Consider the following 115,343-nt stretch of genomic DNA (forward strand, 5'->3'; position numbering starts at 1 on the left):
TTTGCTCACTACACTTTTACTGACGCTGATCACCGCGTGGTTTCTTGCAACGCCTGATTCATTAAAGGCCACATCAGAAGCAACAATTGCTGCTCTGTTTTCGGTAAGTAATTTTTACTTTTACGCCACTGCAGGATATTTTGACCTCTCGGCCTATCAAAAACCACTCTTGCATACGTGGTCACTTGCCGTCGAAGAACAGTTCTATCTAATTTGGCCGGCACTTTTGTTTTTGCTTTTTGGGCGCCTGTCCAAGCCCGCTTTATCAATATCCTTGTTGTTGGTCGGCACCGCGACACTGTTTGCCGCAGAAAAATACCTGGCCACTGCGCCAGACCGCGTGTTTTTTCTTGCACCGTTTCGGGTATATGAATTCGCACTTGGGGCACTTATCGCGATCACTGGCGCGCAAGCGCGTGGGCGTGTGATGACAAATGCAGTTGGCTTAATGGGTATCATTCTCGTTATCTACGCTGGCATCAACTATACGGATCGCACTCCGTTTCCAGGTGTCGCGGCGTTGATCCCCTGCGTCGGAACAATGATGGTTATTTATGCGGGGCCAAGTGCATTCGCCAACCGTGTCCTTGGCGCAGGCCCCTTTCGATACATCGGCCAAATTAGCTATTCTTTGTATTTGGTTCATTGGCCTGTACAAGTTTTTTATCGTTTTTTAAATGGCAGGCCTCACACACCCCAAGAAATCATCTATGTATTTGGCCTCACCTTTCTTCTCGCGGTCGCGAGCTATTATCTTATCGAGACACCTTTTCGCAAAAAAGATGGCGGGCGGCATAAAGTTTCAAACAACTACTTGAACTGGGTATGCATCCTAATTTTTTTACTGCTATGCACTGCCAGCGCGTTGATCATACGATCAAATGGCGCTCCGGGGCGCTACCCAGCCGAGATTACAGCGCTTTTATCTGACAGAGCACAAGCAATCGATGACCGCCCAAACCTGGTCCGTTCGGAGCTGTGCCAGATCCATGAGGGTGAATACACGGTCAATCCCCAAACTTGCGCACCACTCGACCGCAACGATTACATTGTGGTTGTAGGCGACAGTCATGCGCACGGATTCTACATTGGCCTACGTGCAAACTATCCAGACGCAGCCATCATTCACCTGTCAAGCCTTGGCTGTCTCATCGTATCGCGCGGACCACAGGACAGGTTATGTGCCCAGTATTTACAATATGCGCACAACTGGATCGATGAAAATGAAAACCTTATTTCTGCAATCATCGTCACCCAAAGTGCACGTGCGATGATCGACACTGGGTTTGGGGGAAAACGGGTGCCCAATTGGTCTGCATTGAGCACGTTTTCTGACAGAATTGACCATATGGTACCGGAAGCAATTCCTGTTTTCTTTATAGGGCCCCGCCACGAGTTTGATCCTGACATCGAACGTGCAATTATTCTGAGCAAGACACGCGACGATGTTCGCGCCTTTTATGACGACGCAACCTATCCCGTCGAAGAAGCCATCGACGATTGGCTCATGGCACATTTTGCGCAAACGCGGACGCAGTATATCTCAAGTGCACGGATTTTGTGCAACCCCAACTGCCCCGTTTTAACGGATGATGATCACGTATTTGTATTCGACTACGGCCATTGGTCATTAGCAGGCGCAACAATCGCAGTTTTCGAAATCGTGAATGCGCTTCCAAGATTAACCGCTATTCTTTCTGACATTTAGAAATCAAACACTGCGTATCGTTAAAGCATGGCTTATCAGTCTATTCAATTCAACAGCCTCACGATCTGCCCCCCGCTTCACTCTCACGGCAGGTTCGTCAAAAAATCATCGAACTGTTTTACATAATCGGGGTGGTGCAAAGTATTGTGATGGTTTGCGCCTGCAAGCGGAACAAACACCACCTCTTGGCCCGCCTCCAACAAGCCTGTGACCAATTTTTGACCGTACGTAATGGGGATCAGATCATCCTCTGTCCCATGTAACACAAGTACCGGTGCCTCAATTTGATCTACATATGAGGTTGAATTCCAACGTTGGATGCCGGGAATATAGCACGCAGGTAACCAAGACGCGCGCATCATGAGATCACACAGACGCGTATATGGAGCCTCTAGAACGATCCCGTTAACGTCACGATTAGCACCGACATGCAGCGCCAGACCGGTCCCCAAAGAATACCCGTGCACGGCAATCGGCCCCTCATGCCGCGCGACCAGCCAATCATAGCTGTCTAGCGCTTGCGCTTTCAACACTGTCTCGGACGGGTTGCCGGGAATTCCGCCACCGCCCGGATAGGCAAGCGCCGCCACACGGTGCCCTGCATCGCGGTGCACGGACAGATGTGCGCCAAAATAAGCAAGCGATCCGCCATTCCCCATGAAATAAAGTATGGCTAGACCGTCGGTATCGCCGTCAGACAGGTGCAAATGGGCTTGCGTGTCGTCCAGAACATGTGTTGCGAATGCGGGGTCCACAAAGGGATCAGAGCCAAAAGGGTAAATATACTTTGGATGTAAAAGCACCATCGCCACAGCATAGATTAAATACATTGCGACACCCCGAACAATCACGCGTTAATTCGATCCTTCAGCGCAGTATTCACAGCTGGCGTGACGAATTTTGACACATCCCCGCTAAGCCGCGCGATTTCTTTGACCAACTTCGAGGCGATCGCCTGATTTTTTGCATCGGCCATCAAAAACACGGTTTCAATGGAATCATCCATTGCGCGGTTCATGCCAACCATTTGAAATTCATATTCAAAATCAGCAACCGCACGCAATCCGCGAATAATCACACCAGCCCCCACATCACGGGCACAATCAATGAGCAGGTTTTCAAACGGGTGCACCACAATTTCGCAACTATGCGCTTCGCCAAGCGGCACACATTCCGTTTCCACCATAGCCACACGCTCTTCAAGCGAAAACAACGGCCCTTTGTCGCGGTTAATTGCGACCCCAATCACCAGACGATCAACGAGAGTGCTTGCACGCCGTATGATGTCGATATGCCCATGGGTGACAGGGTCAAAAGTTCCGGGATAAAGTCCAACACGCATGGCGTACCTCGATAAATACTGTTGCGCGCACGCAATATTATTACGGAGCGGATTGCAAGACCGCTAATGCCCCATAATCATCCCTTCGAGCGCATCTTTCTCCATCGCGAGTTCGGACAATCGGGCCTTGACCATATCACCGATTGAAATCAGGCCGATCATCTTACCGTCTTCAAGGACAGGCATATGGCGAAAGCGCCCGGCGGTCATTTTTTCCAACACCGCATCGGTCTGTTCCTCTGGGGTGCAGGTGATCAGCTTGGCAGTCATCAGATCAGATACTTTATCCGATAGACAAGACGCACCGCGCTTGCCTAATTCACGGACGACATCGCGCTCAGATAAAATCCCATCAAGCGCCGCCCCATCAGATGACACCACGACTGTCCCAATTCGTTTTTCCGACAGCAATGCCACGGCGGCAGACACAGGGTCGCCAGGCCTTACTGACACGACACCAGTGTTTTCTTTGGATTTCAGAATTTGGGATACAATCATCGCGGGCTCCTTCAGCGGCTTGCGTTTTACTAGGCTGTCAAATCACAGGGGCATCTGTCAAGCGGGCGATACCCTCAAGGCGTGCAACCTCAGACAAAACACCCCGCATAATTGCAGTCGCCGCAGTGTTCAGCCGCTCTGATTGCCGGTCAGACGTATGCCGCACCAAATAGAACGACCGGGTTAATGATATCTCGGCGACCAAAACACGGTGTAATTCGGGCGCGAATGGCAGGGCAAAGTCATGCACAATCCCGACCCCAGACTGGCGCAGCATCTGCAATTGCACCGCAACCGAATTTGACGCCATCTGCACCCCATCGGCCCCCAATTCACCAAGGTAGTCCAGCTCTTTGTCAAAGATCATATCAGGGATGTACCCCACGACAGGACATCCATTTAGATCCGCGCGCCGTGTGATCACAGGTCCATCGCGGCGTGTTGCCAAGTGTAATTTGTAGTCTGAAATACGTTGCACAGTTAGACGCCCCGTAGCGGGAGGGCTTACGGTGACGGCCATATCCGCCTCGCGGCGCGACAGGTTCACAACGCGCGGCAACGACAGGATTTGGATTTCAAGCGCAGGGTGTTCTGCCTGGACGGCGGCGCAGACCTGCGGCAGCAGAAAATTCGCGGCCCCATCGGGGGCACCGATCCTGATTTGCCCACTGAGCCCCGACGACGCCCCCTTCCCTGTTTCCCGAGCAAGGACCAGATGAGCCTCTGCCTCTGCCGCGCGGTCGCGCATGCGTTCGCCCAAATCCGTCAACGCATAGCCTTGCGGAGATTTGACGAACAACGTCGCACCCAACGACCGTTCCAGCCGCGCAATGCGCCGCCCGAGCGTCGCCGGATCCATCTTTAGAATCGGCGCAGCCCCCGTGAGGCTCTCAGCGCGAGCCACAGCCAAAAACACCCGCATGTCGTCCCAGTTTTCCAATGCGTACCTATATTTTTGCAAAATGGTTTTGACACATTCGTTCTTTTACGTTGAAAAATGCAAGGCTAAACTGACATCAACCAACGGAGGATTCCATGCAAGAACTGACCCATTACATCGGCGGCGCGCACGTCAAAGGCACATCTGGCCGTTTTGCGGATGTCTACAACCCGGCCACCGGCGAAGTGCAGGCCAAAGTGCCGCTCGCCAATGCAGATGAAATGGCGCAAGTCATTGAAATCGCATCAAAAGAACAGGTCTCTTGGGCCGCGGTCAACCCGCAGCGTCGCGCCCGTGTGATGATGAAATTCGTTGATCTTTTGAACCGTGACATGGACAAACTGGCCGAGGCCCTGTCCCGCGAGCACGGCAAAACACTGCCTGATGCTGCGGGCGACGTGCAGCGCGGCCTAGAGGTTGTGGAATATTGCATCGGTGCGCCGCAATTGCTGAAAGGTGAATTCACCGACGCGGCTGGCCCCGGCATCGACATGTATTCGATGAAGCAAGCGTTGGGCGTCTGTGCGGGCATCACCCCGTTCAACTTCCCGGCGATGATCCCGATGTGGATGTTCGCCCCGGCCATCGCCTGTGGCAACGCATTTATCCTTAAACCGTCCGAGCGTGACCCGTCCGTGCCACTGATGCTGGCCGAATTGCTTGAAGAAGCGGGCCTGCCAAAAGGCATCATCCAAGTCGTGAACGGTGACAAAGAAGCCGTTGACGCGATCCTTGATCACGATGTGATCCAATCGGTTGGCTTTGTCGGCTCGACCCCGATTGCCGAATATATCTATGGGCGTGGCTGTTCCAATGGTAAGCGCGTGCAATGTTTTGGTGGCGCGAAAAACCACATGATCATCATGCCTGACGCCGATATGGACCAAGCTGCGGATGCGCTGATTGGTGCAGGCTTTGGCGCGGCGGGCGAACGCTGCATGGCGATTTCGGTTGCTGTCCCCGTTGGCGAAGAAACTGCCGATCGTTTGGTCGAAAAGCTGGTCCCTCGGATTGAGGCACTTAAGGTTGGGCCCTACACGTCTGGCAAAGACGTTGATTACGGTCCTGTTGTGACCGCCGCCGCAAAAGAAAACATTCTGAACTTGGTCGAAACGGGCGTCGCACAAGGTGCCGAACTCGTGGTCGATGGCCGCAATTTCAACCTACAAGGCTATGAAGATGGATTCTTTGTTGGTCCGCATTTGTTCGACCGCGTCACCACCGACATGGACATTTATCAAAAAGAAATTTTTGGTCCGGTTCTGTCATGCGTTCGCGCAAAAACCTACGAAGAAGCAATCGGTTACGCGATGGACCATGAATATGGCAATGGCACCGCGATCTTTACCCGCGATGGTGATGCGGCGCGTGACTTTGCCAGCCGGATTAACGTGGGCATGGTTGGGATCAACGTGCCGATCCCTGTGCCTTTGGCTTATCACACCTTTGGTGGGTGGAAAAAATCCATGTTTGGCGACCTGAACCAGCACGGCCCCGATGCGTTTAAATTCTACACACGTACCAAAACTGTGACGTCACGCTGGCCGTCAGGCATCAAAGAAGGCGGCGAGTTCAACTTCAAAGCGATGGACTAAGCCGCGCATCGAAGAACTTGTTAATATAATGAACCACTGGGGCGATCATTTCAGGATCGTCCCAGTAGGCACCATGGCGCATAGGGTCCCATTGCGCGACCTCCGTTGTGCCCAAATGCATGGGAACATCGCGCAGATGCCGGTCTGCGACCATCTTTGAATAGCAAGGGGCCGACGGCCCCATCGGATAGGCAAGCACATCTTGCTTGTCATAGAAATTTTGCCACCAAGGCGCGATTTGCTGATGATCTGGAAGGCCTGCCCCCGGATAGTCAATCGGGACAATGCTGTCGCGCCTGTGCGCAAAAAGAAACACCGGTATATTGCATCCAAATGTCATGAACCCAGCGACGGTCTGCATGTTTTCGAGTCCGGTTTCAAAGCGCTGTTCGCCAGTAATTCGGGCAAAATGCTGCAAGTCATACATATAGTTCGACATAATATGTGACCCCAACGAATGCGCCAAGATCAGTATCGGACCGTCTGGACCAATTTCAGCGACGAGCGAGCGCATGGTCAGTTCAACCCGGTTATGAATCTGTTCATAAATTGCCGCGGATCCGTCGGTTACCTTGCGATATGATGCAGCGTCAGACAGTGCCGAAAGCATAAAGGCGCGCGCCGGGTCGTGACCGGTTTTGTCGCGGATCAAGTCAAGGTATTCGCGCTGGCGGCGCTGTAGGATATCGGCCCAAGATACCTCTCTCCAGACGATATCTTCCGCGCGCTTACCCAACTTACGGATCACGCGTTTGGCCATGCCTTTTGAAAAGCTAGGCACTTTGGAATCAATCGGCAAATCGCCAGCTTGGCTCCAGACGCCATGAATCACAACAACCCCAAGTTTTTGTCCTGGCACAGCATCATCCTTTTGTATCTGGAATTAGCTTATGCACCTAGGTTCATAATTTTTCGCTAACGTGCGAAAACGCGCCGCCTATTGGGCCGCGACGCGGTTGGGGTTGAGCATCTCTTTAAGATAGCGCCCGGTGTGACTGTCCGCATTTTCGGCAACTTTTTCGGGGGTACCGGTAGCGACCACCTGCCCGCCCCCATCGCCGCCTTCTGGGCCAATGTCGATGATATGATCGGCCGTTTTAACCACGTCTAAATTATGCTCGATCACAACGACAGAGTTGCCTTGATCGACCAATTCATGAAGCACTTCCAACAATTTACGTACATCCTCGAAATGCAAGCCCGTGGTCGGTTCATCCAAAATATAGAGCGTCCGGCCCGTCGATTGCCGCGCAAGTTCTTTGGACAGTTTTACGCGCTGCGCTTCACCACCAGACAGCGTCGTCGCCTGTTGGCCGACCTTGATATAGCCAAGCCCAACGCGCATCAGCGCATCCATTTTTGACCGGATCGACGGCACCGCCGTAAAGAACGTCTGCGCGTCTTCGACCGTCATATCAAGCACATCTGCGATGCTCTTACCCTTGAACTTGATCTCTAGCGTTTCGCGGTTATAGCGCGCCCCTTTGCAGGTTTCGCAGGTCACATAGACATCGGGCAGGAAGTGCATTTCGATCTTGATCACGCCGTCGCCTTGACAGGCCTCGCACCGCCCACCTTTCACATTGAATGAAAATCGGCCCGGCTTGTATCCACGCGCCTTGGATTCGGGCATGCCAGCAAACCAATCACGGATCGGGGTGAAGGCGCCTGTATAGGTCGCGGGGTTCGATCGCGGGGTGCGCCCGATGGGGCGTTGGTCAATGTCTATCACTTTATCTAGATGCTCAAAACCCTTGATGGTCTCGCACGGCGCAGGCGCTTGACGCGATCCGTTCAGCTTTTGCGAGGCGTTCTTGAACAGGGTTTCAATCGTCAGCGTGGATTTCCCGCCGCCCGAAACCCCGGTGACACAGACGAATTGCCCCAGCGGAAAATCAACCGTCACATTTTGTAGGTTGTTGCCCGTGGCTTTTACCACTGTCAGCTTTTTCTTGTTCCCTTTGCGCCGTTTCGCAGGCACCGCAATTTCACGGGTTCCGGTCAGATATTGCCCGGTGATTGAGCCATCATTCGCCATGATTTCTGCGGGGGTTCCTTTTGCAACCACCTGCCCGCCGTGTACGCCCGCCCCAGGTCCAATATCAAAGACATAATCGGCTTCGCGGATCGCTTCTTCGTCATGCTCGACCACAATCACCGTGTTCCCCTGATCGCGCAGGTTCTTAAGCGTCGTCAAAAGCCGGTCATTGTCGCGCTGATGCAACCCGATAGAGGGTTCATCAAGCACATAAAGCACCCCCTGCAGCCCAGACCCGATCTGGCTGGCGAGCCTGATCCGCTGGCTTTCCCCGCCCGATAGCGTGCCAGAGTTGCGCGCAAGCGTCAGATATTCCAGCCCGACGTTATTGAGAAACCCGAGCCGTTCGCGAATTTCCTTAAGGATCGCAGTGGCGATTTCGTTCTTTTGTTTGGTTAGTTGATCTGGGACCGATAGGCACCAATCATATGCGTCCTTGATTGACAATTGTACCACATGGCCGGCATGTAATCCACCGATTTTGACGGCCAAAGCCTCGGCACGCAAACGGTAACCTTCACAGGTACCACAAGGCCTATTGGTTTGATATTGTTCAAAATCTTCACGAATCCAGTTACTATCTGTCTCGCGATAGCGGCGCTCCATATTGGGGATTACGCCTTCAAACGCACGCTCGACCTGATAGACCCGCCCGCCTTCGTCATAACGGAATTTGATTTCTTCTTTGCCAGAGCCATACAGAAACACGTTTTGAACCTTAGGATCGAGGTCTTTCCAACGTGCGTTTTTGTTAAAGCCATAGTGTTTCGCGATCGCCTCAATCGTCTGCAAGAAATACGGCGACTTGCCTTTGCGCCAAGGCGCAATCGCCCCGTCCGCAATTTTTAGCGTGACATCTGGTACGCAGAGTTTCTCATCAAAATACAGTTCAACCCCTAAGCCGTCACAGCTTGGGCAGGCCCCAAAGGGCGCGTTGAACGAAAACAAGCGCGGCTCAATCGACGGAATGGTGAAACCAGACACCGGACAGGCAAAGTTTTCGGAAAATGTGATACGTTCCGGGTCGCCCTCAGCCGGGGCGGTTTCAAGCACGGTGATCCCATCCGCCAGATCAAGCGCAGTGCGAAAACTATCCGCCAAACGGGTTTCCAACCCTTCGCGCACAACAATCCGATCGACGACAACATCGATATTGTGGCGGAATTTTTTATCCAATGTCGGCGGTTCATCCAATTCATAGAATTCGCCATCCACTTTCACCCGCTGAAACCCTTGCTTGCGCAGCTCTAAGAATTCTTTGCGGTATTCGCCTTTGCGGTCACGGATGATCGGGGCGAGCAGATAACCACGCGTCCCTTCTGGCAGCGCCATCACCCGATCCACCATATCTTGTACCTGCTGCGCCTCAATCGGCAGACCAGTCGCTGGGCTAAATGGTGTACCCGCCCGCGCGAAAAGCAAACGCATATAATCGTAGATTTCCGTGATGGTCCCAACGGTCGAGCGTGGGTTCTTAGAGGTCGTTTTTTGCTCAATCGAAATCGCAGGGGACAGGCCACTGATGTGGTCCACATCAGGCTTTTCCATCATATCAAGGAATTGGCGCGCATAGGCCGACAGGCTTTCGACATAACGTCGCTGCCCTTCGGCATAGATCGTATCGAACGCAAGCGAAGACTTGCCAGAACCCGACAACCCCGTAATGACCACAAGTTGATCACGCGGGATATCGACGTCGATATTCTTGAGGTTATGTTCGCGCGCACCGCGGACTTCGATGTTCTTTAGCTCTGCCATGGGGACCCCTGAGAGATTGTTAACCAATAGATAGTCCAGCATGGTCCATGTTCCAACTAGAAAATGAGAACATTAAAAGAACACAAGCATAGATATGCCAACCTGTCTTTGCGCAATGAGGTGACACGAAAAAGGGCGACCGATGGAGCCGCCCTTTTCTCAAAATATACAGTAATGAAGTCTTACTGGTTATAGTAAGCAGCAAGACCTGCCCGTACAGTGCTAAACCAGGTGCCGTCTGCACGAATGTTTGCAATACCCGTGTTCAACGTTTCGACGATCAATTCAGCGTTCGGATTGCTTTTGTGAACGTAGACGGTGAGCGCAAAAACAGAGTTGATCTCAGGAACAACAGCAAATTCGCCCGTCACGCCGGCCTTTGTCATAAGGTCGTCAGCTTGCGTCATCTCCATTTCGAAAACGTCTGCGCCGCCAGTCATCACTTCTTCGAAGCAGGCTTCTGGTGTCGCAGTTGAAATGTAGACGAGTTGATCTTCATCCAAATCATTCGCAGGCCCGACAATTTTACCGTACCCGTCAGGCACGCAAATTGTTTTACCAATAAAGTCAGCTGCGTTCGATGTCGCTCCCAATGGGCTGCCATCAGCAACAAACCAACCGGCGACGATCTCATATACCGGGTCCGCGAAAATGAATTCTTCGCAGCGCGCCAACATGTCTTCACCGAGCGACGGATCTTCACAATCGATCTTCATCCATGGGAATGTGCCGTCAAATGCGCCGCTTGGCAGCAAAACGGGCAAATGCGCGCCCCAATCGTTCACAAATGTGATATTATACTCTGTGTCCACCGTTGCCATCGCCGCAGCGACCAGCTGGGTGAACATACCGCCACCTTCAAGACCTTCGTCCGTGTAAGGCGCATAATCGGTGCCTGTGATCAGGTGTAATTCTGTAAGCCCTGTTGAAACCGGCGCTGCTAGTGCAGTTGATGCCTGTGTCGCCGATGCCAAAGTTCCGTCTTCACACGGCAAGTTGAGCCGCATACCTACGGAAATATCGTTCGGGTTCGGCCCAATGGCGGTGCGGTTTGCATCCCAGATTGTCTGAAAGCTGATCGATCCATAGGCTTCACGCGCGATGCCGCTAAGCGAATCGCCGCGCTGCACGGTGTAAGAAGAGCAAGCCTCTTGCGCGGCTGCTGGCATCGCTGCGCCAAGCACCACCCCGGTACTCATCAAAAGGCCACGTAGATGGTTAACTGATTTCATGGGTCTTCGTCCTTGTAGGTCAAATAATAATAACTTCAAACGCACCACGAAATAAAAATAGCGTTACTGAGAATAGCGTCTGATGCATTTATCTTGCGCAGTGAATTCGTCAACAATATGTCAAATTAAAGCAAACTTAGAAACAACCGCCCCAAGATCAGCATGGGCGGTCAAATTGACGTTTTTTTTGGCAGTTACAGTTTCCTCCAATTTTTGCGTATTTTCCTTTGAACAGCTTACGAGTTATGATTGACTTGCCCCATCGTCATTTAAGGGAATATTATGCGTAGTTTTATTACATGCTTTATCACCGCAACGCTTGCGACAGCGTCGGTTGCACAAGATTCACCCAACACAATTTTGGTACTCGACGGGTCTGGGTCGATGTGGGGTCAAATTGATGGCGTTGCAAAAATTACAATCGCCCAAGACGTCGTTTCAGAATTGCTCTCCGACTTTCCTGCGGATGAAGGGCTTGGCCTGACAGTTTATGGCCACCGCGAACGTGGCAATTGCACAGATATCGAAACGATCGTGGCCCCTGCTCCCGGTACCGCCGATGAAATTGTTGCGGCGGTCAACGGCATTAAGCCATTGGGCAAAACTCCTATGACCGATGCGGTGATCGCCGCTGCCGAGGCGCTGCGCTATACTGAAGACAGTGCAACCGTGATTTTGGTGTCGGACGGTGTCGAGACCTGTAACCCGGACCCATGCGCCGCTGCCCGCCTACTCGAAGAAGCCGGCATTGATTTCACCGCGCATGTGGTGGGCTTTGATGTCTCAGACCCCGAAGCCCTTGCGCAAATGCAATGTATCGCCGAAGAGACCGGCGGGCAGTTTCTAACTGCTGACACCGCTGATGAGCTGGATCTGGCGATGGCATCTATGGTGATGGAGCCTGATCCGATAGCGATTACGGGCGTTTTTGAGGCCCGGATTGGCGATAATGCCGGGCTCTTGGTGCAAGATCCGATCATTTGGGACATCAGCAATGAAGACGGCGTGATTGTCGAAGGCGCGCAAGGCAATCCATTCACGGTTGATCTGTTCGCAGGGGCAACAACGGCCACAGCCTATCGGATCATTGACGAAGTCGAAGTTTCGACCGCGATCGATGTGACCGGTGCCAATGATGTGACTGTCACCGTTATTTTCCCAGAAGTCGTGCCAACCGCGACTGTCAACGCGCCAGAAACTGCCGTGGCGGGATCAACGATCCCGATTGATTGGACCGGACCAAACAACAACAATGATCAAATCATCACCACTGCGCCGGGCGAAACGCGGACATTGACCTTTGTGCAAACCGACGCTGGCACGCCCGCGAATTTGCGGATGCCCCCGGTCGAAGGCACGTATGACATTCACTATCTCCTGCGCGATGGTTCAAACGAATTCTTGGCAAGCACCACAATTCTTGTGACGCCTGCGATCGCGACACTGAATGCACCAGATACAGGTGCGATTGGCAGCGAAATCGCTGTGGAATGGGCTGGTCCCGATTACCAAGGCGACATGATTTTGATGGCGCAAGACGGCGGGTCGAGCACCATTAGCCCCGTGCCAACCAGCCGCGGCAATCCTACGACACTGACCCTGCCGATCACGCCGGGCATGTATGAAATCCGCTACCGGATGCAACAGGGCAACACGATCCTTGCCACCAAACAAATTGAGGTCACGCCAGTGCCCGTGACGATTCTCAGCCCAGAAGAGGCCCCGCTTGGCTCAACGATCCAAGTTGGTTGGGATGGCCCTGATAACGATGACGACTACATCGGCGTTGGAAAAGTCGGCGCCGAAGGTGGCAACGCTTGGGACAACTATGCGTACACACGCGACGGCAATCCTGTATCGCTGCTGATGCCGCCTGAATCAGGTGACTATCTGATCGGCTACTTTGATGGTGAAACCCGTGAGATGCTGGGGTCTTCTTCGATAACTTTGACCCCTGTCGATGTCACGATCACTGCCCCTACCGAAGCAATTGCAGGCGAAGAAATTTCTATCGCTTGGGTTGGACCGGACTATAATGACGACTACCTTGGCATTGGTATCGTTGGCGCGGACGGCGGCAACGCGTGGGAAAACTACAGCTATACCCGTGACGGTGACCCGTTGACGCTGCGTGTACCACCGCTACCCGGCGACTACGAAATCAGCTATTTCCTTAGCCAAGATCGCACAAAAATGGCGACGGTGCCGATCACGGTTACGGATGTAGTGGCGGAGGTCTCAGCCCCTGCAGAGGCGATTGTCGGTTCTGATATAGAAGTCACATGGTCAGGACCGGATTATGACGATGATTACATCGGCATTGGCAAAGTGGGCGCCACGGGCGGCAATGCTTGGGAAAACTACGCCTACACACGCGAAGGCAGCCCTGCGACGCTCACGATCCCCGCTGAACCGGGGGACTATGTCATCACTTATTTTGTCGCCCAAGACCGGGTGCCACTGGCAACAACAACGATCACAGTGACAGAAGCACAAGCATCAGTGACCGCCCCTGCAGAGGCGATTGCGGGCGCGGATATTCAAGTGTCGTGGAATGGCCCGGGCTATGACAACGACTATATCGGTATCGGCAAAGTGGGGGCGTCGGGCGGCGACGCATGGGAAAACTACATCTACGTCCAAACCGATAGCGAAGGCACGCTGCAAATGCCCATCGAGCCAGGCGAATATGTGATCAGCTATTTCTTGCAGCAAGACCGCGTAGTCCTTGCCAGCACAACGATCACCTTGACCAAGGTTGAGGCCGGTGTAGCCGCCCCTGAAACAGCCCCAATGGGGTCAACCATAGCCGTCGAGTGGACGGGCCCCGATTACGATGACGACTATATCGGTATTGGCAAGGTTGGTGAAACGGGCGGCAATCAATGGCAGAACTATGTATACACCCGTGATGGTAGCCCTGCATCTTTGCTTGTTCCGGCAGAACCCGGCGACTATGTGATCCGCTATTTTGCCCAGCAAGATCGGACCATGTTGGCATCCACAACAATCACTGTCACCGATGTGAAAGCCCAATTGGTGGCCGATGCCACCGCGACGGCGGGCACCGAGATCACCGTTGGCTGGGACGGACCTGATTATGAAAGTGACTACATCGCAATTGGGCGCGCAGGTGCCACAGGCGGTGATCAATGGGAAACATATGCATACACCCATGATGGCAACCCGGTCACTGTGCACGTGCCTGACGCATCAGGTGACTACCTGATCAAGTATTTCATCCAGCAAGGCCGCGTGCCAATTGCCGCAATCCCGCTGACTGTGGAATAATCCAAAACAAAAGCCCCCCGCAACCAACATTGCAGGGGGCTTTTTTACGACCAAATCAAATTGATCTGATCAAAAATTACATGTGAATGACACGGTCATAAGCATCCAGCACAGTTTCGTGCATCATTTCTGATAGGGTCGGATGCGGGAACACGGTGTTCATCAAATCTTCCTCGGTGGTTTCCAGCTGGCGGCCGATAACGTAACCTTGGATCAGCTCGGTCACTTCGGCACCCACCATATGTGCGCCCAGCAATTCGCCTGTTTTTGCATCAAACACGGTCTTGATCATGCCTTCAGGTTCACCAAGCGCAACGGCTTTACCATTGCCGATGAACGGAAATTTGCCGACCTTTACAGTATATCCTAATTCCTTTGCCTTCGCTTCGGTATATCCAACACTTGCGACCTGCGGGTGGCAATAGGTGCAGCCTGCGATGCTTTCGGGTTTGACCGGATGCGCATGTTTACCACCGATCAGATCAGCAACCATGACACCTTCATGGCTGGCTTTATGTGCAAGCCACGGCGCGCCCGCGATGTCACCAATCGCATATAGCCCCTCAACGCCGGTACGGCAGAATTCATCTGTAACAACATGGGTCCGATCAATTTTCACGCCCAATGCTTCTAGCCCCAGACCTTCAACGTTACCGACAATGCCAACGGCGCTGATCACCGTATCAAACTCTTGCTTTTCGACTTTACCACCGGTTTCGATATGGGCGACAACCTTGTCTTTGCTGCGGTCTAGCTGCTTGACCACGGATTTTTCAAGAATTTTCATGCCCTGCTTCACAAACTGCTTTTTCGCAAAGGCGCTGATATCAGCGTCTTCAACAGGCAGCACGCGATCCATGACTTCGACCACGGTCGTGTCGGCGCCTAGCGTATTATAGAAACTTGCGAATTCAATGCCGATGGCACCGGACCCGATGACCAGCAGCTTTTTCGGCTGATGCGGTGGGACAAGCGCGTGACGGTATGACCAGACGCGGTCGCCATCGGCCTCTAACCCCGGAAGGTTGCGTGCCCGCGCGCCGGTCGCGAGCACGATGTTTTTGCCGGTCAGTTCTTCGGTGCCCTTGTCGGTTTTTACCGTGACCTTACCTTTGCCCGGGATTGTTGCCTCTCCCATGAACACAGTGACTTTGTTCTTTTTCAGAAGGTGCTTAACGCCGCCTTCCATCTGCTTGGACACACCGCGCGATCGTTTCACAACCGCGTCGAGATCGTAACCGATACCTTCGGCGGACAGACCAAACTCTTTGGCGCGATGCATCAGGTGAAAGACTTCAGAAGACCGCAACAGCGCCTTGGTCGGGATACAGCCCCAGTTCAAACAAATCCCACCAAGATTTTCACGCTCGATCACAGCGACATTCAGCCCAAGCTGCGCACCGCGGATAGCGGCGACATAACCCCCGGGTCCCGCACCAATTACGATCATATCAAAGTTCTTCGCGGCCATGCCAGGTCCTCCAATTTCAATATTAGTTCAACACTAAACTATTATCCCAAGGACCTCTAGTGACCTTGGGGCATATCGGGCATTTGATGCATGCATAGAGAGTTAAGCGTTCGAGCTGATCTGCGACTGATAGGCCGCACCATATCCACCAGCATCTAGAAACCGCTGCTCTGACGGGGTCGTTTCGCGCCCTAATGCATTGTTTCTATAGGGAAACCGTCCAAAATCACGGATCACCGTACGGTGGGCGCAAGCGTGATCGATGTTATTGGCCCCATGCAGAGGCATCCGGTCGTGGATCAAGCGCACAGCGCGATCTTGATCCGTCAAACACTCTGAATGCATCAAAGGAAGATAGAAAAACTGCCGCGCGGGTTCATCAATTTTCAAATCCCAATTGCGATCAATCGCCATTTTTGCTGCCGCGCGGGCCAAAGTATCGGTTGAGAATGCATTGCCTTGATCCCGGAACATATTGCGCGGGAACTGATCGGTCAGGATAATATAAGCCAAGGTCCCCGTCGCATAAGTGAGCCATAGCCCAAGCGCGCCTTCGCTCGCTTCTTGCCATGTCTCTAGAAACTTATCGCGGATTTGCGCATCCAACGCTGGATCTGCCTTATACCAATCCGCGGGCGCACAATCATCCAACCAAAACGCCAGTACCTCTTGGGGGGTAACCATTGATCTACTCCTTAACCTGCCTGTCGTTAGGGCAAGCCAAGCAGACAAAACCTATCCTGACAAGGTGATTTTGCGGCGAAACCGATCAAGACATTCTACAGCGTGACATTATTCGGCATTCTCCTCCTCGTCGCCAGCCTCGATATAGACCTCCAGCGCGACCTCGGTTGCGACTGCGGTTGATGCGGCGGTGACTGGAACATATGGCACCGTTTCAGTATCCAGATCGCTGCGGCTCCGCTGGGTCATCCGGTACAGGCCATAGACGCCAATCGCTAGCATCAGTGCCGCCGTAAACAACCAATAACCACTTGTGCCGATGACATCCATCATCTGCCCTACGATGACCGGACCTGCGATCGCCCCCATGCCGTTCACGAACAAAAAGCCGCCCGATGCTGATGCCATGTCATCTTTTTCAAGATAATCATTCGCATAGGCCAAAAGCAAAGCGTAAAGCGGGTTCGACGTACCACCCACAATCGCCCCTGAAAAGACGATCACCGCAAAACTCTCCGGAATGAAAAATGCGGCCAGCGACCCAAGCCCACCAGCTGAGGCCACGCCAATAATCAAAAAACGGCGATCAATCCTGTCAGACAGCCACCCAATTGGGTATTGTAAAACAAGTGCGCCAATGTAGATCGCCGAGACAAAAAAGGAAATTTCACCGACTGTAAGCCCGATCCGGCTTCCATAAACCGCCGACATCCCAAATTGCGCTGCAAAGACGCCGCCCAACATAAACATACCAAAACACGCAAGTGGCGAAGCCTCAATCAAGTCTTTGATTTTCATACGTTTTGATGTTTCAAATGCGGGCATAGGCCGCGCAGACAGTAAGACCGGTGCAAATGCAAGCGACACCAAAACGGATGATATAATGAAGGGTGTGTACCCGGTGACATCACCCTGACTGACGATCCATTGCGCAAATACGATCCCAGCCATTTGCACGATCATATAGACCGACAGCGCCTTGCCGCGCGTTTCATTGGATGACGCATCGTTCAGCCAGCTTTCCGCCGTGATATACACGCCACAAAAGCAAAACCCGATCACCACCCGGCCGACCGTCCAGGCCCAAGGCTCAATCAAAACCGGATAGCAGATCAATACCGCAGAAATCAGTGACCCTAAGGCCGCAAAGACCCGCACATGGCCCACACGGCGGATCAACTCTGGCGTATAGCGAGAGGAAAACAAGAAGCCCAAGAAATATGCCGACATCACGATAGACAGGGCAAAGGTGCTAAACCCTTCTTGGTCACCGCGCAGCCCTAACAACGTCCCCTGAAGGCCGTTGCCAACCATCAGCATGAACATGCCGATGAACAAGGCCCATGAGCCCGTGAAAACCTGTAGCATAGTGTGTTCCTCCACTCCGACAGAGTTGCCCCTATGGATGATTCTTACCCGACTTCATTACATAAAAACGACGCTGTCTTGTCTGTTCACGGCGCCTTTGTGCTCGGCGGCAACAAGAGCGAGGAATCGCCGTAGCTAAAGAAACGGTAACCCGTTGTGATTGCGTGAGAATAGATATCTTTGACCCGTTCAACCCCCATTAAGGCCGACACCAACATCATCAGCGTGGACTTGGGCAGGTGGAAATTCGTCATCAACCCGTCGGTCACTTGGAACGTGAACCCCGGTGTGATGAAAATATCGGTGGGACCGACCCAAGGTTTTAGCGCGCCTTCTTTGGCTGCTGTTTCAATCAGACGTAGCGCCGTCGTGCCGACAGGGATCACGCGCCCGCCCGCTGCCTTGGTCGCCATGATTTCATCAACCGCATTTTGTGTGACCTCGCCCCATTCGGCATGCATTTTATGGTCGCGAACGTCATCAACTTTTACCGGCAAAAACGTGCCCGCCCCAACATGCAATGTCACATGGGTGAATGCCACACCCCGCGCGCGCAACGCGTCAAGCAGCTCCCCGTCAAAATGCAGCGATGCGGTCGGTGCAGCGACGGCCCCCGCGTGGCGTGCCCAGTAGGTTTGATAGTCATCTTTGTCGGCTTCATCCGCCGGACGTTTGGCCGCGATATATGGCGGCAAGGGCATCGCCCCAACAGCGGCCAAGGCCGCGTCAAAATCATCACCCGTCAGGTTAAATTGCAGATATGCCTGCCCATCCGCCCGCGCCGTCAATGTCGCAGACAGATCATCTGAAAATACGATCACCTCGCCGTCGCGAATTTTGCGCAATGGTTTCACCAAAGCCGCCCAGTCGCCTGTGGCACGCGGCTCTAGCAATGTGATCTCAATCTTGGCGCTGGTCGGCCCGGCTTCACCCTCGCGGTGACGCAACCCAGTCAGGCGCGCAGGGATCACTTTGGTATCGTTCAATATTAAACGATCGCCCGGTTGCAAAAGCGTGACCAAGTCCGACACATGGTGATCGGTAAGCCCTGCGTCATTTGCAAGCAAAAGCTTTGCCGATGTACGCGGACGCGCAGGGCGTGTCGCAATCAACTGCTCTGGCAGGTCAAAATCAAAATCGCTCAGTTTCATTGGGTTACTTCCGGTGGCGGACGGCGGAACAATTCCCGGAACATGCCGGGGGTAAGCGCCGATAGTGGGTTTACGCTGACCTGCGGTGCCGAAGTCGCGCCACGAATATTAAAGTTGAACCCAATCAGCCCCTCGCCCCGGCGGGTCAAGACAGAACCAATCCCGTTCAAAAAATACAGCGGTGAGACAACACCTTGCAGGTCAAGCTGCTTTGTCGCCAGCGTGTAAATGCCATCAATGGAAATGCCAAGCCCGGGCCCAACGGCGCTGGCCTGCGTGACAATCACTTGGTCCGGGGTCAATCGGAACCGCGCATCCACATCTTCAAAACTCAACCCTTGCCCATCCAGCTGCTGCAAAAGCCCAACCACGCTGATCGCATCCAAAAGTGCGGCAATCGCAGGTGCGTCGCGCACGCGGATGTCATTCACAATTAAAGCCCCGTCAAACGTGCCTTCGCCACCTGCAGGTAACAATGTCAGGTTCAGACTGCCCCCGACGGCGTTTTCAAGAAAACCGGACGCGCGCAACACCGCGCCCGCGTCATCGCTGGTGACACGCACAGCCGTGCGCCCATCACGCGGGGCGACGATACCTGCGACCGGGGCAGCCCCGTTCAACTGCCCACTGAACTGGCCTGAAAACCCGCCTGCCCCGTTAAAATCGCCCCGAAACCCTGTAAGGGCGATCCCTTCGGTGATCTGCAAACGGTCTAGTGCGATTTGCATTGGTCCCCCTTGACCGCGGCCACCGCCAAAGCGGGCGCGGCGCAAATCAAGACTGCCACCGTTGACCGTAACCCGCACCGGTTGCCCTGCCCCGCGTCCGCTTAGCGTCACTGGCGCGTTAAACCAATTCCCGATCGCAACTTGGCTAAATGTTGCGGCCTCAAATCTGCCGCTCTGGGAGAGGTCAATGCGCCCCTGCGCCTGCAACCCGCCGCCACTGATCTGCAATTGGTCTACCTGCGGGACCGGTCCCAAACTGCCGCTCACCAACAATGCGCCATCCTGAGAACCCGATTTTGACCACCCGATAGCGGGCAGTGCCAATTGTAACCCGCGCAGATCTGAGGTTAGCGCAAAGGCAGGGGCAGCCCCTGCGGCCAGATCAATTGTGATATCCGCGCGCCCACCGCCCGTCACCATACCTGCGGGTAAGGCAATATTGAATTCATCCAAGAAGCTTTGCGTCAGCGCGACATTGGCAGTGACCTGGCTTTGTCCCCGGTGCGCCGCACCAAACTGCTGCTGCCATTGCCCAATCGCGCGCGCGGCACCCAGCTGCACCGGTCCTTCAATCGTGAGCCCGGCGTTATTCGCCACAACATCAAGCCGACCAGCGCGCAGGCTGCGCCCCGGCACCAACTGATCCGACTGCACAGCACGCAATTCAGCCATAAGGTCCAAATCAATCGCGTCCAATTGCACACCGCGCACCAGTGGTAGCGCAATTTGCCCAGACACATGCGCTTGCCCATCCGCCAATGTCACGGGACGGTTGGCTTTGTCCAAGAACGACAGAGGCGGCTGGTTGAGCAGCGACAAAACCGACGTGATCGACCCATCCGCCATCAAATCCACCCGACCGTTGGAAGGCTTTTGGCGCGTATCAAGGACCGTAAAGCTCGTACCCGTCACATCAAGAACGCCACCTTCGGGCGGCACGATTTGCCCTTGGTCCAGCGTCACTACAAATTTGCGGTCAATGATAGACGCCACACCCGCCCCATCCGTGATCAGCGGCATTTGACGCAAGAAACGGATCTCTGCCTCTGCGAACTCAAACCCTAACGCAAAGTCACGTGGTTGATCAGGGGATACGCGCAGCCCGACATTTCCATTGATGAGCCGCCCTTGGGATATGTTTTCAGCGATCCAGTTGCGGGTCTTGGGCTTCACCTCAGGTGGCCAGAACGTCAGCAGTTGCGCCGGGTCAATTTCGTTTACATTTGCGTCGAAGGCCCCGTGCCAACCATCGGCCTGTGCGATCAGCGTTCCGTGCGACAAAACGCGCAAATCCCCGTCAGAGACGACCATTTGCCCCAATTCGACCTGAAACGGATCAAAACGCAGACGAAAATCAACCGCAGCATTTTCGATTGTCGGGGCGGTTTCGTAAAACCCCATCGGGTTGAGCGCCACATCCCGGAACTGAAACTGCCCCAGCAGAGCCCCCGGCAGCCCATCGCTGATTTCACGCAAATATGCGGTACCACCTGCGCGCAATCGGCCCCAATCGGTATCCAGTACGACCTCGGAAAATGCGATGCTGTCGCGCATGGGGTTATAAGTCAGATAGGCTTTGGCCGCGTTAAATTGCACCGGGGAAGTCGCTTCATTCGGTTGCAAAGCCCCTTGGCCAATTTCCAATGTCGCGCTCAGCGGGCCAAGCGCCCCATCTTCATCCAGTTGCGTGCGCAACGCTGCTGATATCGGGGCTTCGACGTCACGCAACCACGTCAGCGCAGGCGATTGTGCGGCGATGTCACTGGCGATGGCATCGTCGATGTTCACTGCGAGTTGCGCCGCCTTTGATCCGCGCGGGCTGCTATATGACAGGTTCACCGTTGTAACACCTGCTCGGCCGGACAATAGGCTTAGATTTCCGCGCAACGCCGTTTCTCCGCCCCGCAAATCAAGCGCAAATGCGCCCCCATCCACGACCCAACTGCGCTGCGCACGCGCATCGTCAAAGTTCACGATCACGCCTTCAGCGGTCACCGTTTCAAGCGCCGCAAGCTGCGGGTGTTCAAATACCTGATCCAATTGATCCAAGAGTTGCGGCACCGACCGGGCTTGCCCGACCTCGGCGGCGCCCGAAGCCAAAGCAACCGCAACGGTCCCGTCACGCGCGCGGCGCAGGTTCACTTGGGCGCCAACAAGCCGAACATTTTGCATCAGCACCGCGTGGTTAAACAGCAAACCGCGCGGTGACATCTGTCCTTCGGCAACGCGCACGCGGGTCAGCATAACGCCGTCACGGTCAAACAGCTTGGTATCAACCAACCGCACATGTGGGTGCAAATCTCGTCCTATGCGTGCGGTAATGGATCCAAATTCCAATTTTGCCCCGTCCAGCACCTGCGCGGCACGAGTCTCTATCTGTGTAACGACCCAAGTCGGCGCTGTAATTTCACGGTTGATCATCATCACGGCTGCCACCGCGGCAAAGATCACAGGCGTCAAACAAACCACAAAAACAGCGCGCAACCAAAACAACCAGCCGCACAGGCGTCTGCGCGGTTTTTTGACCGGTTCAGGGTCTTGCTGATTTTCCGTTTCGGTCAATTCGTCTCCGCCACTTTACGGTTTGGGCCTTTATCTTTGCTTGTGCCGGGTTAAAACAAAAGCGCAACGTACAAAAGGACGTATCATGACCCTTCTTGCTGTAGGCGACATTGCCCCAACTGTGACCCTGCCCCGCGACGGCGGCGAAATTGTGAACATGGCCGATTTTGCCGGAAAAAATATTGTTCTCTATTTCTACCCGCGCGATGACACGCCGGGTTGCACCAAAGAAGCCATTGGATTTACAGAAAGCGTCGCTGACTTTGACGCGCTGAACACCATTGTCTTGGGCGTGTCCAAGGACCCGATCAAAAAACACGACAAATTTGTCGCCAAGCACGATCTGAAAATCGCGCTACTATCGGATGAAGAAGGTGATGTCTGTGAACGCTATGGCGTTTGGGTCGAAAAGAACATGTACGGCAAAACCTATATGGGCATTGAACGCGCGACGTTTTTGATCGGCCCTGACGGCGTGATTAAACAAGCGTGGCGCAAGGTCCGCGTCCCCGGCCATGTTGAATCCGTGCTTGAGACGTTGCGCGGATGATGACCCTGTCAGAGATGGCGGTCGCTGTGCTGACTACGGCTGATGGACGAGAAAAAGCAGCGCTTTCGCGCAAATTCGCGGCCGATTGGCGTGCATCACGCGCAGATGGCCCTGCGATTAAGGTTGGTCAAGCAACACCACCATCATTTCCGGCGAGGCCCGAAAAACCCGCGCTTTTGAACCCGCGCGACGTACCCTTGCGCAAACCCGGCACCCCCGAAGGGCGGATCGCGCTGCTGCATGCGGTCGCCCATATTGAATTGAACGCGATTGATTTGCACTGGGACATCATCCCGCGTTTTGCCCATATCAAACTGCCGCTTGGGTATTACGATGATTGGGTGAAATCTGCGGATGAAGAATCTAAGCATTTCCAGCTGATGTGCGATTGCCTTGAGGAATTGGGCAGTTTCTATGGCGCTTTGCCCGCCCATGCTGGCATGTGGCGTGCTGCCGAAGATACGGTTGATGATCTTATGGGGCGGCTCGCCGTGGTCCCAATGGTGCTTGAGGCCCGCGGGCTAGATGTGACACCGGGGATGATCAACATCTTTAAGCAGGCCAAGAATAAGTCAGCCGTCGCGGCGCTTGAAACTATCTACGCCGAAGAGGTGCATCATGTGTCCTACGGGTCAAAATGGTTCAATTTTTTGTGCGGTCGCCATGATCTGGACCCTACGGGCGTCTTCCATGAACTCGTGCGCAAATATTTCCATTCTGATCTAAAGCCTCCGTTTAACGAAGAAAAACGTGCCGAGGCTGGCATCCCTCCGGATTTTTACTGGCCACTTGCAGCACAGCAAAAAACTTAATCCAAGTGAAGGCGCAAATCCGCGCCCATGGCGTAATATTCTTGCAGCAGGCCCCAGGGCTGCTTACACAGTCAGGCAACGCTGGTGCGGGACCAGTGACTGACCGGGACGACACAGGGAATTATCGTGCGATCGCGACTGACAAAGACCATTCACAATGTGTTGGAACGCTGGTTCCCTGAACGCAGACTGTTTTTAAGATCCGACACAGAGACCCGGTTTATCCGGCTCAGCTCTGAAACGCAGCTTGTGGCTTGGGTTGGGTGCACGGTTGTTGTCGCTTGGACAATTGTTGCCACCGCGATTTTGCTGATGGATAGCATTGGCGCCGGGAACTTTCGCGCGCAGGCCCAACGCGACCAGATGACATATGAACAACGGCTGAACGCGCTTTCGTCCGAACGTGACCTGCGCGCACAAGAAGCCGCCGCCGCACAAGATCGGTTCAGCACCGCCTTGCGCCAGATTTCGATCATGCAGTCTGAATTGCTCGCGACCGAAGAAAAGCGTCGCGAATTGGAAACAGGGCTAGACGTGGTGCAGGCCACACTGCGCGATACGATGCGGGACCGTGAAGACGCCCGCGACCAAGTGGCTGCGCTTTCCAGTGAAACAGAGGCCGGCGAAGCTGCGGCCATGACCGAAGATGCCGTCAGCACGGTGGATCTTTTGGCAAACGCATTAGCCCAGACAGCAACCGAGCGTGACATGATTTCTGCCGACGCAGAGTTCGCAATTGGCCACGCCCAAGATCTGGAACTGGAACTGCGGCTTTTGCAAGAACGCAACGATCAGATTTTCCGCCAGCTTGAAGAGGCCATGTTGGTGTCAGTCGAACCGCTTGACGATATGTTCCGTGCGGCGGGCATGAGCCCAGACAGCATGTTAGCGCAAGTCAGACGCGGGTATTCAGGACAGGGCGGTCCGCTAACGCCCATACAGTTTTCAACTCGGGGCGGCGAACCTGATCCAGATGCGCTCCGCGCGAATGCAATTCTGGCCTCAATGGACCGAATCAACCTGTATCGAATCGCCGCTGAAAAGGCCCCGTTCGACATCCCAGTTAAGGCAAACTTTCGGTTCACATCGGGTTTTGGCCAGCGTTGGGGCCGCTTGCATGCGGGCACGGATTTTGCAGGGCCCGTTGGCACGCCAATCTACGCAACTGCTGACGGAGTGGTCACAAATGCTGGGTGGTCGTCGGGTTATGGCCGTTTGATAAAAATCCAGCACGACTTCGGAATTGAGACAAGATACGCACACTTGAACGCAATGCACGTCACTGTTGGGCAAAGAGTCTCGCGTGGTGAACGAATTGGTGATATGGGCAATTCAGGTCGCTCAACAGGACCACACCTTCACTACGAGGTTCGCGTCGGAGGCGAGCCCGTTAACCCGATGATCTATATAAGAGCTGGACAAGATGTTTTCTAAATCGAAAATCAATGAACCCGGACCCAAACCGTCCGATACCGAAACAAAAAAAGGCGCAGACGCGAAAAAAGGTGCTGGTTCAGATTACAAAGCATCTGGCCCCAAGCCCGCACCGTCAGTTTTGTCTTCTGATCTGCTGATCACAGGCAACATTAAAACCGCCGGCGACGTTCAAGTCGAAGGTCAAGTCGATGGCGATATTCGCGCGCACCTGCTGACAGTTGGCGAAGGGGCCACAATCAAAGGCGAAGTTGTCGCTGATGATGTAGTTGTCAACGGCCGCGTTGTTGGCCGTGTGCGTGGCCTGAAGGTCCGTCTTTCTTCTTCTGCACGCGTTGAGGGTGATATCATCCACAAGACAATCGCAATCGAAAGCGGCGCCCACTTTGAGGGCTCTGTTCAGCGTCAAGACGACCCGCTGGCACTTGGCACCAAAAAGATGCCAACAGCCGCCGCTGCGGACACTCCAAAGTCCTAACCCCGCGGCACAATTGAATTTGGTAAAGGGCACCCGATGGGGTGCCCTTTTTCGTTGTGCGTCAAAATGTTCTGCGCGCTTACCCATCCTGCCTACCAAGTAAATGCCGTAATTTTGACGGAATTCGGACACTTATTCCAGAGCATGATATTTTATTGATTCACCAGTCAATCAAAATAAAATATCGCAAAATGGAGTAACCTTTTGACCTTATTCGCGCCTTCCCTACGCAGCCTTTGTTTTGGCATCACATCTGTAGGCCTCACGCTATCCGCACAATCTGCCACGGCCCAAAGCATCACCTGCGGTGAAAACTATACGATCGCTGCGGGCGACTCTCTGTCGGGTATTGCCGCTGATGTATATGGATCAGCCTCGGCATTTCAGCTAATTTACAGTGCCAACGTCGATACCATCGGCCCGAACCCCGGCCTCATTTCGCGTGGGCAAGTGATCTTTATCCCCTGCCGCGATGGCACCACTACGTCACAAGCCGACGATACGCTCATTCGCAAAATCACGACCACAGAGCAACTTGACGGCCCCACCGATGTTGCCGTGCGCGTCGTTACGGCCACCGATTGGGCGCCGTATTTTGATGAAAGCCAAGCGCAAGGCGGCATGGTGACGGAACTGACAAACGTCGCACTGGCGTCAGCTACAGGGAGCCCCGCATATAAAATTGACTTTATCAATGATTGGGGGTCTCATCTGCAACCGCTTTTGACCGATCACGCTTACGACTTTGCGACGGCATGGTACGAGCCACCATGCGAATTGATCGACCAGCTTGGCGATGATGCCAAATTCCGTTGTAACAACTTCGAATGGTCCGATCCCATGTTCGAAATTCTGCTTGGATACTTTGGTCGCGCGGGAGAGCCGCTGCCAGCAACCCACGCAGAGCTGGTCGGCAAAAGCATCTGCCGACCAGATGGGTACGAAACATTCGTTCTCGAAGAAGATGGGCTTGTGGAACCTGCAATTTCGTTTGGCCAAGAAGGGCTGATCACCGGCTGTATGGCCGGGTTGCTCGACGGCACATATGATGTCGTTGTTATCGCTGTAGACCCGGGTCAAGGCGCGGTCTTGGAACTTGGTGCCCAAGATGACATCATGCTGAACGAACAACTGACCAAAGCCCTGAACCTTAGCCCCGTCATTGCGAAATCGAACCCAAATCGCGAAGAGCTGCTGGAAATGATGAACAGCGGTATCGCTGCCATAAAATCAGACGGTCAATGGTTTGAAATCGTGAACCGGCACCTGACGGCGCACCGCGCACAAACGCAGTAATTTGCGCAGTAAAAACGACCAAAAGGGGCGTCAGTGGCGCCCCTTTTGCCTATTCGGATCACATAATTGCGCGACGATATAAATGCCATGTCGCATGCCCCAAGACCGGCAGCACCACCATCAAGCCTAAAAACCAAGGGACCAGCGCTGCGAGTGACATGACCGCAATCGTTACGGCCCAAGCGATCATCACCATCGGATTACGTTTGACGACCTGCAGGCTCAATAGCATCGCTGTGACAAAATCCACCTCGCGATCCAGCACAAGCGGCAGGCTGACAACTGTCAGTGAAAACAACAAAAATGCCAAGATCGCACCGACACCCAATTCGACCGCGATCATCATCAACCCATTGGAGGTCAAAAAAACCTCAAAGCTGCCGGTCACATTGGTCATCGTCGATAGCCCCATAAATAACGCGAAAATCATATGTGCGAGAAAGGTCCAAAACAAAAAGTAGATCACAATGATCGCCCCAAGCCACGGCAATTGCCGGGTGCGTTCGTGCCAGACAATGCTCAGGATCTCTGGCCAATTGAGCGGCTTATCTTGCTCCATCCGGCGGCTGACCTCATAAAGGCCCGCAGCGGCAAACGGGGCGACCAGTGGAAAACCAAGCGAAGTTGCCAGAATCCAACTGACATGCCCTGCCCCCAACCAAATCATCAAGAACCCACCCAGCACATAGACCGCACTAAAGAATAGCCCAAATTGTGGCGCTTTGCGAAAATCAGCAATGCCTGCACGCAGTATCGCGCGCAAATCTGCCGGCGCTAATGGTTGTACTATCGGCCGTGTCGCCTGCGTCATGAGAATTCCCCCCTCGCGGCCAAATGGCCGTTTTCAAAGGATAGAAAGCAAATCCCTGCGCGTCTACGAAAGATTATTCTGCGTTCGCCTCTGCCCGGCTTTTGCCAGAGACGTCCATCGCCAACGTGGCCCCCATGAACCCATCAAGATCGCCATCCAATACGCCTTTGGTGTCTGAGGTTTCGAAACTGGTGCGCAGGTCTTTGACCATCTGGTAGGGTTGCAGCACATAGGACCGGATTTGGTTGCCCCAGCCTGCGTCGCCCGCGTTTTCATGGGCTTCATTGACCAGTGTTGAGCGCTTATCCAATTCCATCTGATAGAGCCGTGATTTCAGGGCTTTCATCGCGATGTCGCGGTTTTGGTGTTGCGACTTTTCCGAACTGGTCACAACGATCCCCGTTGGAAAGTGGGTGATCCGCACCGCAGAATCGGTGGTGTTGACGTGCTGTCCACCAGCTCCTGATGACCGGTAGGTATCCAACCGGATGTCCGATGGGTTCACTTCAATTTCAATATTGTCATCTACGACCGGGTACACCTTGACCGATGTAAACGAGGTATGACGCTTGGCCGCGCTATCGAACGGCGAAATCCGTACCAGACGGTGCACGCCGCTTTCTGATTTCAACCACCCATAGGCGTTATGGCCAGAAATCTTGTAAGATGCCGATTTAATCCCTGCTTCATCGCCCGATTGTTCGGATTGCAGTTCGACTTTATAGCCTTTTTTCTCTGCCCAACGCACGTACATGCGCGCCAGCATATTGGCCCAGTCGCAGCTTTCCGTACCGCCTGCGCCCGCGTTGATTTCAAGGAAGGTGTCGTTCGCGTCGGCCTCGCCGTCCAGCAGAGCCTCAAGTTCCTTCTTCGCGGCCTTGTCACGCAGTGCTGTAATCGCAGCTTCGGCATCGCCCACGATTTCAGCGTCGTCTTCCATTTCGCCCATTTCGATTAATTCGACATTGTCCGCCAGCTCTTGCGCGATACTGTCATATGTCGCCATCGCATCCACCAACATCTGCCGGTCCCGCATCAGTTTTTGCGCGGCTTCGGGATCATCCCAAAGGGTCGGATCCTCGACACGCGCGTTGAATTCTTCGAGCCGGTGCGGCGCGGTTTCGCGGTCCATCCGCTGCGCAAGCAGTTCAAGCGATTTTTCGATCGCATCGGCGGAGGTCTGAATTTCTGCGCGCATGAGAGGGCACCTATGTGAGGTCAATGATTTGTCAAAGGGTCTTACAGCGCGGGTCGCTTGTCGACAAGCAGGTGGTCAGTAAAGACCACCTGTCGAAAGCGTCCCGAATGTGGCCTTTGGCCCAACGGTCGCGGTTTCGCCCGTGGATGTCGTGACCTCGCGCCCTGTCGCTTGCACCTCGTCAAACAACGGGAGATCCCCTGCCATCGCGAACCCACCATCGAACATGATCCCAAACAGTGGTTCTTCGCCAGAGCGGAAGCATTCGGCGATCACGTTTTCGCCTGACACGCCATCCGGCAGGCGCGCACCGCTATAGCGGTCGATATTGATGAACTGGCAGCTTTCGGGGACGTCGAATGCACCGGCACCGTAGACCTCAATCGCTTCGCGCATAAAGCGGTTGAAAACTGGTCCACAAAACCCTCCGCCCGATGCACCGCGCCCCAAAGACCGCGGCGTGTCATAGCCGATATAGCAGCCTGCAACGATGTTAGACGAGAAACCGATGAACCAAACGTCTTTGGCGTCATTGGTTGTGCCGGTTTTACCTGCGATTGGCACTGGCAAGTTGATAGCACGACTTGCCGTGCCGCGTTCAACAACACCGCGCATCATGGAAGTCAGCTGATAGGCGGTGATTTCATTCATCACGCGGTCGCGATTTGTGTCGATTCGTGGGCCGAAACCTTCGGCGATAACCGCATCATTGCAATCGACACACACCCGCTGATCGTGACGGTAGACGGTATTGCCATAGCGGTCTTGCACCCGGTCAACCAAGGTCGGTTCCACCCGTTCGCCACCGTTCGCAAACATCGCATAGGCTGAAATCATCTTGAACAATGTGGTCTCATCTGCACCCAGTGACGCCGCCAACCCTTGGTTCATGCGGTCGTAAACACCAAAGCGCTCAGCATAGGCAGCGACCGTATCCATCCCAATTTCCTGCGCCAGACGAATGGTCATCAGGTTCCGCGACCGTTCAATCCCCGTGCGCAACGGCGTTGGGCCATAAAACTGGTTTGATGCGTTTTTAGGGCGCCAGACACCTTGCGGCGTGTTGATGGTGATCGGCGCATCCACAACGATTGTCGCCGGGGAATAGCCGCTATCCAGCGCCGCCGCATAAACGAACGGTTTAAAGGAAGACCCCGGCTGACGTTGAGCTTGGGTCGCGCGGTTAAACACCGAATCTTGATAGCTAAACCCGCCTTGCATCGCGATGACGCGGCCCGTGTTCACGTCCATTGCCATAAAGCCGCCTTGGGCCTCAGGAACCTGACGCAACGACCAACGAATAAATGACCCATCGTTATCGGCCGTCATGCGCCGCACATGCACAACATCACCAACAGTGTAATTGTCAAAGAAGTTGCCGCGCATCCATTCGATATCGCGGCGCGGCACCACAAACGGTTCAGCGTCGGTTTCGACGACACCTTCAATGCCGACGCGTAGCTGATTTTCTTCAACCGCCAAGACAACTGCCGGATACCATTGCGACACATAATCAATATCGCGCGGTACGGTCAGGTCTGCCAACGCAGCGCGCCACACGTCTTCGGACACCAATTGATCTTCGGGAATTGTCTGTCCGGTACCGCGCCATGCGCCTTGGTTGCGGTCAAATTCTTCAAGCGCGCGCTGTAACGAATGCGCGGCAGTGACTTGCAGGTCAGCGTCAACTGTCGCCCGAATAGACAAACCGCCCGAGAAAAATTCATCTTCGCCAAAGTTTTGCGACAGCTGACGGCGAATTTCATCGGTAAAGTAATCGCGCGGTGGCAGGCTTTCTTGATAGCTCGGAAAATCACCGTTTTGCACAGTGCGCAGCGGATCGTTCAACGCAACGGTCAGTTCTTCTTGGGTCAGATAGCCGTTTTCAAACATTTCGCGCAGAATGAAATTGCGGCGTGCAATGGCCGCCTCGCGGTTATGCACGGGGTGGTAGCTGTACGGCGCTTTCGGATGCACCGCCAAAAATGCGGCTTCGGCTGGCGACAATTCAGACAGCGGTTTATTGAAATAAGACCGCGCTGCTGCCGTTACACCAAACGAACGCACGCCGAGATCAATCTCGGTCAAGTATAATTCAAGAATTTGCTCTTTGCTCATCGCGCCTTCGATTCGCGTGGCCAGAATAATTTCCTTGATCTTACGTTCCAGCGTCGTTGAACCATCCAAAAGGAAGTTCTTCATTACCTGCTGCGTAATCGTCGACGCACCGCGCACGCTTTCTCCGCGCGACGTCACAGCCTCAACAATCGCCGCCAAAATACCGCGCGGATCATAGCCGGTGTGGGTATAAAAGTTCTTATCCTCAGCCGAAATAAACGCCTGTTTCACAATATCGGGGATTTCCGAAGCCGGTGTAAACAACCGCCGTTCAACGGCAAATTCATCAATGATCTCACCTTCGCCAGAATAAATCCGGCTGATGGTCTTTGGCTGATAGCGCGCAAGCGTTTCATATGTCGGCAGGTCGCGACCGTACATAAAGAACACGCCGCCAAGCGTCAGCGCCCCCATGATCAAGCCCATGGTCAGCATGGTGAAAATTCCACCAAAGAAAGAGAAAATAAAGCGCAGCACGGGTGATTATGGTCCTATAGTTTCAAACGGCCTTATACGCCCCTGTCCCGCGATGGTCAAAAGGCCATATGGGCACCGCGCGGGTATATGATCACGATTTAGCGTGCAAATTGGTTAACGGCAGCTGCAATAGCCTCCACGATGTCCGCGCGGCTTTCGGCATCCTCAAGCGCTGCGCGGTCTTGCGCGTTAGATAAAAACCCGACCTCGATCAAAACACTTGGAAAGTCTGCGGCGGATAGCACTGCAAGCTGGCCAAAACGGTGCGGATTGGTATTGACCCGCACCCCGGCATTTTCTATCTGCGCGATCAGCATATCCGCAAATTCAACCCCCTCTGGTCCGGTCCGGTCACGCGCTAAATCCATCAAAAGCGTTGCGATTTGATCCCCTTGCGCGTCCAAATCTACGCCTGCCAAAAGATCACCGCGCTCATGGCGCGCGATCATGCGACGCGCGGCAAGCGCCCCACCATCACGCGACAAAGTGTATACAGATGCCCCACTTGCGGCATCTTCTTCAAGCGCATCGGCGTGCAACGAGATGAATAGATCGGCCCCCGCCGCCCGTGCGGAACTGACGCGCGTATAAAGCGGCACAAAGATATCTGCATCACGCGTAAGGCTGGCCTGCACACCGTCAATTGCGTCCACCGCCGTTGCCACCTCTTGCCCCAATTGCAGCATGAGATCCGCTTCACTCACACCGTCACGCATCGCGCCGGGATCAATGCCCCCATGGCCGGGATCAATGACTACAAGGAAATCGCCGGATGTCGCAGGCGGTAAGGCAACGGGCTGTGCAAGGTTCAAGTCACTTGGCGCACCTGTGTTGGCCGAAAAACTGCGCGCGTCCGTGCGTTTCAATATTATTGACAGATCAGCGCCCGCATCGGTGGTTTGCATTGCCGCTTGCGTGACCTCAAGCGGCCCCGCTAAATCCACAACCATTCGCGACCAATCCGGGCCAAGCGCGCCGTAACGTAACGCCGTTGCACGATCACCCGATAGCAAGAGATCAGGCGAAACATCCGGCCAATCCGTATTTTGAAAGTCTACGACAAGTCTGCGCGGATTATCCAATGTAAACAACCGGTAAGGCGTTACAGCTGAAAGCCCTACGTTAATTTCAAGCCGCCACCAACCGTCACCCACCGCTGTACGGTTGGGATCAACAGTCACTTGCGCCGACATTGCTGTGCAAAGACAGCAAAAGAAACAAATCAGCCGTATCACCTGCGGAAGTCCTGCATGAATTTCGCGATCCGGTCTAAGCCCTCGCGGATGTCTTGCGTATTGCGCGCATAAGAAAACCGCAGCCAATGATGCCCACGACCCGCATCAAAATCGAGCCCCGGCGTCACGGCCACCCCCGCCTGGGCCAAAATTTCCGCCGCAAATGTACGGGCGTCATCGGTGTATTCAGAGACATCCACATATATATAAAACGCCCCATCAGGCGGCGCAAAACGGGTCAACCCGGCCGCGCGCAACCCGTCGATCATCAGGGCGCGGTTAGCGTCGTACACGGCCTTGTTCTGTTCCAGCTCGTCTGTGCAATCCATTGCGTGCAATGCCAATCGTTGCGCCGCATGCGGCGCGCAGATAAACATGTTTTGCGCCAGTCGTTCAACGCGACGCACATGATTTTCGGGGACAACCATCCAACCGACCCGCCAGCCCGTCATCGAAAAATATTTTGAAAACGAATTCACCACATAGGCGTCATCCGTGACCTGGAGCGATGAAACAGGTGCGATATCATAGTCAATGCCGTGATATATTTCGTCCGAAATAAACGCCGCATCCGCTGCGTTGCAGGCCTCGGACAAAGCCGCTAGCGCGCCCGCGTCCAGCATTGTGCCTGTCGGGTTCGCAGGGGATGCCACGATCAGCCCGGCCAAATCATATTCCAATACATGCGCGGGCTGCGGCTGAAACCGTTGATCAAGCGTCGTTGGGATATCAACCGGGGTCAGCCCCACGGCCTTTAGGATTTGGCGGTAGGACGGGTAGCACGGCGTGCCTAGCCCCACCCGTTCGCCATTATCAAACAGCGCCGAAAACGCGAGCAAAAACGCGCCAGACGCGCCGCTTGTCACGACGACACGCGCGGGGTCCAGATCAACATCATACCAATCGCCGTAATGGTGCGCGATGCGCGCGCGCAACTCTGGCAGGCCAAGCCCAACCGTATAGCCCAGCGGATCCGCAAGATCAGCGATCAGTTTTTCGCGGGCTTGCGTCGGCGCGCCCGTGCTGGGTTGGCCGACCTCCATGTGAATAATATGCCGCCCGGCTGCCTCGGCTTGGCGGGCGGCTTCCATAACGTCCATGACGATGAATGGATCGACGTCGCCCCGGTTTGAATGTCGCATTTCGCGGCCCCTCTTCTTTGCCCCTATGTGCCTGTCACCGCTATGTGAGGTCAATGGACCTTGGCATTCCCCGGTAAATATGGTCTGTCACAGGCGAATATTTGTTAACGAGATGATCCAGATGTCCCTGCGCTATGCCCTGCCCTTTCTTTTCGCCCTGACAAGCCCGTTGGCTGCCCTTGAACTTGAGGCGATGACCGATGCGGAACGCGCTGCGTTTCGTGCCGAGGTGCGGGCCTATTTGCTTGAAGATCCCGAGGTCTTGCAAGAGGCTATCTCGGTCCTGCAAGAACGCCAGCAACTTGCAGAAGTCGCCAACGATCAGTTGCTTGCAGCAACCTATGCGGACAAGTTGTTTAACGATCGCCACTCCTATGTTGGGGGGAACCCGACCGGCGACATCACGATTGTGGAATTCATGGATTACCGTTGCGGCTATTGCAAACGCGCCTTTCCCGAAATTGAAGCGCTTTTGGCAACGGACGCCAATATCAGGTTTATCGTCAAAGAATATCCGATCTTGGGTGAACAATCGGTTCTCGCGTCCCGGTTTGCCATCGCGACGCAACTGGTTGCAGGTGATGATGCATATAAATCGGTCCATGACACATTGATGGAATTCAACGGTAACATTACACAGGCCAGCATGACGCGGCTTGCAGAAATCCTTGGGCTCGACGCAGAAGCGATCATTGCGCAAATGGATTCAGAAGAAGTCAGTAACGTCATCGCTGCAAACCGCACATTGGGCGAGCAAATGCAAATCTCGGGCACGCCGACATTTGTTGTCGAAGACCAAATGCTGCGCGGCTATGTACCCGTTGACGTTATGGAAACCATCGTGGCTGATTTGCGCGACGAATAGAAATTCAGTAAAATCTGTGGTGTTTCGCGGATGAAATCAATGCGTGCACCGATCCCATCACAAAGCAATTTTTGGCGGGGCATTTGTCATATTTGGTCAGTTGGTCATATAAAACGTTGTTACTCAGACCTAACCCAACGGCCAATGGCTTGAGTATTTCGACTACGACCTTGCCACCTTTGATAAAGGTTATTGGTCCGTGCATTGTCAGTTGTTTTTTCGGCAAATGTTTCATCAGCTAACTTCGATAAAACCAGAATTCGTGCAGTAGCCTGTCTTATTTCCCTGCATCCACTGCCCGCGCAGACTCTAGCTCCTTGGCCTTTTTTTCCACCTGCGTGACGATATGTTCGATCATATCTTCGTTAGACTGTTTGTGGCTTTGCTTGCCCGCCAAGTAGACCATCCCTGACCCAGCCCCGCCACCGGTAAAACCGACGTCTGTCATCAGCGCCTCACCTGGGCCGTTAACGACACAGCCGATGATGCTCAGGCTCATGGGGGTTTTGATATGTTCGAGCCGCTGTTCCAAAGCTTCGACGGTTTTGATCACGTCAAACCCCTGCCGCGCACAAGATGGGCATGAAATGATATTCACCCCGCGGTGGCGCAGGCCGAGTGATTTGAGGATTTCGAACCCCATTTTCACCTCTTCGACCGGGTCCGCTGACAAAGATACACGGATCGTGTCGCCGATCCCCGCCCACAGCAAATTACCCATACCAATCGCCGATTTAACTGTGCCGCTGCTCAACCCGCCCGCTTCGGTGATCCCAAGATGGATCGGCGCATCCGTTACATCGGCCAATTGTTGATAGGCCGCCGCAGCCATGAACACGTCAGAGGCTTTACAGCTGATCTTAAATTCATGGAAATCATTGTCTTGCAGGATTTTGATATGGTCCATCCCGCTTTCGACCATCGCATCAGGGCATGGCTCACCGTATTTGTCTAGCAGGTGCTTTTCCAGCGATCCCGCATTCACGCCAATACGAATTGAGCAATTGTAGTCGCGTGCGGCCTTGATTACCTCGCGCACGCGCTTTTCATCACCAATGTTACCGGGATTAATCCGCAAACAGGCGGCCCCTGCTTCGGCGGCTTCGATCCCGCGCTTATAGTGGAAATGAATGTCCGCAACGATCGGCACAGAGACTTCGGGCACAATCTGTTTCAGCGCCTTGCTCGAAGCCACATCCGGGACTGAAACCCGCACGATATCCGCGCCTGCATCAGCGGCAGCTTGGATTTGGGCAATGGTGCCTTTGACATCCGTCGTCAGCGTGTTGGTCATCGTCTGCACGGAAACCGGGGCATCGCCCCCAACGGGCACGTTGCCCACCATAATTTGACGGGATTTGCGGCGTTCGATGTGGCGCCACGGGCGGATTGAATTGAGGGACATAGGGCTGCTTTCAGGCAATCGCGGTTACCGACAATCTAAGCATCAAACCCGCGTGCAGCAACCGCTTGGCGGGTTATTCGCCTGCGCTATTTTCGGCCACGCGCACGACCTCGGCGAGGTCATCATCCGCTGTCAGATCTGCGACGCTATAGCTATCAAGCAGGCTGTCAGCATTGAGCGCGACATTGGACGTCACGACGCCCGTTTGGCCCGCAGGTCCATAGTGCACGCCGTTTACAGCGAAATAGACCGCTCCGCTTTCACCCACGCGCAATGTTGCGGGTTCTTCGGTTGCAGGAACTTCAAAATTCTCACCGGGTGACATCACGCCTTCAAAAATGACAGTACCATTGGCCGCCCGCACGCGCACCCATGCAGGGCGTACGGCAACCAATTGCAATTCGGGCACATCAGGACCGACGACTTGGATGGTCGGCGGATGCGGAGAGGCTACATCGGCATCAGCCACAACAACGTCTGCGTTGATCTGAGCGGGTAGAACCGAACCAAAAGAGCCAGGATTCAAGGTTGAGATTGGCGCATCGCGTGCCGTCAACACGGGCACATCAAGCGCCTGTGGGCGATACAATCGATCCAAAGCATCGAATGACGGCGCAACGAAACTGGCCAAATCTTGTGTTTGATCCACGTTATTTGTTACGCCCGAAAGCGGATCAAGATCAGCGACGACAACCGGCGCTTGCTCAACCGGCGCGAATTGTACTTTTTGTACTTCTTGCAACACGGTCCAGCCGCCAAAGCCAAGCCCGCCAATCATTGCGATCAGTACAAGTACTGACCCGATAGCGCGTGGTTCAAACCCGGCCATAACCCGGTCAGCCGCAGGCACAAATGGCGTCGCAGAGGCTGAGAATATATCTTTGCCAAGCGGTGCCACGACAGGTTCACCGATCTTGCCTTGCAACGATGATGCCTCTGCGGACATGCCGTGGGCAGTCGCAAAACCGCTTTCGGTACAAAATGTTTCAAATGCGTAATCCGGGTCCATCCGCAGATACCGCGCATAAGAGCGCACATAGCCCGCAATAAATCCGGGGGTATCAAATGCGGAGGGGTCTGCGTTTTCGATCGCGGCAATATAGGCGGCTTTGATTTTCAGCTCACGCTGAACATCCAACAGGCTTTTGCCCATTGTCGCACGTTCGCCGCGCATCAAATCGCCCAAGCGCAACTCGAAGTCGTCAAACCCCTTGGTTTGAGCGTCCTGCGCTGCGTCTGACCGGTTGAAGGTCTTGCCAATCATCGACTGTCCCGTCGCTTAATGCCCCTAAGCGCCCATGTAACGCGAATCGCGTTCACACGGGTACCTAGGCAGACGCTAACATATTAGCGGCTGTCATGCATACGTTGAAAAAGGGTTAACCTGCGAGCTCGGCGCGATTCAGCGCGCAATGCGACCAAAGATTGTCCAAAGCGCTGACAAGTGCATCCATTTCGCGCGGTCCGTGAACCGGTGACGGCGTGAACCGCAGCCGTTCAGTGCCGCGCGGTACCGTCGGAAAATTGATCGGCTGCACATAGATGCCGAACTCAGACAAAAGCATATCCGACAGCTTTTTAGTGTGGACCGGATCGCCCACGATCAGCGGTACAATGTGACTGCCATGATCGATAATTGGCAAACCCATTCCTTTTAGCCGCAGCTTAAGAATTTTGGCTTGGGTTTGGTGCTGCAAACGCAGCCCATCATCGGTTTTCAAATGTGCAACACTGGCCGCAGCCCCCGCAGCAACCGCAGGAGGCAAGCTGGTGGTAAAGATGAACCCCGGAGCGTAAGACCGTATCGCATCACACATTTTCTCAGAGGCGGCGATATAGCCGCCCATCACGCCGTATGCTTTGGCCAAAGTACCGTTGATAATATCGATGCGGCCCATCAACCCGTCGCGCGCAGCAACGCCCGCACCTTGCGGGCCATACATGCCAACAGCGTGGACTTCGTCGATATAGGTGAGCGCGCCAAATTCATCCGCGAGATCACAAATCGCTTCGATTGGGGCAAAATCACCATCCATTGAATAGATCGATTCAAACGCAATCAGCTTTGGCGCTGCCGGGTCATCAGCTTCCAGAAGCGCGCGCAGGTGATCCAGATCATTGTGGCGAAAAATGCGCTTTGCGCCACCATTCCGACGTACACCTTCGATCATAGAGGCGTGGTTTAGCGCGTCCGAATAGATAATCAGCCCCGGAAACAATTTTGGCAATGTGCTCAGCGTCGCGTCGTTTGCGATATAAGCAGAGGTAAAAAGAAGTGCCGCCTCTTTTTGGTGCAGGCTGGCAAGCTCCGCTTCGAGCCGCTTGTGATAGACTGTTGTGCCAGAGATATTACGTGTGCCGCCTGATCCAGCGCCTGTCGCGTCCACGGCCTCGTGCATCGCGGCCAAAACAACAGGATGCTGCCCCATCCCAAGATAGTCATTCCCACACCAAACGGTCACCGGAGTATCGGTTCCATCGTCCTTGCGCCATGTAGCGTGAGGAAACTGGCCGCGCTTGCGTTCGATATCAATAAAAGTCCGGTAACGGCCTTCGTCGTGCAAACGGCTAATCGCGGCATCCAGTTGGGCGGTGTAGTCCACGGGTGGTATCCTTTGTCTTGCGGTACAGGTTTCGGCGAACCGAAACTTGAATCGTTCTAAACGTCATATAGAGGCAAACGCGTCCAAGCAATACGCTACAAACTGTCACCCCTATCCCTTTTGACAGCCAAACACTCGCAACACGTTGACCTAGATCAACTACTTCTGCTTGGGCAGATGCAGCCAGATAAGCGCTATATCGTGTAGAGGTCTGCGTTAGAACCCGCTGTTGGGCACCCAAGGGTAAGCCGCCTGAAGATATTGATCCGCGGCACGCAAAAATCGGGCCTGCCCACCCGCGATATTCACCGTATTATTTAACGCGTCATAGGATGGCATATCTGGATGGGCCCTGGCCTGTTCCGCAGGCATCCCGGTTGCCGCAAAATCACGATACAGTTGGTAGCGTTGCAAGTGCAGACCCATCGCGGATTCGACCGCGCTCATGAGGTCGGGTAAATTCAGGGTTTCCAACAGCGCGCTCAATTCATGACTGCGATATGGCGGGGTGCTATATAACGCATCAAAATGTCCAAACCCTTTGGGCCCAAATGAATCAAATAGAAACGCGATAGGCCCGGCCGCCTCACGTTCATATGCATTCATCGCAGCGCCGGATTTCTGTTTTTCCTCAGCGAATGCGCGCAAAGACACAAAATACGATCCATCAACAGGTTCGGGCGCAAGATCAATTGGCGGGGCAAGCGGCGCTGCATAGGCTTGGCGGCGTTCCAACTCCGCGCGCATAGCCGCTTCGCGGACAAGTTCGCGCGACGCGCCCTCTGGCATATCCTTTTTTACCTCGGCATAAATCGACGCTTTTGCGCGCCGATTTCGCACCGCATCTCCGATCATCATCAAGATTTTAAACGGGACACCAATCACGATCACCCCTCCAACCATCAACTGTGCAAATGCAAATTTGCGGGCGTTCCGATCGATGCCTTCAAAATCAAAGGCCGTTGTGATGAGGTCTTGAAAATACGCGAACATTTGCTGGTCCAGATTACTGCGCTCTGACAATCTCTGTCCTAAATCCAAGTGTCAAACTATTCATGAATTTGATTGACCTCAGCGCCAATCGTGCCACCTTTGCGGCGACCACAACACAGGACCTCACCATGACCCTTGATCCCGTCTTAGCGCGTATTGATAACGACCTGAACGCGGCAACTGACCGGCTACTTGAACTGCTGCGCATTCCGTCTATTTCAACCGACCCTGCCTATAAGGGCGATTGCAACACTGCAGCTGATTGGCTGGTTGCCGATTTGCAAAGCATCGGCTTCATGGCATCAAAACGTCCGACACCGGGACACCCGATGGTCGTTGCGCATTCGGGCGGCACAGGGCCACATGTGCTGTTTTACGGGCATTACGATGTGCAACCCGTTGACCCGCTTGATCTTTGGGACCGCGACCCATTTGATCCACAGATCGAAGACACGGCCAAAGGCCCGGTTATCCGCGGACGCGGGTCATCCGACGACAAAGGTCAGCTGATGACATTCGTTGAGGCCTGCCGTGCGTGGAAAGAAGTCCACGGCACCCTGCCCGGCAACATCACCTTGTTCTTTGAGGGCGAAGAAGAATCTGGGTCGCCATCCCTGACACCTTTCATGCGAGAGAATGCCGAAGAATTGACCGCCGATGTGGCGCTGATCTGCGACACTGGGCTGTACGGCGATAGCACGCCTGCGATCATCACGCAGCTGCGCGGCCTTTTGGGCGAAGAGTTGACCATCACCGGCCCTGATAAGGACCTGCATTCAGGCATGTACGGCGGGTTGGCGATGAACCCTGCACGGGTATTGGCACGCATCATCGCGGCCCTACATGACGATGACGGGCGCATTACCGTACCGGGTTTCTATGATGGTGTGCCCGAGCTATCGAATGAATTGGCGGCGGCTTGGGATGATTTGAAATTCGACGAAAAAGCCTTTTTGGGCGACGTCGGCCTTTTAGAGCCTGCTGGCGAACGGGGCCGCCGCCCACTCGAGATGATCTGGTCACGCCCAACTTGCGAGGTCAACGGAATTTGGTCCGGCTACACCGGGGATGGGTTCAAAACCGTGCTGCCTTCTGAGGCCCACGCCAAAATCAGTTTCCGTCTGGTCGGCACGCAAGACCCACTAAAAATCCGCGAAAATTTTCGCAAAATGGTGCAAGACATGCTGCCCGCAGATTGCTCAGTGGCATTTAGCGACCACGGGGCCAGTGCCGCAGGCCAAATGACCACAACGCACCCCGCGTTTGACCAAGCGCGCAAAGCCCTATCTGACGAGTGGCCCAATGCGGCGGCCTATGTGGGCTGCGGCGGATCGATCCCCATCGCCGGGCACTTCAAGGACATCCTGAACATGGACGCGATGTTGATCGGTTTTGGTAAAGACGACGACGCGATCCATTCGCCCAATGAAAAGTATGACCTGTCGTCTTTCCATAAAGGCATCCGGTCTTGGGCGCGCATCCTGCACGAAATGACCAAATAACACGGCGTAGGGTGGATCTCGATCCACCCTGCTGTCGCAGTAAGGCGCCATGATATGTGGGGAATAAGTGGCGCGGTTGACGGGGCTCGAACCCGCGACCTCCGGCGTGACAGGCCGGCACTCTAACCAGCTGAGCTACAACCGCGCAGCGCTAGATCACAAAAGAAAGAAAGTGGCGCGGTTGACGGGGCTCGAACCCGCGACCTCCGGCGTGACAGGCCGGCACTCTAACCAGCTGAGCTACAACCGCGCATTTTCTTTCCGGTCTGCGACCGAACGTGGGGTGCTTCTATGTCCGCGCCCGCCCCTCGTCAAGCGGTGGTTTCGCAAAAAATGGCTTCTTGGACAGGTTTTCGATTTGTGTTCGAAAAGCACTCGATATTTGGGGTCGGGCTGGGGCCAAATCTACAACTGATTGAGCTGCAGATCACTTTGTATCACAACGTCAGTGTTTCGGCACAATTTACTTCAAACTTAAAAGCGTAACCCGCAAAGGCCGCGCAGTCTTGCCAATGAATGCACTCGCCCGCACCGCCCTGCAGACAGCTTATGCGGTGCGTCAAATGGAATATGTAACGAGTATAACGGCACGCCCATCAAGTCTATTAGGACCGGCTACGCTACTGCACTACGGCGCGCTGGACTGTCAGGTATACACATCCACCAAATCCGACACACCGTTGCCGTGCGCATGCTTGCGGCAGGCAAGCCAATTGAACAGGTGAGTCAATATCTTGGTCACAGCAATACCAGCGTCACGCAGAAGGTCTATGCGCGATTCTTGCCCGAACATTTGAGCGATGCCGCTGACATTTTGAACTTTGGAATGGCCGTACCGAAGAAACGCTAGGTCTAGAGACCCCGTAAACACTTCTCAAAACGATACGTTCTGGGAATAAAATACCAAGAAATTCATATGGATAAGATGGTGGGTGATGAGAGGCTCGAACTCCCGACATCTTCCGTGTAAAGGAAGCGCTCTACCAACTGAGCTAATCACCCGATGAGGGGTGATTTAGGGCATGTTGCGGGCGGACGCAAGCCTAAGTGAGCAAGTTTTGTGAACCATTTTTCAAATGATAGACGCAGCCCTGACCGCCATGGATGGTGGTCCCCTCAATTGCCTTAGGTCCCGCGAGAATTTCGCGCAATGTGCGCCCTGTCACACCGTGCGTCACCAGCACTGCAGGCCCCTTTAAATCTTGCAAAAATGCGTGGCAGCGGGCCTTTACCGCGGCCAAACCCTCACCATTTGGGGCGACCTCGTACTGCGCCATATAGGGATCAGGGGCGTCCGGGAGCGGCAGCGTGTCACGCAGCACACCGGACCAGTCACCGACCCCAATTTCACGCAATCGATCATCTGTACGTACCAATTCTGCCAGTGGCGCACAGGCGATTCCCGCCGTTTGCACTGCCCTGCCCTGTGGGCTGCTGATAAATGCGAATCCACGCAAGTCACATTCGGCAAGAATCTCCCCTTGGCGCGCGGCCTCGTCGCGGCCCTGCGCGGTCAGTGGAGAGTTCAGTTCTCCTTGCATACGCCCTTCGAGATTCCACGCAGTCTGGCCGTGCCGCAGGATGTAGATTTCAGGATAGGTCATCGCTGTGGGTCAGGTATCATCAGCAGCAGGGCGCGCGACCGCGTCGACCTTGGCCGTGCGAAATTTCATCGTGAGCAGCGACGCGCCGTTGTTCAGCTCTTTGGATTTGATGATCCGCGTTTTACCCATTGGCGGCAAAATCAATTCTTCTCCACGCGCAAGCGCCTCACCGATCACCGCAAGCGCCGCTTCAACTGCGGGTTTCACATCCCGTTTTTTAAGGCCTGTCCTCGCGACCACCTCGTTGAACAATTGCGGCTTTTTCAAAACGACCGGCGCGTCAGCCGCGTCTTCGGTATGTTGGGTTTCAGGCGTTGTCATGGTGTTTTCCCTTTGTTTTTCCCCACCTTAAACGGGTGACACAACACATACCAGCGTGGCCTAAGGACAATCGCCCCACCCGCTGTCAATCACCCAATCCATCTTCCTTGTGGTATTGATTACACGTTGAATTTGCGCCGCACGGCCACCCCGCACACAAAAGAAAAGCGTTGCGTGACATAGCGTGCGCAAAGGCTCTTAAACCATGCCGCTCAACGCACTATTTGAGCCAAATTCTCCCGGCATTACAAAGCCTCCGACAATCTGAAGCGTCCCGCAAAAGTTCCTCTTGCCTCAAGACTTCGTCGACACCAGGCCCGGTAAAGCGTGGATCATCACAAACCCCATTTCGCGCCCAGTCATTACGGTTCAAACCGAAGTCAATTTCAGAACATTCTGCAGGGCTGCTTTGTTCTTTAGAACGCACCTGCGCAATTAGACCTGCAGTGAGCATGCGACCACAGTCACTCGCGTCGCGCCCCGTGTTTTCTTGGCTCAGCACCGATGCCATACCTTCGCCCTTAAACCTCGGATCGTCACATTCGTTGTCGTTTGCGTATTCGGATGAGTTATCACCCAACCCTTCGACAACGACGCCTGTCATGCACCCCGCGGTAAGTAGTATGGCAAGCAAAGAAGACTTTGAAATATGGCGCATAGAAATTCCCTTAAATATAATAACTTAGACTTATAGTGATTAGGCAGATTTCCGTAGGATTTGGCACTGGCCATGTTCACGCTTAAGTTACTGCCCTTTTTGCAAAGACACCACCACCCAAAAGGCAAGGGCGCACTAAAAACCCACGGAATACGTGTGGTATGTGGTGTAAAGCACACCTATTCAGCGCCTGCGCACAAAAAAGCGCACCACTATGGGCGCGCTTTTTATTGTCACGTGATGACCGCGTTTAGTGCGCGCGCGCACCTTGTGCGGCTTCGCCTGCCTTAAGCGCCGCGGCGGCGGCCTCTTCGGCGGCTTCATCCCAGATGATCGGTTCCGGGGCACTGACCAGCGCATGCTCCAACACCTCTGATACGTGGCGCACGGGGATGATTGTCAGCCCCTCTTTGACGTTATCAGGGATGTCCGGCAGGTCTTTGGCGTTTTCTTGCGGGATCAACACGGTTTTGATGCCACCACGCAATGCGGCCAATAGTTTTTCTTTCAGCCCACCAATCGGCATCGCGTTACCACGCAAAGAAACCTCACCGGTCATGGCAACGTCTTTGCGCACGGGAATCTTGGTTAGCACCGACACAATTGATGTCACCATCGCCAGACCTGCCGACGGACCATCCTTCGGAGTCGCGCCATCTGGCACGTGTACGTGGATGTCGATCTTGTCGAATTGCGGCGGCTTCACCCCAATTTCAGGCGCGATTGAGCGCACATAGCTGGATGCGGCATCAATCGATTCCTTCATCACATCGCCAAGCTTCCCGGTCGTTTTCATCCGACCTTTGCCCGGCAGGCGCAAAGCTTCGATATTCAACAGTTCTCCGCCAACGCTGGTCCACGCCAAGCCCGTAACCACGCCAACCTGATCGTTTTCTTCGGCCAATCCAAAGCGGTGCCGCTCCACACCCAAGAAGTCATTGAGGTTTTCAGCGGTGACGTTGATCTCAGTCGCTTCTTTCTTGACGATCTTGGTCACAGCTTTACGCGCCACTTTGGCAAGTTCACGCTCGAGGTTCCGCACGCCTGCTTCGCGGGTGTAGACGCGCACCATCGCAAGCAGAGCAGCATCCGACACGCTGAATTCGGCCGGTTTCAACCCGTGATTTTTCATAACTTTTGGCAACAAATGCTGCTTTGAGATTTCGACTTTTTCGTCTTCGGTATAGCCCGAAAGCGAAATAATCTCCATCCGGTCAAGCAGCGGCCCCGGCATGTTGTAGCTGTTGGCCGTGGTTAGGAACATCACGTTCGACAGGTCATATTCGACTTCCAAGTAGTGATCCACGAAAGAGCCGTTTTGCTCTGGGTCCAGAACCTCTAGCATCGCTGACGCCGGATCACCCCGGAAATCCTGCCCCATCTTATCAATTTCATCGAGCAAGATCAGCGGATTGGTTGTTTTCGCCTTTTTCAACGCCTGAATGATCTTACCCGGCATTGAGCCGATGTAAGTCCGGCGGTGGCCGCGGATTTCAGATTCGTCACGCACCCCACCCAATGAGATACGAATGAATTCGCGCCCGGTTGCCTTGGCCACAGATTTACCCAAGCTGGTTTTCCCGACGCCGGGCGGTCCAACCAAACACATAATCGGGCCTTTAAGTTTTTTCGAACGTTGCTGCACCGCGAGATATTCAACGATCCGTTCTTTGACTTTCTCAAGTCCGTGGTGATCATTGTCGAGCACCTTTTGCGCGTGTCCAAGATCCTTTTTGGTACGCGATTTATTGCCCCATGGCACCGCCAAAATCCAGTCAAGATAGTTGCGTACAACTGTGGCCTCGGCGGACATGGGCGACATATTTTTGAGCTTCTTGAGCTCTGCATCGACCTTTTCGCGGGCTTCTTTGGACAGTTTGGTTTCAGCGATCTTCGCCTCAAGCTCGGCCACTTCATTTTGGCCTTCTTCCCCATCGCCAAGTTCCTTCTGAATGGCTTTCATTTGCTCATTCAAATAATATTCGCGTTGGGTGCGTTCCATCTGGGTTTTCACGCGTGTCTTGATCTTTTTCTCGACCTGCAACACAGACATTTCGCCTTGCATCAGCCCAAAGACTTTTTCAAGCCGTTCGGTCACAGACAGAGTTTCCAGCAAGCCCTGCTTTTGGTCAATTTCAATCCCAAGGTGGCCCGCAACCAAATCCGCCAGCTTCGCAGGCTCTGCGGCTTCGCCAACGGCGGCCATCGCCTCTTCGGGGATATTTTTCTTGATCTTGGCATAGCGTTCAAATTCAGCCGCGACATTGCGCACAAGCGCCTCTTCTTCGGCTGGATCACCAGTGGTTTCATCCAGATATTCGGCAGATGCTTCAAAAAACTCGGGGTTGTCGATAAACCCGGTAATGCGCACGCGGCTACGCCCTTCGACAAGCACCTTCACGGTGCCATCGGGAAGTTTCAGCAGTTGCAGCACATTGGCCAGAACGCCGGATTTGTAGATGCCATCTTGCGCAGGATCGTCTTCGCCTGCGTCAATTTGGCTGGACAGTAGAATTTGTTTGTCGTCCTGCATTACCTCTTCGAGGGCGCGGACAGATTTTTCACGGCCTACGAACAGCGGCACAATCATATGTGGGAACACCACGATATCGCGCAGCGGCAGGACGGGGTAGGATGAACTCAACGGTTCTTGCATAGTCACTTCCTTTATTAGCAAGACACCTAGCCCCGTTGCACGGCAGCTATGGGCGTCTCCTCATGCCGAATTCATGTAGGGTCGCGGCGTTAACCTTTCAACCAAACACGTCGTTATTTCGCACCGTAGACTGCCTGTGTCTGACGCCAGCCGCAACCATACAAACGCAAAAACCTTTCATCTCGTTTACCAAACAACAAAAAACGCCACCGCGGGTTGAACGTGAACAATTCGCTGCCCATAGTATTGTGTATTTTCATCAAGGTTTGACAGGTATACACGCCATGTTTCGTTTCTTTTACCGCCAACGAAGACGCATTATCCTGCTAACGTTGATTTATGCGACAGTCATACTGTCATTTATTATTCGCACCCCAAGCATAAACGCGACTCCATTTTCTTGGCGTCTCATTATGTATTTTACACTTATGTTTGTAGTTTTTAGTCTTGTCTGGGCCATTATCCTTGGGATAATTTGCGGGATTAGTCTATTCGTGCCGCACATTTTTATGATGTCTGAGCTGCTTCTTGCTGTTGCCGTTCCAATGATCCTAGCGACGAACGCAATTTTCAACATTTTTCCAACACTTGAGCATCCTGTCGTCGCAATCCCTATAATGATTTCACTGTGGCTAGTGTTGAGTTGGGTCATCCAGCGCTTACCGCCGAAAGTAACCTTCAAACAAACTGCGCATTACTTTTCCAAACTGTCGTCGCAGACTATTTGGGAAGGCTTCTTGCCTACTCCAAATAGAACAGATCAACATTTCTTTAAGCAGTTACTCGAAGTCACTGTCGACCCAATCAATAGGAACACTCTCCATGCCAAATATGCGATGCCATTCGGAGTTGCGGATGCAGTAATTCGCATCACAGATAATAAACCATTCGAAAATTTCACTTACACTTTCGACCTTTCGAAGCCCAATTTAAGTGGGCGTTTTTGGGTCAATATAACCGACACGGATAATCGCCGCAGTGTTGACACTGCTGTAAAATTTTCAAATGTCCCATTTTTTACTGCGCTCTCACTTTGGCTTGGCGACGCTGCCGGTGACCAGCTTGACTATGTTATGGCGCAAGAAAAGGGCTTAACCGATTACAGCGTCACAGGGTATCAAACCCGTCACAGCCTGAAACGGCTGGCAAAGAAACAAAGAACCTAAAGCGGCTCAATATCGCCTTGCGCCCGCCCTGCGTGAAAATCGGCCTCCCATGCCGCAAATGCGCCTGCAGCAATGGCATCGCGCATCCCTTGCATGATGTCTTGGAAATAATGCAGGTTATGCCATGTCAGCAGCATGCCGCTAATCATCTCTTGGGCACGGAATACGTGGTGCAGATAGGCGCGCGAATAGTTGCGGCACGCGGGGCAGCTACAGTGTTCATCCAACGGGCGCGGATCGTCTGCGTGGCGCGCGTTTTTAATGTTCAGCACACCGCGACGGGTAAATATTTGACCGGTGCGGCCAGACCTGCTGGGTAATACGCAATCCATCATATCAATGCCGCGTTTCACTGCGCCAACAATATCATCAGGTTTGCCAACCCCCATCAAATAGCGCGGTTTATCTGTGGGTAATTGATCTGGGGCAAAATTCAGCACGTCGAACATCGCCTCTTGGCCTTCACCAACGGCAAGCCCGCCAACGGCGTATCCATCAAATTCAATATCGCGCAAGGCAGCGGCGCTTTCGGCGCGCAGGTCTTCTTCTAGCCCGCCTTGCTGAATACCGAACAGCGCATATCCGGGGCGGTCCCCAAATGCATCGCGCGACCGCTGCGCCCACCGCATCGACATCTGCATACTGTCATTGATCCGTTTGCGATCCGCAGGCAGCGCGGGGCATTCATCAAAGCACATCACGATATCAGAGCCGAGAAGCTTTTGAATTTCCATCGAACGCTCTGGGGTTAGCTCGTGCTTGGAGCCGTCGATATGCGACCGAAAGGTGACCCCTTTTTCAGACATTTTGCGCAGATCGGATAGGGACATCACCTGAAACCCTCCGCTATCAGTCAGAATAGGTTTGTCCCAATTCATGAACTTATGTAGCCCGCCTAGATTAGCGATCCGTTCCGCCGTGGGGCGCAGCATCAGGTGATAAGTGTTGCCCAGCAGGATGTCAGCACCCGTCGCCGCGACGCTTTCGGGCATCATGGCTTTGACGGTGGCCGCGGTTCCAACTGGCATAAAGGCAGGCGTACGGATGTCGCCACGCGGGGTGGAAATCACCCCGGTACGGGCCTTGCCATCGGTGGCATTGAGCGAAAATGAAAATGGTTTTGTCATGCCCTGTCTTTCACCGATCTTGCGGCAATTGCCAAGGGGGCTTGCGCAATTCATCGCGGCGATATGCCCGTGCGCCAAAGCACCACTGCCGCTGCGCATGGTCTTTACCTTAGTCGCACCAATCCCTATATGTTTGCTCAGGTTTGCAAGGAAACGACGTCATGACGGACACCACAGCCCCGCTTGAAGGCGCGCCAATGATCGCGCCATCGACAACGGATCATCCACTGTACGAAGATATCGTGCAGGCATGTCGGTCCGTATATGACCCTGAAATTCCGGTGAACATCTATGATCTTGGGCTGATCTACACAATTGATATCAAAGAAGATAACGCTGTGAACGTGATCATGACGTTGACCGCGCCAGGCTGTCCGGTTGCGGGTGAAATGCCCGGCTGGGTCGCTGATGCGATTGAACCCCTGCCCGGCGTCAAACATGTCGACGTTGAAATGACGTTTGAGCCACAATGGGGCATGGAAATGATGTCTGATGAAGCCCGGCTTGAGCTAGGTTTTATGTAGCCCCGCCAAAGCACACCCCAAAAAGGGTGCAAAGTGGCAATCGCACCCTAAATCTATTGCAATACATACATCGCATCCTATAGTGGGTGCATGATTACTACTGAAAACCAGATTGCAGTCCTCACAGGCGACGTAATCAGCTCTACAGCGCTGGGTGCAGCGCAGCTCGACACTGTATTTGCAACACTCGAATCCTGCGCCAATGCGCAGGCAGTTTGGGTTGGTGGGCCGCTTAGGTTTACACGTCATCGCGGTGACGGATGGCAAGTTGCCCTGACAAACCCCAAATACGCGTTGCGATCGGCGCTGACATTTCGCGCAGCCCTACGGGCATGCACCCCCCAATTTGATAGCTATATCGCCATCGCAACGGGGGCAGCCCCCGCCAATCTATCTGACGATTTGAATACACAAAGCGACGCAGCATTCATCGCGTCAGGGCAATTGCTGGACCAATTGAAAATGCAAAAATCTGAAAGTACGATTGGCCATGCTGATGCTGGCGCAATCGGCGCAGTGGCAATTCTTGCGGATCACATGTCGCAAGGCTGGACGCAGGCGCAGGCAGCGGCCATACTGCAAAAGATTACACCGAATGCATCTATTTCATATACGCAAATGGCCCAAAATTTAGGGAAGTCGCGCCAGGTCGTGACAAAATCACTCGACGCTGCGGGCTATCATGTGCTCGCCCATGCTTTGACCACATTAGAAAGCGATTTTGCTTAATGTTTGAAACACTTGCCGCTCTGTTTTTTGCACATATCCTTGCAGATTACGTACTTCAAACCGAACGCATGGTTATGACCAAACACCGCCCGCTCACGCTCTTGACGCATACAGCCGCTGTCTATGCCACCGCGGGTTTGGCACTTGGGTCGCTTGACTGGTGGATTGCCGTTTTGGCCGCCCTTCATCTGCTGATCGATATAGGCAAAACGCTGTGGGTCAAAAATCACGATGACGGGGCAAAGCCACATCTTATGGATCAATGCGCACATCTGATCACGATTGCAGTGATTGCCGCCAGCGCCCCGGATCTTTGGGGAAACGGGATCTGGGCCGCAAAAACAACAGCTTGGGCCCCGCAGGCCATGCTATTGATCGCCGGGGCAATCTATACCACCCGCGCTGGTGGTTTCGCCGTAGGCAAGCTGATGGGCCCTTTTGCCGCTGGCGCGCCCGCCGAAAGCCTGCCGGCTGGCGGCATGATGATTGGGCAGTTGGAACGCGGGTTGATCTATTTGATGTTCATCGCGGGGCTTCCGGCTGGGATCGGTTTTTTGATCGCGGCCAAGTCGATTTTGCGCTTTGATGCGGCGTCAAAAAACGCCAAGGCCGAATACGTCATCATCGGCACGCTGGCGTCATTTAGCTGGGCGATTGCGATTTCAATCCTGACACTTGCGATCAACAATGGGTTAAACGGCGCGCCGCTTCTTGAGATCATGCCCCGCACCCCTTAAGTTAGCCGCAAAGGAGAACAGACATGTTCAACATTCCAGGTAAACAAGCGGTCAACGTGACCCCAAAGGCTGCGGCGAAAATCGCGGCGCTGATGGAAAAAGATGGCCACCAAGGCTTGCGCATTGGCGTAAAAAAAGGCGGCTGTGCTGGCATGGAATACACGATGGACTATGTGACCGAGGTTGATCCACTTGATGAAGTGGTTGAGCTGGACGGCGCACGTGTGATGATCGCGCCAATGGCACAGATGTTCTTGTTTGGCACAGAGATCGACTACGAAACGTCATTGCTTGAATCTGGGTTCAAGTTTCGCAATCCAAACGTTGTGGATGCCTGCGGTTGCGGTGAATCGATCAAATTTGACGACGCGCTTTCTGCAAAGATCTAGGGTTTGTTCAGGTGAACATAGGTTTCGCTGTACCGTTTATCGAGATGTCCGCGCGCGCGCGTCACCTCGCCTGATCCAATGGGTGCCACATTGGCATCATGGTTGGGGTTAAAAAACAGCGGCACGGATATGCGCGCATAATCCGGACCAATCACCCTGTGTGGCGTGGCTTTGATCCGACCATTTGTCCACATTTCCAACATCTCACCAAAGTTGATAATAAATTCGCCGGGTGGTGCAGAGACTGGAATCCATCCGCCTCCCCTGCGCCGGACCTCAAGCCCCGGTGACCCATCTGTGGCGAGCAAGGTCAAACACCCGTAGTCCGTATGCGTCGCAATCCCAAAATCATTCTCGCCCGCCCAATCAGGCCGTTCAGGATAATAATTCCCCCGCAAAAGCGCCATAGGCCGATCGAAAAGTGGGCGAAAATACGCGCCATCCTCGCCCGTAGCATCCGCAATCGCGCAGAGCAAATCAAGCGCGAAACCAGTTGCTTGCACGTAATACTCCCGCAAGGTCCGTTCAAACTCAGCAGGCAGGTCAGGCCAAAGATTTGGCGCATAGCATGCAAGCTGCGTCAGCGGGTCATCCGCTGGCAATTCCAAACCACAATCAAACACCTGTTTGTAATCAGGGTTCGCGTCAGGATCGACCTGTTCAGAACCGGGCGCACCCCAGCCGCGATTTGATCCAGTTTTCGCCATGTCAAAGGGCGCCTTGGCAGCCGCAGGTAAATCAAAAAACCCTTGATAGGAGGCAAGGACAGCGTGCATTTTTTGCGCCGTAAGGGGCGTGTTGTAGACCGTCATAAACCCCACACCGGTTGCAGCCTCGCGCGCGGCATCATATGCGGCCGCATTTCCGGCCAAAAGTGCAGCCACATCAATCCGCGGAATTTCGATATCAGCCATTGGACCCCTTCCGATCTACGCTTACGCTTGATAGCAAGAACCCACCGCAGACAAAAGGATGTGCATATGCCGCGTAAACTGGCCGCCGGAAACTGGAAGATGAATGGGCTTCGCGCCAATCTGACAGAAATCGAAACGCTGGCCGAACGGCACGCGGATTCACCAATCGATATTCTGATCTGCCCGCCTGCGCCGTTGATCGCAGCGTGCCAAGGCACTTTGCTTGATATTGGCGGCCAAGATTGCCACCCGGCCACATCAGGCGCGCATACAGGCGACATCAGCGCACAGATGCTGGCGGACGTCGGCGCCACCTATGTGATCACCGGGCATTCGGAACGGCGTTCTGATCACGGCGAAACCGACGCAATTGTCGCGGCCAAATCAGAAGCCGCCTATGCGGCCGGGATCACCGCCGTGATTTGTCTGGGTGAAACGTTGGCCGAGCGCGAGGCGGGCACCACACTGTCAGTCATCGACACCCAATTGACGGGGTCCGTGCCAGCGACGGCCACCGTGCAAAACACTGTGATCGCTTATGAACCCGTCTGGGCCATTGGCACGGGCAAGGTGCCAACACTGGATCAAATCGCTGAGGTCCACGCATATATCCGCGCCCATCTGAACGCGCGGTTTGATGACGGTAACAAAATGCGTATTCTTTACGGCGGATCAGTCAAAGGCAGCAATGCGGCGGGTATTTTTGGCGTACCACATGTCGATGGGGCCTTAGTTGGGGGCGCAAGCCTGAAAGCGGATGATTTCAGCGAGATCATTACGGCGCTTGAGGCCAGTTGAAATTCTTTCCGGCTGCGACGGGAAATCAGGTATACTTCGTATAAACTTTGAATCGGCACATGCCGATTCAATCAACTGATCGGAGCCCACATGCGTTACATCCTTGCCCTACCCGCCTCTCTCCTGCTTTGCAGCCCCGCCCTCGCCGACGCAAATGCCGATCGGTTGCAAGAGATCGGGCAATTTTTTGAAAATGCCACAGTAATTAGCGGGCCTGAACTGGTCGATTGCATCCTGTCTGGCGGGACTGAAACAACCTGTTTTTCAATTACGGTCAAACCAGACCCGCAAGACTCCACGCCGGGCCCTTGGTGCCCGACCTCGGTGAACGATAGCGCGGATGCAGGCGGCATTTGGTTGAAAGACGGAACAGTCCACGATGTGGACGGCGCATTCATCACAGACCTTTCGGCGCTTTATGGTGACGACACTTGGCAGCTTTATGACGAAGCAACAGGCGCTGTCCGCGTGACCGACACCCAAGATGCGTGCGAAGCCGCCGCCCGCCCCGATGTTGCAGAAGAGTATCAAAATTACTGTGTACAGTGCCTGCCTGAATATATGGATGAAGAGGCATCCATGACCTATGTGATCCCGCTGACACCCCAAGTCAGCACGCGTAACAACCCAACCAATTTTGCGGGGTCTGGGATCGCGGCGAACGGCGTGCGGCTTGACGGACCGGCCCCGGTTGATGCCATTCTTGCAGCCCACACCATTGCCCCGTTCGATGACTGCGGTGGTCATGTGAACACGCATGTCGGTTACCACTACCACGTCGCAACCGATTGTATTGAAGGCACGCAAGCCGAAGGATCAGACGCTGTACAAATTGGTATCGCGATGGATGGCTACGACATCTTTAGCCACTTGCTGCTCGATGGTTCAGCGCCCGAAGATCTTGATAGCTGCAATGGCCACATCGGACCGGATGGGTATCACTACCACGCAGGTGAAGCCGGATCGAACGCGATCGTCGGATGCCTGAAGGCCGAAGCAGGTTGCGCCTCAGAAAACCCTGATCAGACCTGCGACGCATCAGCACGACCACCACGCCCTTAGGCTGGTGCGGTAGGTTCCCATAATTCAATGGGGTTGCCTTCGGGGTCGTGGATACGCACAAAGCGCCCGACCCCGTCCATTTCCACTACTTCGCCACAGGTAATCCCCGCTGCCAATAGCTCTGCACAGGCAGCGTCAAGATCAGCGATCCTAAAATTGATCATGAACGCCTTGTCTTTGGGGAAGTATTCGGTTTTTGCGTCAAAAGGCGAAAATACAGTGACACCTGTTTCGGTCACCCATGGCGCCATCTCTGATGTTGTCGGGGCGGGCGCTATACCCAAATAAGTTTGATACCAGTCGGCCAGACCGACCGGATCTTTGGCGCGGAAAAACACGCCACCAACCCCAAGCACATTTACCATTGTCGTTCTTCTCCGTTTAACTGCGGACCTGCTACACAAACTTGAACAGAGACAGGCCACAAAAGCAAATCCCAAAACAAAAGCCGCCGAAAGGTTTCCCATCGGCGGCTTGTCAGCTTGCAATCAATGCGCTGTGCTAGTTCACGATAATCTCAGGCCCCATAAACAGCGTCGGCAGATAGGTCGATATCGCCGGAATGTATGTGACCATGATCAAGAACACGAACAGGACTGCCAAGAATGGCAGTGCCGCGCGCACGACGGCCATGACCGGCATGCCCGCGACGCCGGAGGTCACGAACAGGTTCAACCCTACTGGCGGCGTAATCATCCCGATCTCCATGTTGACCACCATGATGATACCCAGATGGATCGGATCAATGCCAAGCTGAATGGCGATCGGGAACACCAATGGTGCCACAATCACGATTAGCCCTGATGGCTCCATGAACTGCCCTCCGATCAGCAGGATCACGTTGACCATGATCAAGAAGGTAATCGGCCCCATGCCTGCGCTCAGCATCGCATCTGCGATATGCTGCGGGATTTGTTCATCTGTCAGGACGTGTTTCAGCAACAACGCGTTGGCGATAATGAACATCAGGGTGATGGTCAGTTTACCGCCTTCAAACACCGTATCGCGGGTGTCCTTATGGAAGAACGCCGTGATCAAGGTCCAAGGCTTTTTGAACAGGCTGCTACGCGCGCTGGCCTGATCAGACGGTTCTCCGACGGGCAATGTTCCGTCAGGCTCATGCGCCGCCAACGGCCCCATATCGCGGTAGATGAACGACGCCACGATAAAGGCATAGACGGCAGCCACAGCAGCGGCCTCTGTCGGGGTGAATGCGCCACCTTGCCAATAGAACAGGCTTTCGCCTTCTGCGAATTGAATCCACGGGTGGCCGTAAATGCCTCCCATAATGATCAAGATCAGCAATAGTCCCCATGCGGCGTCACGGAAGCTCGACCAAATCTCGCCCCAGCCACGCCATTCGCCCTTTGGCATATTTTTGATCCGCGCCATGATGTAGATGGTGATCATCAGCATGACACCAGCCATGATGCCTGGAATAACCCCAGCGAGGAACATCCGTCCCACGGACACGTCCGTTGCAGACGCATAGACAACCATCACGATGGAAGGTGGGATCAGAATACCCAAGGTGCCCGCGTTACAGATCACGCCTGCGGCGAATTCTTTAGTGTAGCCAACCTGACGCATCGCGGCGATCACGATGGACCCGATTGCAACCACAGTCGCCGGAGATGACCCGGACAGCGCGGCAAACATCATACAGGCCAGAACGCCCGCAATCGCCAAACCGCCCTGTAAATGGCCGACACAGGCAATTGCAAAACGGATGATCCGTTTGGCCACCCCGCCCGTCGACATAAACGACGAGGCAAGGATAAAAAACGGGATCGCAAGCAGCGTATAGTGCCCGGCCATCGCCTGATACATCGTCTGTGCGACCTGCGCGAGCGAGGTATCAGAGAACAGCAATTGGAACATGATTGACGAGAAACCAAGTGCGACAGCGATTGGCACGCCAAGCATCAGTAAGCCGATGATCATTATAAAGAGAAGTGCGACTTCCATGACTTAGTCTTCCTTATTCATAGCGGCCACTTGTTCAACGGCGTCTTCGGCTTCGTGACTGACGATCAATGATCCCTCGCCCGCGCGGTATATCCGCAAGGTGGCTTCGATCACGCGAATGACCATCAGCAGCACCCCAAAAGGTAAGATGAAATATGGCACAAACCGCGGCATTTTTTCATAGGCCTCACCCATGTTAAATGTCGCCTCTAACCACCCTTGCAGGAATGGAATGGGGATTTGCTCGGTTTCATACCAGCCTTGGTCGCGGCTATCGGCGAACCCTGTCGGGAACCAATGACCTGACGTGGCGTTGAACCCGGCGAATGGCGCCCAATAGTCCCAAGCACCTTTGAGCAGCAAAAGCAGATAGACCAATGTCACCGCCGCGCCGATCAATGCCATCGCAAGTTGGGCTGGTTTGCTTACCAGTGCGAGCACGGCGTCAACGCCCAAATGCATCGTGACCTTGAATCCGTAGGAAACCCCAAAGATCACAAGCCAAGCAAATAGAATGAGCGTCAATTCGAGGCCCCAGATCAGCTGCGAACTAAATGCATAGCGCAGCACAACATTGGCGAAAGTCACCAGCGTCATAAGCCCCAAAAGCAGCGCAATAACGGTTTCTTCAACTTCGTGGATCGCACGCGAAATTGGCCCCGAAGGCGTGTATTTGGCAGACATTTGGTCCCCCTTTTCGTTGCTGAGTATGAGAACGGCGGACGCAATGACGCCCGCCGTTTAGTTTCAAAGGATCAATACGATCTCGAAACGAAGACGCGTTTACTGTGTAACAGCCGCGTTGATTGCCTGCGCCGCATCAATATTTTCTTGGCCAACGTCATCCAAGAACTGCGCCCATACTGGCTCCATCACAGCAACCCATGCTGCACGCTGCTCTGGTGTCAGTTCGCGGATCACGCCGCCTGCGTCCAAAACAGCCTGACGGTTGTCAGCGTCAACTTCGCCGATAGCCGCGTTGCGGGTAGCTGTCACTTCGGTAAAAATCGTCATGAACTGATCACGCGTGTCCGCATCAAGGCTATCGAGCCAATCAACGGAGGCCACAACCATGTAGTCCAACAGACCGTGGTTGGTTTCGGTCACACCGTCCTGAACTTCAAAGAACTTCTGGCCGTATACGTTGGACCATGTGTTTTCTTGACCATCAACAACGCCAGTTTGCAGCGCGCCGTAAACTTCGGAAAATGCCATAGGCTGTGGTGAAGCACCCAGTGCTTCGACCTGTGCAACCAACACGTCAGATGTCTGTACGCGAAATTTCAGACCTTCGGCGTCGGATGGGTCAAGCAATGGAACATTCGCAGAGAATTGCTTTAGACCATTGTGCCAGAAACCAAGCCCTTGCAGACCACGACGCTGCATTGAATCCAGCATCGCAACACCAGTTTCAGATGATTGGAATGCGTCAACCGCCTCCATGTTCACGAACATGAATGGCAAATCGAAGATGCGGAATTGCTTGGTAAATGTTTCGAACTTTGACAGCGACGGGGCCGCGAGCTGAACATCGCCCTGAAGCATTGCTTCGAGAACTTGGTCATCATTGTACAAAGTAGAGTTCGGGAACACTTCCATGCACATCGTGCCGTCCATTTCGGCATTCACGCGCTCAGCCAAAAGCGTCGCAGCGATGCCTTTGGGGTGACGGTCAGTGTTCGTGACGTGGCTGAACTTTACCACGATTTCACCGTCGTCGCAGCCCATTGGGTCAGCAGATGCAGATGTCGCGATAACAGACATCGCAGCCAAAACGGCTGCGGATTTCAAAAATGTCATTGTTTCTCCTCCCTAGAGAATATCCGTCGCTCAGCAGGTTCAGAGCGATTGGACACACCAGACCCTGTCGTTTGTCACCCGACAACCCTGTTTTAGGTAAATCAAAAATGAAACGCACATGATTGAAATTAAAACACTTTTGACCGTTCACAAAACCGCACACATTCACGTGAGTGGTTTTCCGCACAGTCTTCATGCAGTCGTGTGCGGAAAATCACACATTTTTTGCGGACTGTTTAGATTCTAAGGACCACGATAATCTTCGGCGCGTAGCCCATGTTTGGTAAGCTTGTCATAGAAGGTTTTGCGCGGCAATTTCAGCTCTTTGACCACATCTGTGACGCGCCCATGATGCCGTTGCAGTGCTGCAATCAACAGCGACCGTTCGACCTGCGCCATTTGCACCGAAAGCCCGCCGGTGGCTTGGACCTCGTCGTCGTCAAGACCAAGCGCAAACCGCATGGCTGCGTTCATCAAGGCGCGCGCGTTCCCCGGCCAGTCTTGCGCCACGAGACGCGCGGTGGTCTCGGCGGTGATTTCGCGCGGTTCAAGGTTGGCCTGCTCGCAAGCCAGCGACACATAGTGCTGAAACAGCACGGGGATATCCTCGGGGCGTTCGCGCAAGGACGGGATCCGCACCCGCATCAAATCCAATCGGTAGAACAGCTCTGGATTGAACTGCCCTGCTGCCATTGCGTCGGACAGGCTGCGTGTCGTGCCGGCCACAATTCGCGCGATACCGCCCTCTTCTAATCGGTCCAGCAAGGTCAGTTGCAGCGCCGGGCTTAGGCTTATGATTTCATCAAGGTAAAGCGTCCCTTGCCCGGCTTCGGCAATCGCCGCGTCCAGCCCCGCGCCATCAAGCGAAGCCGCCGCGCGTTTGACAAAGGGGCGCGCCGCTGCGTCTGACAAAAGATGAATGACCTCGGCCATCTTTGGCGTCCCTGAACCGGGTTCTCCGATAATCAGAACCTCTGTGCCCGCACGGGCTGCTGCGCGCGCTTGATTGCGCAATTCTTCTGACAATTGCGAGCGGCCCACCAACATGCGCGATGCGGCATCGCCTGCCTCTAGCTCTGACTTGAGCCTGCGGTTTTCTAGCACCAACGCACGCGCCGTTTGCGCCCGCGCGACGATGGTCACAAAATCTTGCGGGGCGCAGGGTTTTTCGAGGAAATCATAAGCGCCCGCCGACATGGCCCGCACAGCCATCGGGATGTCCGCCTCGCCAGTTAACAAAATCACGGGCAGTTCAGGGTCGATTTCGCGCACATAGTCCAACAGATGAAACCCGTCGCGGCCCGGCATCCGAATATCGGACACAATCACACCCGCAAAGCTGCGTGTCAGCAGGTCTTTAGCTTCGACAAAGGACCCGGAAAGCGTGGGGTCCATATCCGCAAGCTCAAGCGTCTGGCCCAAGGCCTCGCGAATATCGCGGTCATCATCGACAAGTAACACACGTTTGGTCATACGGCTTCCTTTTGCGGGACGCTATCAAGTTCAACTGTAAACACGGCACCGCCCTGCGGGTGATTGCGGCCCCGGATCATGCCCCCAAAGCTTTGGACAAGCCCGTAGGAAATCGACAGGCCCAACCCCATGCCTTCGGCGGCGCCAACGGCTTTGGTGGTGTAAAACGGATCAAAAATCTTTTCAGGTTCGGTTATCCCCGGACCGGTATCGCGCACCGATACGTTGGTACGGCTTCCCGCAACTTCAATCGCGATGGTGATTTCTTTATGCGCGCTGTCTTCCATCGCATCCATCCCATTAGAGACAAGGTTCAAAATCACCTGTTGCAGACGGACCTCGCCTCCGCGCACCATCAGGCGGGTGGCAGGACCGGTCCAATTGACGACAACCCCATCTTGGCTAGCGCGCGGCGTGACAATTTCAAGCACGGCATCAACCACCGCGACGATATCAACGTTCTTGGGGGGCTCGACCTCTTGGCGGGCAAAGGCGCGTAGATTGCTGATAATCCGGCCCATCCGGCGCGCAAGTTCTGAAATACGACCCAGATTTTGCTCTGCGACATCGGCTTGCCCGCGTTCAAGATACCCTTGCGCATTCTCGGCAAACGACCGGATCGCGGTCAGCGGTTGGTTCAACTCGTGGCTGATCCCCGCAGACATTTGCCCCAGCGCAGCAAGCTTCCCCGCCTGCACCAGATCGTCTTGCGCCTTTTTCAGCTGGGTCTCAGTGGTCGTGCGCTCAATGATTTCATTACGCAAATCCGCGTTCACGGCGCGTAGCTCTGCAGTGCGATCACGCACCCGCCGCTCCAACCGCACGTTCAACGCGGCCAAAGTTCGCCGACGCAAAGTCGCAAAGAACAACAGCAAGCCAAAGGCCAAGCACACCGTCGCCACCACCGCCGCCTGAAGCGCCGCGAGCTGACGCGCCGGGGCGACATCAACCAACACTTCGCCCGTCATTCCGATGATTGGCAAGTCCAAGGTCAAGTGCAGGGCATTGAGCGGCAGATAGCGCCCGCCATCAACCTGCCAAACCTCAACACCAGCAATCGTTTGCGACCGATACCCCACAAATTCAGAGAGCTGTGGATAACGTTCGTTTGGATTGGGCAGCGCCCCTTGTGCGCGAAAAATCAGTTCTGATCGGTTTGATAGGAAAACCACGCCTTGGTCATCCGTAAAGAACAAAGCTGGGCGTGCGCCGCGCCAGACGGATTCGACTGCATTGGCATCCGCATAGACCAAAAGCACGCCCACCACCGGCCCGGCATCGGAAAAGACAGGGGTCGCGAAAATGAACGTCCGGCGGGCATAGCTTGGGCTATAGGAAAAACTAAATCCAATCGCGCCATCCATCGCCCGTTCAAAGTAATCCGTGGCACGATGCCCGCCAACAGGGGCCCCTTGTGTCGCCAGAAGGCTTTCACCGGTTGGACCAATCAGCATGATATCAAGTGCCCCGGTCTTATCCGCGACTTCTTGCAACACCTGCTGCACGTCGGAGGCGGCATCGCCCGTCACTGCCGCGCGTACCTGCGGGTGATCCGAGGTGAGCACCGCCAGTTCGCGAAAACGGCGCAATTCCCCGGTCAAACTATCAGAAGCCAGTGCTAAATCGGCCCGTGCCCGCTGTTCAAGCGACCCAAGCGCCGCGCCGTAACCGTACCACCAAACCCCGCCCGCAAAGCCAAGCACCGCCAGCAAATAGGCAGCAACAACGATAATTTGGGGGCGGCGGGCGAATTTCATGATTGGCAACTTATCCAGACCCTCTTGCAAAGGCCAGACAGGCGCGTCAAACCTTCGCTATGCAACGTTTTTCTCAGTCCCCGACAGACCCCGCTTTCGTCCAAGACCCCTACCCGTTTTATGATCAAACCCGCGCAGGCGGCGATTTCTTTTGGTGGGAAGATTACGACATGGCCTGCGCCGTGTCACATAGCGCGGTGCATGCGGTGTTGCGCAGCCGCAAAATGGGGCGCGAATGCCCGGCTGAACTCGCGCCCGATATCCCCGCAGCTTTGCAGCCCTTTTACGACGTCGAAGCCCACTCCATGCTTGAACTGGAAGGTGAAAAGCATAAGCGCCTGCGCGCGCTGGTTTTGCGGGCGTTCACCAGTCGCACAATCGCCGCACTTGGTCCGGATATCCGGCAATTGTGCCATGACTTGATCGATCAGTTCCCAGATGAGCCTTTTGATTTACTGACAGCCTATGCGCAGCAGGTGCCGGTCATTGTGATTTCGCGCCTACTGGGCGTTCCCGAAGACCGGGCGGATGATTTGCTACGCTGGTCGAATGCGATGGTCTCTATGTACCAGGCCCGCCGCACCCCCGAGATCGAAGCTGCGGCCATCGCCGCAACCAATGATTTCACTGCGTTCATGCGCAGCTATATTGCCCAGCGCCGCAAGAGCCCAAGAGATGACCTGATATCAACACTTATCGCTGCCGAAGAAGACGGTGAGAAGCTATCTGAGGAAGAGCTGATCACCACATGCATTTTGCTGCTGAACGCAGGGCACGAGGCCACGGTGCATACATTGGGCAATGGTGTCAAAACACTGTTAGAACGCGATATTCGCACCATATCCGAACCCTGCGTCGAAGAGGTAATCCGCTTTGATCCACCTTTGCATATGTTCACCCGCTGGGTTTATGAGGATGTGACCATTGGCGATCAGGCGTTCAAACGCGGCGACCAGATCGCATGTCTTTTGGGCGCAGGAAACCGCGACCCCGAAGCCTACGACGATCCCAACACCTTTGATCCGAACCGTAAGGGTCCACAAAACACGAGCTTTGGCGGCGGCATTCATTTTTGTGTGGGCGCACCGCTGGCGCGGCTTGAATTGCTGATCGCGCTTGAAGTGCTGTTCGAACGTTGCCCCAATTTGCAATTGGCAACAGCCCCACAATACGGCGACGTCTTCCATTTTCATGGGCTTGAACGGCTGATGGTGACCCGCACCTAAAATAGTTCGGCGCATATAAAAATGCCCGCACGATTGTCTCGCGCGGGCACTTCACTTGTCTTAATCTCAGATTAGAACGCGAACGACAGTCCGGCCTTAATCGACAGATTGGAATCGGTCCCGACCATTTCACAATCCCCACCGTCAAAGCCTGACGGACCGCCACACCCCTGAACAGGATCCTGCGCATAATCACCCTCTGCAGAAGTAAAGTAGAGTGTTTCGAGTTTCACGCTCATGGTATCTGACAGCGCGTGCTCTACACCAAGCCCGACAACCGCACCGACGCGTGTATCGCTCAGGTCGAAGCTGCTAGTGTTTGGAGATGGAAGATAGGCGTGTTCCAATTCAGATTGAACGAAACCCAAACCTGCCGTTGTGTAGAGCAAGGTATTGCCAGATGCGATACCGGCGCGGCCACGCAGGGTCGCCATCGCTGTGATCGCTGATGAAACTTCACGGTATCCAGTAACGGTTTGGGCTTCCTCGTTGGAATATGCCGCAATATCAGCAACGGCACCGTAGACAAATGCCCCGTTTTGCCAGTTATAGCCGACGTGTCCGCCAACCCCGGCGCCAAGCGATACGACATCATAAGAGTCACCGGATTCATAGTAATCCGGATCTTGCACGCTGCCCTCATTTGCCAACATGATCAGATCAGCCCCATAGTAGCCACCTGACCAATCATGTGACGGCGCCATAGCGCCCGCCCCTGTGCTGCGCCCAGCTTCGCCAAAGTAATAGTTCACCCCGGCCGCGACCGTCGTCAAATCAGCGGTGCCATAAAATCCCTCATCCGCAGAATCCGAATCGTCCTGACCATCGAAGAGCGTATAAGTCCCCTCAGCGGTCCACGAGACGCGATCTGTGATAAACTGTTCGACCCCAGCACCAACGGTAAGCCCTGTGTATGTTCCGCTCGTATCAGACTCATTGACGTTATCGACCTCTGCGGAGGTTACCCCACCAAGGACATAGAGCATGGTATCACCAACAGCCATACCAGCACGCGCACGGATGCTTGCAAGCTGCTCCATCGATGTGTCTGCTGTACCGAAATCGTTGTCGTAGCTTTCTGATAGGTCCGCAAATGCGAGTTGGGCCTCAACACCTACAACCGTCGCGCCGAGCTGCCAGTTATAACCGCCAGAAACTGCGGCAAGACCACCCGTATTTCCGATATCATAGGTGCCACCCCATTCGTAATAGCCGATATCGCTTGTCGATATATCAGCAAAAGCCCCGCCAAGACGTGCACCACCATAGGCACCCGCAAAATTAGCAGGTGACCCAGCTTGCGGCTGCGCAGGCCCAGTCGCGCTTACATCGCCCAGCTTGTAGTTCACTGCGAATGTAAGTTCATCCACCTTATCATTGATCCGCAACGGAAACCCATCGGGGTTCACGCTGGTGTTTTCGCCAAACAAGCTAGAGGTAAATGTACCGCTAACCGAAAGCCGTTCATTGATGGCTTGTTCAAGCCCAAAGCCAAGAACGACCCCAACTTTGCCATCCCCAAGATCAGGCCAAGTGTCGGGCACGTCATTAAACTCGGTCCATGAACGTTCAAAATTTGCGTATGCCAAACCAGCAGATGTATAAATCACGGTATCGCCAACAGCATGACCAACCCGGCCTTGCAGTTTTGCCATCACATCGAGATCGTTTTGAATTTGGACATCAGAAGAATAGATCGTTTCTTCAGAATTGCTCAAAACACCGATATCCGCCTGAACGCCCATCAGCGTGTTCTGTGTAACGGTATTGTATCCAAGGCTAACGCCGGCTGTCCCACCAAGCGACAGTAGGTCAATTGTGCTCCCATACCAGTCATAGTCGACATCTTCATATGTCGCCGAATGTTGCGAAAGACCGATCTGTCCGCCGACATACCAGCCGTTCCAGTCGTGTTGCAAATCCTGTGCCGACAATGTGCCCGCAGAAAGTGCAAATACACTGGTTGCGCAAAGCAGTAGTTTATCCATAATGGAATCCCTTGATAATAAAATAATATGCAAGCGCAGTATAGAATTCAGCCTATTAACGTCCAGCCACATTTCAACAGACCTAAACGTCTGTTGTACTGACGCCGCAGTTTGCGAAACTCCGGTTAGCCCGCTCCTTCGCCTAAGGTAGGTGGCGAAAGACTTGTAGTCTTTACATGAAGGCCATGCCTTGCCGAAACCCGGCGATCGGCCTAGTTTCCAGCCATGGTATCTAACCTTACATATTTTGAGCTGGGGTGGCGTGCGCGTGGCGCGCCCTATGGCAAGACACAGGAGTGGTGGCCCCCGCCCTGCGGTTGATTGTGCACGTTCAATCAACTTTTCAAAATAGATAGGTACTTAGATGACCATACAATCACTTTCGGCTGCGGCCGACGGGCTTCGCGTTACGTGGGGCGACGGCAATGCGACAACATACCCGACAATTTGGCTACGCGATAACTGTCCGTCCGGGTTCCACCCGCAAACGCATGAGCGGGTCCTTGATTTACTGGCACTGGCCCCATCACCGATCCTCACCGATGCGCAGCTCGACGATGGCGGGGTGATCTTACGCTATGCCGACGGACACATCAGCAATATCCCCACCAAACTGCTGCACGACCACCGCCCCGGACAGCGCGCGCATGACCCCGCTGCAATACAACCGCAGTTATGGCGCGCTGAAATGACCACATCATCTTTGCCACGTCATGGGGCGGCTGAGATTCTTGCGCACGACCAATCGCTCCAATCATGGATGCAAGAAACTGCCCGCTATGGCATCGCAATGATTGACCAGCTTGAAAACAGCACCAGTGCAGGCACGGATGTCGCCAAGCGGATTGGTTTTCTGCGCAAAACGAACTTTGGCACCACATTCGAGGTGGTCAACAAACCCGATCCCAATAACCTCGCTTATACTTCTGTGGCGTTGCCCTTGCATACAGATTTGCCAAACCAAGAGGTCCCGCCAGGCTATCAATTCCTGCATTGTCTCGCGAATGAGGCAACGGGCGGTGGTTCCATCTTTGCGGATGGGTTCGCGATGGCCGAAGATTTGCGGTCGGAGGACCCCGAAGCCTTTCAGCTACTTTGTGACGTGCCTATTCCGTTTCGCTTTAGCGACCAAACCGCAGATATTCGCGTGTATGAACCCGTGATCACCTTGGACAACGCGGGGAATGTGATCGAAATCCGGTACAATGCGCATTTGGCCGAGGTTTTTGATATGCCCTCCAAGATCATGGCCGATTACTATCGCGCCTACCGCGCCTTTATGGCCAAGACACGCGATCCTAAATACCGGCTCAGGTTGCGCTTACAGGCTGGTGAAATGGTGGCGTTCGACAATCGCCGAGTCCTGCACGGCCGCGATGCGTTTGATCCATCAACAGGCTTCCGGCACTTGCACGGGTGCTACGTAGACCGCGGCGAATTTGCCTCGCGTCTGCGATTGCTTGCCACATAGCGACACATCTTTAGCGCCCCTTCGACTACCCCGAGGGGCGTATCCGCTAAAGCGGCAGTGCCACCGTTGATTTGATTTCTTCCATCGACAAGAGCGCCGTAACGTTGTGCACTTTCACCTCAGAGATTAGCGCCTGATAGAAAATATCGTAGGCACGGGCGTTTTTGACCCGGACTTTGAGGATGTAATCAATGTCGCCCGCCAGCCTGTGCGCTTCTTGCACTTCGGGGCGTGATTTCAACGCCTTAAGAAATTTTCCTTGCCAGTCCGCATCATGCGCGGATGTGCGGATCAAGACGAAGAAACAGGCCTCAAACCCCAGCGCTTCGGCATCCAGCATTACCGTTTGTTGGCCGATAATCCCGGCCTCACGCATTTTGCGAATGCGATTCCAAACGGGTGTCTTGGATGACCCAACATTCTTAGCGATTTCGTCCAGTGACTGCGCGGCATCGGCCTGTAAAGCCGCCAAAATTTTCCGATCTGTCGCATCAATCCGTACCGACATTCTCAATTCTCCGCATTCATAGGACGGGCGGTCCAAATTCGCGGGCAACCGGAACAACTTTCCTTAACTGCCCTGTAGGGGGCGTAAATAGCAGAACAATATTCTATATTAAACCCATCAAATCAGAGGTTCGCTATGCAGCACTTTCCAATCTTCCTTGCCGTCGCCGGCCAAACCATTGTCCTTTCGGGCGGTGGTGATGCGGCAATGGCAAAGCTGCGCCTGCTTTTAAAGACCGAAGCCGCGCTGACCGTAATCGCTGCGAATGCTGCACCTGAAATCACCCGATGGGCGGCCCAAGGCAAACTCTCTCTCGTCACACGCGCCATGCAACCCGGTGACGCCACAGGTGCCGCGCTGTTTTACGCTGCCAATGAAAATGATGCCGAAGACGCCCGTGTCGCAGCGATCGCCACCGCCGAAGGGGCGCTGGTCAATATTGTCGATAACCTTGCTGACAGCCAGTTCATCACCCCTGCCATCGTAGACCGTGATCCCGTGACCGTCGCCATTGGCACCGAAGGGGCCGCCCCTGTGCTGGCCCGCGCGATCAAAGCGGATCTTGAAACACGTCTCCCGCAATCTTTGGGCACATTGGCGCGGATCGGTAAAACATTCCGGCACGCTGTCGACGTATTACCCTTGGGACGTAAACGCCGGGATTTCTGGGAATCTTTCTATTTTGGCAGCGGGCCAAAGGCGCTTGAAGAAAACGGCACAGCTGCAATCATTCCAACCTTAGAAACGCTGCTAGACCAGCAAATCATGGCAGCCGATGCGGCTGGCCATGTTGATCTTGTCGGCGCAGGCCCGGGCGATCCTGAACTTTTGACACTTAAAGCGCGCAATGCGCTCGATAAAGCCGACGTCGTCATCCACGACCGCTTGGTCACGCCTGAAATTCTTGAACTCGCACGCCGCGAAGCGATCATCATTGATGCGGGCAAAGAAGGTTTCGGCCCGTCTATGGACCAAAGTCATATCGATGCGCTGATCGTAGAACATGCGCAAAACGGTCACCAAGTTGTACGCCTTAAGGCAGGTGACCCCACCGTGTTTGGCCGTCTTGACGAAGAAATCGCCGCACTTGAAACCGCTGATGTCAGCTATAGCATCATTCCCGGCATCACCGCTGCATCCGCCGCCGTGGCGAGCATCGGTCAAAGCCTGACAAAACGCGGCCGCAATTCGGCTGTGCGACTGATCACCGGTCATGACACCAAAGGCTATGCAGATCACGATTGGGCTGCGCTGGCCGCACCCGGCGAAGTCGCTGCCATCTATATGGGCAAGAAATCAGCCCGTTTCATTCAGGGTCGCCTGTTGATGCATGGCGCGGACCCTGCGACGCCCGTGACGATTATCGAAAACGTCAGCCGCACCGACCAACGCATCATCGCAACCACATTGGGCGCGCTTGAACCAACCATGACAAACGCCAATCTGACTGGCCCCGCCATCACGTTTTACGGTCTCGCTCCACGCGATGCCGCAACCCAATCGCTGAGCCTCAAGGAGTTCGCATAATGCCCCGTGCTTTTACCCCCAAAGTCATCACCGCCAACGCGCTGATTGCAGGTGACGCCGTCTGGTTTACCGCCGACAATCGCTGGAGCCCAAAGATCAGCGAGGCCGAGTTTATCTCCGACGAAGCCCACGCCGATCTGCGCCTGCTCGAAGCGCAGGCCCGTCAAGATGAAATCGCAGGCGCCTATTTGGCAGATGCCAAGGACGGGCCAAACGGCCCCGAAGCCACCCACTTTCGTGAAGAATTCCGCACACGCGGCCCTTCAAACTATGCCCACGGCAAACAGGTAGAGCTTTAATCATGTACAAGTATAACGACTTTGACGAAGCCTTTGTCCGCGAGCGCGTTGCGCAATTTCGTGGTCAAGTCGAACGCCGCATTGACGGATCACTGACCGAAGATGAATTCAAACCCTTGCGTTTGATGAATGGACTGTACCTGCAATTGCACGCCTATATGCTGCGTGTGGCGGTGCCTTATGGCACGCTGAACCCAGCGCAGATGCGCCAACTTGCCTATATTGCTGACCGCTGGGACAAGGGTTACGGCCACTTCACCACGCGGCAGAACGTCCAATACAATTGGCCGAAACTCGACGATGTGCCTGACATGCTGGAAGCATTAGCGGATGTCGAAATGCACGCACTGCAAACGTCGGGTAATACGATCCGCAACGTGACGGCAGATCACTTTGCAGGCGCATCAGCCGATGAAATCGAAGACCCGCGCCCGGTTGCTGAATTGCTGCGTCAGTGGTCCACCGATCACCCAGAATTCCAGTTTTTGCCACGTAAATTTAAGATCGCCGTAAGTGGCGCCAAACACGACCGCGCTGTAACAAAAGCGCATGATATCGGCGTACGCATGGTGCACAATGACGCCGGCGAAGCGGGCTATGAAATCATCGTGGGCGGTGGTCTTGGCCGCACACCAATGGTTGGCAAAGTGCTGCGCGCATTCCTGCCCCGCGAGGAATTGCTGGCCTACTGCGAAGCCGTCGTTAGCGTTTACAACCTGCTGGGGCGTCGCGATAACAAATACAAAGCCCGCATCAAAATCACGGTCCATGAAAATGGCCTCGAAAAGATGCAAGAGCTGGTCGAAGCGCGTTTTGAAGAAATTCGCAAGGGTTTCACTGGCTTTGATCAAGAGATGCTCAAGCGGATTGAAACCGCGTTTGCGTCGCCCGCCTATGTGTCAAAATCATCCGGGAATTTTGAGGCCGCGCGTCTTGCCAACCCGGCATTTCGGTCGTGGGCAGATACCAACATCGCAGCACACAAAGCCCCCGGATATGCGATCGTTTCGATCAGCATCAAAAAGCACGGGCAAACACCCGGCGACGCCACATCACACCAAATGCGCGTGATGGCAGATTTGGCCGAAAAATATGGCCACCACGAACTGCGTATCAGCCACGAACAGAACGTGATCCTGCCGCATGTTCATCAAGGCGATCTGCCAGCGGTATACGCCGCATTGCGCGAAGCAGATTTAGCAACCGCAAACATCGGCCTCGTTAGCGATATTATCGCCTGCCCTGGCATGGATTATTGTGCGCTGGCGACCGCCCGGTCGATCCCAATTGCGCAAGACATCGCAACCCGTTTTGACGAGTTAAAGATCGAACACGAAATTGGTGAACTGAAGATCAAAATTTCGGGCTGCATCAATGCTTGTGGGCACCACCATGTTGGGCACATTGGGATTTTGGGCTTGGACCGCGCTGGCGTGGAAAACTACCAAATTACGCTCGGCGGTGACGGCACTGAAACCACAACAATCGGCACACGTGCTGGCCCCGGATTTAGCGCAGATGACATCGTGCCCGCAATTGAGCGGCTTGTGACCGGTTATCTTGATCTGCGCGAAAACGCGGATGAGACCTTTTTGCAAGCCTACCGCCGCCTTGGGATGGAACCATTTAAGGCTATCCTCTATCCATCCGAGGACAAAGCAAATGCCGCTTAAGGAGTTCGCCGAACGTCGGAACCTGCTGCACCGCGGTAGTGACGCACAAACAGTGTTGCGTCATGCGTTGGACGATGTGCAATTGGGCAAGGTCGCGATGGTGTCATCTTTTGGCGCCGAAAGCATTGTGTTGTTGCATATGATTGCGCAGATCAATCCGGCAACGCCCGTGATTTTTCTGGATACAGAAATGCTGTTCCCAGAAACGCTGCAATATCAAAAAGATGTCGCAGCCAAATTGGGCCTGACAGATGTGCGTATCATTAGCCCAGCACGTGATGCGGTTCTGATCGAGGATGTCGATGGGTTGCTGCATCAGGCCGATACGGACGCCTGCTGTGATCTGCGAAAGACACGGCCATTGGCCTCTGCACTTGCAGAGTTCGACGGTTGGATTACCGGGCGCAAGCGCTATCAGAACGGCCAACGCGCAAAGCTACCGCTGTTCGAAAAAGACGAAGCAAAGATTAAGATTAATCCATTGGCAAACTGGGGTCCCGAAGACCTCAAGGCCTATATGGAAGACCACAAGCTTCCCCGGCACCCGCTGGTCGCCCAAGGCTACCCGTCGATCGGCTGCATGCCCTGCACAAGCCGGGTTAGCGCAGGCGAAGATCCACGCGCCGGGCGCTGGCGTGACACTGAAAAAGAAGAATGCGGCATTCATTTTGAAAACGGCAAAATGGTGCGCGGAGGAAAAGCAGCATGAGCGTGATTGTAACAGATAACGGATTCGGTACTGACGACTGGAGCGCGGGATTTATCGCGCGTGATGAAGCGCCAGCCAATGGTGACTACTGCATTGATCTTACATCAGATACTGCCCCAGAAACATTGGCGCAGTTGACCAACGCACCGATGATCCGTATTGATTTTCCATCCTTCGCGGATGGTCGTGGCTTTACCTTAGCTGCAATGCTGCGCCGTGCAGGATATCAAGGGCGCTTGCGCGCCAAAGGCCACGTGATTGCCGACCAATACGCCATGGCGCGCCGGTCCGGTTTTGACGAGGTTGAAATTGACGACGCGCTAGCCACTCGCCAGCCAGAAGACCAATGGCTTTTCCGTGCGGATTGGCAAAATCACAACTATCAGGCTCGGATGCGCGGCTAAGCCCCTTCCCCTGATCCAAATCAACGACTACACCGGAGGGCGGCCCTATCAGGGTCGCCAATATTCATTATGACCGAGCAAAAACCCGTGACCGAAAATACAGCAAAAGCCGTGCCCGTCTTGCCTGATGCGCAGACAGTGACGGACGTCAAACACTATACCGATACTTTGTTTTCATTCCGCACCACCCGGCCCGCTTCGCTGCGTTTTCGGTCTGGTGAATTCGTGATGATCGGGTTGATGGGCGATCCCAACCCAGAAACAGGCAAACAACGCCCGTTGTTGCGCGCTTATTCCATCGCCTCCCCATCCTGGGATGAGGAAATGGAATTTTATTCCATCAAAGTGCAGAACGGCCCGCTGACATCGAAATTACAGCACCTTAAGGTCGGCGATCAGATTATTCTAAAACCCAAGCCTGTCGGCACCTTGGTGCATGATGCGGTTTTGCCCGGTAAACGGCTGTATTTCTTTTCTACAGGCACAGGGTTTGCCCCTTTCGCAAGCCTGCTGCGCGAACCACAAACCTATGAAGATTATGATGAAATCATCATGACCCATACCTGCCGCGAAGTCGGCGAATTGACCTATGGCCGCGATTTGATCGAAGGCCTGAAAACTGATGAGCTGCTCAACGAAGTGATCGGCGAAGGGTTCTGGAAGAAAATCAAATACTACCCAACCACGACACGTGAAGAGAGCCCTAAGATGGGCCGCATCACCACATTGATCGAAAATGGCGAACTGTTTGCAGATCTCGGCGTGCCTGCGCTCGATCCGGCAACGGACCGCGCGATGGTCTGCGGGTCGCTTGCATTTAACCTTGATATCAAGGAACTGATGGAAAAGGCCGGCCTGAATGAAGGCGCCAATTCGGAACCAGGCGAGTTCGTCATCGAGAAAGCCTTTGTCGGCTAAAGCTTTCACAAAGCATTAAAAAAGGGCCGCGTCAGCAATGACACGGCCCTTTTTTATTGGTGGTGCTATCCGGCTTACATGCCCAACATGCCCTTAAGCTGGTCAAGTGCTGCTTCCAATAGCTCTGGGTTGTCCTTGGCAGCGTCCAGCGCGGTGGTGATGGTTGTCTTTTGGATGATTGACAGGTCGGACCCTTCAACCAGTTCCATCACTTTATCCGCGTCAAAACCGTCTGTTGTCAGTAGGTCAGTGACGGAAGTTTCTTCCATTGCCTCTTCAACAACTTCTTCTGCAGCCTCGGTGGCTTCAGCAGCTGCGGCTTCGGCTTCGGCAGCAGCGGCGGCTTCCAACTCAGCGGCAGCAGCTTCAGCGGCTTCGGCTTCGGCAGCAGCGGTGGCTTCCAACTCAGCGGCAGCAGCTTCAGCAGCTTCTGCTTCGGCTGCAACGGCAGCTTCCAACTCAGCGGCGGCAGCGGCAGCAGCTTCTGCTTCGGCAGCAGCGGCGGCTTCCAATTCAGCGGCAGCGGCTTCAGCGGCTTCTGCTTCGGCAGCAGCGGCAGCTTCCAATTCAGCGGCAGCAGCTTCAGCGGCTTCTGCTTCGGCAGCAGCGGCGGCTTCCGCTTGTGCAGTCGCTCCGGTTAAAACGCCGACAGCATCTGCGGGTCCACGGCCATTGGCAGCGTATTGGTAGCCAAAAAACCCAAGCACGGCCACGATGACCAAAATTGCAATCGCTCTCATTTTAATATCCTTTCAGATCAAATTTGCGAACCTCAGGGGCCCTTAATGCGGATATGTCAGATGATACGCACAAGGTGAAGCAAAAACAGGCCATAAACTATGGGATCGGCACAGTTTTGCGGGTTGAAGACCGCCGCCGCACAGTTTACTTTGCAGATCACCTAGACGGAACAATTAAAGGATAAAGACCATAGCACGCAGACCGCATAACGCCCCTCCACAACGTGACACAGGGCCACGGATCAACGACCGCATTCGCGCAAGCGAAATCCGCCTGATCGGCGCGGAGGGCGAAAACGTGGGCGTTGTAACCCCACAGCGCGCCATGGCGATGGCCGATGATGTTGGGCTCGACCTGGTGGAAATCTCGCCAAATGCGACACCGCCGGTCTGCAAGATCATGGACTATGGCAAATTCAAATACGAGACTCAGAAAAAAGAAGCTGAGGCGCGTAAGAAGCAAAAGATCATCGAAATCAAAGAAGTGAAATTCCGTCCCAACACGGATAACAACGACTACGATGTGAAAATGCGGAACGTTTTCAAGTTCTTGGACAATGGCGACAAGGTGAAGATCACGCTGCGTTTCCGGGGCCGTGAAATGGCCCACCAAGAGTTGGGGCGCAAACTTCTTGAACGCGTCGCAGAAGATACAAAAGACGCTGGCCGCGTTGAAAACTTTCCAAAAATGGAAGGCCGTCAGATGGTCATGCTGATTGGCCCACTGCCCAAGTAAGTCCGCACTGGCAGGATCTAGATTGAAACGCGCGCTTTGCGAAAGGCGCGCGTTTTCTTATGTGTGTCCGCGCACTTGATCGCACGTGGGCGCTAAGCCTAAAATCGCGCATGTTCAGCTCTGCCTCCAAAGCCCAATCGCCGCGCGCGCAACGTCCTGCACCCCGCGTGCAAACCCATGCATTGGCACCAACCGCCAATCAATCGCCACAGGTTCAGCAATTGGCGGCGTTGCAGACAATGGCAAATGACCACGTTGCTCAGCGGGTGAAAACCGTGCCGCAAGATTATGGTGACGTCAGTGGCTCACCCGTCGGCATGGCCATTCGGTCGCGTCTTGGTGGCCCCCGCGAAACATGGACCGCAGACGCAATATTTAACGCGACGCAGGCCTGTTATGTTGAAAATCTTGTGCGTGGTCAGGCGCTTATGGCTCAGCTCCAACAACGCAAGGATGACGAAACACCGGCGACAACAGGCGACGATAATGCCGCATTATTTGCCGACGCCTACACAACGCGTGTCACCCCGGACCAGCGTGGCGATCATCTCTACGGTATCGGTACAAAGGGCGGCGACAGCCACGAGATCGCTTATCAAAATGGCTACGATGTCGCGAACGCCTCCATCGAAACGGCCACGAACTATGCCGCCCGCGATCCAAATCGCGCCGCCGAAGGCCCACATCTGAACAACTCGGAAATCTTTTGGAATCAATGGGGGGCCGCCGTAGACGCTGACACGCCCAAAAGTTTCTTTGAATTCGCCGGCACGCACCGTGCGCGCAAGGAGGCCAAAAAGCGGGCATTGGGTACGATCACGCGCATGGCCGTATCGAATTCAAGTACAATTCTGACAGTGCAGCACATCCTGCCCGATAATGTTTCCTTTTCACGCGAAGAGGCGGTGACCGAAACTCATGCGGCCGATACGGATGCCTTCGCTGCTCTCTTAGGCACCCCTAACGGGCGCGCGATCGGCTTTCTTCTGAAGGATCATTACCATGAGATGGATTTGAAAAGCTTTGGTGATGTCAAAATCGACGGCGCAGCGACGTCGTTGACGTTTAACTTTGCCGACTAACCCGCCGCAATAACAGCACGTTTCGTCAATACAGTAATAAGGTGCGCGCGGTAATCGGAGCTGCCGTGGATATCACCCATCATACCTTCTGGTGGGACCGTCAGGCCGCCCAACGCCTGCGCCGAAAACGCTTGTGAAAGTGCCGTTTCGGCATCAAGCCAACGAAACACGCCTTCTTCTGATGCGCCGGTGACGGCGACCCGCACACCATCTACAAACTGTGCGACAAAGACGCCCACAAGCGCAAAGCGCGATGCGGGCTGTGCGAATTTCGCATAATGCGCGGCCTTTGGCATTGGAAAGCGGACTTCGGTGATGATTTCACCCTCTTCAAGTGCGGTTTCGAACATCGCGAGGAAATAGTCATCCGCCGCAATCGCACGTGTGTTGGTCACGATGGTCGCACCAGAGCCAAGCGCCGCTGCTGGGTAACAGGCTGCGGGGTCATTATTGGCAAGCGACCCGCCAATTGTGCCGCGGTTGCGCACCGCTGGGTCGCCGATATCCGCCGCGAGCGCGGCAAGTGCTGGGTATTGCGCAGTTTGCTTGGCCAGATTGGCATGGGTGACGCCCGCACCAACACAAATCTGCCCATCGCGCACCGCGATTGATTGTAGCTCTTTAATTCCCGTTAAGCTAACCAGCACTTCGGGCATAGCAAGCCGCGCCTTGAGCGTCGGAATCAATGTTTGCCCCCCTGCGAGCGGTTGCGCCTCTTCATTTTCAAGCGCCTCAACTGCGGCGTCGATTGTCAAAGGCGATGTAATTTCAAATGGATACATATTGCGCCCCTACTCTGCCGCGATCAGCGCGACGTCTTGGCCAGAGGCCGAAAATACCGCTTTAACAATATTGTGGTAGCCCGTGCAGCGGCAAAAATTGCCTTCAAGATAGTTGCGAATTTGGTCTTCGGTCGGTTTCGGATTGTCTTGCAACAAAGCAGCCGTCGCCATGATCATCCCCGGCGTACAGAAGCCGCATTGCAACCCGTGGTGCGTCTGAAACGCCTGCTGGATTGCATTCAATTGGCCACCCGCCGTGGCTTGGCCTTCAATAGTTGCAACCTCTGCATCCTGCGCTTCGCGCGCAAACATCGTGCAAGATTTCACCGCAAGTCCATTCACATGCACCAAACAGGCACCACATTGCGATGTATCGCAGCCGACATGGGTGCCTGTTAGACGCAAATCATTGCGTAGAAAGTCAACGAGCAATGTCGGATCCGCAACATCGCGGGTCATGGCTGTGCCATTCACGACCATAGAGATTTGTGTCATCGTTTCCTCCGTCACGGAACTGCCTTTGATATGCGGCATGGTAGGCCTGCCGCCCTAGGTAAGCAATCAGTCAGATTTGCGCAGTATTTGGGTGACCTGGGCCATGATACTGACCGCAATTTCAGCCGGTTGCCGCCCGCCCAGATCAAGCCCGATAGGCCCATAGATACGCGCAACCTGAGATTCCGAAAATCCGGCTTCAGCCAACCGTGCTACCCGTTTTGCATGGGTCCGCTTTGATCCGAGGCTGCCAATATAAAAGGCATCGCTGTCGAGCGCGGTGATCAAGGCAGGGTCGTCCAGCTTTGGGTCATGTGACAATGTGACGACAGCGGTGCGCCGATCCAAGTTTAGCGCACGCAAAGCGGCATCTGGCCAATCATCAACCAGCGTGGTTTCCGGGAACCGCTTACCGGTGGCAAAAGCCGCGCGCGGGTCAACGACAACCGGCTGATAGCCGCAGCTGTGCGCCATAGCGACAAGGGGCTGCGCAATATGCACTGCCCCCACAATCACCAGACGCAGCGGCGGGTTATGGATGGCGACAAATGTCCGCCCGTCCTCTGCGACGCCGGATCGATCCAGCCGGAATCGATCTGCATGATGCGGCAGGCCAACCAACCTTGGCGCCGGCGTTTCAAGGTCTGTCACATAGGCGACGGGCTCGAATCTGGCGCGTAATGTGACCAAACGCTCAAGGAGCGCAATCGGAAGCACCGTACCGACGGGTTCAACCAAAATGCGGATTTCGCCGCCGCAGGCCAACCCGACGGCAAAAGCATCATCATCACTGACCCCGAACGTCAGTACCCGTGGACGCCCGTCGATGATCGCCTCTTGGCTTTCGAGAATGACCGCGCCTTCAACACAGCCCCCCGAAACAGAGCCTTCCATCGCGCCGGACGCATCAATCACCAATTGGCTACCGACAGGGCGCGGTGCCGATCCCCATGTTTGCACGACCGTCGCAATTGCCACCCCACGTCCTTCGCGGTGCCATGCAAGCGCAAGCTTTGGAAAATCCGTTATTGTTTCTGTCATATGCTCCGGGTGACCCTTGTTAAGAAACAGTTGTTTGAGGCCGAGCGTATATCGACAAATGCGACCTCGGGACGATCAAACAAGTCTTTGGCATATTGTGCAACGGCGGAAGCTTTGGTGATCTGCCCAGTCCCATAGATAATGCGGTGATCCGCACAATACCCTTTCAATAAAAATTGGGAAGAATTGCGCAAGATTGGCGGCGTCATATCACCACAGAACGGCGTACAGTCATCTGCGCAAAGAAATATCGGACCCGTTTCTGCATAGGGCTGTAGATTCGGAAACGGGCGCGCCGCGCAAATCAACATTTCCGCCCCTTTGGGCACATTGTTCAGACAACAACGACAAGGTGTGCCGGACCCCGCGGAAATCACCCGCTCGGGCACGTGGCCATAGGCATCGGCACCACCCGCACGCAGGCTTGCAACCGTTTTCTTATCGTAGGATGTATAGATAATCGTCATTGGTATTTCCTTTTTCAATGTCAGAAATACATTCGTTCACAATGAGATAGTGATCGACCCGAATGTTGCGGGTTTTGAAACCCCAATACCCCACGACGAAACTTCACAAAAATACGGGTATCTGCCGCTAACCCGGCCAATTATGCAGAGGGTGTCACGTAAATTTGCCATATTGCGGGGCTAGTTTTATGCGGTACCGCCCGGTTTTCACCCGCGCAAGTTTACGATGCATGCCCGTCTTGGGCAGAAGGACACAATATGGACGACAAGCAACTCACGTTTGAAACGCACCTCACAAATACGAGCCAAAACGCTTGGCTAGGCCAAATCGATGATATCTGTGAAGATTTTGGCTTTTTTGAACAGCTTGGCGCGCGACATTGCGCAGGTTTCCTAGAAGCTGGAAATAACTTACTTGTCACATTTGAAAATGTCCCAGATGTCCGTGCCAATAATGCCATGTCAGAACCACGCGGGTTTTCTTATGCGCGCCACGACGGATGGTCGCATTTGGCGATTCTCGCATATGAAGAAAGCTGGTTTCGTGACGAATACGTCTACGATTTTTTTGACCGTCTGACCGATGACGCGTTTTTTGACGATTTCGAAAACATCGTCTTTTACGGCGCTAACGGTGGCGCATACGCGGCGGCCGCATTTTCTGTTGCTGCCCCTGGGGCGACAGTCGTCGCGCTCCGCCCGCAAGCCACACTTGACGCGGCAAGCGCCGGCTGGGACACAAGATATCGAAAACATCGGCGGATGGATTTTACTGGGCGCTACGGGTACGCCCCGGATATGATCGATGCCGCACGCGATGTCTTTGTTGCGTTTGACCCGTACCTGCGGCTTGACGCTAGCCATGCGGCGCTGTTTCGCAAACCCCATGTGACCCTGATCCGCTGCCCCTTAATGGGCGCCAACCTTGACCATACGTTTGACCGTTTTGTCATCGGTGACGTCATACTGAAACTGGCCATGTCTGGCGGGTTGGACAAAAAGCGTTTTACGCAGCTTTTGCGGGCACGCCGGTATGACGACAAATACGCCATTAACCTTATCATAAAGTTGCTTCGACACGGTCACCCGCGCCTTGCTATCACGATCTGCGAATACAAGCGCCAGCGGAGCGCGACCCCCTACTTTACGAAAACGCTCGATGCGCTTTCACTTAAGAAGTCAGCTTAAAGACCGTAAACGTCGCGGAATACGTGGCGAATGATATCATCGCGTTTGATGCCCATTTCAGCAAGCTCAGCGTCGCTCAGTGCTTCGAGGCGGCGTACTTCTGGGCTGCGGTCTTGAGCGTCCATGATACGTGTCATCGCCGCGACAAAGCCTGCGCCGATCTTGGACAAGATGCCAGGTTGTGATTGGGCAGAAGCGGTATCAGTAAAAAAAGCCATGTGATGTTCCTATCGGATGCATATTTCTTATGCACCCAATATACGTCACATTTATTGACCTAAAACTGCTAATGCTGCATTGCCGCATTGCGCCTGCCGCATAGCGTCATTCGGCGGCGTTGCGTTCAGCGATTAGCTTTTTGATCGCAGCAACGATGCGCACACCAAAATACCCCAAACTACCACCGGCGACGATCCAAAACGCTGTGCCACTATATAATATCGCAGAGGCAATCCCTGCGGCCAGCATTGCGACCATAAACGCAACCAACCGCTTTTCAGTCTCCGCAATTGGAATATGCGCGGTGATTCCCTTGAGCAAAGGTGCAATCAATGGTTCGATGTGAGGTGTCGCAAACCCCAGTCCTGCAGCAATTAGAAAACCGAACATATGGTCTCTCCATTTCTTCCAAAAAAGTTAACGACTTATAGCAGCAACTACAGATCCGTCCACAAGGACAATCACTTCACCACTGGCCTTGATCCGCACAACGGTGTAACCCAGCACCATGCCTGATAAAGACCTTACATCCCTGACGATCCGCCGCCCCGATGATTGGCATCTGCACCTGCGCGATGGCAATATGCTGCGCGCCGTGCTGCCAGAAACCGCCCGCCATTTTGGCCGCGCGATCATTATGCCCAACCTTGTGCCGCCGGTTGTGACCGCCGCGCAGGCCAGCGCCTACCGTGACCGGATCATGGCCGCTCTGCCCAACGACATGGTGTTTGAGCCGCTAATGACGCTTTATCTGACGGAAACCACGGACCCTGCTGATGTGCGGGCAGCATTTGAAAACGGGATCGCGACGGCTGTGAAGCTCTACCCCGCTGGTGCCACCACAAATTCGGCCTCTGGTGTGCGCGACTTTGAAAAAGTGCGCCCTGTACTCGAGACAATGGCCGAGATTGGGATGCCGCTTTGCGTCCACGGTGAAGTCACTGATAGCGAAATTGATATTTTTGACCGCGAAGCCGTGTTCATTGATAAGGTGCTTAAGCCCCTGCGCAAAAAGGTCCCTGACCTAAAAGTCGTAATGGAACATGTCACGACCGAAGACGCGGTGGATTATGTCCGCGACAACCCCAAGAACCTTGCCGCGACGATCACGACCCACCACCTGATTATCAACCGCAACCATATGTTGGTTGGCGGGATCAAGCCGCATTACTACTGTTTGCCCGTCGCTAAACGCGAAGCGCACCGTGTCGCATTGGTGCAAGCCGCCGTCTCTGGCGACAAGCGGTTCTTTTTGGGCACCGATAGCGCGCCACACACGGACCCGAACAAACTGCAAGCCTGCGGCTGCGCGGGCGTATTTTCGGCGACCAACACCATGTCGTGCCTTGCCGAAGTTTTTGACGCCGCGGGCCAGTTGAAAAAACTCGAAGCCTTTGCCTCTCTGAACGGTCCTCGCTTTTATGGACGACCAGCCAGCGAAGAAACGATCACTTTGCACAAAGGCGATCCGGTGCAATACCCGACCCAAATTGATACAGATGACGGTCCTGTCACCGTGTTTGATCCCGGGTTTGACCTGCACTGGCATGTCGAAAGCTAAAACTACCGCCCCATTGGGGTATTTTGAGAACAAGAAACAATAGGTCTGCGCCATGATCCCGACTTCCTTCCCGACCAAAGAAGAAATCGCACGTTTATCAGCGGGTATGTTGATCGAGATTGGCGCGATTGATTTTAACGCGACTGAGCCGTTCACCCATGCATCCGGTAAACAGGCCCCTACTTATGTCGATTGCCGCAAGCTAATTTCGTACCCGCGTATCCGTTCCACATTGATGGATTTTCTATCTGTCACGATCATGCGCGAAGCCGGGTTCGAAGCGTTTGATAATGTCGCAGGTGGCGAAACGGCAGGCATTCCGTTTAGTGCCCTTGTCGCCGAACGGCTGGCCCTGCCGATGACATATGTGCGCAAAAAACCCAAAGGCTACGGGCGTAACGCCCGGATCGAGGGTGTCATGACCGAAGGCCAACGCGTCTTGTTGGTCGAAGATTTGACCACCGATGGCGGATCAAAATTGTCGTTTGTCGACGCAATTCGCGACACAGGCGCGACCTGTAACGCGACCGCCGTGATTTTCTATTACGGCATTTTCGACGGTGTTGAAAAAAACTTGGGTGATCACGGGGTGCAATTGATCAGCCTATGCACATGGTGGGATGTCTTGGCAGAAGCCAAAGTCCGTGGGGCATATGATACCGCGACCCTGGAAACTGTCGAAGCTTATCTGCGCGACCCAGCCGGTTGGAAACCTGCATAAAACTTATCCACAGCCTGTGGGTAAGTCATGCTATTTGTAGCGGCAGCTCAGAATACTGCCCCTACATTTTGCAGATTCTATGTACCACCCCCTGCCCGCGCCAAGTTATCCCAATCGTTCCACAGAATCTGCGCTATGTACAAACGCACACCCCTGTTAGAAGCCCATGATGAATTGCTGAAAGTCGACAATGAACGAGATTACAACATTCAATGCGACTGGCGTGGAAGAAACCACACAAGAGCTAATGCCCCACTCAACCGAGGCTGAACAACAGCTTTTGGGTGCGATCCTGACCAATAACGACATTTTTGACCGGGTTGCATCGGTTGTTGGGCCACAGCACTTCTACGACCCGGTACACGCGCGTATCTTTGAAACTGCTGCCGCACGGATTGCAAAGAACGCATTGGCGAGCCCCGTGACGCTTAAGGCATTTCTAGAGGGTGATGAGGGGCTAAAGGAACTCGGGGGGCCTGCCTATCTGGCGCGCCTTGCGGGCGCCGCGATTTCTGCCTTTGCGGCACGTGACTATGCCCAGATGATCTATGATTTCTCTGTGCGCCGCGAATTGATCAAAGTGGGCCGCGATATTTCGGACAAGGCCACCCGTGTCTCGGTCGATTCAGAACCCAAAGAACAAATCGTCGAAGCCGAACAAGCGCTATATAATTTGGCCGAACAAGGCAGCTCTGACAGCGGCTTCCAGTCGTTCCTACGCGCAGTCACCGAGGCCGTGAATGTTGCCAATACCGCCTACCAACGCGAAGGCGGATTGGCCGGGATTTCAACCGGACTGATTGATTTGGACGGAAAGTTAGGGGGCTTGCACAAATCTGACCTTCTGATCCTTGCGGGGCGTCCATCAATGGGGAAAACATCGCTGGCCACCAATATCGCCTATAACGTCGCCAAAGCTTACCAAAAGGGCAAACTGTCCGATGGGTCCGAAGGTGCAGTAGATGGCGGCGTTGTCGGATTCTTTTCACTGGAGATGAGCGCCGAGCAACTTGCGGGCCGTATTCTGGCCGAAGCGTCGGAGATTTCGTCGCATAAAATCCGCCAAGGTGACATGACCGAAGGCGAATTCCGCCGCTTTGTGGACGCGGCCAAGAACCTTGAATCCTGTCCGCTGTTTATTGACGACACCGCCGCGATTCCAATTTCACAGCTCTCTGCGCGTGCTAGGCGTTTGAAACGGACGCATGGGCTTGATTTGTTGATCGTTGACTATTTGCAGCTTGTACGTGGGACCTCTGAAAACCGGGTGCAGGAGATCGGTGAAATCTCAATGGGCCTGAAAGCCATCGCCAAGGAATTAAACATCCCTGTGATCGCCCTGTCACAGCTATCGCGTCAGGTCGAAAACCGCGAAGATAAGCGCCCGCAGTTATCGGATTTGCGTGAATCTGGATCGATCGAGCAAGATGCCGATGTGGTTATGTTCGTTTACCGTGGCGAATATTACGTTGAGCGTGAAAAGCCTGATGATTCCAACATGGAAGCCATCGCCGCTTGGCAAGAAAAAATGTCGAGCCTGCACGCCAAAGCCGAAGTCATCGTCGGCAAACAACGTCACGGCCCGATTGGCACGATTGAACTGTCGTTCACCGCCGAATTCACCCGCTTTGGCGATCTGGTGAAACCATGGCAAAGCGGCGCGATTGAGGAATATTGAGCGAATAAGTAGTTGCCCAAGAATGGTGAGACCAATACCCTTTGAGCGAGAAGATAGATTTTACACAACCTGACGTGTTGCATGGGCACATATGAAAAATACTGTTGAAACACGCCTCTCTTTGGCAACGCGGGTAGAACGACACCGCAAACAGACTAAATACCGGCTTGTAGCAGCTGTCGTGCTGGGAGGCTTGATTGGGTATCATTCCAGCCCATTCTTCGAAAATCTGTTGATCTCGGACCCGGATCACCCCGGCTTTCCTTTGAATTCATGGGAAGGGATGCGTGAAATGGTCATTGCGATCTTGACCGTTCACGGCATTTTCATATGGCCTGTTGTATTACTTGTCATCGACAATTTCATCGTTCGCCGCAGCGGTGCCAAGCTTGCGGCGGAAGTTGCACTCGCGGACACTCAAGCACAACTTGAACGTGCTGCAGAAACCCAACGCAGAATAGCCGAGGCGAAAGAACGTGGTTTGATATAGGCGCGGGAAAACCTACTGATTGGTTAACCCCCGATCCCACCCCGCACTGTCTTTAAAGAAGCAAGTTTCCGCCGAAATTCACCAGCGTAACCTGAAAAACACAAATCATCTCGGTTGTGGCCGACGGCGCGGTTGTTCCCTCTTGCCGGACCGTGCGCCCCCTGCCAAAAGGTCGTTATGAGTACTGGACGCCTGACAATAGATCTCGACGCCGTCGTCGCCAACTGGCGCGCACTTGACGGCATGACCAATTGCAAAACCGCTGCGGTGGTGAAAGCGGATGCTTACGGTATCGGGATCGAGAATGTCTCGAAGGCCCTGTTCAAAGCTGGCGCACGCAAGTTCTTTGTTGCTGTCGCCGAAGAGGCTGCACCCCTGCGCGAGGCACTTGGCCCCGGCCCCGAGATTTCTGTGTTCTCGGGGCATATGCGTGGTGACACCGATTTGATCCGCGAATTGAACCTGACGCCAATGCTCAATTCCGTTGAGCAGATGACCCAACATTTTGAAACGCTACCCGGCCATGCATTTGGGATTCAGCTTGATACCGGCATGAACCGGCTCGGGATGGAGCCGCAAGAATGGGGCGCATTGGCCGAATTGATTTTGTCACAAGGCCCTAAACTGGTGATGAGCCATCTGTCTTGCGCAGATGAGCCCGACCACCCGATGAATCCACATCAGCTAAGTGTTTTCAAACAGTTGACGGACGGTATTCAAGTGCCACGCTCATTGGCGGCCACGGGTGGCATTCTGCTAGGGCCTGAATATCACTTTGACCTGACCCGTCCGGGCATTGGTTTGTATGGCGGGATGCCATTTGAACAAGCAACCCCGGTCGTTGAACTGGAACTACCTGTCATACAAATCCGCGATGTGGCCGAAGGCGAGGTCGTTGGATACGGCAACAATTGGCAGGCCGAACGCCCAACGCGCGTGGCAACGGTGTCAGGCGGTTATGCGGATGGGATCATGCGCTATCTGTCGGATAAGGCGATCCTTTATCACAATGATACCCCCTGCCCGTTGATTGGCCGCGTGTCGATGGATTTGCTCACGATTGACGTAACAGATCTGACCGAAGACCCCGAGCGCCTGACATTGATCGGCCCGCAACAAACACTGGATACGCTTGCGACGAAAGCAGGTACAATCGGCTATGAAATCCTGACCCAGCTTGGTGCGCGCTATAACCGCCGGACCTATGGTAAATAGATGTTAAAGTGGTTGCGGATCGCAAATCTTGCGCTGCTGGTGCTTTTCCCAATCGCGTGGTTTGCGCCCTTAATGCGGGCCGGGTTATTGCCGTTGTTTGGGCTCAGCGAAATAAGCGTGATCACGGGCATGCAATCGCTGTGGGAAAGTGACGTGGCGCTTGCCTTGCTCGTGACCTTCTTTGCGCTTTTCGCGCCCTATCTCAAAACCATTGGGCTGGCGCTAATCCATTTTAACCTGATGCGCCGCAAGGTGTTGCCGGTGTTGTCTTGGTTGGGAAAACTGGCGATGGCCGATGTGTTTTTGGTCGCGCTCTATGTCGTCGTGGTCAAAGGTGTCGGCATCGGCAAGGTTGAGACCGCATGGGGGCTATATCTGTTTACCGCCTGCATCTTAGCGTCAATTGTGATTTCCGCGCTAACCGCAAAACACAACACCTAGCCAAACCAAAACAAAATCCCCCTATATACACCAACACGTGTTAGACCCTTAGCCACAACAACCAAAGGGATGGAAAATGAAGAAATTAGTCGCTGAATTTATTGGGACATTTACGCTGGTCTTATTTGGCTGCGGGGCCGCCGTGATCGCAGGGGCGGATATCGGGCTGACAGGGATCAGTTTTGCTTTTGGGCTCGCGCTTATTGGGATGGCCTATGGGATTGGGCCCGTATCGGGCTGCCACATTAACCCAGCCGTTTCACTGGGTGCCGTTGCCGCAGGCCGCATGACCATTGCCGAAGCCATCCGTTATATCGCCGCGCAGTTTGCGGGCGGCATCGTCGCAGCGGCTGTCTTGTTGATGATTGCCTCGGGCAAGGTGGATTACACCGTTGCTGAAAACGGGTTAGGCCAAAACGGTTGGGGCGCGGGTTATCTTGGTGAATATAACATGACCTCAGCCTTCGTGTTCGAAGTGGTTGCAACGTTCCTGTTTATGGTCGTAATCTTGGGCGCAACCGGCAAAAGCGCACCAGCCAGTATGGCCGGGTTAGCGATTGGTCTTGCGCTTGTGGTGATCCATTTGGTCGGCATCAATGTCACCGGCGTTTCGGTGAACCCTGCCCGGTCGTTTGGGCCTGCCTTGTTTGCGGGCGCCCACGCGCTTTCGCAGGTTTGGCTATTTATCATCGCCCCCGTCATTGGCGCGGTGGCTGCGGGGCTTTTGTTCAAATCCGGCATGCTTGACGCCGATTAAGCACAATGCTTGGCCACCTATTGCGTGGCCAAGCAAACATCCATTGCCGTGCGCTGCGAAATGGGTCAAAAGGTGAACATGGCAAAAGAACTTAATTTCACCTGTTCCGCATGCGGCACGTCCTTTGGCAAATGGTCAGGACAATGTGATGCCTGCAAAGAATGGAACACAATCACCCAAAGCACGGCATTGGCCAGCGGCCCTAAGGGGAAATCGCTGGGCGCCATGCGCGGCAAGACGATTCCACTGACCGATCTTGATACCCAAGAAAAAGAACCGCCACGCACATATTCTGGGGTCGGCGAACTCGACCGCGTTTTGGGCGGTGGATTGGTCAAAGCATCCGCATTGTTGGTTGGCGGCGATCCCGGCATCGGTAAATCTACATTGTTACTGCAAGCCGCCGCACGCTTTGCCCGCAACGGGCTAAAGGTGATCTATATCTCAGGCGAAGAATCAAACGCGCAGGTCCAAATGCGGGCGCGCCGTCTGGGGCTGGAAAAAAGTCCCGTGATGCTTGCCTCTGAAACCAACCTGCGCGATATTTTGACGACGCTTGAGGCAGAGAAACCTGATCTGGCGATTATCGATTCGATCCAGACGATGTGGGCCGACAATGTCGACAGTGCGCCGGGATCGGTGTCACAGGTCAGATCGTCTGCACATGAACTGACGTCATTTGCCAAACGCAATGGCATGGCTGTGGTCATGGTCGGCCACGTGACCAAAGACGGCAGCATCGCGGGTCCGCGGGTTGTCGAACATATGGTCGATACAGTGCTTTATTTCCAAGGCGAACGCGGCCACCAGTATCGTATTTTGCGCGCTGTCAAAAACCGGTTTGGCCCCGCTGACGAAATTGGGGTGTTCGAAATGACGGGCAAAGGATTGGTCGAGGTCAAGAACCCATCGGCGCTGTTTTTGTCCGAACGCGGCAAGCCTGCGCCCGGATCGGTTGTATTTTGTGGCATCGAAGGCTCCCGGCCCATGCTGTGCGAGATCCAAGCACTTGTGGCACCTTCGCCACACAGTCAACCGCGCCGATCGGTGGTCGGTTGGGACAGTGGGCGCCTTGCAATGATCCTTGCTGTACTTGAATCGCGCTGCGGTGTGCCCTTTACCGGATTGGACGTTTATCTCAATGTAGCAGGGGGTTTGCGCATATCAGAGCCCGCCGCAGACTTGGCGGTTGCTGCCGCACTTGTGTCTGCACGCGAAGACGCCGCCCTGCCCGCCGAAGCCGTCATATTCGGGGAAATCAGCTTATCGGGGGCACTACGTCCGGTGGTGCAAACGGAAAATAGATTGAAAGAAGCGCAAAAACTTGGTTTTACAACGGCAATAGTTCCGCAGCAGGCCAAACAGCCTGCCGTGGCCGGTTTGCAAATGCGTCATGCTGACGATTTGGCCGGATTTGTAGAAGACGTATTTGGCGCGAGATAGCGTTAAGGCAGGAGACGGACCATGGAAGGCTTCACACTTATTGACGCAGGCGTCGCCATTATCATCCTCTTATCAGGTGTATTGGCATACAGCCGTGGCCTGGTACGCGAGGCGATGGCGATCTTGGGTTGGGTCGGCGCGACGATTGTCGCATTTATTTTCGCAGATCAGGTTGAACCACTGGTGCAGCAAATCCCTGTGCTTGGCGATTTCATCGGCGATAGCTGTGAACTTGCAATCATTGCAGCCTTTGCTGCCGTCTTTGCGGTCGCACTTGTTGTTTTCGCGATTTTCACACCGCTGTTTTCAAGCGTCATTCAGCGCTCTGCGCTTGGCGGCGTTGATCAGGCGCTTGGGTTCTTCTTCGGTGTGCTGCGCGGTATTCTTTTGGTTGCCGTCGCGTTCTTTGTCTACGACACAGTTTTTGCCGCCCAAGAGATCGCCGTGATCGACGACAGCCGCGCATCGCAGGTGTTTGATCAGTTGACCGGAAAAATCGAAGAACAAAACCCCGAAGAAGCACTGGGCTGGATCAAAGAACAGTACCAGCAACTCGTTGGGTCATGTGGCGCGCCTGCTGAATAGCAGAATCCCCATCAAGCGAATTGGAAGCCACCGCAACCTGCGGTGGCTTTCTTCGTTCGAACGCCAGAATATGCACCTGTTTTGACGCATCGAACACTTTCCATGCAGACAAGTATGATCGTTTCGTGACACCGCCGCCTTGACCGACTAAGAGAGGGGCAATCAAACCTCACTTCGGATTCGGAGCTGCCCCTTGTCCAGCCAAATGCCCCCCGCCCATCCTTTTGACGATGATAAACTGCGGGAGGAATGTGGCGTCTTTGGCGTTGTCGGCGTGACCGACGCGTCCAATTTTGTCGCTCTCGGTCTGCACGCGCTACAGCACCGCGGTCAAGAAGCTGGCGGGATTGTCACTCATGACTTTGAAACCGGGTTTAGTCAGGCCCGCCGCATGGGTTTGGTGCGCGACAACTTTACATCCTCTGATATGATGGCCAGCCTACCCGGCCCCATCGGTATTGGGCATGTGCGCTATTCCACAGCGGGCCACAAAAGCCAGCAAACTGCGATCCGCGATGTGCAGCCGTTCTTTGGTGAATTTGCGATGGGCGGTGCGGCGATTGCGCATAACGGCAATATCACCAACGCGCTGGCCCTGCGCAAAGAACTGATTGAGCGCGGCTCGATCTTTCAATCCTCATCCGACAGTGAGTGTATCGTTCACCTGATGGCACGCTCTATGGGCCGTACGATTCCGGACCGCATGGAAGAGGCCCTGCGCAAAGTCGAAGGCGCGTTTTCCATTGTCGCCATGACCCGCACCAAACTGATCGGCTGTCGTGACCCGCTGGGCGTACGCCCGCTCGTTCTTGGCAAGGTTGGTGATGGCTGGGTGCTTTCGTCTGAGACTTGCGCGCTTGATATTATCGGCGCCGAACTGGTCCGCGAAATTGAGCCCGGTGAAATGGTTGTTATCACCAAAGACGGCGTGCAAAGCCATTTCCCGTTCCGCCCTGCGAAATCAAGGTTCTGTATCTTTGAACACGTCTACTTTAGCCGCCCTGATTCAACACTTGGTGGGCGTTCTGTCTATGAAACGCGCGAAAACATCGGGCGTGAATTGGCCAAAGAATCCCCCGTTGACGCCGATTTGGTCTGCCCGGTTCCCGATAGCGGTACCCCTGCAGCGATCGGCTATAGTCTGCAATCGGGCATTCCTTACGCGATGGGGATCATCCGCAACCAGTATATGGGCCGGACGTTTATTGAACCCTCCGAGAGCATCCGCAACATGGGTGTGCGCCTGAAACTGAACGTGAACCGCGCCCTGATCAAAGGGAAGCGCGTGATTTTGGTGGACGATAGCGTTGTACGTGGCACCACCAGCCGCAAAATCAAAGAGATGATCCTAGATGCCGGCGCCGCAGAGGTGCATTTCCGCATCGCGTCGCCGCCGACTGCCTGGCCTTGTTTTTACGGGGTCGACACCCCAGAGCGCGACAAGCTACTAGCCGCCAATATGAGTGCCGAAGAAATGCGTGTGCACCTTGCGGTTGACAGCCTGAAATTCATCTCACTTGATGGGCTTTACCGTGCGGTTGGCGAAGAAAACGGGCGCGACAGCGCATGCCCCGCCTATTGCGACGCGTGTTTTTCGGGCGAATACCCCGTACCACCCAGCGATATGATCACCAAAGGGTTCAAAGCAAATAAGATCGCTGCGGAATAGTCCATGGCGACGGTCATCTACCACAACGCCAATTGCAGTGCCTCGCGCAATGCATTGGCTGTAATCCGCGCCTCGGGCACTGAACCAATTTTAGTCAAGTATCTTGAAACCGGCTGGACACGCGCGCAGCTTCTGGGCCTATTTGCCGCAGCTGGCGTTACACCATCCGAGGCCATGCGCGCCAAACGCTCCCCTGCCGCCGACTTGGGTCTGCTTGATACTGGCGTGACAGACGATCACATTTTGGACGCGATGGTCGCACATCCGGTCCTGGTCGAACGGCCTTTCGTCTGTAGCCCTAAGGGCACAGCGCTTTGTCGCCCCCTCTCCAACCTGTTGCCGCTCTTGGAAAATCCACTGAGCGCGGCTGTGACAGACAGCGCGGGCAAGGTCATTTTGCAGCCTTAGCTGGCAGTCACCCCGCTCACAATGACGTTACGTACAAGGGGTTTCCTTGTCTCAGGCGTTCAGGCATAGCGCTGCGATCATCCCTATATGACGCGGTTTTCAAACATGACGACGGACACACCGACCAATGTCGCAGCCTCTGCGACGATGCCCGATATGCTGAGCCTCCAAAATCTTGCCGTGATCGGTGTGATGATGGGGCAAGATGCGCCAGCGGCGCTAATCCGGTCGCGGCGTGGGGATATTGCGCGCGTCACCACTGGCGAAACGGCCTTTGGCGTGACCATTTCCGCCATTGACGCGGCCCAAGTCGTGCTGACCGACCGTGCTGGTACGCAGCATGTGCTGATGGTTCCGGGTCGCTAGGACTTGACGTCGCGCACCAATCGCAGCAAACCGCTGCTATGACAAAAATTGCACTTATCACCGGCGCGTCACGCGGCCTTGGCGCAGCCCTAGCCAAGGCGTTGGCCCCGACCCATCACATCATCGCCGTCGGCAAAACTGTCGGCGGGCTTGAAGAGCTGGACGACGCCATTCAGGCTGCGGGCGGTCAGGCAACGCTCGCACCAATGGACATCACCGTTGATGAGGCAATGCAGCAATTGTGCCGTGGCATTTTTGACCGCTGGGGCAAGCTGGACCTATGGCTGCACACAGCCATTCACGCGGCGCCCTTGGCCCCTGCTGGCCATATCGGCCCTAAAGACTTGGCCAAATCAATGGCCATCAACATCGAAGCCACAGCACGGCTGATCGCCTATGCAGGCCCGCTCTTGGGAGTTACGGGCAAAGCCGTGTTTTTCGATGACCCCCGCGGCGGCGAACAATTCTTTGGCTCTTACGGCGCCACCAAAGCCGCGCAAATCGCGCTGGCCAAAAGCTGGCAAGCGGAATCAGTGAAAACCGGCCCACGCGTCGAAATCCTAACACCCAACCCGATGCCGACAGCAACACGCGCGCGGTTCTACCCCGGCGAAGACCGCACACCATTGGCAAAACCAGCGGACGAAGCGGCTCGGTTAGCCCCCTCTATTTTGGGTTAACCGCAACGCTATTGATTAAGTGACTGCATATATCTTATTGCGTGGGTGTGCCCTAGGAAGTTACAATCCTACGAATATCAAATATTGTGGATTGGAGGAGTGCGAATATTTGCCTTGTCAGCTTTGTTAGTAGCATCTTCGCATTCTATCGTATTTGCTCAACAAGATAGAACGACGTTACCGCCGCAAGCGTCGCTTGGTATGCCAGCTGTGTGGGAATGTGATGAGCTTTCTAACTGGTACGCAACGCCCAATCTTATAGAGAAGGGAGCGAATTATTATTCCGATGTCCTTGACAGGTGTACGGATACTCTTCGTCGACAAATAGCCATGAATGGCTATCAGGTTGACGTGGATACGACATCCTTGGATTTTCCTTTATTTTGGCCCCACTTATTCTACTTGCAAGCAGCCATAAATTCCGGCGCAAACCCTCATGGTTGGAGTCATACATCTTTCGAGATCGTCGTGCCCGAAAATTGTGAGGTACGACTTGGAATCGCCACTAGCCTTCCCGAACTCGTCCAAATTGAAAGTGTTCCATTTCCCGTAAGAGATGAATTTTATAGAATGTTGCATCCTTTAGCGGAGTATGAGGCCCTAAACTTGAAACTCCTTACGCTTTGGGCCGAAGACGTCGTCATTATGGGATGCCCAAGCGACTGGATGGAACTCACCCAGGGTTGGCCAAATCAGATAAAGTGGCTCATGGACAGCACAGAGGATGGAAGAATTTGGGGAGGGCAATTTGCCCAATAGTGTGCTTTCCTCAACGCATTGGTGGCAGTGCCTCCTATCAAATTCATACCCGCTAAGACGACCTACCTTTTTCGGGTTCAAATTGCATCGGATCCAACTTTTCTGAGTCCTTTCCGCCACAGCACATAAATCGCCGAGGCACATGTGTTGCAGCCGCTTGCCGCCCCATGATTGCTGGCCTAGGAACGTGTTAGCACTCGAAGGGACGGCAGCATGCGCATACTTATTACGAACGACGACGGGATCAACGCGCCGGGCTTGCAGGTATTGACCAAAATTGCCCATGAGATTGCTGGCGAGGACGGCGAAGTTTGGACCGTGGCCCCTGCGTTTGAACAATCGGGCGTCGGCCATTGCATCAGCTATACCCACCCCACGATGATCGCGCAGCTTGAAGAGCGCCGCTTTGCCGCCGAAGGGTCACCAGCCGATTGCGTAATTGCCGGGCTTTATGATGTGATGAAGGATCAGCGCCCTGATCTGGTGCTGTCAGGTGTGAACCGGGGGAATAACGCTGCTGAAAACACGCTCTATTCCGGGACCATTGGCGGCGCGATGGAGGCCGCTTTGCAAGGTATTCCTGCGATTGCACTCTCGCAATATTTCGGCCCCGAGAACGCGCAGCTTTCAGACCCGTTCGAAGCTGCGGCAACCCATGGCGCAACTGTCATCAAGACCCTACTTGATCCAAACCTATGGGATCAAGCCAACTACCGGCTGTTCTACAACGTGAACTTCCCGCCTGTCGCGGCTGCTGACGTCAAAGGCGTGCAAGCCGCCTCACAAGGGTTTCGCAAGGACACGAATTTCACTGCCGAGGCGCAGACCTCACCCACGGGCCGCAAATTCCTGTGGGTCCGCGGCGGGCCGCAGCATACGCCCACGGCGCCAGGCACAGACGCCGCAGTAAACCTTGATGGCTACATTTCGGTCACCCCAATGCGCGCGGACCTGACTGATTATGATATGGTTGCGGAACTTGAGGATATATTTTCGTGACGTTTGACGCGCCAACCAAGATGCAATTTGTCTATGCTTTGCGCAGCAAGGGCGTCACGGATGCGCGCGTTTTGACCGCGATGGAACAGGTGGATCGCGCCGCCTATGTCAAAGGGATTTTTGCTGACCGCGCGTATGAGGACATGCCGCTGCCAATTGCCAGCGGGCAGACAATCAGCCAACCTTCGGTCGTTGGATTGATGACGCAAGCGTTGAATATCGGGCCGCGCGATAAGGTGCTCGAGATCGGCACGGGGTCTGGCTATCAGGCGGCGATCTTGTCGAAACTGGCGCGCCGCGTCTACACGGTGGAACGGTTTCGCAGCCTTGTGCATGCTGCCCGCGCGACATTTGACGAACAAGGCATCAGCAATATCACCAGCCTGACTGCCGACGGCAGCCACGGGTTGCCCGACCAAGCCCCGTTTGACCGTATCCTTTTGACTGCCGCCGCCGAAGACCCCCCCGGCCCGCTTTTGGCGCAATTGCGCGTTGGCGGCATCATGGTTTTGCCTGTTGGGCAGTCAGATGCCGTGCAAAGCCTGATCCGCGTCACTCGGCATGAAACCGGCTATGATTACGACGAATTACGGGCCGTGCGGTTTGTCCCCTTGCTTGAAGGGCTCGGACAAGAGTAAACATATATAAAAAGGGCACGACCCCGACAATAAGGGGCGGCTTGGCACAAGGAGCGGTATCATGGCCACTGGGCAACGCACAGTAAGACGAATTTTGATGACGGGTGTCGCGCTGGCAGCGCTGGCAGCATGCGAAGGGTTTGACGCAGATTTCCGGGATGTTGGTAACGGTTTTGATACGTCAGACTCTGTTACGAACCTACCGAACCGGCCACGCCCTGATGATCGCGGCGTGATTTCATATCCGACCTATCAGGTCGTTGTCGCCCGCCAAGACGATACGATCCGCGGGATCGCAATCCGGTTGGGGCTCGATGCGAATGAGTTGGCAGAATACAACGGGGTTGAGCCCGATGTGATCTTGCGCCGCGATGAAATCATCGCATTGCCCGGCCGCGTTGCCGAACCTTCAGCGGCGACTGGGGCCACACAATCCTTTGACGTCGCCGCCGTTGCGACCACAGCGCTTGACCGCGCCGAAGCTTCGGGTGGCGTAACCGCAACGCCGCTTGATCCGGCACCAACCGCGGCGCTAGCCCCAGCAACACCCGCAGGCGCGGAACCAATTCGCCACCAAGTGGTTCGCGGCGAAACCGCCTATTCAATCTCGCGGCTCTATAACGTGCCGGTCACGGCTATTGCGGAATGGAATGGGCTTGATAGCGCGTTCACCATTCGCCAAGGTCAATATTTACTGGTGCCCCAAGGCGGCACGCGCCCAGCTGAGACGGTCACCGCCCCCGGCGAAGGCACAGCCACGCCAATCCCACCAAGCGCAGAAACGCCGCTGCCTGACGTCACACCGACAGCCCCGATTGCCGCGCCGGAAACGCCGGACCTCGGAACACCGGCCCCGGCCCCTGCCGCATCAAGCGCGCGCATGGTCCAACCAGTGCCAGGCAACATCATTCGTGAATATGCTGCTGGTCGGAACGAAGGCATCGACATCGGCGCATCCGCAGGCACCGACGTCAAAGCCGCTGACGCTGGCAATGTCGCTGCGGTGACCGCTGATACCAGCGGCGGATCCGTGGTTGTGATTAAACACAGCGATGGCCTGCTGACGCTCTACACCCACCTCGACAGCTTGACCGTCGAAAAAGGCGATAACGTCAGCCGTGGCCAGACCATTGGTAAGGTCCGCGCAGGTGATCCTAGCTTCTTGCACTTCGAAGTACGTCGTGGGCTGCAAAGCGTCGATCCCGCTAACTACCTGCCGTAAGCGCGCAATAAAACGTAGGGTGGATCAAGATCCACCTTACGCCAAGCGTACACCGTGGCGCCCTGCAAGATCAGTGAAATACTGCCAAGCGACGCGGCCAGACCGGCTACCGCGTGTGGCTTGCCATTCAATGGCCTCTGCCCGTAGGGTTTCATCGTCAATGTCGACAGCATACGCATCGCAATAGCCCCGGATCATCGCCAGATAATCATCTTGATCACAAGGATGAAAACCAAGCCACAGACCAAAGCGGTCTGACAGCGATACTTTCTCTTCAACCGCTTCAGACGGTGAAATCGCTGAAGAGCGTTCGTTTTCAATCATATCACGTGGCATCAAATGGCGACGGTTAGAGGTCGCATAAAGCACGACATTCTCGGGCCGCCCTTCGATCCCGCCGTCCAAAACCGCCTTAAGCGATTTATAATGCGCATCATCATGGCCAAACGACAGATCGTCGCAAAACATGATAAAGCGCTCAGACGCGCCGCGTAGCATGTTCAGACAACGGCCTATGCTGGGCAGATCCTCTCGCTGAACCTCTACGACCTTAAGGTCCGGGTAATCGGCCTGCAATGCGCCGTGTACGGCCTTCACAAGGCTCGATTTCCCCATACCGCGCGCGCCCCAAAGGAGTGCGTTATTCGCAGGCATGCCAGCGGCAAACTGGGCAGTATTGGTCATCAGTGTGTCGCGCGAACGGTTCACACCAACCAGAAGTTCCACTGGCACGCGGTTGACCCTTGCCACAGGCACCAAGCGATCCGGATCGGGCTGCCAGACGAAGGCGGAGGCGACTGAAAAATCAGGGGCCTTGGCCGGTGGCGGGGACATCCGCTCTAGCGCCTCTGCAATCCGGCGTAGTGATTTCTTACTCACCTTTGGCGTCCTCATCTTCGTCGACTGGGCCTTCACCATGGATTTCATCGTCCCACAGACCATCGGCGCGCAGTTTTGCTTCGCGTTTACGTTCAACGCGCGCAACCAACTGGATGGATACTTCGTAAAGCCCGTAAACCACAACAAATAGGATCACTTGGCTGATAACATCTGGCGGCGTCGCTAGTGCGGCAACGATCAAAATGCCAACCATCGCGTATTTACGGGTGCCGCGCAGACCGCGTGCGGACACCAGGCCGGCCTTCCCCATAAGGGTCAACAGCACGGGCAGTTGGAAACACAGGCCAAAGGCCACGATGAATTTGATAGTCAGGTTCAGGTAAGCCTTTGCAGAGCCCTGGAACAAAATACCGGCAGCTTGCGTGGCGCTATCGGCGCCGGCTTCAAGCACGCCCGGCTGTTGAAAGCCAAGGAAAAACCCGAAGGCCAGCGGTGTAATCACATAGTAAGCAAAGGCTGCACCCAGAAAGAACATAAACGGTGAAGCGACCAAAAAGGGCAAGAATGCCCCCTGCTCGCTCTTGTACAGGCCGGGTGCCACGAAGCGCCACATCTGAAAGCTGATGACGGGGAATGACAACATCAACCCGCCCAGCAGCGAGATCGAAATCGCGACAAAGAAACCTTCTTCGAGCGCGATGAACTGCAGATCGCAGGCCTGTCCGCGTGACGCAAGCGCGTCGCAAAGCGGATAGGTCAAAAAGTTGAAAACCGGGTTCCAGATTGTGAAACAAATCACCATGCCCACGATAAACGCGAGCAGCGATTTGATCATCCGTGACCGCAGTTCGGTCAAATGTTCGATCAGCGGTGCGGCGCTATTTTCGATGTCGTCTGTCGCGCTCATTTGCTATCGCTTTCCGGGGTCTCAGTTGGCTTTGCCTCGGGTGCCGCTTCGGCCTCAGCTTCGCGGGCTTGACGTTCCGTTGCGGCCTTGCCCATTGCGTCGCTCATCTTTTCTTTAATGGCTTGGCGTTCGGGCGACAGCGCGGGCTTTTCTGGGGCCTGCGTCATGCCGGTGGCCTCTTTGATCTTATCCACACCGAATTTCTGTGGGTTGGCTGCGGCGCGCACGGTTTTTTGAATTTCACCGATGCCCGCCTCGTCGGCGGCGGACTCCATCGCACGTGAAAACTCACGCGCCATGCCACGGGCCTTGCCTGTGAATTGCCCCAAGGTGCGGAACATTCCCGGTAAGTCCTTTGGCCCGATCACAATCAGGGCCACGATGCCAACCAGCACCATTTCGCTCCAGCCTAAACCAAACATATAAGCGCTTCCTTACGGGTAAATTAGGCTTTGTCTTTTTCTTCTTCTGGGGTCACGTCACGCGCAGATTCGATGCTGTCTTCGATTTCTTGTTTGCCATCATCAACACCTTTTTTGAACGCCGTGATACCTTTGCCCACCTCGCCCATCAGGCTTGAAATTTTGCCGCGGCCAAACAGGACCAAAACAACGACAGCGATCAGTAGAAGGCCCGGAAGGCCGATATTGTTAAGCATGATAGTCTCCTCTTGCGCATCACGTGCAGGGTGCGCTTTGCATTCTGTTCTCTAGGCATAGGCCGCATTTTACGGCAGGGAAAGCGAAAACAACCAAATTCCTCCGCACAAACACCCTTTTTTGCAAGGGTTTTTCTATATTTGTGACACAAAACTGTCAGTTGTCAGAAAATTGGCATAACAGCGCATCAACGGTTCGACCTCACGCATGATTCGTCGTAAGCTCATGTCGCAAACCGTAGCAAACCAAGAAAACCCAAATGACGGCCAAACAGCTTATCCTCCATATCGGCAGCCCAAAAACAGGGACGACAAGCTTGCAAATGGCGCTGCGCGATTCACGCGCATACCTGCGGGACCAAGGAATCATGATGCCCAATGGGGCGCTAATCCAAGGGAATGCGATTAAGATCGGGTATGAGATCTTTGATTTTCAATCATTTAAATCCGAACGCCAAAGCTGGCTCATAGATGATGACCAAAAATCCATCTTAGACGCAAAAGCTGCATGGGATGATCTTGCGATGAAAGCGTTGCGCGATAGCCCCGACAAGGTGTTGATTAGTTCCGAGCACTTCATGCGACAGTTTTCGCGCGCGGCCTATGCCAATGCAAAACAGCGTCTTTGGGATATTGCTCAGGACGTAAAAATAGTCGCTTACTTGGGATCGCCCGCAGCGCGGTTTTTGTCATTTCATCAACAGCGGCTTAAGGTTGCTGGTGCGGACCTTACCCCACTGCCTCGCGATGTGATGTCGGCACAGATCAACGGTTTTGTCGAAAATGTATCACCACATGTTGCTTTGCGTGTCTTTGAGCGCAGTCAGCTGTTTCAAGGCGATATCGTTGCAGATTTTTGCCATCATCATCTTCCTAACATCGACGTCAGTAAATTGACACGCGGCCCTGGTGAACTGAACACAACGATGTCCGCCGAAGCAATGGCGATCCTAAAGGATTGTCATGCGGGAACACTGGACTTTAATTTTCCAATGGACGCTTTATGGGGAATGCTTGAACGCAATGATCGCATCGTTCCCAATCCCACAAAGCCAGCCTTACGCGAAGAGGCAAAGCAATCTGTCACCAATTGGTACGCCCCGGACCTGATCGCGTTACGCGATCAGCATGACATCGTATTTCCAGATGTCGCATATGAAAACTTGAATCCCGACGACTTAGACCGCGACATACTCAACTACCGGCGCGTAGAGGATATTTGCGCCGTGGATCAACGCCGAAAATCAAAACTGCTGCGTCGCCTATGGTTTCAGACATCTCTGCCCAAACCATTGCGCCGTTGGACCGCAAAATGGTGACGCTATGAAGCGCGCAGATCGATTAATGCAGATCGTGCAAATCTTACGCGATGGCACGCTCCACAAGGCGGCGGATATTTCGGCGGCGGTAGGCGTGTCACTGCGCACGATCTACCGCGATATGGAGACATTGGCTGCATCAGGTGTGCCGATTGAGGGCGAACGCGGTATCGGCTACCGCGTCACTGCGGCGATCACCCTGCCCCCGTTGAACTTGACAATGACCGAGGTTGAAGCCTTGCATTTGGGGCTCAGCGCCGTTGGCCAGTCCGACGACGCACAATTGTCAACCGCCGCACGGGCGCTTCTGGCCAAACTGGACGCTGTAATGCCCGAAGACCGGTCACGCGCGCCCACAGGTTACGGGTTCGCGATTTACCCGTTTGCAGATGCCGCGCGCGGGTTTCAGCACCTGCCCGCGATGCGCCAAGCGATCCGCGCGCGCCAGAAGCTATCGATCACAATTGACGATGTTATGCGCACGGTGCGCCCTTTGCAGCTCGATTATTGGGGGCGGCTCTGGACCTGCATTGTATGGTGTGAAAAGACAAAAGACTTCAGCGATTTGCGGGTTGATCAAATCAGTGAACTACGCATTTTGCCTAGCCTGTTTGTTGACGAGCATGGGAAATCTTTGGCCGATTTTACCGCCAAGCGTGTTATTGCTGGAAGTTAACAGGCCATTCCGCCAGACTACGAGTCGTTAGTGACCTCGTATTTTGGCGTTCCGAATGACTACAAATGAACTCATAATTCATATCGGGCATAGAAACACCGACTCAGTGGTGCTGCAAAACACGTTAACCGCCTCACGCAAAATTCTTGATGAATATGGGGTCTACTTTCCAAAATTTGCGACTGAAAACCGCGAAAGATTCGTGCTTGGGTACGAAACACAACTTGTCGATGAGGGCGGCAAAATAGACCCGCAAAGCGTACCACAGCGCGATCATTGGGACCGCATAACATCACGCAACAACCTCCTGCCGAGCACAACAACGATCGTCAGTAACCGCGCGTTTTTTAAGCAGCTTACCGCGCAAAGTGCCCCACATTTTGAAGCGGTGACAAACCATATCGCCAGCAGTAAAAAGGTTGTCGCCTATTTGCGACCACCAGACACCTATTTCTTGCTGCTCTTGCAGCTGCGACTTGCACAAAACCGCGATATCGTCGCCCCGTCGCGTACCCGCATTAAAGAACGCATCGCGCCGCTTGGCCAAGCTTGGAGCGGCGGCGTTTCACTGACACTTTTTTCTCCGAGCGTGCTAACCGAAGGCAATATTGTCGACGATTTTTTCGCGCATCACGTTCCGAACTTCGACAGGCAGCTTTTGACCCGCCCGCCGCAACCGCAGCGCCACCGGATCTCGGCCGAGGCCATCGCCCTGCTGATTGACCGCCAGCACGGGCGTCTTGACGAAAACGTCGATCCCGCCGTGATGGTCGAACAGATTGTCCGCGAAGACGCACGGCTGCCCGGCGCAACACCTGCGCGGCTTCGTGCCAATGCTGCACGTACAATACGCAACTGGGCAGCCCCAGACCTTGCTTGGCTCCGGCAGGAATATGGCATTCGGTTTCCCGAACAAGGCTATAAAGACATCGACGGCGATGATGTGGATCTGAGCGTCATTCATTTTACGGATGGCGGGCAAATCTGCGCCTTTGACGCCGACCGCAAGGACGCCCTGTATGAAAAAGCACTGGCGCGCGCGCGGTTGCCGCGATTGGCACGGCAATTGCTGACCCTTTGGTAGAACTACCAGCCCAAAGCTTTGCGCAGCATGTTCAGTGCAACAAGCGTCAGGAAAACCCCAAACGTGCGTTTTAGCGGTTTCGGATCGAGCCGATGTGCCAATGCAGCCCCCCAAGGGGCGGTGATCAAGGTCATCGCGATAATCAAAAAGAACGCGACAAGATTGACAGAGCCAATGGTGAACGGCGGCGCATTCTTTTGCCCCACCAACAAGAAACCTGCGACCGATGGCACCGCGATCAATATCCCAAAGCCAGCGGCTGTTGCGACGGCCCGGTGAATTTGCACACCAAAGAGAGACATGATCGGCACGCCAAATGAACCGCCGCCGATGCCCATCAGAACAGAGAGAAAGCCCAACGCAGGTGACATCACCACCCGTTTGGCACCTTTTGGCATTTGTTGACCCAACCGCCAATGCGACTGACCGAATGTCATATAGAGACCAACGATTATCGCAAGCACACCAAAGATAACTTGCAGCGCGCTTGACCTTAAGTTGGTCGCGACAGACACGCCGATCACCGCGCCAATAGCGATCCCCGGCGCCCAAGTCTTCAGGATATCCCAGTCAACTGCGCCCTTTTTATTGTGCGCGAGCACGGACCTCACCGAAGTTACGATGATCGTCGCCAAAGATGTTCCCAGGCACAACTGCATCAATTGCGCGCTTCCATATCCCATAGCGCCAAAAACATAATAGAACGCAGGCACCAAGACGATCCCGCCGCCCACGCCCAACAGCCCGGCTAAGACCCCAGCCACAGCACCAACGGCAAGCAAAAGCGCGCCCATGGTCACCAAAAGTGTCATTTCGTCCATATCTACGCTGCCTGTGTTGTCACATGCGCAAGCGCGTCTAACACGACTTGTGGCCCTGCCCCGCTTTCATGCACGTTTTCAGAAAGATGCCGCCGCCAACCACGCGCACCCGGGCGGCCTTGAAACAGCCCTAGCATATGCCGGGTTACTTGCCCCAATCGTCCACCGGCCGTCAAATGCGCCTCGATATAGGGTAGCATCAGATGTACGATCTCTGCGGCGGTGCGGGTCTTGCCCATGCCAAAAATGCGCTGGTCCGCGGTGAGCAAGATGTCACTAGGGGTGTGGTAGGCAGCACGCCCAATCATCACACCGTCCAAGCCTTGATCCAACAGTACCTGCGCCTCATCCAAGCTGCCAATGCCCCCGTTGATCGAGAGGTTTAACCCTGGAAACAACCCTTTCATCGCCAACACCAGATCATAATCCAGCGGCGGGACATCACGGTTCTCTTTCGGGCTCAGCCCCTGTAGCCAAGCCTTGCGGGCATGTACGATAAAATGATCCACACCTGCCGCCGATACGCGCGCAAGGAAATCCGGCAAAATCTCTATTGGATTTTGATCGTCGACACCAATTCGGCATTTGACGGTAACAGGCACATCAACCGCTTTGATCATCGCGGAAACACATGCAGCCACGAGCGCCGGATCCTCCATCAAGATCGCGCCAAAGCGGCCCGATTGCACACGGTCAGACGGACACCCACAATTGAGGTTAATCTCATCATAGCCGTAATCCGCTGCGATACGCGCGGCCTCTGCCAATTGCACTGGGTCAGAGCCCCCCAATTGCACGGCAATCGGATGCTCTGATGCGTCAAAGCCCAGCAAACGATCACGATCCCCATGGATCACGGCAGGCGCGGTCACCATTTCCGTGTAAAGCAACGCCCGCTGCGACATAAGACGGTGTAAATACCGACAATGGCGATCCGTCCAATCCATCATCGGTGCGACAGATAGGCGAGATGAACGATTAGCATTTGATTTTATTGCATTTTTTATCAATTCACCTAACTCTCACATCTGTGTATTTGGTATGATTTTACCCTATTTCCGTCTGTTTTCACATACTGTATGACTCGAAGTCATACCAAATCAGAGAAAGTCATACAGCATGGCAACAATACGCACAAAGACCCGCAAAGACGGAAGCAAGTCATACTTGGCCCAGATCATACGTCGCAATCCCAAGTATCAGGAGTCACGTACTTTCGACAAGGAGAGCTTTGCTAAGAAATGGGCAATAAAGCGGGAAAAAGAGATTGATGCTGACATCGCCGCTGGGATTGCGCCAAAGAAGTTGAGCGCAATCCGTGTTACGTTGGGGAATGCAATTGACCGTTATTTAGAGGAAAATCGCATTGCGATGGGTGACACCAAGACACAAGTCCTTAGGACTATCCGAAACGAGTATGAAATCGCGGGTTTGAGGTGTGACCAGATAACAAGCCCAGATATCGTAGCCTTTGCCAACCAACTTTGGCTCCGCCCAAATATCAATAGCGGCGCTACGGTCAACAATTATATTGAACACCTTTCAGCAGTGTTCAACGTCGCATCGGCTATGTGGGGTTTTGCCCTAGATAATGAAGAAATGAGAAAAGCGCGTGCCGCGCTCAAACGATTAGGCCTGACGGCTAAATCTAAGGAACGGACACGTCGCCCTACTCTGGACGAGCTTGATAAGCTCATGGCGTATTTTGAGAACGCATCGGCACATGATCCACGCACGTTACCAATGCACCGCTTGTTAGCATTTGCGATTTTCTCAACACGGCGAACTGGCGAGATTTGTCGCATCACGTGGGAGGATTATGAAACCTCAAACGAAGACAGCAACCGCGTCCTAGTTAGGGACTTAAAACACCCCGGTGATAAGTTGGGCAATGACACGTGGTGCGACCTACCTGACCCATGTGCTGCAATCCTATCTGCAACACCTAAAACTGATAGCAGAATATTCCCTTATCATTCGGACACTGTTAGCAGGCGCTTCACCCAAGCGTGCAAATTTCTAGGGATAGAGGACCTACATTTCCATGACATGCGCCATGAGGGCACCTCTAGGCTGTGTGAAATGGGGTTATCAATCCAATTGGTGGCAAATGTAACGGGGCACAGGTCGTGGACGTCGTTGCAGAGATATTCCCACATTCGCAAACATGGGGATCAATTTGAAAACTGGAAATGGTTGGCGGCTGTTACTTAATGAAGCATCCGCTGGTGCTCTCGCTGGGCATTGGCATGGCGGTCGTCAATGTAGATCGCGAGGTCTTTGACATGTACACCCTTAAAACCTTTTTGGCTATTTTCCATACGAACAAGTGGAAGATCAATACTGCCGTCAGTTACTTTTCTTAAAAAAACGTTCTTATCTATACCAAAATAATCACTAGCAACATCAGCTACTGGGATTAGTGGTTTACCATCGTACTGGCAAAATAACATCATGAGTGTGTTCAATTCCGGACCTCCTTTATAAATTATTTGTCGAGCACATACCTAGCCTGTTTAAGTTTGTCGGTCAAAGTTACACCTAGCACAAAAGACGATTTTGATCTTTTCGCACATCTGCTAACAACTTGTTTTTAAATGTAAATCAAACTTTTTAATTTTCGCGATTCAACTTTGTTACATTGCGATACCCTCCAAGCACCGCCGACGCCCTTAGCCATCTAGCAAAAAAATAATCTGATCACTTTTTTCAATTTCATTGAAATGTGCGAAAAGCTACAAAAAGAATGTGGTGGAAACCTATGACCCAGACTGAGGGGAGGAAAGCTGACAGATGCACGAAGTAATAGAAACTCGCGGCGACCTAACATGCGAAGTAGACGCCAACGAAGCGACGACAGAATATCAGGCCATCTTAAAGTATAAAGGCTACGAGCAAGGAAGGTTTTCAGGCCGTACCCTTGCCGCAGTGCGAGAACAGTTTGCAATGATCGCGGACTACATTGACGTCGGGAGCATCGTTCGCGGTGGGGTCATTTTGACAGGCTACTTCAACGGCGACTTCAAAGGGGACGTGTTGAGCGTCGATGGCGAAGTGTTAGGTGCGTGGCACTCGGACGACGAAGAATGGTGCTATCTGACATTGACCGGAATGACAGAGCATGAACTTGCCGCACCCTCGCCATGGATGCTGCATGATAGTATTATTGATTTGTATAGAGACGCCAATTCAGCCTAGATATTACCGACAAGAAGACCCAAAATAACGCAAAATAATGTGACCCTTTTCCGTCCAGTTTCGAGACTCCGCCCCTTATTTGTGATATATTTACATCACCAAAGCAAAGCAATAAGGGACTGAAAGATTTGTCAAATTTTACTATAACGCGCGCGAACCTGCGCGCCGTCACGGGATGGGGAGACCAACGCGTCCGTACACTCCTCCAAAACCCCCGAAAACTACTATTTGTAACTAAACCGACGGAAAAAGGCGGACGAAACGTCGAGTACTTTTCTGCGTTGGATATTGTTACGCGATTACGTGAAAAAGATGTTCCAGATGAGTGCATCACAGAGCTGCTCGCGATTGACGCGCAGCGTCGTGCAGCGGGAGCCTCTTGATGGAAACTGAGCACGAAAATTATTCACGCATCCAAAATGCACGCAATTGTCTAAAACCTGATGAATTGACCCGCCTCGCCAGTGGAGAAACGCGCCTTGAGGTGGCCATTAGCCGCCAATACGGAGATTCCATTTCCGAAAATACCGTAAAGGGTATTGTAGATTCATTAGTGGTGCAGCCGGAATCTCTTACCACTTTGATGGGGTCAATCGATGAATGGCCTAGCGATTCAAACGGGTGGACTGCGTTCGCAAAAGAAATGGTTACACGTAGCGACGCGGCACAACGCGATATCGCGCATAAGAATGCAACAGCCATAGCACAATACAAGCGCGAGGCATTGGAGGCCCTAAATCCCCAGCAAAAGATAAACTGGGCACGTTCCGGCGAGCTAGATTCCTTTCTAGACAAACAGGCCCACGCAAAACTCGAAGAAAGCCTGAATCGTGGCTGGTGACTCAGGGGCTACGCCCCTAACCGACAAACGTCTTGAAGCCTTCTGTAAGCTGATTGCCCTTGAAGAAAAATCGCAGGCGGCGGCATGGACTGAATCCGCTCCCACCCAAATTACGTTTGAGAGCGCCAGTAATGGAGGTAGTCGTGCTATGCGCCGCAAAAACGTGGCAGATCGTATAGCATGGCTGCGCAAAGAGCGCGCTGCTGCACAGGCCGCTACGCAGCCGATACAGAATGACCCGTTGATTATCATGGCGACTGTCTCTGAGGTCCTAAAGAAAGCGTATATCGCTGCAAAAGAAGAAGGGTTTCCGGCTGCTAAACTAGCCATGGTTCGAAAAGCTTGGAGTATGCACGTTGGCCGATTTTCAGCGATGAAGGTGAACCACAAACCTGTAGCAGTATCGTCCGGCATTGAAGCGACATCGTTCTGGGATAAAATTGGTGGGTGCGAATGTCACAAATAGATTCAGATGTCGGGTTTCTCATTCAAGAATCCTGTGAAACCCTCCAGCGATTTTCTGAGAACCCGAAAGATTATAAAATTGAAACGATTGTGCAATGTGTCGATCTCGTCTCTAGCTTAATCAAGAGAGTTGAGGGGATTTCATTAGAGAGCGAAGGTGTAGCGCGTAGCGCGATTCAGCCCATGTCAAAAGTGCGTCTGTTAACGAAAATCATTGACGAAGCCCGTCCACCTTGCTTCACTTGTGGCAACTGGCGCGACATCCCCGAATAACATCATCGGCTCATCCCTAGCGATGTTGCAAAGGGATGCGCAGGGCGAAAACACCTAGCGCACCCCAACTTGAAAACCAAACGACTCCTCGTGTCACGTGCGACCACGAGACCTCGAATAAGCACACAAACATCCAAATCCCGAATATGGAAATATTATGAAGAATATCTAAAATGACTGATCCATCACAAACAGACGCTTTCGCAACAGTGCTAGAAAAAGGCCTCGACGCCCTTCGAGCACTATTAGGAGCAGATGCCATAACAGACCTGATAGGTGCAGATACATGCTATGAATTGCCGATGGGGCAATTCGAGATTGCCATTGGCGACGGAGAAATTCTGCCACCCCTGATAGCATCAATGGCAGGATTTATACAGCGCAATGACGGGCGTTGGTATTTCGGAGATGGGGCTGCAACCTTACTGGAAGTGCCTCAAGACCTTTTGGCGAACTACCTAAAGGACCTCGCTACCCACATATAGACTCTTAATGGTGGTGACGGGCGTTCTGCGCTGATCAAAACCGCAGAACGCCCGCCACCAATAAGGTACTCTCTTGTAAATATGGTTATAGTATAACACATAAATAATGTCAATACAGACCTGACATTAATGGTTGACTTTATGCGAGAGCGCATATAACAGAAAAGTACCCCCGGCATTCGAACGCGATTCGAACCGGAATATATACCTGCTTCCGCTGAACTTTAGTTCAAATGCCGTCGCTGCGAATATTCCACATACGGGCGTCCCCCCACACAAATCAGGCATGCATAAACGCGTGCCCATTTTTCATGACATAAATATAGGTAATCTCTTGTACAACTCGATACACACAAATGATAGACACGGGGCAGTGTTACGCTCAGGCTCACGTAAGCACGCCACCGATAGCGGGACACTCTCTGAAACCACAAAATCATCCCGCCGTAGACGCCGTAACGCCAACGCTCCCTCGACAAAACCTGCCAATGTAGCGCCCCCCCAAACGCCCGAAGAAGAAGCGTTAGCATTACCAAAAGGCATCAGCGACCCGGACGTGCTGAAGTTTTTGGAAAAACAGTACGCAGGCAATATTTCCACATCCGACAAAAATCTAATGTTTTCAGCGCTCGCTCGCACCACAGCGCTAGGCAAACGCGATTTAACTAAAATGTGGAAAGGCATAGAAACCTTGGCTAGCAAGGGGAAATCGACAGATTTGAGCGATTCCAAATTCTTTCCAGTCGTTAACCAGTGGGACTTTGACAAGCTTGTGGAATATGCACAGCGCCGTCTTGCAGATGAAAACGAAAAAGACCCTTTTCTGTTTCATTTTTCAGGCGAACTTGCACGTCTGACAACATCCGAAGACGGGACTATACGTATTGAGACCATGAATCAAAACCAGTTTGAACATGAACTGAATCGCGTCTCGAAGTGGAGTCACGCAACAGTCTCTGGCGATAGCGAGACAGAGCGTGGTGTAGCATGTCCAACTGACGTGGCACGTCATATATTCAACGGCCCACGAAGCGATTTTCTGCCTCTTAATAGATTGGTTGCCGTTCCGACATTCACAAAGCAAAAAATGATCACCACCCCCGGCTACAAAGATGGTATTTACTACATGCCCCAAAAGGGTTTGAGCTTGCCAACTTTGGAACTAGCACCTTCCGAAGATCGAGTAAGACAAGCAATATACGATCTTGCTGACCTTTTCGCGGACATTCCATTGGATGGCATGTCGCGTAAAGAATTTATGAACGCCATAGATAATGGTCAGGATGTGTCGTCGTTCTCGCATTTACTATCCTATGGGCTCTCATCTGTGGTACGTGAACTGATTGATGGCCCTGTTGCCGGACATTTAGCACGTAAGGATAAGCCGCGCAGCGGCGCGACTTTGGCACTTACGATTATGGAACGCGTTGCAACGTGTCAGCCATCTGCTCCGCAATCCCTGCCTGTTCGTGAAGAAGAAGTACAAAAGACTATCATGAGTATTTTTCGCGAAGGCGCGAGCTACGTCCTCTTTGATAATATCAAAGGCGGCGCAGAAATAGAGTCAGACGCGTTGGCGGCTGCTATGACGGCTTACCCAACTTATAAGGGTCGCATACTTGGTGCCAGCACTATGGCAACGGTTCCGGCTAACGCCGTATTTGGTTTCACTGGAAATCGTTCGGCGTTATCCCCCCAACTTGCAGAACGCATGTTGTTGATCGACATCGACCCCAAGATGGAAAGTCCGGGTACGCGTGCGCCCTCTAGCTTCAAATGTGACCTTACTAGCGAGGTGCAGAAGAACGCGGGGCACTATCTAGGATGCCTGCTGACGTTAGTGCATAATTGGATTGCCAAGGGGTGCCCAGAGTGGACAGGCACGCCCCTAGGCGGTTTCGAGCGCCATGCAGCAGTCGTAGGAGGCGTATTGGAAGCGGCAGGCGTGTTTGGCTTCATGAAGAACCGCGACAAGCTGAACGCACTTGTGAAAACTGATGACCCAATTTCGGATTTTATGGATGCGTTGATTGCGGAAAACCAAGAAACGGGCAGTCAATTTGACGGCACACTCTTCAAAGTGGGTTCAACAGACTCAGACCTACCAATCTCTTTAAGAAACAACCGCGTATTATCGTTCAGCGACATTTTGAACCAAGCACAGATTGCCTTGCCAAACTTTGGATACAAGACAGCGGCAGATGGTGAGGTGTTCTATCCAGCCTCTGCCAACAGCCGTATTGCACAACGTATTAAGAACCTTGAAGGCACTGTTCGTAATGGTGAAGGCGAAACGGCTGGGCGTTGGATTTTGCAAGAGCATCCGGAATCCACGAAGAAGAGTGGCAAACTGTATTACCTCAGACATTTGGATGATTTAGCCGCGTAGCGGCGAGGGTGCAGGGTGGGTGCAGGGTCATACCCTCCCCCTTTTTTGGGGACCCTGCCCCCCCTGCAAAATAGATTCACGCGCACAGCTTTATGCAATTTTAGGGTGCAGGGCATACCCTACACCTACCCTGCACCCACCCTGCACCTTTCGATAAGTTATTGCTTTAATTCAAATTAATATAATTTAGGGGGTAGGGTAGTAGGTTATTTTTATTTGGAGATATTGGGAGGAAGTAATATATTTTTACCTAAAATAGGGTAAAAACAGTGTAAAAATATATCATATTGGTGGAGGAGCGGCTAAGGGAAAACCCTGCACCCTCCCCCCCAACATGTCGTAAATGGCGCAAACAACCCGCCCCAAAAGCAGCCTTCGACTTCACCACCTTCGCAAATCTATTATAATCGGCATTCTCGCGAAACGGCTTCAACATCGCGCGAACTCTTCTCATATTTTGTCAGTTTTACACACACGTGCGACACCAACAGACGCTTATAGCTAATGAAAAGCTCTACGGGCGCGCGCACCCTAATAAGCACTAAAATGCCTCTCAGAGTTTTCCGCATGTTTATGATAAGAATGGAACTTAATGATCCTGAATGTTGGAAGGCAATATCTAAGTGCGTCTTGCCAGAGTTTCTAGGACGCTTTAACTGACGCTACAAATGCATCTGAAAGTTAAATCTGACTGAGCCGACTTTCGCTATACCAGCGAACGCCAACTGATTAATTTTGCACGCCGATGTCTGCTCTGCGGACAAACCCGACTTTGCTCGCTAGAAAATCAAAGTCCGCTTTCGGCAACCCTGCTAAAGGTAACGCCGCACTTTAGCTTTGTAGGTTCTAAAATCCGCCCCATAGGTGTCTTCAAGCCAAGGTTCTTCCGCGAATGGTGCAGCCGCCAAAACCAAGACGCCGAACGCTGCGATAAATGCCGCCCATCCAGACGCTGAAAGCACTGCCCATCCCACGAGAATGACCATATCCGCCACGTATTGCGGGTTACGGGAATACCGATAGAGACCATCTGCTTTCAACTCAGCAACTTCGCCACTGGTCGCGCCAAATCCAATTTTTCGGACCCCCATCCAGACGACGACGTTACCGGCGATCATCAGAGTAGGACCAATACCCCACCGGACGAACGCGGGCCAATCAAAGCTGTTCCAGTTTGCAATACCCAGCACCAACGTTGCGGCAAATATTGAAATTGTGGCCAGCCAGACCCGAAGCTTGATGCCAGTTGTGGCTTTCTTTGGCGGCCAGATACGACGCTCAGGAAACGCGATGGACCACCCGAACGCAGCAAGCAAATAGCAACCTGCGATCCCACCTCCCAAAACGGCTAGGGTTTCGATGTTACTCAGCATGGTCATGCCCATGACTTTCCAGCGCGCCAATGTCCTCGCCTGAGCGCAGTTCTTGCCAAGCTTGAACGAGAATAAGCTGGGCTGACCGCAAGAACAGTCCTGCCATGATGATCGCTACGATGAGGTCAGGCCACGCCGAAGCCGTCAGAAAGACCGCGAAACTTGCAATCATGACAGCGACATTGCCGATGGCATCATTGCGCGAACACAACCAGACAGAACGCACGTTGGCGTCACCGTCCTTGTAGCGCATCAGAAGCAGGACACTTGCCAAGTTCGCGGCCAGCGCCAGCAGCCCGATCAAACCCATAATCTGCGCGCTTGGAACGCCCAGAATGAATATCTGGTAAACCGTCGAGCCAAAGACCCAAAGGCCCATAAACAGTAAGCTCAACCCTTTGATCAGCGCAGCGGTTGAACGAACCTTGAGGCTCATCCCAATGACCGCGAGACTGAGGCCATAGGTCAATGCATCCCCCAGAAAGTCGAGGGCATCTGCTTGCAATGCCTGCGACCCAGCAAGTTTTCCTGCCGACATTTCTACAAAGAACATGGCCGCATTTATGAAGATAACGCCCCACAGAACTCGCTTGTAAGCTGGATCAACACCATCAAATTTTGGGTTGCCAGAGCAACCGCACGCGACTTCGGTTTTGCTGATTGTTTCAGTCATGTGATGTTCCTCGTTTTGTGCGGATGAAAAGCCAACGCGGGACACACGCCGCATAGTCTTCAAAGGGTTTTCCAAAAGTCCGAACGAGGGCTTCTTCCTCGCCCCTGATCTGAAAACGATCAATTGTCAGGAAGAATGCGACAACGGCCAAGACTGCACCGACCGCCCCTAGCCAAAGGGCAAAGGCGATCAAGATAATCAGCATTCCCACATACATCGGATTACGCGTTACGCTGTAGATACCGTCCGTCACCAATGTGCTCGCCAATTCTGGTGATTGCGGGTTCACGGTTGTCTTGTGGCGGATAAAGCTCAAGACTGCGGGCAGTAGAAACAGTGCTCCCGCTGTTGCAGTCGCGGCAATCAACCACGTGGGTGTTTCAAAAGCCGCCAGCGGGACGAATGCGGCAAGCAAGCTTGCCATCACCATGCAAAATGCCAGTTGTGCGAGTGGGGGTATGTTCATGAAGACGCTTCCATATTCGATTCTTCACAACTATAATTCCTCTAGCCACTAGAGCTTCAAGAGGAAAATTCGATGTTTTCAATCGGCCAGCTTTCCAAACGCACGGGCGTCAAGATCCCGACGATCCGATACTATGAGCAAATGGGTCTGATTGATGAACCTGAGCGCTCAGAAGGCAACCAACGCCGATACACAAAGGATGGTCTGAGCCGCTTGTCCTTCATTCGTCACTCTCGTGATCTGGGGTTTTCGGTTGAGGATATCAGGGGGCTTCTGGATCTAAGCCAGCACCCAGAGAAACCATGCAGTGATGCCCACAGTATTGCTGCCCGACACTTACAAGATGTTCAGAGTAGGATTGCGAAGCTGCGGCGATTGGAGCGTGAGTTGAAACGCATCACTAAATGTGACGCTGGAAATGTGGCCACCTGTGCCGTCATCGAAACGCTTGCCGATCACGGGCTTTGCGAAACTGAACACTAAAGCAGACTTTCGCCGCACCCCAGCAGCTTTGTAGGTATGGGCTCGTTGCTGCCTTTCGCTGCGTTTGCAAACAAAATCAACTTTAAATTGGTGGGCTAGCCGCAGCTAAGCGGACCTAAGTGACGTCTACCGAAGCAAATCCGGTGACCAATATTTGCTTGACTGAAAGTACTCCAACGCTTCGGCTGCCTCCGAAAACTCTAGAAGATTCCCTACTTTTTCCATCAAAACGTCACGCACCTCGCTTGGTGTTGCAAAGAAGAACTCTTTTCTTTGATTGACGGCATTAACCGCTTTGTTTTGAAAATGTACGTGTAATTCATTTTCTAAGGTAACGGCATCTTCAGAAAAGAAAAGCGCATGTACATCAAAGCGGAAAGGTACTGATGCACCGCCTAGTTCCGTAATTCGAACTTGAGGATCAAGCCTCCGCGTAAGACCAATCTTCACTACATTTTGGCCAAATGCGCCTCGGTTTGATATGACATAAACATAACCAGATCGAATGTTGGCTAGCCGATAATCATTTTGTTCAATAGCATCCTTTAGCTTAGAAAGTCTCCCCATCAATTCAGGATCACTTTCTCCGCGCCCCGCGAGCGCTGCAATCGCGTTCTCCAAGTGAAGTTTCTCTTTGCTCAAACGTTCCCGTTCTTCTGAAAATTCCTTTTCAACCCGCTTTTCTTCCCTGATGCGTGCGCGTTCTTCTTTTTGCTTCTCTCGTTCGTCGTGCTTTTTCATCAACCAGTCAGCGGTCAATTCAATCTCTTCCAAGCGAAGATCATGGTAAGCGTCACTTACACGCATCTCCATTATTGCACCTAAGCCGACAATTGCTTTACGGGAAGCTTCCAACCGTTTCTTCGCAGTATGAACGTTTCCAGCGCGAAGAGAACGAATGCAGTTGTCTGCCTCAGAATTATATGCCCGAAGCATCAACTTTGACAAATCCGCCGATAACTTTGTGCCTCTTGCCAAAGAGTTTTCAAACGTAAAATTGGTTGCGACTTCTATTGCTCGGGAAGCCTTGACTGCCTCGACAAGACGCGTACCTATATCTTTGAGCCTAACTTTATATTCAGCAGCACTCTCAAGAGGGTGATGATATCGGTAAATGCCGACGTCTTGCAAAACCTCTTCGTCACTTAATGGAACTAGCTCCGCGCTCGGTTGCCGTTGCGCAAGTTCTGCTCGGAGTGACGCAATTTCAGCCAGCAAAGATACAGGGTCTTCGGCGAGAGAGGTACGTTTTTCGGCAGTCGAATCCTCCATTTGTTTGGGCGGTGCGACGTCGGCTGGATCGACCCATAGCTTCCAACCGTCAGGCATCTTCGGCCAACTTGGATCAGGGGACCATCCTGCGGGAGGTTGCCAGCCTGAGGGAGGTTTAGGCCAACCCGGCGGCGGATTAAACTTTGCTTTTTCGCTCATGACTTTCTGACACCAGAAACATCTGCTGCAACCAGACTAACTGGGTCCTTTGATATTGCTGCACCGAGATGTTTGAGAGTCGCTTCGGGCACTACCTTGGCAAGATCAAATTCCATGAAGCTAGACCTAGCCGCACTGACACCGACGAAGGGAATAATCCCTACTTTACCAGTCGCGGGGTTACCTTCGTTTGTACCAACCACCAACGAAATTGTTTGAATGATTTCTCGTCTATCAGCCTCGAAAACCTCATGCAGAGATCGAACCGCGACTTGGTAGACTGCGCTGCAATAACGTTTTCTGAGTTCCGCTTTCGACAGCAGCGTTTCCCGAATTTCATCGGATGTTTTAACATACTTGTAGGCTTTAATGCAGGGGAAATCATTCGGTGATGGGATCGCCACTTCCATTTGCAATTCGGCATCTTCTGGACGGAACAAAAATTCGTGCGTGGTAACGAAATGATCGGGGTAGTTCGAGTTTTCTGCAACCATAGCAACATAGTCTTGCACTGCTTCGGCATCACCATACGCAAGATCATTTATGAACTGGTCAACATTTCTGTTGTGTTGGTTCAATCGTTGTTGAAAACGTTCTTTCTCTAGCGCAAGCTCTTCAATGCGCTTTTCTTCGGCCAAAGCGTGTTGCGCAAGGGAGGAATCGTATTCGGACTGAAGACGGGCAGTGCTGAGAACCCAATCTTCTTTCTTCCTTGAATGCGTTTCCAATGCCTCCAGTTTTGCTTGTTCGTGCTTTTTCTTTTTTCCGAATAGACCCTTTGGCCTAGGCGGCTCTCGATATTCTGGTTCAGTTGGCATGCGGGGTTTAATGGGAGGCTTAATCGAAATTAAAAGCTCCGGTTTGTCAAATGCACAGGAACTAGGCTTGCGAAGTGCTTCCAGATCAATGAAATCGTCTACATCTAGAGTCGCTTCGAGTAATCCATCCAGTTCGCCGAATACATCATCAATTTTAGCATTTAGTATTTCAACTTCGGCTAGCTGTGAAACGATGTGTGCGGCCTTGACTGCTTTTTCTTTCGCCACTTTTTCTTTATTATTTTCGACGACAGCCTGCTTCAATTGGCGCTCTCTGGCTTGCGCTGCAAGTACTTGCTCTTTCAATTCAGCATTGTAAGCGCGATTGGCAGACTTCGCTTGACGTACTCGCTCACGTTCTGCCGCTTTGATAGCTCGCATCGTTACGCTCAACATACTTTTCGCCATTCAACCAAATCCCCTTAAAGATGAACATTTAGTGCCATATCAATTTTAGAATGTATATATAGGTATTTGAGGTTTTGCCGCTCAAACTATGCTTACGCACCGTTCAAAGTTGGACAATACTTCTCAAAATACATTGCCCGCCCCTCCTTTGCAGGCAAGAGCTATCAATAGACACATGCCTAAATGTAATTTGATAATGCCCTTCATTCACTATCGCATGGAACTGGACCTCATCCTATTGATAGACTATCATTGGTTCTAGAATAACTTGATAGAAATGGAACTAGCTATGGAAAATTGGGGATACGCTCGCGTCAGCACAAACGTAGACAGGCAGGCAGCGACATGGAACAATCAATCTGACTTGCTAATGCAGGTTGGCGCTACGAACATCTTCAAAGAAGAAAGCAGCGCCGGACATCATCGCCCGATCTTCGAAGACATGATCGAGCAAGCTATGGATCGTGCCGAACAGACAGGTCAGCCAGTAAATATCCACATCACAAAGATGGACCGCGCTTTCAGGGACATAGAACACGCTATTAAGACTGTGAAACGCTCCTACAAGCACAAGGTGCTGTTTACGCTGCATGATATTGCCAAGACGCCCTTGGACCCCACAGACGCCGCGCAATCGCTGCATTTCCATGTTCTTGCAGCTATCGGGCAGTTTGAAAAAAATCGCTTTGCAGAACGCCGCGCTGTGGGCATCGCTAAGGCGAAGGCAGACGGTAAATACAAGGGGCGTGCCCCAACTGCACGTGCCAAGACAGCGGACGTGCTGGCTCTACATGCACGTTCATTCAAGGCACCTGAAATCGCCACACAGCTTAGTATCGGGGTCGCGAGCGTCTATCGCATCCTAGCTGACCACAAAGCCACACAATCGGCCTGAATCACGCCTTACAGCCCGCTACGCGGGCAACAAACACAACATCACTCAGGCACCAACTCAAACAGAAAGCAAACAACACGAACCCACTCACATTCATCATAACGCTGATCTTTTACACCATTCTAAGCCACGTATAGCACCATGACAGGCTTTCCGACTTACTGGATTACTTGCTTGAAGTGATAGGGCATTGGCTAGGTGTATGTGTGTGCCCGCCCGCGTAGCGGGATCAAAAAGTAAGTGTCTACAACCCGCGACACAGATATCTGATGGTTAGTATATTATTATATCAATAACTTACCGGGACCCTTCCCGGGGTATCGCCCTTCTATTCTAGGGCCGTTAGCGACTGCGGGCACCCACCGCATTTAAATTTGCAATCATCACCAAAAATTTTTCGAAAAATCTGAATACATACAAATATCTCTTCGCTTGCTACGTCCAAGGTAACCATCGCCCCACATAGTAGTCATGCGACCACTTCAATGGGAAACTCTCACTTGGGCCCGTACTTCATTAGATACTTTGTTTCTTTTTCCGACAGCTTGATTGGGACCAACGAAAATTCACAGTTATAGCCATCGTCATCACTATAATATCCGGTGTATAACCAGATTGCGCTGAATGGCAGATCGTTGATAAAACTGCTTAACTCCTCAACAGCTTGAAAGAAGTTATCTGGCTCCGAATGCGTTGTAAGATTGTCTAGAACGACAATCGTTCGTTCCTTTCCGTCATGTTTTTTCGCCGCTTTCTTCATTAGCGCA

General features: G+C 53.7%; 113 protein-coding genes and 3 tRNA genes (2 of these 116 only partly in view). 58 read left to right on the plus strand and 58 right to left on the minus strand.

Annotated elements, in window-relative coordinates; translation table 11 throughout:
• Nucleotides 1-1,708, plus strand: the 3' portion of a protein-coding gene (locus tag DS901_RS05930) for an acyltransferase family protein (protein WP_113776010.1). The gene continues 224 nt to the left of window position 1, outside the view; the window shows 1,708 of its 1,932 coding nt (coding positions 225-1,932); its start codon lies beyond the left edge, outside the window; its stop codon occupies nt 1,706-1,708.
• An 83-nt stretch (nt 1,709-1,791) separates the two neighbouring features.
• Here DS901_RS05930 and DS901_RS05935 read toward each other — a convergent pair whose 3' ends face one another.
• The 4 genes from DS901_RS05935 to DS901_RS05950 all read right to left on the minus strand — a co-directional run bounded on the left by DS901_RS05935 (nt 1,792) and on the right by DS901_RS05950 (nt 4,488).
• The gene (locus tag DS901_RS05935) at nt 1,792-2,538 is read right to left on the minus strand and encodes an alpha/beta hydrolase family protein (RefSeq protein ID WP_113776011.1); all 747 of its coding nucleotides are present in this window, start codon (nt 2,536-2,538) and stop codon (nt 1,792-1,794) included.
• 17 nt (nt 2,539-2,555) lie between these two features.
• On the minus strand, nt 2,556-3,050 hold the full coding sequence (coaD, locus tag DS901_RS05940; protein ID WP_113776012.1) for a pantetheine-phosphate adenylyltransferase: 495 nt from the start codon (nt 3,048-3,050) through the stop codon (nt 2,556-2,558).
• Nucleotides 3,051-3,113: 63 nt separating this feature from the next.
• Nucleotides 3,114-3,548, minus strand: coding sequence for a CBS domain-containing protein (locus DS901_RS05945; protein WP_113776013.1), 435 nt, complete (start codon nt 3,546-3,548; stop codon nt 3,114-3,116).
• Between the two features lie 37 nt (nt 3,549-3,585).
• A complete protein-coding gene (locus tag DS901_RS05950) occupies nt 3,586-4,488 on the minus strand; it encodes a LysR family transcriptional regulator (protein WP_113776014.1) in 903 nt (300 codons plus the stop codon).
• 95 nt (nt 4,489-4,583) lie between these two features.
• Here DS901_RS05950 and DS901_RS05955 point away from each other — a divergent pair, with 95 nt between their 5' ends.
• On the plus strand, nt 4,584-6,083 hold the full coding sequence (locus tag DS901_RS05955; protein WP_113776015.1) for a CoA-acylating methylmalonate-semialdehyde dehydrogenase: 1,500 nt from the start codon (nt 4,584-4,586) through the stop codon (nt 6,081-6,083).
• Here the strand turns inward: DS901_RS05955 and DS901_RS05960 are convergent.
• The 3 genes from DS901_RS05960 to DS901_RS05970 all read right to left on the minus strand — a co-directional run bounded on the left by DS901_RS05960 (nt 6,067) and on the right by DS901_RS05970 (nt 11,111).
• Nucleotides 6,067-6,942 carry a hypothetical protein gene (locus DS901_RS05960; RefSeq protein WP_113776016.1) on the minus strand — a complete coding sequence of 292 codons (876 nt, stop codon included), beginning with the start codon at nt 6,940-6,942 and terminating at the stop codon, nt 6,067-6,069. The genes DS901_RS05955 and DS901_RS05960 overlap by 17 nt on opposite strands.
• Before the next feature lie 78 nt (nt 6,943-7,020).
• Nucleotides 7,021-9,879: an excinuclease ABC subunit UvrA gene (uvrA, locus tag DS901_RS05965; protein WP_113776017.1), complete on the minus strand. Its 2,859-nt coding sequence runs from the start codon at nt 9,877-9,879 to the stop codon at nt 7,021-7,023.
• Between the two features lie 182 nt (nt 9,880-10,061).
• Nucleotides 10,062-11,111: a LysM peptidoglycan-binding domain-containing protein gene (locus DS901_RS05970; protein WP_113776018.1), complete on the minus strand. Its 1,050-nt coding sequence runs from the start codon at nt 11,109-11,111 to the stop codon at nt 10,062-10,064.
• Between the two features lie 282 nt (nt 11,112-11,393).
• Between DS901_RS05970 and DS901_RS05975 the strand changes: the two genes are divergently transcribed.
• A complete protein-coding gene (locus DS901_RS05975) occupies nt 11,394-14,402 on the plus strand; it encodes a VWA domain-containing protein (protein WP_113776019.1) in 3,009 nt (1,002 codons plus the stop codon).
• A 76-nt stretch (nt 14,403-14,478) separates the two neighbouring features.
• Here DS901_RS05975 and lpdA read toward each other — a convergent pair whose 3' ends face one another.
• From lpdA to DS901_RS06000, 5 genes are all read right to left on the minus strand, one after another.
• A complete protein-coding gene (lpdA, locus tag DS901_RS05980; RefSeq protein WP_113776020.1) occupies nt 14,479-15,873 on the minus strand; it encodes a dihydrolipoyl dehydrogenase in 1,395 nt (464 codons plus the stop codon).
• Nucleotides 15,874-15,975: 102 nt separating this feature from the next.
• Nucleotides 15,976-16,557 carry a DUF924 family protein gene (locus tag DS901_RS05985; protein WP_113776021.1) on the minus strand — a complete coding sequence of 194 codons (582 nt, stop codon included), beginning with the start codon at nt 16,555-16,557 and terminating at the stop codon, nt 15,976-15,978.
• A 108-nt stretch (nt 16,558-16,665) separates the two neighbouring features.
• Nucleotides 16,666-17,925 (minus strand): MFS transporter, encoded by a 1,260-nt coding sequence (locus DS901_RS05990; protein WP_113776022.1) that lies wholly within the window; start codon nt 17,923-17,925, stop codon nt 16,666-16,668.
• Nucleotides 17,926-18,011: 86 nt separating this feature from the next.
• Complete coding sequence (queA, locus tag DS901_RS05995) at nt 18,012-19,076, minus strand: tRNA preQ1(34) S-adenosylmethionine ribosyltransferase-isomerase QueA (protein WP_113776023.1); 1,065 nt, start codon at nt 19,074-19,076, stop codon at nt 18,012-18,014.
• Nucleotides 19,073-22,366, minus strand: a complete 3,294-nt coding sequence (locus DS901_RS06000) for a YhdP family protein (RefSeq protein ID WP_258546662.1) — start codon at nt 22,364-22,366, stop codon at nt 19,073-19,075. Before DS901_RS06000 ends, queA begins: the two co-directional genes overlap by 4 nt.
• Nucleotides 22,367-22,451: 85 nt before the next feature.
• Between DS901_RS06000 and bcp the strand changes: the two genes are divergently transcribed.
• The 5 genes from bcp to DS901_RS06025 all read left to right on the plus strand — a co-directional run bounded on the left by bcp (nt 22,452) and on the right by DS901_RS06025 (nt 26,936).
• Nucleotides 22,452-22,916, plus strand: a complete 465-nt coding sequence (gene bcp / locus DS901_RS06005; protein WP_113776146.1) for a thioredoxin-dependent thiol peroxidase — start codon at nt 22,452-22,454, stop codon at nt 22,914-22,916.
• The gene (locus DS901_RS06010; RefSeq protein WP_113776024.1) at nt 22,913-23,728 is read left to right on the plus strand and encodes a ferritin-like domain-containing protein; all 816 of its coding nucleotides are present in this window, start codon (nt 22,913-22,915) and stop codon (nt 23,726-23,728) included. Before bcp ends, DS901_RS06010 begins: the two co-directional genes overlap by 4 nt.
• A gap of 126 nt (nt 23,729-23,854) precedes the next feature.
• A complete protein-coding gene (locus DS901_RS06015) occupies nt 23,855-25,162 on the plus strand; it encodes a M23 family metallopeptidase (protein ID WP_113776025.1) in 1,308 nt (435 codons plus the stop codon).
• On the plus strand, nt 25,152-25,640 hold the full coding sequence (locus DS901_RS06020; protein ID WP_113776026.1) for a bactofilin family protein: 489 nt from the start codon (nt 25,152-25,154) through the stop codon (nt 25,638-25,640). The genes DS901_RS06015 and DS901_RS06020 overlap by 11 nt, the downstream gene beginning before the upstream one ends.
• A 204-nt stretch (nt 25,641-25,844) precedes the next feature.
• Nucleotides 25,845-26,936 carry a transporter substrate-binding domain-containing protein gene (locus tag DS901_RS06025; protein WP_113776027.1) on the plus strand — a complete coding sequence of 364 codons (1,092 nt, stop codon included), beginning with the start codon at nt 25,845-25,847 and terminating at the stop codon, nt 26,934-26,936.
• Between the two features lie 58 nt (nt 26,937-26,994).
• Here the strand turns inward: DS901_RS06025 and DS901_RS06030 are convergent, their stop codons facing one another.
• From DS901_RS06030 to DS901_RS06050, 5 genes are all read right to left on the minus strand, one after another.
• Nucleotides 26,995-27,747, minus strand: a complete 753-nt coding sequence (locus DS901_RS06030; RefSeq protein ID WP_113776028.1) for a DUF2189 domain-containing protein — start codon at nt 27,745-27,747, stop codon at nt 26,995-26,997.
• A 73-nt stretch (nt 27,748-27,820) separates the two neighbouring features.
• The gene (gene prfB / locus DS901_RS06035; RefSeq protein ID WP_113776029.1) at nt 27,821-28,945 is read right to left on the minus strand and encodes a peptide chain release factor 2; all 1,125 of its coding nucleotides are present in this window, start codon (nt 28,943-28,945) and stop codon (nt 27,821-27,823) included.
• Nucleotides 28,946-29,020: 75 nt separating this feature from the next.
• The gene (locus tag DS901_RS06040; RefSeq protein WP_113776030.1) at nt 29,021-31,540 is read right to left on the minus strand and encodes a penicillin-binding protein 1A; all 2,520 of its coding nucleotides are present in this window, start codon (nt 31,538-31,540) and stop codon (nt 29,021-29,023) included.
• Nucleotides 31,541-31,638: 98 nt separating this feature from the next.
• Entirely contained in the window at nt 31,639-32,775 is a 1,137-nt protein-coding gene (locus DS901_RS06045; protein WP_258546663.1) for an N-acetylmuramoyl-L-alanine amidase, read from the minus strand.
• Nucleotides 32,772-33,917, minus strand: a complete 1,146-nt coding sequence (locus DS901_RS06050; RefSeq protein ID WP_113776032.1) for a pyridoxal phosphate-dependent aminotransferase — start codon at nt 33,915-33,917, stop codon at nt 32,772-32,774. The genes DS901_RS06045 and DS901_RS06050 overlap by 4 nt, the downstream gene beginning before the upstream one ends.
• Before the next feature lie 121 nt (nt 33,918-34,038).
• Between DS901_RS06050 and DS901_RS06055 the strand changes: the two genes are divergently transcribed.
• Nucleotides 34,039-34,782 carry a DsbA family protein gene (locus DS901_RS06055; RefSeq protein WP_113776147.1) on the plus strand — a complete coding sequence of 248 codons (744 nt, stop codon included), beginning with the start codon at nt 34,039-34,041 and terminating at the stop codon, nt 34,780-34,782.
• A gap of 277 nt (nt 34,783-35,059) precedes the next feature.
• Here the strand turns inward: DS901_RS06055 and ispG are convergent, their stop codons facing one another.
• The 4 genes from ispG to DS901_RS06080 form a co-directional block, all read right to left on the minus strand.
• Nucleotides 35,060-36,187, minus strand: coding sequence for a flavodoxin-dependent (E)-4-hydroxy-3-methylbut-2-enyl-diphosphate synthase (ispG, locus tag DS901_RS06065; RefSeq protein ID WP_113776034.1), 1,128 nt, complete (start codon nt 36,185-36,187; stop codon nt 35,060-35,062).
• 73 nt (nt 36,188-36,260) lie between these two features.
• Nucleotides 36,261-37,451: a helix-turn-helix domain-containing protein gene (locus tag DS901_RS06070; RefSeq protein ID WP_113776035.1), complete on the minus strand. Its 1,191-nt coding sequence runs from the start codon at nt 37,449-37,451 to the stop codon at nt 36,261-36,263.
• A gap of 115 nt (nt 37,452-37,566) precedes the next feature.
• On the minus strand, nt 37,567-38,790 hold the full coding sequence (hemA, locus tag DS901_RS06075; protein ID WP_113776036.1) for a 5-aminolevulinate synthase: 1,224 nt from the start codon (nt 38,788-38,790) through the stop codon (nt 37,567-37,569).
• Nucleotides 38,791-39,006: 216 nt separating this feature from the next.
• Nucleotides 39,007-39,783, minus strand: a complete 777-nt coding sequence (locus tag DS901_RS06080; protein ID WP_113776037.1) for a hypothetical protein — start codon at nt 39,781-39,783, stop codon at nt 39,007-39,009.
• 128 nt (nt 39,784-39,911) lie between these two features.
• Between DS901_RS06080 and DS901_RS06085 the strand changes: the two genes are divergently transcribed.
• Nucleotides 39,912-41,285, plus strand: a complete 1,374-nt coding sequence (locus tag DS901_RS06085; RefSeq protein WP_113776148.1) for a M20/M25/M40 family metallo-hydrolase — start codon at nt 39,912-39,914, stop codon at nt 41,283-41,285.
• A gap of 68 nt (nt 41,286-41,353) precedes the next feature.
• On the opposite strand, the gene DS901_RS06090 is transcribed toward DS901_RS06085, so the two are convergent.
• Both DS901_RS06090 and DS901_RS06095 read right to left on the minus strand, forming a co-directional pair.
• A tRNA-Asp gene (locus tag DS901_RS06090) sits at nt 41,354-41,430 on the minus strand.
• A gap of 28 nt (nt 41,431-41,458) precedes the next feature.
• Nucleotides 41,459-41,535, minus strand: a tRNA-Asp gene (locus DS901_RS06095).
• 41 nt (nt 41,536-41,576) lie between these two features.
• Between DS901_RS06095 and DS901_RS06100 the strand changes: the two genes are divergently transcribed.
• Nucleotides 41,577-41,771: a hypothetical protein gene (locus DS901_RS06100; RefSeq protein ID WP_113776038.1), complete on the plus strand. Its 195-nt coding sequence runs from the start codon at nt 41,577-41,579 to the stop codon at nt 41,769-41,771.
• Between the two features lie 118 nt (nt 41,772-41,889).
• Nucleotides 41,890-42,135: a tyrosine-type recombinase/integrase gene (locus DS901_RS19125; RefSeq protein WP_113776039.1), complete on the plus strand. Its 246-nt coding sequence runs from the start codon at nt 41,890-41,892 to the stop codon at nt 42,133-42,135.
• A 76-nt stretch (nt 42,136-42,211) separates the two neighbouring features.
• On the opposite strand, the gene DS901_RS06110 is transcribed toward DS901_RS19125, so the two are convergent.
• From DS901_RS06110 to lon, 5 genes are all read right to left on the minus strand, one after another.
• Nucleotides 42,212-42,287 (minus strand) — tRNA-Val (locus tag DS901_RS06110).
• A gap of 41 nt (nt 42,288-42,328) precedes the next feature.
• Entirely contained in the window at nt 42,329-42,889 is a 561-nt protein-coding gene (locus tag DS901_RS06115) for a histidine phosphatase family protein (RefSeq protein ID WP_113776040.1), read from the minus strand.
• A gap of 9 nt (nt 42,890-42,898) precedes the next feature.
• Nucleotides 42,899-43,210 (minus strand): HU family DNA-binding protein, encoded by a 312-nt coding sequence (locus DS901_RS06120; protein WP_113776041.1) that lies wholly within the window; start codon nt 43,208-43,210, stop codon nt 42,899-42,901.
• 220 nt (nt 43,211-43,430) lie between these two features.
• Complete coding sequence (locus DS901_RS06125; RefSeq protein WP_147249863.1) at nt 43,431-43,868, minus strand: hypothetical protein; 438 nt, start codon at nt 43,866-43,868, stop codon at nt 43,431-43,433.
• Nucleotides 43,869-44,118: 250 nt separating this feature from the next.
• On the minus strand, nt 44,119-46,524 hold the full coding sequence (gene lon / locus DS901_RS06130; RefSeq protein WP_113776043.1) for an endopeptidase La: 2,406 nt from the start codon (nt 46,522-46,524) through the stop codon (nt 44,119-44,121).
• A gap of 413 nt (nt 46,525-46,937) precedes the next feature.
• Here lon and DS901_RS06140 point away from each other — a divergent pair, with 413 nt between their 5' ends.
• Nucleotides 46,938-47,690 (plus strand): hypothetical protein, encoded by a 753-nt coding sequence (locus DS901_RS06140; protein WP_113776045.1) that lies wholly within the window; start codon nt 46,938-46,940, stop codon nt 47,688-47,690.
• Here the strand turns inward: DS901_RS06140 and tgt are convergent.
• Nucleotides 47,687-48,817 (minus strand): tRNA guanosine(34) transglycosylase Tgt, encoded by a 1,131-nt coding sequence (gene tgt, locus DS901_RS06145; RefSeq protein WP_113776149.1) that lies wholly within the window; start codon nt 48,815-48,817, stop codon nt 47,687-47,689. The genes DS901_RS06140 and tgt overlap by 4 nt on opposite strands.
• Nucleotides 48,818-48,978: 161 nt before the next feature.
• On the opposite strand from tgt, the gene DS901_RS06150 reads away from it, so the two are divergent.
• From DS901_RS06150 to DS901_RS06165, 4 genes are all read left to right on the plus strand, one after another.
• Nucleotides 48,979-49,341, plus strand: a complete 363-nt coding sequence (locus DS901_RS06150) for an SUF system Fe-S cluster assembly protein (protein ID WP_113776046.1) — start codon at nt 48,979-48,981, stop codon at nt 49,339-49,341.
• 90 nt (nt 49,342-49,431) lie between these two features.
• A complete protein-coding gene (locus tag DS901_RS06155; RefSeq protein WP_113776047.1) occupies nt 49,432-50,070 on the plus strand; it encodes a MarR family transcriptional regulator in 639 nt (212 codons plus the stop codon).
• Nucleotides 50,070-50,807 carry a DUF3307 domain-containing protein gene (locus DS901_RS06160; RefSeq protein ID WP_113776048.1) on the plus strand — a complete coding sequence of 246 codons (738 nt, stop codon included), beginning with the start codon at nt 50,070-50,072 and terminating at the stop codon, nt 50,805-50,807. The genes DS901_RS06155 and DS901_RS06160 overlap by 1 nt, the downstream gene beginning before the upstream one ends.
• 23 nt (nt 50,808-50,830) lie before the next feature.
• Complete coding sequence (locus DS901_RS06165; RefSeq protein ID WP_113776049.1) at nt 50,831-51,196, plus strand: HesB/IscA family protein; 366 nt, start codon at nt 50,831-50,833, stop codon at nt 51,194-51,196.
• On the opposite strand, the gene DS901_RS06170 is transcribed toward DS901_RS06165, so the two are convergent.
• A complete protein-coding gene (locus tag DS901_RS06170) occupies nt 51,193-52,110 on the minus strand; it encodes an isopenicillin N synthase family dioxygenase (RefSeq protein WP_113776050.1) in 918 nt (305 codons plus the stop codon). The genes DS901_RS06165 and DS901_RS06170 overlap by 4 nt on opposite strands.
• 66 nt (nt 52,111-52,176) lie before the next feature.
• Here DS901_RS06170 and tpiA point away from each other — a divergent pair, with 66 nt between their 5' ends.
• Together tpiA and DS901_RS06180 are read left to right on the plus strand one after the other, a co-directional pair.
• A complete protein-coding gene (gene tpiA / locus DS901_RS06175) occupies nt 52,177-52,908 on the plus strand; it encodes a triose-phosphate isomerase (RefSeq protein ID WP_113776051.1) in 732 nt (243 codons plus the stop codon).
• A 90-nt stretch (nt 52,909-52,998) separates the two neighbouring features.
• Entirely contained in the window at nt 52,999-53,970 is a 972-nt protein-coding gene (locus tag DS901_RS06180; RefSeq protein ID WP_113776052.1) for a YHYH protein, read from the plus strand.
• Here DS901_RS06180 and DS901_RS06185 read toward each other — a convergent pair.
• From DS901_RS06185 to DS901_RS06210, 6 genes are all read right to left on the minus strand, one after another.
• Complete coding sequence (locus tag DS901_RS06185; protein WP_113776053.1) at nt 53,967-54,335, minus strand: VOC family protein; 369 nt, start codon at nt 54,333-54,335, stop codon at nt 53,967-53,969. The genes DS901_RS06180 and DS901_RS06185 overlap by 4 nt on opposite strands.
• Nucleotides 54,336-54,471: 136 nt before the next feature.
• A complete protein-coding gene (locus DS901_RS06190) occupies nt 54,472-55,938 on the minus strand; it encodes a TRAP transporter large permease (RefSeq protein WP_113776054.1) in 1,467 nt (488 codons plus the stop codon).
• A 3-nt stretch (nt 55,939-55,941) separates the two neighbouring features.
• A complete protein-coding gene (locus tag DS901_RS06195; RefSeq protein WP_113776055.1) occupies nt 55,942-56,622 on the minus strand; it encodes a TRAP transporter small permease in 681 nt (226 codons plus the stop codon).
• Between the two features lie 99 nt (nt 56,623-56,721).
• Nucleotides 56,722-57,738, minus strand: a complete 1,017-nt coding sequence (locus tag DS901_RS06200) for a DctP family TRAP transporter solute-binding subunit (protein ID WP_113776056.1) — start codon at nt 57,736-57,738, stop codon at nt 56,722-56,724.
• Between the two features lie 243 nt (nt 57,739-57,981).
• Nucleotides 57,982-59,211 (minus strand): sigma-54-dependent transcriptional regulator, encoded by a 1,230-nt coding sequence (locus DS901_RS06205; protein WP_113776057.1) that lies wholly within the window; start codon nt 59,209-59,211, stop codon nt 57,982-57,984.
• The gene (locus DS901_RS06210; RefSeq protein WP_113776058.1) at nt 59,208-60,968 is read right to left on the minus strand and encodes a sensor histidine kinase; all 1,761 of its coding nucleotides are present in this window, start codon (nt 60,966-60,968) and stop codon (nt 59,208-59,210) included. The genes DS901_RS06205 and DS901_RS06210 overlap by 4 nt, the downstream gene beginning before the upstream one ends.
• A 59-nt stretch (nt 60,969-61,027) precedes the next feature.
• Here DS901_RS06210 and DS901_RS06215 point away from each other — a divergent pair, with 59 nt between their 5' ends.
• Complete coding sequence (locus DS901_RS06215) at nt 61,028-62,194, plus strand: cytochrome P450 (RefSeq protein WP_113776150.1); 1,167 nt, start codon at nt 61,028-61,030, stop codon at nt 62,192-62,194.
• A gap of 71 nt (nt 62,195-62,265) precedes the next feature.
• On the opposite strand, the gene DS901_RS06220 is transcribed toward DS901_RS06215, so the two are convergent.
• Nucleotides 62,266-64,182, minus strand: coding sequence for an outer membrane protein (locus tag DS901_RS06220; RefSeq protein WP_181820785.1), 1,917 nt, complete (start codon nt 64,180-64,182; stop codon nt 62,266-62,268).
• Between the two features lie 364 nt (nt 64,183-64,546).
• Here DS901_RS06220 and DS901_RS06225 point away from each other — a divergent pair, with 364 nt between their 5' ends.
• Nucleotides 64,547-65,653, plus strand: coding sequence for a TauD/TfdA family dioxygenase (locus tag DS901_RS06225; RefSeq protein WP_113776060.1), 1,107 nt, complete (start codon nt 64,547-64,549; stop codon nt 65,651-65,653).
• Nucleotides 65,654-65,699: 46 nt separating this feature from the next.
• On the opposite strand, the gene DS901_RS06230 is transcribed toward DS901_RS06225, so the two are convergent.
• On the minus strand, nt 65,700-66,161 hold the full coding sequence (locus tag DS901_RS06230) for an Lrp/AsnC family transcriptional regulator (RefSeq protein WP_113776061.1): 462 nt from the start codon (nt 66,159-66,161) through the stop codon (nt 65,700-65,702).
• 135 nt (nt 66,162-66,296) lie between these two features.
• Here DS901_RS06230 and cysG point away from each other — a divergent pair, with 135 nt between their 5' ends.
• From cysG to DS901_RS06260, 6 genes are all read left to right on the plus strand, one after another.
• Nucleotides 66,297-67,688 carry a siroheme synthase CysG gene (gene cysG / locus DS901_RS06235; protein ID WP_113776062.1) on the plus strand — a complete coding sequence of 464 codons (1,392 nt, stop codon included), beginning with the start codon at nt 66,297-66,299 and terminating at the stop codon, nt 67,686-67,688.
• Nucleotides 67,688-67,987, plus strand: a complete 300-nt coding sequence (locus DS901_RS06240) for a DUF2849 domain-containing protein (protein ID WP_113776063.1) — start codon at nt 67,688-67,690, stop codon at nt 67,985-67,987. Before cysG ends, DS901_RS06240 begins: the two co-directional genes overlap by 1 nt.
• A 2-nt stretch (nt 67,988-67,989) precedes the next feature.
• A complete protein-coding gene (locus tag DS901_RS06245) occupies nt 67,990-69,660 on the plus strand; it encodes a nitrite/sulfite reductase (RefSeq protein WP_113776064.1) in 1,671 nt (556 codons plus the stop codon).
• On the plus strand, nt 69,650-70,369 hold the full coding sequence (locus DS901_RS06250) for a phosphoadenylyl-sulfate reductase (RefSeq protein ID WP_113776065.1): 720 nt from the start codon (nt 69,650-69,652) through the stop codon (nt 70,367-70,369). Before DS901_RS06245 ends, DS901_RS06250 begins: the two co-directional genes overlap by 11 nt.
• Nucleotides 70,366-70,773, plus strand: coding sequence for a DUF934 domain-containing protein (locus tag DS901_RS06255; protein WP_113776066.1), 408 nt, complete (start codon nt 70,366-70,368; stop codon nt 70,771-70,773). The genes DS901_RS06250 and DS901_RS06255 overlap by 4 nt, the downstream gene beginning before the upstream one ends.
• Nucleotides 70,774-70,842: 69 nt before the next feature.
• Nucleotides 70,843-71,691, plus strand: a complete 849-nt coding sequence (locus tag DS901_RS06260) for a ferredoxin--NADP reductase (RefSeq protein WP_113776067.1) — start codon at nt 70,843-70,845, stop codon at nt 71,689-71,691.
• A gap of 74 nt (nt 71,692-71,765) precedes the next feature.
• On the opposite strand, the gene DS901_RS06265 is transcribed toward DS901_RS06260, so the two are convergent.
• The gene (locus tag DS901_RS06265) at nt 71,766-72,431 is read right to left on the minus strand and encodes a hypothetical protein (RefSeq protein ID WP_113776068.1); all 666 of its coding nucleotides are present in this window, start codon (nt 72,429-72,431) and stop codon (nt 71,766-71,768) included.
• 241 nt (nt 72,432-72,672) lie between these two features.
• On the opposite strand from DS901_RS06265, the gene infC reads away from it, so the two are divergent.
• Nucleotides 72,673-73,167, plus strand: a complete 495-nt coding sequence (gene infC / locus DS901_RS06270; RefSeq protein ID WP_258546667.1) for a translation initiation factor IF-3 — start codon at nt 72,673-72,675, stop codon at nt 73,165-73,167.
• A gap of 110 nt (nt 73,168-73,277) precedes the next feature.
• The gene (locus DS901_RS06275) at nt 73,278-74,249 is read left to right on the plus strand and encodes a hypothetical protein (RefSeq protein WP_147249864.1); all 972 of its coding nucleotides are present in this window, start codon (nt 73,278-73,280) and stop codon (nt 74,247-74,249) included.
• Here the strand turns inward: DS901_RS06275 and DS901_RS06280 are convergent.
• From DS901_RS06280 to DS901_RS06295, 4 genes are all read right to left on the minus strand, one after another.
• On the minus strand, nt 74,246-75,031 hold the full coding sequence (locus DS901_RS06280) for an FAD binding domain-containing protein (RefSeq protein WP_113776071.1): 786 nt from the start codon (nt 75,029-75,031) through the stop codon (nt 74,246-74,248). The genes DS901_RS06275 and DS901_RS06280 overlap by 4 nt on opposite strands.
• Before the next feature lie 9 nt (nt 75,032-75,040).
• Entirely contained in the window at nt 75,041-75,526 is a 486-nt protein-coding gene (locus DS901_RS06285; protein WP_113776151.1) for a (2Fe-2S)-binding protein, read from the minus strand.
• Nucleotides 75,527-75,592: 66 nt separating this feature from the next.
• Nucleotides 75,593-76,567 (minus strand): XdhC family protein, encoded by a 975-nt coding sequence (locus DS901_RS06290; RefSeq protein WP_113776072.1) that lies wholly within the window; start codon nt 76,565-76,567, stop codon nt 75,593-75,595.
• Nucleotides 76,564-77,034 carry a DUF1203 domain-containing protein gene (locus DS901_RS06295; RefSeq protein ID WP_113776073.1) on the minus strand — a complete coding sequence of 157 codons (471 nt, stop codon included), beginning with the start codon at nt 77,032-77,034 and terminating at the stop codon, nt 76,564-76,566. Before DS901_RS06295 ends, DS901_RS06290 begins: the two co-directional genes overlap by 4 nt.
• A gap of 258 nt (nt 77,035-77,292) precedes the next feature.
• Here DS901_RS06295 and DS901_RS06300 point away from each other — a divergent pair, with 258 nt between their 5' ends.
• Complete coding sequence (locus tag DS901_RS06300; RefSeq protein WP_113776074.1) at nt 77,293-78,222, plus strand: phosphoadenosine phosphosulfate reductase; 930 nt, start codon at nt 77,293-77,295, stop codon at nt 78,220-78,222.
• Here the strand turns inward: DS901_RS06300 and DS901_RS18880 are convergent.
• Nucleotides 78,219-78,440 (minus strand): DUF1127 domain-containing protein, encoded by a 222-nt coding sequence (locus DS901_RS18880; protein WP_113776075.1) that lies wholly within the window; start codon nt 78,438-78,440, stop codon nt 78,219-78,221. The genes DS901_RS06300 and DS901_RS18880 overlap by 4 nt on opposite strands.
• A gap of 106 nt (nt 78,441-78,546) precedes the next feature.
• Nucleotides 78,547-78,831: a hypothetical protein gene (locus DS901_RS06310; protein ID WP_113776076.1), complete on the minus strand. Its 285-nt coding sequence runs from the start codon at nt 78,829-78,831 to the stop codon at nt 78,547-78,549.
• 118 nt (nt 78,832-78,949) lie between these two features.
• On the opposite strand from DS901_RS06310, the gene pyrC reads away from it, so the two are divergent.
• From pyrC to DS901_RS06395, 16 genes are all read left to right on the plus strand, one after another.
• Nucleotides 78,950-80,002: a dihydroorotase gene (pyrC, locus tag DS901_RS06315; protein ID WP_113776077.1), complete on the plus strand. Its 1,053-nt coding sequence runs from the start codon at nt 78,950-78,952 to the stop codon at nt 80,000-80,002.
• A 52-nt stretch (nt 80,003-80,054) separates the two neighbouring features.
• Complete coding sequence (locus tag DS901_RS06320; protein WP_113776078.1) at nt 80,055-80,723, plus strand: orotate phosphoribosyltransferase; 669 nt, start codon at nt 80,055-80,057, stop codon at nt 80,721-80,723.
• Between the two features lie 190 nt (nt 80,724-80,913).
• Nucleotides 80,914-82,401, plus strand: coding sequence for a replicative DNA helicase (locus DS901_RS06325; protein WP_113776079.1), 1,488 nt, complete (start codon nt 80,914-80,916; stop codon nt 82,399-82,401).
• 91 nt (nt 82,402-82,492) lie between these two features.
• On the plus strand, nt 82,493-82,891 hold the full coding sequence (locus DS901_RS06330) for a hypothetical protein (RefSeq protein ID WP_113776080.1): 399 nt from the start codon (nt 82,493-82,495) through the stop codon (nt 82,889-82,891).
• 177 nt (nt 82,892-83,068) lie between these two features.
• Nucleotides 83,069-84,106: an alanine racemase gene (gene alr, locus DS901_RS06335; protein ID WP_113776081.1), complete on the plus strand. Its 1,038-nt coding sequence runs from the start codon at nt 83,069-83,071 to the stop codon at nt 84,104-84,106.
• Nucleotides 84,107-84,547 (plus strand): paraquat-inducible protein A, encoded by a 441-nt coding sequence (locus DS901_RS06340; protein WP_113776082.1) that lies wholly within the window; start codon nt 84,107-84,109, stop codon nt 84,545-84,547.
• A gap of 76 nt (nt 84,548-84,623) precedes the next feature.
• A complete protein-coding gene (gene aqpZ, locus DS901_RS06345) occupies nt 84,624-85,304 on the plus strand; it encodes an aquaporin Z (protein WP_113776083.1) in 681 nt (226 codons plus the stop codon).
• A gap of 78 nt (nt 85,305-85,382) precedes the next feature.
• Nucleotides 85,383-86,747, plus strand: coding sequence for a DNA repair protein RadA (gene radA / locus DS901_RS06350; RefSeq protein WP_113776152.1), 1,365 nt, complete (start codon nt 85,383-85,385; stop codon nt 86,745-86,747).
• Nucleotides 86,748-86,768: 21 nt separating this feature from the next.
• Nucleotides 86,769-87,332: a CvpA family protein gene (locus DS901_RS06355; protein ID WP_113776084.1), complete on the plus strand. Its 564-nt coding sequence runs from the start codon at nt 86,769-86,771 to the stop codon at nt 87,330-87,332.
• Nucleotides 87,333-87,537: 205 nt separating this feature from the next.
• Entirely contained in the window at nt 87,538-89,001 is a 1,464-nt protein-coding gene (gene purF / locus DS901_RS06360; protein ID WP_113776085.1) for an amidophosphoribosyltransferase, read from the plus strand.
• Nucleotides 89,002-89,004: 3 nt separating this feature from the next.
• Nucleotides 89,005-89,409: an arsenate reductase (glutaredoxin) gene (gene arsC, locus DS901_RS06365; RefSeq protein ID WP_113776086.1), complete on the plus strand. Its 405-nt coding sequence runs from the start codon at nt 89,005-89,007 to the stop codon at nt 89,407-89,409.
• 105 nt (nt 89,410-89,514) lie between these two features.
• Nucleotides 89,515-89,775 carry a pilus assembly protein PilP gene (locus DS901_RS06370; RefSeq protein ID WP_147249865.1) on the plus strand — a complete coding sequence of 87 codons (261 nt, stop codon included), beginning with the start codon at nt 89,515-89,517 and terminating at the stop codon, nt 89,773-89,775.
• Between the two features lie 38 nt (nt 89,776-89,813).
• On the plus strand, nt 89,814-90,455 hold the full coding sequence (locus DS901_RS06375) for an SDR family NAD(P)-dependent oxidoreductase (RefSeq protein ID WP_113776088.1): 642 nt from the start codon (nt 89,814-89,816) through the stop codon (nt 90,453-90,455).
• A gap of 972 nt (nt 90,456-91,427) precedes the next feature.
• A complete protein-coding gene (gene surE / locus DS901_RS06385) occupies nt 91,428-92,213 on the plus strand; it encodes a 5'/3'-nucleotidase SurE (protein ID WP_113776090.1) in 786 nt (261 codons plus the stop codon).
• Nucleotides 92,210-92,851: a protein-L-isoaspartate(D-aspartate) O-methyltransferase gene (locus DS901_RS06390; RefSeq protein ID WP_113776091.1), complete on the plus strand. Its 642-nt coding sequence runs from the start codon at nt 92,210-92,212 to the stop codon at nt 92,849-92,851. Before surE ends, DS901_RS06390 begins: the two co-directional genes overlap by 4 nt.
• 61 nt (nt 92,852-92,912) lie before the next feature.
• Nucleotides 92,913-94,073 (plus strand): M23 family metallopeptidase, encoded by a 1,161-nt coding sequence (locus DS901_RS06395; protein ID WP_113776092.1) that lies wholly within the window; start codon nt 92,913-92,915, stop codon nt 94,071-94,073.
• A gap of 36 nt (nt 94,074-94,109) precedes the next feature.
• On the opposite strand, the gene DS901_RS06400 is transcribed toward DS901_RS06395, so the two are convergent.
• From DS901_RS06400 to DS901_RS06415, 4 genes are read right to left on the minus strand one after another with little or no spacing between them, the layout of a single operon-like run.
• The gene (locus tag DS901_RS06400) at nt 94,110-94,907 is read right to left on the minus strand and encodes an ATP-binding protein (RefSeq protein WP_404932343.1); all 798 of its coding nucleotides are present in this window, start codon (nt 94,905-94,907) and stop codon (nt 94,110-94,112) included.
• A gap of 37 nt (nt 94,908-94,944) precedes the next feature.
• Nucleotides 94,945-95,820, minus strand: coding sequence for a twin-arginine translocase subunit TatC (tatC, locus tag DS901_RS06405; RefSeq protein WP_113776094.1), 876 nt, complete (start codon nt 95,818-95,820; stop codon nt 94,945-94,947).
• Nucleotides 95,817-96,242, minus strand: a complete 426-nt coding sequence (gene tatB, locus DS901_RS06410) for a Sec-independent protein translocase protein TatB (RefSeq protein ID WP_113776095.1) — start codon at nt 96,240-96,242, stop codon at nt 95,817-95,819. Before tatB ends, tatC begins: the two co-directional genes overlap by 4 nt.
• Nucleotides 96,243-96,265: 23 nt before the next feature.
• Nucleotides 96,266-96,478, minus strand: a complete 213-nt coding sequence (locus tag DS901_RS06415) for a twin-arginine translocase TatA/TatE family subunit (RefSeq protein WP_113776096.1) — start codon at nt 96,476-96,478, stop codon at nt 96,266-96,268.
• Between the two features lie 260 nt (nt 96,479-96,738).
• Here DS901_RS06415 and DS901_RS06420 point away from each other — a divergent pair, with 260 nt between their 5' ends.
• From DS901_RS06420 to DS901_RS06430, 3 genes are read left to right on the plus strand one after another with little or no spacing between them, the layout of a single operon-like run.
• A complete protein-coding gene (locus DS901_RS06420; protein ID WP_113776097.1) occupies nt 96,739-97,797 on the plus strand; it encodes a hypothetical protein in 1,059 nt (352 codons plus the stop codon).
• Between the two features lie 4 nt (nt 97,798-97,801).
• Nucleotides 97,802-98,473, plus strand: coding sequence for a helix-turn-helix transcriptional regulator (locus DS901_RS06425; protein ID WP_113776098.1), 672 nt, complete (start codon nt 97,802-97,804; stop codon nt 98,471-98,473).
• A gap of 55 nt (nt 98,474-98,528) precedes the next feature.
• On the plus strand, nt 98,529-99,557 hold the full coding sequence (locus tag DS901_RS06430; protein WP_147249867.1) for a hypothetical protein: 1,029 nt from the start codon (nt 98,529-98,531) through the stop codon (nt 99,555-99,557).
• A gap of 2 nt (nt 99,558-99,559) precedes the next feature.
• On the opposite strand, the gene DS901_RS06435 is transcribed toward DS901_RS06430, so the two are convergent.
• Together DS901_RS06435 and dusA are read right to left on the minus strand one after the other, a co-directional pair.
• The gene (locus DS901_RS06435; RefSeq protein WP_113776100.1) at nt 99,560-100,378 is read right to left on the minus strand and encodes a sulfite exporter TauE/SafE family protein; all 819 of its coding nucleotides are present in this window, start codon (nt 100,376-100,378) and stop codon (nt 99,560-99,562) included.
• 2 nt (nt 100,379-100,380) lie between these two features.
• Nucleotides 100,381-101,388: a tRNA dihydrouridine(20/20a) synthase DusA gene (gene dusA / locus DS901_RS06440; protein ID WP_113776101.1), complete on the minus strand. Its 1,008-nt coding sequence runs from the start codon at nt 101,386-101,388 to the stop codon at nt 100,381-100,383.
• Nucleotides 101,389-101,497: 109 nt separating this feature from the next.
• Here dusA and DS901_RS06445 point away from each other — a divergent pair, with 109 nt between their 5' ends.
• Nucleotides 101,498-102,592 (plus strand): tyrosine-type recombinase/integrase, encoded by a 1,095-nt coding sequence (locus tag DS901_RS06445; RefSeq protein ID WP_113776102.1) that lies wholly within the window; start codon nt 101,498-101,500, stop codon nt 102,590-102,592.
• Here the strand turns inward: DS901_RS06445 and DS901_RS06450 are convergent.
• A complete protein-coding gene (locus tag DS901_RS06450; RefSeq protein ID WP_113776103.1) occupies nt 102,589-102,846 on the minus strand; it encodes a pyocin activator PrtN family protein in 258 nt (85 codons plus the stop codon). The genes DS901_RS06445 and DS901_RS06450 overlap by 4 nt on opposite strands.
• A gap of 325 nt (nt 102,847-103,171) precedes the next feature.
• Here DS901_RS06450 and DS901_RS18885 point away from each other — a divergent pair, with 325 nt between their 5' ends.
• From DS901_RS18885 to DS901_RS06480, 6 genes are all read left to right on the plus strand, one after another.
• Nucleotides 103,172-103,576 (plus strand): hypothetical protein, encoded by a 405-nt coding sequence (locus DS901_RS18885; protein ID WP_220150219.1) that lies wholly within the window; start codon nt 103,172-103,174, stop codon nt 103,574-103,576.
• 382 nt (nt 103,577-103,958) lie between these two features.
• On the plus strand, nt 103,959-104,417 hold the full coding sequence (locus tag DS901_RS06460) for a hypothetical protein (RefSeq protein ID WP_113776104.1): 459 nt from the start codon (nt 103,959-103,961) through the stop codon (nt 104,415-104,417).
• Nucleotides 104,407-104,883 (plus strand): hypothetical protein, encoded by a 477-nt coding sequence (locus tag DS901_RS06465; RefSeq protein WP_113776105.1) that lies wholly within the window; start codon nt 104,407-104,409, stop codon nt 104,881-104,883. Before DS901_RS06460 ends, DS901_RS06465 begins: the two co-directional genes overlap by 11 nt.
• Complete coding sequence (locus DS901_RS06470) at nt 104,871-105,155, plus strand: hypothetical protein (RefSeq protein WP_113776106.1); 285 nt, start codon at nt 104,871-104,873, stop codon at nt 105,153-105,155. The genes DS901_RS06465 and DS901_RS06470 overlap by 13 nt, the downstream gene beginning before the upstream one ends.
• Before the next feature lie 173 nt (nt 105,156-105,328).
• Entirely contained in the window at nt 105,329-105,640 is a 312-nt protein-coding gene (locus DS901_RS06475; RefSeq protein ID WP_113776107.1) for a hypothetical protein, read from the plus strand.
• 373 nt (nt 105,641-106,013) lie between these two features.
• Nucleotides 106,014-108,029, plus strand: coding sequence for a hypothetical protein (locus tag DS901_RS06480; RefSeq protein WP_113776108.1), 2,016 nt, complete (start codon nt 106,014-106,016; stop codon nt 108,027-108,029).
• A gap of 812 nt (nt 108,030-108,841) precedes the next feature.
• Here the strand turns inward: DS901_RS06480 and DS901_RS06485 are convergent.
• The 3 genes from DS901_RS06485 to DS901_RS06495 are packed head-to-tail and all read right to left on the minus strand — an operon-like array spanning nt 108,842 to nt 110,541.
• A complete protein-coding gene (locus tag DS901_RS06485) occupies nt 108,842-109,408 on the minus strand; it encodes a methyltransferase family protein (protein WP_181820786.1) in 567 nt (188 codons plus the stop codon).
• Nucleotides 109,392-110,075, minus strand: a complete 684-nt coding sequence (locus DS901_RS06490) for a cation transporter (protein WP_181820787.1) — start codon at nt 110,073-110,075, stop codon at nt 109,392-109,394. The genes DS901_RS06485 and DS901_RS06490 overlap by 17 nt, the downstream gene beginning before the upstream one ends.
• On the minus strand, nt 110,068-110,541 hold the full coding sequence (locus tag DS901_RS06495) for a methyltransferase family protein (RefSeq protein ID WP_113776111.1): 474 nt from the start codon (nt 110,539-110,541) through the stop codon (nt 110,068-110,070). The genes DS901_RS06490 and DS901_RS06495 overlap by 8 nt, the downstream gene beginning before the upstream one ends.
• Nucleotides 110,542-110,613: 72 nt before the next feature.
• Here DS901_RS06495 and DS901_RS06500 point away from each other — a divergent pair, with 72 nt between their 5' ends.
• Nucleotides 110,614-111,024: a MerR family transcriptional regulator gene (locus tag DS901_RS06500; protein ID WP_113776112.1), complete on the plus strand. Its 411-nt coding sequence runs from the start codon at nt 110,614-110,616 to the stop codon at nt 111,022-111,024.
• A gap of 126 nt (nt 111,025-111,150) precedes the next feature.
• Here DS901_RS06500 and DS901_RS06505 read toward each other — a convergent pair whose 3' ends face one another.
• Together DS901_RS06505 and DS901_RS06510 are read right to left on the minus strand one after the other, a co-directional pair.
• Nucleotides 111,151-112,455: a DUF4041 domain-containing protein gene (locus tag DS901_RS06505; RefSeq protein ID WP_113776113.1), complete on the minus strand. Its 1,305-nt coding sequence runs from the start codon at nt 112,453-112,455 to the stop codon at nt 111,151-111,153.
• Nucleotides 112,452-113,681: a hypothetical protein gene (locus tag DS901_RS06510; protein ID WP_113776114.1), complete on the minus strand. Its 1,230-nt coding sequence runs from the start codon at nt 113,679-113,681 to the stop codon at nt 112,452-112,454. The genes DS901_RS06505 and DS901_RS06510 overlap by 4 nt, the downstream gene beginning before the upstream one ends.
• A gap of 289 nt (nt 113,682-113,970) precedes the next feature.
• On the opposite strand from DS901_RS06510, the gene DS901_RS06515 reads away from it, so the two are divergent.
• On the plus strand, nt 113,971-114,576 hold the full coding sequence (locus tag DS901_RS06515; RefSeq protein ID WP_181820788.1) for a recombinase family protein: 606 nt from the start codon (nt 113,971-113,973) through the stop codon (nt 114,574-114,576).
• A gap of 496 nt (nt 114,577-115,072) precedes the next feature.
• On the opposite strand, the gene DS901_RS06520 is transcribed toward DS901_RS06515, so the two are convergent.
• A protein-coding gene (locus tag DS901_RS06520; protein WP_147249869.1) for a hypothetical protein crosses the window boundary here: on the minus strand, nt 115,073-115,343 show its end. It continues 602 nt past the right edge of the window; the window shows 271 of its 873 coding nt (coding positions 603-873); its start codon lies beyond the right edge, outside the window; it ends in the stop codon at nt 115,073-115,075.

The organism is Loktanella sp. D2R18, from assembly GCF_003318235.1.
In the GTDB taxonomy this organism is placed as follows: Bacteria; Pseudomonadota; Alphaproteobacteria; order Rhodobacterales; family Rhodobacteraceae; genus Yoonia.

Excerpts from the sequence above, each read along its gene's own strand:
- DS901_RS06155 (WP_113776047.1), top strand. The coding sequence starts at position 49,432 with ATGATTACTACTGAAAACCAGATTGCAGTCCTCACAGGCGACGTAATC.
- DS901_RS05985 (WP_113776021.1), bottom strand. The coding sequence starts at position 16,557 with ATGGTTACCCCCCAAGAGGTACTGGCGTTTTGGTTGGATGATTGTGCG.
- DS901_RS06225 (WP_113776060.1), top strand. The coding sequence starts at position 64,547 with ATGACCATACAATCACTTTCGGCTGCGGCCGACGGGCTTCGCGTTACG.
- ispG (WP_113776034.1), bottom strand. The coding sequence starts at position 36,187 with ATGTCCCTCAATTCAATCCGCCCGTGGCGCCACATCGAACGCCGCAAA.
- DS901_RS05935 (WP_113776011.1), bottom strand. The coding sequence starts at position 2,538 with ATGTATTTAATCTATGCTGTGGCGATGGTGCTTTTACATCCAAAGTAT.
- DS901_RS06185 (WP_113776053.1), bottom strand. The coding sequence starts at position 54,335 with ATGGTAAATGTGCTTGGGGTTGGTGGCGTGTTTTTCCGCGCCAAAGAT.
- DS901_RS06435 (WP_113776100.1), bottom strand. The coding sequence starts at position 100,378 with ATGGACGAAATGACACTTTTGGTGACCATGGGCGCGCTTTTGCTTGCC.
- DS901_RS06165 (WP_113776049.1), top strand. The coding sequence starts at position 50,831 with ATGTTCAACATTCCAGGTAAACAAGCGGTCAACGTGACCCCAAAGGCT.
- DS901_RS06445 (WP_113776102.1), top strand. The coding sequence starts at position 101,498 with ATGGCAACAATACGCACAAAGACCCGCAAAGACGGAAGCAAGTCATAC.
- pyrC (WP_113776077.1), top strand. The coding sequence starts at position 78,950 with ATGCCTGATAAAGACCTTACATCCCTGACGATCCGCCGCCCCGATGAT.
- DS901_RS06020 (WP_113776026.1), top strand. The coding sequence starts at position 25,152 with ATGTTTTCTAAATCGAAAATCAATGAACCCGGACCCAAACCGTCCGAT.
- aqpZ (WP_113776083.1), top strand. The coding sequence starts at position 84,624 with ATGAAGAAATTAGTCGCTGAATTTATTGGGACATTTACGCTGGTCTTA.
- DS901_RS06055 (WP_113776147.1), top strand. The coding sequence starts at position 34,039 with ATGTCCCTGCGCTATGCCCTGCCCTTTCTTTTCGCCCTGACAAGCCCG.
- coaD (WP_113776012.1), bottom strand. The coding sequence starts at position 3,050 with ATGCGTGTTGGACTTTATCCCGGAACTTTTGACCCTGTCACCCATGGG.
- tatC (WP_113776094.1), bottom strand. The coding sequence starts at position 95,820 with ATGAGCGCGACAGACGACATCGAAAATAGCGCCGCACCGCTGATCGAA.
- DS901_RS06290 (WP_113776072.1), bottom strand. The coding sequence starts at position 76,567 with ATGACAGAAACAATAACGGATTTTCCAAAGCTTGCGCTTGCATGGCAC.
- tpiA (WP_113776051.1), top strand. The coding sequence starts at position 52,177 with ATGCCGCGTAAACTGGCCGCCGGAAACTGGAAGATGAATGGGCTTCGC.
- DS901_RS18885 (WP_220150219.1), top strand. The coding sequence starts at position 103,172 with ATGCACGAAGTAATAGAAACTCGCGGCGACCTAACATGCGAAGTAGAC.
- DS901_RS06265 (WP_113776068.1), bottom strand. The coding sequence starts at position 72,431 with ATGAGAGCGATTGCAATTTTGGTCATCGTGGCCGTGCTTGGGTTTTTT.
- DS901_RS06470 (WP_113776106.1), top strand. The coding sequence starts at position 104,871 with ATGTCACAAATAGATTCAGATGTCGGGTTTCTCATTCAAGAATCCTGT.
- DS901_RS06250 (WP_113776065.1), top strand. The coding sequence starts at position 69,650 with ATGCCGCTTAAGGAGTTCGCCGAACGTCGGAACCTGCTGCACCGCGGT.
- DS901_RS06500 (WP_113776112.1), top strand. The coding sequence starts at position 110,614 with ATGTTTTCAATCGGCCAGCTTTCCAAACGCACGGGCGTCAAGATCCCG.
- prfB (WP_113776029.1), bottom strand. The coding sequence starts at position 28,945 with ATGCGCGCAGAAATTCAGACCTCCGCCGATGCGATCGAAAAATCGCTT.
- bcp (WP_113776146.1), top strand. The coding sequence starts at position 22,452 with ATGACCCTTCTTGCTGTAGGCGACATTGCCCCAACTGTGACCCTGCCC.
- DS901_RS06205 (WP_113776057.1), bottom strand. The coding sequence starts at position 59,211 with ATGACCAAACGTGTGTTACTTGTCGATGATGACCGCGATATTCGCGAG.
- DS901_RS06215 (WP_113776150.1), top strand. The coding sequence starts at position 61,028 with ATGCAACGTTTTTCTCAGTCCCCGACAGACCCCGCTTTCGTCCAAGAC.
- DS901_RS06300 (WP_113776074.1), top strand. The coding sequence starts at position 77,293 with ATGGACGACAAGCAACTCACGTTTGAAACGCACCTCACAAATACGAGC.
- DS901_RS06255 (WP_113776066.1), top strand. The coding sequence starts at position 70,366 with ATGAGCGTGATTGTAACAGATAACGGATTCGGTACTGACGACTGGAGC.
- DS901_RS05970 (WP_113776018.1), bottom strand. The coding sequence starts at position 11,111 with ATGAAATCAGTTAACCATCTACGTGGCCTTTTGATGAGTACCGGGGTG.
- DS901_RS06510 (WP_113776114.1), bottom strand. The coding sequence starts at position 113,681 with ATGGCGAAAAGTATGTTGAGCGTAACGATGCGAGCTATCAAAGCGGCA.
- DS901_RS06220 (WP_181820785.1), bottom strand. The coding sequence starts at position 64,182 with ATGGATAAACTACTGCTTTGCGCAACCAGTGTATTTGCACTTTCTGCG.
- purF (WP_113776085.1), top strand. The coding sequence starts at position 87,538 with ATGCCCCCCGCCCATCCTTTTGACGATGATAAACTGCGGGAGGAATGT.
- DS901_RS06170 (WP_113776050.1), bottom strand. The coding sequence starts at position 52,110 with ATGGCTGATATCGAAATTCCGCGGATTGATGTGGCTGCACTTTTGGCC.
- DS901_RS06200 (WP_113776056.1), bottom strand. The coding sequence starts at position 57,738 with ATGACATTTTTGAAATCCGCAGCCGTTTTGGCTGCGATGTCTGTTATC.
- DS901_RS06515 (WP_181820788.1), top strand. The coding sequence starts at position 113,971 with ATGGAAAATTGGGGATACGCTCGCGTCAGCACAAACGTAGACAGGCAG.
- DS901_RS06125 (WP_147249863.1), bottom strand. The coding sequence starts at position 43,868 with ATGCGCCATATTTCAAAGTCTTCTTTGCTTGCCATACTACTTACCGCG.
- DS901_RS06245 (WP_113776064.1), top strand. The coding sequence starts at position 67,990 with ATGTACAAGTATAACGACTTTGACGAAGCCTTTGTCCGCGAGCGCGTT.
- DS901_RS06120 (WP_113776041.1), bottom strand. The coding sequence starts at position 43,210 with ATGACAACGCCTGAAACCCAACATACCGAAGACGCGGCTGACGCGCCG.
- DS901_RS06505 (WP_113776113.1), bottom strand. The coding sequence starts at position 112,455 with ATGAGCGAAAAAGCAAAGTTTAATCCGCCGCCGGGTTGGCCTAAACCT.
- DS901_RS06415 (WP_113776096.1), bottom strand. The coding sequence starts at position 96,478 with ATGCTTAACAATATCGGCCTTCCGGGCCTTCTACTGATCGCTGTCGTT.
- DS901_RS06160 (WP_113776048.1), top strand. The coding sequence starts at position 50,070 with ATGTTTGAAACACTTGCCGCTCTGTTTTTTGCACATATCCTTGCAGAT.
- DS901_RS06180 (WP_113776052.1), top strand. The coding sequence starts at position 52,999 with ATGCGTTACATCCTTGCCCTACCCGCCTCTCTCCTGCTTTGCAGCCCC.
- DS901_RS06085 (WP_113776148.1), top strand. The coding sequence starts at position 39,912 with ATGACCCTTGATCCCGTCTTAGCGCGTATTGATAACGACCTGAACGCG.
- DS901_RS06330 (WP_113776080.1), top strand. The coding sequence starts at position 82,493 with ATGAAAAATACTGTTGAAACACGCCTCTCTTTGGCAACGCGGGTAGAA.
- DS901_RS05990 (WP_113776022.1), bottom strand. The coding sequence starts at position 17,925 with ATGCTACAGGTTTTCACGGGCTCATGGGCCTTGTTCATCGGCATGTTC.
- DS901_RS06490 (WP_181820787.1), bottom strand. The coding sequence starts at position 110,075 with ATGACTGAAACAATCAGCAAAACCGAAGTCGCGTGCGGTTGCTCTGGC.
- cysG (WP_113776062.1), top strand. The coding sequence starts at position 66,297 with ATGCAGCACTTTCCAATCTTCCTTGCCGTCGCCGGCCAAACCATTGTC.
- DS901_RS06395 (WP_113776092.1), top strand. The coding sequence starts at position 92,913 with ATGGCCACTGGGCAACGCACAGTAAGACGAATTTTGATGACGGGTGTC.
- lpdA (WP_113776020.1), bottom strand. The coding sequence starts at position 15,873 with ATGGCCGCGAAGAACTTTGATATGATCGTAATTGGTGCGGGACCCGGG.
- DS901_RS06475 (WP_113776107.1), top strand. The coding sequence starts at position 105,329 with ATGACTGATCCATCACAAACAGACGCTTTCGCAACAGTGCTAGAAAAA.
- DS901_RS06430 (WP_147249867.1), top strand. The coding sequence starts at position 98,529 with ATGACTACAAATGAACTCATAATTCATATCGGGCATAGAAACACCGAC.
- DS901_RS06050 (WP_113776032.1), bottom strand. The coding sequence starts at position 33,917 with ATGCGACATTCAAACCGGGGCGACGTCGATCCATTCATCGTCATGGAC.
- tgt (WP_113776149.1), bottom strand. The coding sequence starts at position 48,817 with ATGACAAAACCATTTTCATTTTCGCTCAATGCCACCGATGGCAAGGCC.
- DS901_RS06285 (WP_113776151.1), bottom strand. The coding sequence starts at position 75,526 with ATGACACAAATCTCTATGGTCGTGAATGGCACAGCCATGACCCGCGAT.
- DS901_RS06190 (WP_113776054.1), bottom strand. The coding sequence starts at position 55,938 with ATGGAAGTCGCACTTCTCTTTATAATGATCATCGGCTTACTGATGCTT.
- uvrA (WP_113776017.1), bottom strand. The coding sequence starts at position 9,879 with ATGGCAGAGCTAAAGAACATCGAAGTCCGCGGTGCGCGCGAACATAAC.
- alr (WP_113776081.1), top strand. The coding sequence starts at position 83,069 with ATGAGTACTGGACGCCTGACAATAGATCTCGACGCCGTCGTCGCCAAC.
- DS901_RS06495 (WP_113776111.1), bottom strand. The coding sequence starts at position 110,541 with ATGAACATACCCCCACTCGCACAACTGGCATTTTGCATGGTGATGGCA.
- DS901_RS06370 (WP_147249865.1), top strand. The coding sequence starts at position 89,515 with ATGACGACGGACACACCGACCAATGTCGCAGCCTCTGCGACGATGCCC.
- surE (WP_113776090.1), top strand. The coding sequence starts at position 91,428 with ATGCGCATACTTATTACGAACGACGACGGGATCAACGCGCCGGGCTTG.
- DS901_RS06460 (WP_113776104.1), top strand. The coding sequence starts at position 103,959 with ATGGAAACTGAGCACGAAAATTATTCACGCATCCAAAATGCACGCAAT.
- DS901_RS06080 (WP_113776037.1), bottom strand. The coding sequence starts at position 39,783 with ATGTTCGCGTATTTTCAAGACCTCATCACAACGGCCTTTGATTTTGAA.
- lon (WP_113776043.1), bottom strand. The coding sequence starts at position 46,524 with ATGCAAGAACCGTTGAGTTCATCCTACCCCGTCCTGCCGCTGCGCGAT.
- tatB (WP_113776095.1), bottom strand. The coding sequence starts at position 96,242 with ATGTTTGGTTTAGGCTGGAGCGAAATGGTGCTGGTTGGCATCGTGGCC.
- DS901_RS06280 (WP_113776071.1), bottom strand. The coding sequence starts at position 75,031 with ATGTATCCATTTGAAATTACATCGCCTTTGACAATCGACGCCGCAGTT.
- DS901_RS06340 (WP_113776082.1), top strand. The coding sequence starts at position 84,107 with ATGTTAAAGTGGTTGCGGATCGCAAATCTTGCGCTGCTGGTGCTTTTC.
- DS901_RS06355 (WP_113776084.1), top strand. The coding sequence starts at position 86,769 with ATGGAAGGCTTCACACTTATTGACGCAGGCGTCGCCATTATCATCCTC.
- DS901_RS06275 (WP_147249864.1), top strand. The coding sequence starts at position 73,278 with ATGTTCAGCTCTGCCTCCAAAGCCCAATCGCCGCGCGCGCAACGTCCT.
- DS901_RS06030 (WP_113776028.1), bottom strand. The coding sequence starts at position 27,747 with ATGACGCAGGCGACACGGCCGATAGTACAACCATTAGCGCCGGCAGAT.
- DS901_RS06010 (WP_113776024.1), top strand. The coding sequence starts at position 22,913 with ATGATGACCCTGTCAGAGATGGCGGTCGCTGTGCTGACTACGGCTGAT.
- DS901_RS06425 (WP_113776098.1), top strand. The coding sequence starts at position 97,802 with ATGAAGCGCGCAGATCGATTAATGCAGATCGTGCAAATCTTACGCGAT.
- DS901_RS06210 (WP_113776058.1), bottom strand. The coding sequence starts at position 60,968 with ATGAAATTCGCCCGCCGCCCCCAAATTATCGTTGTTGCTGCCTATTTG.
- DS901_RS06310 (WP_113776076.1), bottom strand. The coding sequence starts at position 78,831 with ATGTTCGGTTTTCTAATTGCTGCAGGACTGGGGTTTGCGACACCTCAC.
- DS901_RS06375 (WP_113776088.1), top strand. The coding sequence starts at position 89,814 with ATGACAAAAATTGCACTTATCACCGGCGCGTCACGCGGCCTTGGCGCA.
- DS901_RS06100 (WP_113776038.1), top strand. The coding sequence starts at position 41,577 with ATGTCCGCGCCCGCCCCTCGTCAAGCGGTGGTTTCGCAAAAAATGGCT.
- queA (WP_113776023.1), bottom strand. The coding sequence starts at position 19,076 with ATGAAACTGAGCGATTTTGATTTTGACCTGCCAGAGCAGTTGATTGCG.
- DS901_RS05955 (WP_113776015.1), top strand. The coding sequence starts at position 4,584 with ATGCAAGAACTGACCCATTACATCGGCGGCGCGCACGTCAAAGGCACA.
- DS901_RS06230 (WP_113776061.1), bottom strand. The coding sequence starts at position 66,161 with ATGTCGGTACGGATTGATGCGACAGATCGGAAAATTTTGGCGGCTTTA.
- DS901_RS06240 (WP_113776063.1), top strand. The coding sequence starts at position 67,688 with ATGCCCCGTGCTTTTACCCCCAAAGTCATCACCGCCAACGCGCTGATT.
- radA (WP_113776152.1), top strand. The coding sequence starts at position 85,383 with ATGGCAAAAGAACTTAATTTCACCTGTTCCGCATGCGGCACGTCCTTT.
- DS901_RS06400 (WP_404932343.1), bottom strand. The coding sequence starts at position 94,907 with ATGTCCCCGCCACCGGCCAAGGCCCCTGATTTTTCAGTCGCCTCCGCC.
- DS901_RS06115 (WP_113776040.1), bottom strand. The coding sequence starts at position 42,889 with ATGACCTATCCTGAAATCTACATCCTGCGGCACGGCCAGACTGCGTGG.
- DS901_RS06295 (WP_113776073.1), bottom strand. The coding sequence starts at position 77,034 with ATGACGATTATCTATACATCCTACGATAAGAAAACGGTTGCAAGCCTG.
- DS901_RS06150 (WP_113776046.1), top strand. The coding sequence starts at position 48,979 with ATGACGGACACCACAGCCCCGCTTGAAGGCGCGCCAATGATCGCGCCA.
- DS901_RS06195 (WP_113776055.1), bottom strand. The coding sequence starts at position 56,622 with ATGTCTGCCAAATACACGCCTTCGGGGCCAATTTCGCGTGCGATCCAC.
- DS901_RS05945 (WP_113776013.1), bottom strand. The coding sequence starts at position 3,548 with ATGATTGTATCCCAAATTCTGAAATCCAAAGAAAACACTGGTGTCGTG.
- DS901_RS06140 (WP_113776045.1), top strand. The coding sequence starts at position 46,938 with ATGTATTTTACACTTATGTTTGTAGTTTTTAGTCTTGTCTGGGCCATT.
- DS901_RS06260 (WP_113776067.1), top strand. The coding sequence starts at position 70,843 with ATGACCGAGCAAAAACCCGTGACCGAAAATACAGCAAAAGCCGTGCCC.
- DS901_RS18880 (WP_113776075.1), bottom strand. The coding sequence starts at position 78,440 with ATGGCTTTTTTTACTGATACCGCTTCTGCCCAATCACAACCTGGCATC.
- arsC (WP_113776086.1), top strand. The coding sequence starts at position 89,005 with ATGGCGACGGTCATCTACCACAACGCCAATTGCAGTGCCTCGCGCAAT.
- DS901_RS06070 (WP_113776035.1), bottom strand. The coding sequence starts at position 37,451 with ATGATTGGCAAGACCTTCAACCGGTCAGACGCAGCGCAGGACGCTCAA.
- DS901_RS05975 (WP_113776019.1), top strand. The coding sequence starts at position 11,394 with ATGCGTAGTTTTATTACATGCTTTATCACCGCAACGCTTGCGACAGCG.
- DS901_RS06320 (WP_113776078.1), top strand. The coding sequence starts at position 80,055 with ATGATCCCGACTTCCTTCCCGACCAAAGAAGAAATCGCACGTTTATCA.
- DS901_RS06420 (WP_113776097.1), top strand. The coding sequence starts at position 96,739 with ATGACGGCCAAACAGCTTATCCTCCATATCGGCAGCCCAAAAACAGGG.
- DS901_RS06325 (WP_113776079.1), top strand. The coding sequence starts at position 80,914 with ATGAACGAGATTACAACATTCAATGCGACTGGCGTGGAAGAAACCACA.
- DS901_RS06485 (WP_181820786.1), bottom strand. The coding sequence starts at position 109,408 with ATGACCATGCTGAGTAACATCGAAACCCTAGCCGTTTTGGGAGGTGGG.